The 111,834-nt window shown below is 72.7% G+C and carries 109 protein-coding genes and 1 tRNA gene (2 of these 110 running past the window's edge); 74 read left to right on the top strand and 36 right to left on the bottom strand.

The window, feature by feature from the left end; translation table 11 throughout:
* Together serB and glgC are read right to left on the bottom strand one after the other, a co-directional pair.
* Positions 1 to 538, bottom strand: partial view of a phosphoserine phosphatase SerB gene (serB, locus tag MWU57_RS02555; protein ID WP_281495148.1) — the 5' portion only. It extends 176 nt beyond the left edge of the window; only the first 538 of its 714 coding nucleotides appear in the window; the start codon lies at positions 536 to 538; the stop codon falls past the left edge of the window.
* Complete coding sequence (gene glgC, locus MWU57_RS02550) at positions 531 to 1,775, bottom strand: glucose-1-phosphate adenylyltransferase (protein ID WP_106269792.1); 1,245 nt, start codon at positions 1,773 to 1,775, stop codon at positions 531 to 533. Before glgC ends, serB begins: the two co-directional genes overlap by 8 nt.
* A gap of 80 nt (positions 1,776 to 1,855) precedes the next feature.
* On the opposite strand from glgC, the gene glgA reads away from it, so the two are divergent.
* Entirely contained in the window at positions 1,856 to 3,091 is a 1,236-nt protein-coding gene (gene glgA / locus MWU57_RS02545) for a glycogen synthase (protein WP_246907131.1), read from the top strand.
* A 26-nt stretch (positions 3,092 to 3,117) separates the two neighbouring features.
* Here glgA and MWU57_RS02540 read toward each other — a convergent pair whose 3' ends face one another.
* The gene (locus tag MWU57_RS02540) at positions 3,118 to 3,885 is read right to left on the bottom strand and encodes a hypothetical protein (RefSeq protein ID WP_246907093.1); all 768 of its coding nucleotides are present in this window, start codon (positions 3,883 to 3,885) and stop codon (positions 3,118 to 3,120) included.
* 119 nt (positions 3,886 to 4,004) lie between these two features.
* Here MWU57_RS02540 and MWU57_RS02535 point away from each other — a divergent pair, with 119 nt between their 5' ends.
* The 6 genes from MWU57_RS02535 (at position 4,005) to MWU57_RS02510 (ending at position 11,102) form a co-directional block, all read left to right on the top strand.
* On the top strand, positions 4,005 to 4,802 hold the full coding sequence (locus MWU57_RS02535; protein WP_246907092.1) for an ABC transporter ATP-binding protein: 798 nt from the start codon (positions 4,005 to 4,007) through the stop codon (positions 4,800 to 4,802).
* A gap of 68 nt (positions 4,803 to 4,870) precedes the next feature.
* Complete coding sequence (locus tag MWU57_RS02530; protein WP_106269693.1) at positions 4,871 to 5,350, top strand: NfeD family protein; 480 nt, start codon at positions 4,871 to 4,873, stop codon at positions 5,348 to 5,350.
* Between the two features lie 29 nt (positions 5,351 to 5,379).
* Positions 5,380 to 6,576: an SPFH domain-containing protein gene (locus tag MWU57_RS02525; protein WP_246907090.1), complete on the top strand. Its 1,197-nt coding sequence runs from the start codon at positions 5,380 to 5,382 to the stop codon at positions 6,574 to 6,576.
* 136 nt (positions 6,577 to 6,712) lie between these two features.
* Positions 6,713 to 7,378, top strand: a complete 666-nt coding sequence (locus MWU57_RS02520) for a TetR/AcrR family transcriptional regulator (protein WP_243401156.1) — start codon at positions 6,713 to 6,715, stop codon at positions 7,376 to 7,378.
* The gene (locus MWU57_RS02515; protein WP_246907088.1) at positions 7,378 to 9,129 is read left to right on the top strand and encodes an ABC transporter ATP-binding protein; all 1,752 of its coding nucleotides are present in this window, start codon (positions 7,378 to 7,380) and stop codon (positions 9,127 to 9,129) included. Before MWU57_RS02520 ends, MWU57_RS02515 begins: the two co-directional genes overlap by 1 nt.
* Complete coding sequence (locus tag MWU57_RS02510) at positions 9,126 to 11,102, top strand: ABC transporter ATP-binding protein (RefSeq protein ID WP_246907086.1); 1,977 nt, start codon at positions 9,126 to 9,128, stop codon at positions 11,100 to 11,102. The genes MWU57_RS02515 and MWU57_RS02510 overlap by 4 nt, the downstream gene beginning before the upstream one ends.
* Here the strand turns inward: MWU57_RS02510 and MWU57_RS02505 are convergent.
* Positions 11,083 to 11,604 carry a GNAT family N-acetyltransferase gene (locus tag MWU57_RS02505; protein ID WP_246907085.1) on the bottom strand — a complete coding sequence of 174 codons (522 nt, stop codon included), beginning with the start codon at positions 11,602 to 11,604 and terminating at the stop codon, positions 11,083 to 11,085. The two genes, MWU57_RS02510 and MWU57_RS02505, sit on opposite strands and share 20 nt — an antisense overlap.
* A gap of 65 nt (positions 11,605 to 11,669) precedes the next feature.
* Here MWU57_RS02505 and MWU57_RS18300 point away from each other — a divergent pair, with 65 nt between their 5' ends.
* From MWU57_RS18300 to MWU57_RS02485, 4 genes are all read left to right on the top strand, one after another.
* Positions 11,670 to 12,905: an alpha/beta hydrolase gene (locus tag MWU57_RS18300; RefSeq protein ID WP_246907084.1), complete on the top strand. Its 1,236-nt coding sequence runs from the start codon at positions 11,670 to 11,672 to the stop codon at positions 12,903 to 12,905.
* Positions 12,906 to 12,992: 87 nt separating this feature from the next.
* Positions 12,993 to 14,201, top strand: a complete 1,209-nt coding sequence (locus MWU57_RS02495; RefSeq protein WP_246907130.1) for an endo-1,4-beta-xylanase — start codon at positions 12,993 to 12,995, stop codon at positions 14,199 to 14,201.
* 12 nt (positions 14,202 to 14,213) lie between these two features.
* The gene (locus MWU57_RS02490) at positions 14,214 to 15,056 is read left to right on the top strand and encodes an RNA methyltransferase (RefSeq protein WP_246907083.1); all 843 of its coding nucleotides are present in this window, start codon (positions 14,214 to 14,216) and stop codon (positions 15,054 to 15,056) included.
* 82 nt (positions 15,057 to 15,138) lie between these two features.
* Positions 15,139 to 16,485: a DUF2254 domain-containing protein gene (locus MWU57_RS02485; protein WP_246907082.1), complete on the top strand. Its 1,347-nt coding sequence runs from the start codon at positions 15,139 to 15,141 to the stop codon at positions 16,483 to 16,485.
* A gap of 6 nt (positions 16,486 to 16,491) precedes the next feature.
* Here MWU57_RS02485 and MWU57_RS02480 read toward each other — a convergent pair whose 3' ends face one another.
* Positions 16,492 to 16,977, bottom strand: coding sequence for a DUF4188 domain-containing protein (locus tag MWU57_RS02480; RefSeq protein ID WP_246907081.1), 486 nt, complete (start codon positions 16,975 to 16,977; stop codon positions 16,492 to 16,494).
* A 76-nt stretch (positions 16,978 to 17,053) separates the two neighbouring features.
* Between MWU57_RS02480 and MWU57_RS02475 the strand changes: the two genes are divergently transcribed.
* Positions 17,054 to 17,671 (top strand): MerR family transcriptional regulator, encoded by a 618-nt coding sequence (locus MWU57_RS02475; protein ID WP_246907080.1) that lies wholly within the window; start codon positions 17,054 to 17,056, stop codon positions 17,669 to 17,671.
* A 119-nt stretch (positions 17,672 to 17,790) separates the two neighbouring features.
* The gene (locus tag MWU57_RS02470; protein WP_246907129.1) at positions 17,791 to 18,720 is read left to right on the top strand and encodes a siderophore-interacting protein; all 930 of its coding nucleotides are present in this window, start codon (positions 17,791 to 17,793) and stop codon (positions 18,718 to 18,720) included.
* A 9-nt stretch (positions 18,721 to 18,729) separates the two neighbouring features.
* Here MWU57_RS02470 and MWU57_RS02465 read toward each other — a convergent pair whose 3' ends face one another.
* From MWU57_RS02465 to MWU57_RS02450, 4 genes are all read right to left on the bottom strand, one after another.
* Complete coding sequence (locus tag MWU57_RS02465; protein ID WP_246907078.1) at positions 18,730 to 19,911, bottom strand: epoxide hydrolase family protein; 1,182 nt, start codon at positions 19,909 to 19,911, stop codon at positions 18,730 to 18,732.
* Positions 19,912 to 19,948: 37 nt separating this feature from the next.
* The gene (locus MWU57_RS02460; protein WP_246907076.1) at positions 19,949 to 20,542 is read right to left on the bottom strand and encodes a YbaK/EbsC family protein; all 594 of its coding nucleotides are present in this window, start codon (positions 20,540 to 20,542) and stop codon (positions 19,949 to 19,951) included.
* The gene (locus tag MWU57_RS02455; protein WP_246907074.1) at positions 20,539 to 21,069 is read right to left on the bottom strand and encodes a YbhB/YbcL family Raf kinase inhibitor-like protein; all 531 of its coding nucleotides are present in this window, start codon (positions 21,067 to 21,069) and stop codon (positions 20,539 to 20,541) included. Before MWU57_RS02455 ends, MWU57_RS02460 begins: the two co-directional genes overlap by 4 nt.
* 246 nt (positions 21,070 to 21,315) lie before the next feature.
* On the bottom strand, positions 21,316 to 21,594 hold the full coding sequence (locus MWU57_RS02450) for a hypothetical protein (RefSeq protein ID WP_246907072.1): 279 nt from the start codon (positions 21,592 to 21,594) through the stop codon (positions 21,316 to 21,318).
* Positions 21,595 to 21,944: 350 nt separating this feature from the next.
* Between MWU57_RS02450 and MWU57_RS02445 the strand changes: the two genes are divergently transcribed.
* From MWU57_RS02445 to MWU57_RS02405, 9 genes are all read left to right on the top strand, one after another.
* A complete protein-coding gene (locus tag MWU57_RS02445; RefSeq protein ID WP_246907070.1) occupies positions 21,945 to 22,685 on the top strand; it encodes an SDR family oxidoreductase in 741 nt (246 codons plus the stop codon).
* An 11-nt stretch (positions 22,686 to 22,696) separates the two neighbouring features.
* On the top strand, positions 22,697 to 23,281 hold the full coding sequence (locus MWU57_RS02440) for a TetR/AcrR family transcriptional regulator (protein WP_106269703.1): 585 nt from the start codon (positions 22,697 to 22,699) through the stop codon (positions 23,279 to 23,281).
* Positions 23,278 to 24,276, top strand: coding sequence for an NADPH:quinone oxidoreductase family protein (locus MWU57_RS02435; protein WP_246907069.1), 999 nt, complete (start codon positions 23,278 to 23,280; stop codon positions 24,274 to 24,276). The genes MWU57_RS02440 and MWU57_RS02435 overlap by 4 nt, the downstream gene beginning before the upstream one ends.
* Positions 24,277 to 24,326: 50 nt before the next feature.
* Positions 24,327 to 25,064, top strand: coding sequence for a glucose 1-dehydrogenase (locus tag MWU57_RS02430; RefSeq protein ID WP_246907068.1), 738 nt, complete (start codon positions 24,327 to 24,329; stop codon positions 25,062 to 25,064).
* A 144-nt stretch (positions 25,065 to 25,208) separates the two neighbouring features.
* Complete coding sequence (locus MWU57_RS02425; protein WP_106269705.1) at positions 25,209 to 25,937, top strand: ABC transporter ATP-binding protein; 729 nt, start codon at positions 25,209 to 25,211, stop codon at positions 25,935 to 25,937.
* Complete coding sequence (locus tag MWU57_RS02420; RefSeq protein ID WP_246907067.1) at positions 25,934 to 26,689, top strand: ABC transporter ATP-binding protein; 756 nt, start codon at positions 25,934 to 25,936, stop codon at positions 26,687 to 26,689. Before MWU57_RS02425 ends, MWU57_RS02420 begins: the two co-directional genes overlap by 4 nt.
* A complete protein-coding gene (locus MWU57_RS02415) occupies positions 26,689 to 27,567 on the top strand; it encodes a branched-chain amino acid ABC transporter permease (RefSeq protein ID WP_106269706.1) in 879 nt (292 codons plus the stop codon). The genes MWU57_RS02420 and MWU57_RS02415 overlap by 1 nt, the downstream gene beginning before the upstream one ends.
* Positions 27,564 to 28,643: a branched-chain amino acid ABC transporter permease gene (locus MWU57_RS02410; RefSeq protein ID WP_246907066.1), complete on the top strand. Its 1,080-nt coding sequence runs from the start codon at positions 27,564 to 27,566 to the stop codon at positions 28,641 to 28,643. Before MWU57_RS02415 ends, MWU57_RS02410 begins: the two co-directional genes overlap by 4 nt.
* 5 nt (positions 28,644 to 28,648) lie before the next feature.
* A complete protein-coding gene (locus MWU57_RS02405) occupies positions 28,649 to 29,929 on the top strand; it encodes an ABC transporter substrate-binding protein (RefSeq protein ID WP_246907065.1) in 1,281 nt (426 codons plus the stop codon).
* 86 nt (positions 29,930 to 30,015) lie between these two features.
* Here the strand turns inward: MWU57_RS02405 and MWU57_RS02400 are convergent, their stop codons facing one another.
* Together MWU57_RS02400 and MWU57_RS02395 are read right to left on the bottom strand one after the other, a co-directional pair.
* A complete protein-coding gene (locus MWU57_RS02400) occupies positions 30,016 to 31,218 on the bottom strand; it encodes an acyl-CoA dehydrogenase family protein (RefSeq protein ID WP_246907063.1) in 1,203 nt (400 codons plus the stop codon).
* A 1-nt stretch (position 31,219) separates the two neighbouring features.
* Positions 31,220 to 32,281: a phosphotransferase family protein gene (locus tag MWU57_RS02395; RefSeq protein ID WP_106269710.1), complete on the bottom strand. Its 1,062-nt coding sequence runs from the start codon at positions 32,279 to 32,281 to the stop codon at positions 31,220 to 31,222.
* A 185-nt stretch (positions 32,282 to 32,466) separates the two neighbouring features.
* On the opposite strand from MWU57_RS02395, the gene MWU57_RS02390 reads away from it, so the two are divergent.
* Complete coding sequence (locus MWU57_RS02390) at positions 32,467 to 33,366, top strand: alpha/beta fold hydrolase (protein WP_246907060.1); 900 nt, start codon at positions 32,467 to 32,469, stop codon at positions 33,364 to 33,366.
* Between the two features lie 20 nt (positions 33,367 to 33,386).
* Positions 33,387 to 34,358 carry a squalene cyclase gene (locus MWU57_RS02385; RefSeq protein ID WP_246907058.1) on the top strand — a complete coding sequence of 324 codons (972 nt, stop codon included), beginning with the start codon at positions 33,387 to 33,389 and terminating at the stop codon, positions 34,356 to 34,358.
* A gap of 3 nt (positions 34,359 to 34,361) precedes the next feature.
* On the opposite strand, the gene MWU57_RS02380 is transcribed toward MWU57_RS02385, so the two are convergent.
* Both MWU57_RS02380 and MWU57_RS02375 read right to left on the bottom strand, forming a co-directional pair.
* Complete coding sequence (locus MWU57_RS02380; RefSeq protein WP_246907056.1) at positions 34,362 to 34,778, bottom strand: thioesterase family protein; 417 nt, start codon at positions 34,776 to 34,778, stop codon at positions 34,362 to 34,364.
* Positions 34,779 to 34,811: 33 nt separating this feature from the next.
* The gene (locus MWU57_RS02375; RefSeq protein ID WP_246907054.1) at positions 34,812 to 35,465 is read right to left on the bottom strand and encodes a QsdR family transcriptional regulator; all 654 of its coding nucleotides are present in this window, start codon (positions 35,463 to 35,465) and stop codon (positions 34,812 to 34,814) included.
* Positions 35,466 to 35,557: 92 nt separating this feature from the next.
* On the opposite strand from MWU57_RS02375, the gene MWU57_RS02370 reads away from it, so the two are divergent.
* Together MWU57_RS02370 and MWU57_RS02365 are read left to right on the top strand one after the other, a co-directional pair.
* Positions 35,558 to 36,790, top strand: a complete 1,233-nt coding sequence (locus MWU57_RS02370) for an acyl-CoA dehydrogenase family protein (RefSeq protein WP_106269714.1) — start codon at positions 35,558 to 35,560, stop codon at positions 36,788 to 36,790.
* Between the two features lie 47 nt (positions 36,791 to 36,837).
* Positions 36,838 to 38,061: an acetyl-CoA C-acetyltransferase gene (locus MWU57_RS02365; protein WP_106269715.1), complete on the top strand. Its 1,224-nt coding sequence runs from the start codon at positions 36,838 to 36,840 to the stop codon at positions 38,059 to 38,061.
* An 89-nt stretch (positions 38,062 to 38,150) separates the two neighbouring features.
* On the opposite strand, the gene MWU57_RS02360 is transcribed toward MWU57_RS02365, so the two are convergent.
* The 4 genes from MWU57_RS02360 to MWU57_RS02345 are packed head-to-tail and all read right to left on the bottom strand — an operon-like array spanning position 38,151 to position 41,044.
* Positions 38,151 to 38,639: a pyridoxamine 5'-phosphate oxidase family protein gene (locus MWU57_RS02360; protein ID WP_246907053.1), complete on the bottom strand. Its 489-nt coding sequence runs from the start codon at positions 38,637 to 38,639 to the stop codon at positions 38,151 to 38,153.
* Between the two features lie 46 nt (positions 38,640 to 38,685).
* Positions 38,686 to 39,165: a MaoC family dehydratase gene (locus tag MWU57_RS02355; protein WP_246907052.1), complete on the bottom strand. Its 480-nt coding sequence runs from the start codon at positions 39,163 to 39,165 to the stop codon at positions 38,686 to 38,688.
* Complete coding sequence (gene fabG / locus MWU57_RS02350) at positions 39,162 to 39,923, bottom strand: 3-oxoacyl-ACP reductase FabG (RefSeq protein WP_246907050.1); 762 nt, start codon at positions 39,921 to 39,923, stop codon at positions 39,162 to 39,164. The genes MWU57_RS02355 and fabG overlap by 4 nt, the downstream gene beginning before the upstream one ends.
* Positions 39,920 to 41,044 (bottom strand): alcohol dehydrogenase catalytic domain-containing protein, encoded by a 1,125-nt coding sequence (locus MWU57_RS02345; protein ID WP_246907048.1) that lies wholly within the window; start codon positions 41,042 to 41,044, stop codon positions 39,920 to 39,922. The genes fabG and MWU57_RS02345 overlap by 4 nt, the downstream gene beginning before the upstream one ends.
* Positions 41,045 to 41,270: 226 nt before the next feature.
* Between MWU57_RS02345 and MWU57_RS02340 the strand changes: the two genes are divergently transcribed.
* The 5 genes from MWU57_RS02340 (at position 41,271) to thpD (ending at position 48,912) form a co-directional block, all read left to right on the top strand.
* Positions 41,271 to 42,065: a hypothetical protein gene (locus MWU57_RS02340; RefSeq protein ID WP_246907046.1), complete on the top strand. Its 795-nt coding sequence runs from the start codon at positions 41,271 to 41,273 to the stop codon at positions 42,063 to 42,065.
* Complete coding sequence (locus tag MWU57_RS02335) at positions 42,062 to 43,678, top strand: DNA polymerase Y family protein (protein WP_246907044.1); 1,617 nt, start codon at positions 42,062 to 42,064, stop codon at positions 43,676 to 43,678. Before MWU57_RS02340 ends, MWU57_RS02335 begins: the two co-directional genes overlap by 4 nt.
* Positions 43,671 to 47,141: an error-prone DNA polymerase gene (locus tag MWU57_RS02330; protein ID WP_246907043.1), complete on the top strand. Its 3,471-nt coding sequence runs from the start codon at positions 43,671 to 43,673 to the stop codon at positions 47,139 to 47,141. Before MWU57_RS02335 ends, MWU57_RS02330 begins: the two co-directional genes overlap by 8 nt.
* A gap of 32 nt (positions 47,142 to 47,173) precedes the next feature.
* Positions 47,174 to 47,860, top strand: coding sequence for a hypothetical protein (locus MWU57_RS02325; protein WP_246907042.1), 687 nt, complete (start codon positions 47,174 to 47,176; stop codon positions 47,858 to 47,860).
* Positions 47,861 to 48,012: 152 nt separating this feature from the next.
* Entirely contained in the window at positions 48,013 to 48,912 is a 900-nt protein-coding gene (gene thpD, locus MWU57_RS02320) for an ectoine hydroxylase (RefSeq protein WP_246907041.1), read from the top strand.
* 69 nt (positions 48,913 to 48,981) lie between these two features.
* Here thpD and MWU57_RS02315 read toward each other — a convergent pair whose 3' ends face one another.
* Positions 48,982 to 49,836, bottom strand: a complete 855-nt coding sequence (locus MWU57_RS02315) for a serine protein kinase RIO (RefSeq protein WP_246907040.1) — start codon at positions 49,834 to 49,836, stop codon at positions 48,982 to 48,984.
* A gap of 214 nt (positions 49,837 to 50,050) precedes the next feature.
* On the opposite strand from MWU57_RS02315, the gene MWU57_RS02310 reads away from it, so the two are divergent.
* Together MWU57_RS02310 and MWU57_RS02305 are read left to right on the top strand one after the other, a co-directional pair.
* The gene (locus MWU57_RS02310; protein ID WP_246907039.1) at positions 50,051 to 50,359 is read left to right on the top strand and encodes a hypothetical protein; all 309 of its coding nucleotides are present in this window, start codon (positions 50,051 to 50,053) and stop codon (positions 50,357 to 50,359) included.
* Positions 50,278 to 50,781, top strand: coding sequence for an MBL fold metallo-hydrolase (locus tag MWU57_RS02305; protein ID WP_246907038.1), 504 nt, complete (start codon positions 50,278 to 50,280; stop codon positions 50,779 to 50,781). Before MWU57_RS02310 ends, MWU57_RS02305 begins: the two co-directional genes overlap by 82 nt.
* Positions 50,782 to 50,817: 36 nt before the next feature.
* Here the strand turns inward: MWU57_RS02305 and MWU57_RS02300 are convergent, their stop codons facing one another.
* Positions 50,818 to 51,657, bottom strand: a complete 840-nt coding sequence (locus tag MWU57_RS02300) for a metal-dependent hydrolase (RefSeq protein WP_246907036.1) — start codon at positions 51,655 to 51,657, stop codon at positions 50,818 to 50,820.
* Between the two features lie 256 nt (positions 51,658 to 51,913).
* On the opposite strand from MWU57_RS02300, the gene MWU57_RS02295 reads away from it, so the two are divergent.
* Positions 51,914 to 51,998, top strand: a tRNA-Leu gene (locus tag MWU57_RS02295).
* A gap of 531 nt (positions 51,999 to 52,529) precedes the next feature.
* Here the strand turns inward: MWU57_RS02295 and MWU57_RS02290 are convergent.
* The 5 genes from MWU57_RS02290 to MWU57_RS02270 all read right to left on the bottom strand — a co-directional run bounded on the left by MWU57_RS02290 (position 52,530) and on the right by MWU57_RS02270 (position 57,532).
* Entirely contained in the window at positions 52,530 to 53,510 is a 981-nt protein-coding gene (locus tag MWU57_RS02290) for an aldo/keto reductase (protein ID WP_246907034.1), read from the bottom strand.
* Positions 53,511 to 53,559: 49 nt separating this feature from the next.
* A complete protein-coding gene (locus tag MWU57_RS02285; protein ID WP_246907032.1) occupies positions 53,560 to 53,925 on the bottom strand; it encodes a DUF2255 family protein in 366 nt (121 codons plus the stop codon).
* A gap of 128 nt (positions 53,926 to 54,053) precedes the next feature.
* On the bottom strand, positions 54,054 to 55,091 hold the full coding sequence (locus tag MWU57_RS02280; RefSeq protein WP_246907031.1) for a zinc-binding dehydrogenase: 1,038 nt from the start codon (positions 55,089 to 55,091) through the stop codon (positions 54,054 to 54,056).
* A 61-nt stretch (positions 55,092 to 55,152) separates the two neighbouring features.
* Positions 55,153 to 56,046, bottom strand: a complete 894-nt coding sequence (locus MWU57_RS02275) for an aldo/keto reductase (protein ID WP_374108513.1) — start codon at positions 56,044 to 56,046, stop codon at positions 55,153 to 55,155.
* Between the two features lie 85 nt (positions 56,047 to 56,131).
* Positions 56,132 to 57,532 carry an MFS transporter gene (locus MWU57_RS02270; protein ID WP_246907029.1) on the bottom strand — a complete coding sequence of 467 codons (1,401 nt, stop codon included), beginning with the start codon at positions 57,530 to 57,532 and terminating at the stop codon, positions 56,132 to 56,134.
* Between the two features lie 102 nt (positions 57,533 to 57,634).
* Here MWU57_RS02270 and MWU57_RS02265 point away from each other — a divergent pair, with 102 nt between their 5' ends.
* The 7 genes from MWU57_RS02265 (at position 57,635) to MWU57_RS02235 (ending at position 61,959) form a co-directional block, all read left to right on the top strand.
* The gene (locus tag MWU57_RS02265; RefSeq protein WP_246907027.1) at positions 57,635 to 58,555 is read left to right on the top strand and encodes a helix-turn-helix transcriptional regulator; all 921 of its coding nucleotides are present in this window, start codon (positions 57,635 to 57,637) and stop codon (positions 58,553 to 58,555) included.
* Entirely contained in the window at positions 58,555 to 58,956 is a 402-nt protein-coding gene (locus tag MWU57_RS02260; RefSeq protein WP_246907024.1) for a cupin domain-containing protein, read from the top strand. Before MWU57_RS02265 ends, MWU57_RS02260 begins: the two co-directional genes overlap by 1 nt.
* A 71-nt stretch (positions 58,957 to 59,027) precedes the next feature.
* Entirely contained in the window at positions 59,028 to 59,717 is a 690-nt protein-coding gene (locus tag MWU57_RS02255) for a flavodoxin (protein WP_246907022.1), read from the top strand.
* A gap of 76 nt (positions 59,718 to 59,793) precedes the next feature.
* Positions 59,794 to 60,090, top strand: a complete 297-nt coding sequence (locus MWU57_RS02250) for a type II toxin-antitoxin system Phd/YefM family antitoxin (RefSeq protein WP_246907020.1) — start codon at positions 59,794 to 59,796, stop codon at positions 60,088 to 60,090.
* The gene (locus MWU57_RS02245; RefSeq protein WP_106269728.1) at positions 60,087 to 60,347 is read left to right on the top strand and encodes a type II toxin-antitoxin system RelE/ParE family toxin; all 261 of its coding nucleotides are present in this window, start codon (positions 60,087 to 60,089) and stop codon (positions 60,345 to 60,347) included. The genes MWU57_RS02250 and MWU57_RS02245 overlap by 4 nt, the downstream gene beginning before the upstream one ends.
* Positions 60,348 to 60,576: 229 nt before the next feature.
* A complete protein-coding gene (locus MWU57_RS02240) occupies positions 60,577 to 60,918 on the top strand; it encodes a transposase (protein ID WP_246907017.1) in 342 nt (113 codons plus the stop codon).
* 543 nt (positions 60,919 to 61,461) lie between these two features.
* A complete protein-coding gene (locus MWU57_RS02235; protein ID WP_246907015.1) occupies positions 61,462 to 61,959 on the top strand; it encodes a hypothetical protein in 498 nt (165 codons plus the stop codon).
* Positions 61,960 to 62,169: 210 nt separating this feature from the next.
* On the opposite strand, the gene MWU57_RS18535 is transcribed toward MWU57_RS02235, so the two are convergent.
* From MWU57_RS18535 to MWU57_RS02220, 4 genes are all read right to left on the bottom strand, one after another.
* Positions 62,170 to 62,304, bottom strand: a complete 135-nt coding sequence (locus tag MWU57_RS18535; protein WP_374108515.1) for a toxin-antitoxin system HicB family antitoxin — start codon at positions 62,302 to 62,304, stop codon at positions 62,170 to 62,172.
* A gap of 61 nt (positions 62,305 to 62,365) precedes the next feature.
* Complete coding sequence (locus MWU57_RS02230; RefSeq protein WP_246907014.1) at positions 62,366 to 63,079, bottom strand: MerR family transcriptional regulator; 714 nt, start codon at positions 63,077 to 63,079, stop codon at positions 62,366 to 62,368.
* Positions 63,080 to 63,368: 289 nt separating this feature from the next.
* Positions 63,369 to 64,127: an SDR family NAD(P)-dependent oxidoreductase gene (locus tag MWU57_RS02225; protein ID WP_246907013.1), complete on the bottom strand. Its 759-nt coding sequence runs from the start codon at positions 64,125 to 64,127 to the stop codon at positions 63,369 to 63,371.
* 212 nt (positions 64,128 to 64,339) lie between these two features.
* Positions 64,340 to 64,816, bottom strand: a complete 477-nt coding sequence (locus MWU57_RS02220) for a MarR family winged helix-turn-helix transcriptional regulator (RefSeq protein ID WP_246907012.1) — start codon at positions 64,814 to 64,816, stop codon at positions 64,340 to 64,342.
* A gap of 143 nt (positions 64,817 to 64,959) precedes the next feature.
* Between MWU57_RS02220 and MWU57_RS02215 the strand changes: the two genes are divergently transcribed.
* The 6 genes from MWU57_RS02215 to MWU57_RS02190 all read left to right on the top strand — a co-directional run bounded on the left by MWU57_RS02215 (position 64,960) and on the right by MWU57_RS02190 (position 72,621).
* Positions 64,960 to 65,457, top strand: coding sequence for a DUF4260 domain-containing protein (locus MWU57_RS02215; RefSeq protein WP_246907011.1), 498 nt, complete (start codon positions 64,960 to 64,962; stop codon positions 65,455 to 65,457).
* A 333-nt stretch (positions 65,458 to 65,790) separates the two neighbouring features.
* Complete coding sequence (locus MWU57_RS02210; protein ID WP_246907010.1) at positions 65,791 to 68,559, top strand: AAA family ATPase; 2,769 nt, start codon at positions 65,791 to 65,793, stop codon at positions 68,557 to 68,559.
* An 84-nt stretch (positions 68,560 to 68,643) separates the two neighbouring features.
* Positions 68,644 to 69,579: an ABC transporter ATP-binding protein gene (locus MWU57_RS02205; RefSeq protein ID WP_246907008.1), complete on the top strand. Its 936-nt coding sequence runs from the start codon at positions 68,644 to 68,646 to the stop codon at positions 69,577 to 69,579.
* Entirely contained in the window at positions 69,576 to 70,397 is an 822-nt protein-coding gene (locus MWU57_RS02200) for an ABC transporter permease (protein WP_106269438.1), read from the top strand. Before MWU57_RS02205 ends, MWU57_RS02200 begins: the two co-directional genes overlap by 4 nt.
* Positions 70,398 to 70,459: 62 nt before the next feature.
* Positions 70,460 to 71,575, top strand: coding sequence for a PHB depolymerase family esterase (locus MWU57_RS02195; protein WP_246907007.1), 1,116 nt, complete (start codon positions 70,460 to 70,462; stop codon positions 71,573 to 71,575).
* Between the two features lie 308 nt (positions 71,576 to 71,883).
* Positions 71,884 to 72,621: a flavodoxin family protein gene (locus tag MWU57_RS02190; protein ID WP_374108512.1), complete on the top strand. Its 738-nt coding sequence runs from the start codon at positions 71,884 to 71,886 to the stop codon at positions 72,619 to 72,621.
* 54 nt (positions 72,622 to 72,675) lie between these two features.
* On the opposite strand, the gene MWU57_RS02185 is transcribed toward MWU57_RS02190, so the two are convergent.
* The gene (locus MWU57_RS02185; protein WP_246907005.1) at positions 72,676 to 73,305 is read right to left on the bottom strand and encodes a hypothetical protein; all 630 of its coding nucleotides are present in this window, start codon (positions 73,303 to 73,305) and stop codon (positions 72,676 to 72,678) included.
* 276 nt (positions 73,306 to 73,581) lie between these two features.
* Here MWU57_RS02185 and MWU57_RS02180 point away from each other — a divergent pair, with 276 nt between their 5' ends.
* The 7 genes from MWU57_RS02180 (at position 73,582) to MWU57_RS02150 (ending at position 82,495) form a co-directional block, all read left to right on the top strand.
* Positions 73,582 to 76,344, top strand: coding sequence for an AAA family ATPase (locus MWU57_RS02180; protein ID WP_246907003.1), 2,763 nt, complete (start codon positions 73,582 to 73,584; stop codon positions 76,342 to 76,344).
* 164 nt (positions 76,345 to 76,508) lie between these two features.
* The gene (locus tag MWU57_RS02175; protein ID WP_246907002.1) at positions 76,509 to 77,294 is read left to right on the top strand and encodes an SDR family NAD(P)-dependent oxidoreductase; all 786 of its coding nucleotides are present in this window, start codon (positions 76,509 to 76,511) and stop codon (positions 77,292 to 77,294) included.
* 51 nt (positions 77,295 to 77,345) lie between these two features.
* Entirely contained in the window at positions 77,346 to 78,536 is a 1,191-nt protein-coding gene (locus tag MWU57_RS02170) for an AI-2E family transporter (protein WP_246907000.1), read from the top strand.
* Positions 78,537 to 78,578: 42 nt separating this feature from the next.
* The gene (locus MWU57_RS02165; RefSeq protein WP_246906998.1) at positions 78,579 to 79,181 is read left to right on the top strand and encodes a GNAT family N-acetyltransferase; all 603 of its coding nucleotides are present in this window, start codon (positions 78,579 to 78,581) and stop codon (positions 79,179 to 79,181) included.
* 97 nt (positions 79,182 to 79,278) lie between these two features.
* A complete protein-coding gene (locus tag MWU57_RS02160) occupies positions 79,279 to 80,646 on the top strand; it encodes an NAD(P)/FAD-dependent oxidoreductase (protein ID WP_246906996.1) in 1,368 nt (455 codons plus the stop codon).
* Positions 80,643 to 81,557: a bile acid:sodium symporter family protein gene (locus tag MWU57_RS02155; protein ID WP_106269445.1), complete on the top strand. Its 915-nt coding sequence runs from the start codon at positions 80,643 to 80,645 to the stop codon at positions 81,555 to 81,557. Before MWU57_RS02160 ends, MWU57_RS02155 begins: the two co-directional genes overlap by 4 nt.
* Complete coding sequence (locus tag MWU57_RS02150; RefSeq protein WP_246906994.1) at positions 81,554 to 82,495, top strand: NAD-dependent epimerase/dehydratase family protein; 942 nt, start codon at positions 81,554 to 81,556, stop codon at positions 82,493 to 82,495. The genes MWU57_RS02155 and MWU57_RS02150 overlap by 4 nt, the downstream gene beginning before the upstream one ends.
* Positions 82,496 to 82,566: 71 nt before the next feature.
* Here MWU57_RS02150 and MWU57_RS02145 read toward each other — a convergent pair whose 3' ends face one another.
* Entirely contained in the window at positions 82,567 to 83,877 is a 1,311-nt protein-coding gene (locus tag MWU57_RS02145) for a lytic polysaccharide monooxygenase (protein ID WP_246906991.1), read from the bottom strand.
* Positions 83,878 to 84,014: 137 nt separating this feature from the next.
* Between MWU57_RS02145 and MWU57_RS02140 the strand changes: the two genes are divergently transcribed.
* The gene (locus tag MWU57_RS02140) at positions 84,015 to 86,114 is read left to right on the top strand and encodes a M3 family metallopeptidase (RefSeq protein WP_246906989.1); all 2,100 of its coding nucleotides are present in this window, start codon (positions 84,015 to 84,017) and stop codon (positions 86,112 to 86,114) included.
* Positions 86,111 to 87,454, top strand: a complete 1,344-nt coding sequence (locus MWU57_RS02135; RefSeq protein ID WP_165800049.1) for a M20/M25/M40 family metallo-hydrolase — start codon at positions 86,111 to 86,113, stop codon at positions 87,452 to 87,454. Before MWU57_RS02140 ends, MWU57_RS02135 begins: the two co-directional genes overlap by 4 nt.
* A gap of 4 nt (positions 87,455 to 87,458) precedes the next feature.
* On the opposite strand, the gene MWU57_RS02130 is transcribed toward MWU57_RS02135, so the two are convergent.
* On the bottom strand, positions 87,459 to 88,241 hold the full coding sequence (locus tag MWU57_RS02130; protein ID WP_246906987.1) for a fructosamine kinase family protein: 783 nt from the start codon (positions 88,239 to 88,241) through the stop codon (positions 87,459 to 87,461).
* A 1-nt stretch (position 88,242) separates the two neighbouring features.
* Entirely contained in the window at positions 88,243 to 88,449 is a 207-nt protein-coding gene (locus tag MWU57_RS02125; protein WP_106269450.1) for a DUF5703 family protein, read from the bottom strand.
* A gap of 71 nt (positions 88,450 to 88,520) precedes the next feature.
* Between MWU57_RS02125 and MWU57_RS02120 the strand changes: the two genes are divergently transcribed.
* Positions 88,521 to 88,850 carry a primosomal protein gene (locus MWU57_RS02120; RefSeq protein WP_246906985.1) on the top strand — a complete coding sequence of 110 codons (330 nt, stop codon included), beginning with the start codon at positions 88,521 to 88,523 and terminating at the stop codon, positions 88,848 to 88,850.
* 9 nt (positions 88,851 to 88,859) lie between these two features.
* Here MWU57_RS02120 and MWU57_RS02115 read toward each other — a convergent pair whose 3' ends face one another.
* Positions 88,860 to 89,831, bottom strand: a complete 972-nt coding sequence (locus tag MWU57_RS02115) for an aldo/keto reductase (protein ID WP_246906983.1) — start codon at positions 89,829 to 89,831, stop codon at positions 88,860 to 88,862.
* Between the two features lie 81 nt (positions 89,832 to 89,912).
* On the opposite strand from MWU57_RS02115, the gene uppP reads away from it, so the two are divergent.
* Together uppP and mshC are read left to right on the top strand one after the other, a co-directional pair.
* The gene (gene uppP / locus MWU57_RS02110) at positions 89,913 to 90,791 is read left to right on the top strand and encodes an undecaprenyl-diphosphatase UppP (RefSeq protein ID WP_246906981.1); all 879 of its coding nucleotides are present in this window, start codon (positions 89,913 to 89,915) and stop codon (positions 90,789 to 90,791) included.
* An 18-nt stretch (positions 90,792 to 90,809) separates the two neighbouring features.
* A complete protein-coding gene (mshC, locus tag MWU57_RS02105) occupies positions 90,810 to 92,099 on the top strand; it encodes a cysteine--1-D-myo-inosityl 2-amino-2-deoxy-alpha-D-glucopyranoside ligase (RefSeq protein WP_246906979.1) in 1,290 nt (429 codons plus the stop codon).
* 59 nt (positions 92,100 to 92,158) lie between these two features.
* Here the strand turns inward: mshC and MWU57_RS02100 are convergent, their stop codons facing one another.
* Positions 92,159 to 93,046, bottom strand: coding sequence for a PAC2 family protein (locus MWU57_RS02100; protein WP_106269455.1), 888 nt, complete (start codon positions 93,044 to 93,046; stop codon positions 92,159 to 92,161).
* 77 nt (positions 93,047 to 93,123) lie between these two features.
* Here MWU57_RS02100 and MWU57_RS02095 point away from each other — a divergent pair, with 77 nt between their 5' ends.
* Positions 93,124 to 93,810, top strand: a complete 687-nt coding sequence (locus MWU57_RS02095; protein ID WP_308221128.1) for an HAD family phosphatase — start codon at positions 93,124 to 93,126, stop codon at positions 93,808 to 93,810.
* 10 nt (positions 93,811 to 93,820) lie between these two features.
* Here the strand turns inward: MWU57_RS02095 and MWU57_RS02090 are convergent, their stop codons facing one another.
* The gene (locus MWU57_RS02090; RefSeq protein ID WP_106269456.1) at positions 93,821 to 94,735 is read right to left on the bottom strand and encodes a PD-(D/E)XK nuclease family protein; all 915 of its coding nucleotides are present in this window, start codon (positions 94,733 to 94,735) and stop codon (positions 93,821 to 93,823) included.
* A 72-nt stretch (positions 94,736 to 94,807) separates the two neighbouring features.
* Here MWU57_RS02090 and MWU57_RS18295 point away from each other — a divergent pair, with 72 nt between their 5' ends.
* The 3 genes from MWU57_RS18295 (at position 94,808) to arc (ending at position 98,784) form a co-directional block, all read left to right on the top strand.
* Positions 94,808 to 95,938 (top strand): site-2 protease family protein, encoded by a 1,131-nt coding sequence (locus MWU57_RS18295; protein ID WP_246906978.1) that lies wholly within the window; start codon positions 94,808 to 94,810, stop codon positions 95,936 to 95,938.
* 11 nt (positions 95,939 to 95,949) lie between these two features.
* Positions 95,950 to 96,933, top strand: a complete 984-nt coding sequence (locus MWU57_RS02080; RefSeq protein ID WP_106269458.1) for a tRNA (adenine-N1)-methyltransferase — start codon at positions 95,950 to 95,952, stop codon at positions 96,931 to 96,933.
* A 198-nt stretch (positions 96,934 to 97,131) separates the two neighbouring features.
* On the top strand, positions 97,132 to 98,784 hold the full coding sequence (arc, locus tag MWU57_RS02075; protein WP_246906977.1) for a proteasome ATPase: 1,653 nt from the start codon (positions 97,132 to 97,134) through the stop codon (positions 98,782 to 98,784).
* 7 nt (positions 98,785 to 98,791) lie between these two features.
* Here arc and MWU57_RS02070 read toward each other — a convergent pair whose 3' ends face one another.
* Positions 98,792 to 100,381 (bottom strand): SpoIIE family protein phosphatase, encoded by a 1,590-nt coding sequence (locus MWU57_RS02070; RefSeq protein WP_246906976.1) that lies wholly within the window; start codon positions 100,379 to 100,381, stop codon positions 98,792 to 98,794.
* Between the two features lie 132 nt (positions 100,382 to 100,513).
* Between MWU57_RS02070 and dop the strand changes: the two genes are divergently transcribed.
* From dop to MWU57_RS02015, 11 genes are all read left to right on the top strand, one after another.
* On the top strand, positions 100,514 to 102,118 hold the full coding sequence (dop, locus tag MWU57_RS02065; protein ID WP_106269461.1) for a depupylase/deamidase Dop: 1,605 nt from the start codon (positions 100,514 to 100,516) through the stop codon (positions 102,116 to 102,118).
* Between the two features lie 76 nt (positions 102,119 to 102,194).
* Positions 102,195 to 102,392 (top strand): ubiquitin-like protein Pup, encoded by a 198-nt coding sequence (locus tag MWU57_RS02060; protein ID WP_106269462.1) that lies wholly within the window; start codon positions 102,195 to 102,197, stop codon positions 102,390 to 102,392.
* Positions 102,393 to 103,247, top strand: coding sequence for a proteasome subunit beta (gene prcB / locus MWU57_RS02055; RefSeq protein WP_246906975.1), 855 nt, complete (start codon positions 102,393 to 102,395; stop codon positions 103,245 to 103,247).
* Entirely contained in the window at positions 103,244 to 103,966 is a 723-nt protein-coding gene (prcA, locus tag MWU57_RS02050) for a proteasome subunit alpha (protein ID WP_246906974.1), read from the top strand. Before prcB ends, prcA begins: the two co-directional genes overlap by 4 nt.
* A gap of 12 nt (positions 103,967 to 103,978) precedes the next feature.
* Complete coding sequence (pafA, locus tag MWU57_RS02045; RefSeq protein WP_106269465.1) at positions 103,979 to 105,340, top strand: Pup--protein ligase; 1,362 nt, start codon at positions 103,979 to 103,981, stop codon at positions 105,338 to 105,340.
* A gap of 74 nt (positions 105,341 to 105,414) precedes the next feature.
* Positions 105,415 to 106,416 carry an FKBP-type peptidyl-prolyl cis-trans isomerase gene (locus tag MWU57_RS02040; protein WP_246906972.1) on the top strand — a complete coding sequence of 334 codons (1,002 nt, stop codon included), beginning with the start codon at positions 105,415 to 105,417 and terminating at the stop codon, positions 106,414 to 106,416.
* A 7-nt stretch (positions 106,417 to 106,423) separates the two neighbouring features.
* Positions 106,424 to 107,194, top strand: a complete 771-nt coding sequence (gene hisF / locus MWU57_RS02035) for an imidazole glycerol phosphate synthase subunit HisF (protein ID WP_246906971.1) — start codon at positions 106,424 to 106,426, stop codon at positions 107,192 to 107,194.
* A gap of 141 nt (positions 107,195 to 107,335) precedes the next feature.
* Positions 107,336 to 109,162, top strand: a complete 1,827-nt coding sequence (locus MWU57_RS02030; RefSeq protein WP_246907124.1) for an ABC transporter ATP-binding protein — start codon at positions 107,336 to 107,338, stop codon at positions 109,160 to 109,162.
* Positions 109,159 to 110,973 carry an ABC transporter ATP-binding protein gene (locus tag MWU57_RS02025; RefSeq protein ID WP_106269467.1) on the top strand — a complete coding sequence of 605 codons (1,815 nt, stop codon included), beginning with the start codon at positions 109,159 to 109,161 and terminating at the stop codon, positions 110,971 to 110,973. Before MWU57_RS02030 ends, MWU57_RS02025 begins: the two co-directional genes overlap by 4 nt.
* Before the next feature lie 42 nt (positions 110,974 to 111,015).
* Positions 111,016 to 111,435, top strand: a complete 420-nt coding sequence (hisI, locus tag MWU57_RS02020) for a phosphoribosyl-AMP cyclohydrolase (RefSeq protein ID WP_106269468.1) — start codon at positions 111,016 to 111,018, stop codon at positions 111,433 to 111,435.
* Positions 111,432 to 111,834, top strand: partial view of an anthranilate synthase component I gene (locus MWU57_RS02015; protein WP_246906970.1) — the beginning only. It continues 1,199 nt past the right edge of the window; the window shows 403 of its 1,602 coding nt (coding positions 1–403); its start codon is at positions 111,432 to 111,434; its stop codon lies beyond the right edge, outside the window. Before hisI ends, MWU57_RS02015 begins: the two co-directional genes overlap by 4 nt.

Genomic DNA, 111,834 nt, shown 5'->3' with positions numbered 1-111,834 from the left:
CCGCGACGGTGTCGACCATGTCCAGGTCCAGCTCGGCCGCCCACTCGCGCAGGGTGGCCTCCTTGTCGGCACGGTCCACGACCGGGCCCACGGTCCGGCCGGTGAGGACGCCGTCGGCCACCTCCAGGCGGTTCGCCCGCCAGCGGGTGATCCCGAGCGATGCCGCGAGCGGGGCGAGGATCTCGGCGAACCCGCCCGAGACGAGGCCGATCTCCCACCCGCGGCGCTGGACCTCGGCCGTGAGCTCGGCGGCGCCGGGCATCAGGACCACCGCCTCGCGCACCGCGTCGAGCGCGGACACCGGCACACCGGCGAAGGTGGCGACGCGCTCGCGCAGCGAGGCGGCGAAGTCGAGCTCGCCCCGCATGGCGCGCTCGGTCACGGCGGCCACCTCGTGCCGGGTGCCGGCGTGCTCGGCGATGAGCTCGATGACCTCCTGCGTGACGAAGGTCGAGTCGACGTCGGTCACGACGAGTCGGCGACGACGCGGCGGGCCGGACGGGCGGGGACGGGGCGCGGCGGGGGCGCTCTCAGGCAACGTGGGAACCCTTCGGGACGACGGTGATCCCCGAGTCGGTGACGGTGAAGCCCCGGGCCCGGTCCTCCTCGTGGTCGACGCCGATCCGGGCCCGTTCGTCCACCACCACGAACTTGTCGAGGATGGCGCGGTGCACCTGGGCGTGCCGGTGCACCTGGACGCCGTCCATCACCACGGAGTCGGTGACCGTCGCCCAGGAGTGCAGGTGCACGCCCGGGGACAGGATGGACCCTGCGACGGTCGCGCCGGAGACGAGGACACCTGGTGAGACGATCGAGTCTGCCGCGTGCCCGAGACGCCCCGGGCCGGCGTGGACGAACTTCGCCGGCGGCAGGCCGGTGTAGCCGGTGTACAGCGGCCAGTCCTCGTTGTACAGGTTGAAGACCGGCTGTACCGCGATCAGGTCCTTGTTGGCGTCGAAGTACGCGTCGATCGTCCCGACGTCACGCCAGTACGCCCGGTCCCGGTCGGTGGAACCGGGGACCTCGTTGCGGATGAAGTCGTACACGCCGGCGGTGCCCTCCTCGACGAAGGCCGGGACGATGTCGCCGCCCATGTCGTGCCGGGAGTCGGGATCGGCGGCGTCCTTCGTGACCGCCTCGACGAGGGCGTCGGCGTCGAAGACGTAGTTGCCCATGGAGGCCAGCACCTCCTGCGGGGAGTCGGGCAGCCCGACGGGTGCCACCGGCTTCTCGAGGAAGTCGCGGATGCGCGTCGGGTCCTCCGGCTCGACGTCGATGACGCCGAACTGGTCCGCCAGCGCGATCGGCTGGCGGATCGCGGCGACGGTGGCGCGGGCGCCCGACTCGACGTGCGCGTCGACCATCTGCGAGAAGTCCATCCGGTAGACGTGGTCGGCACCGACCACGACGACGATGTCGGGCCGCTCGTCGTCGATGATGTTCAGGCACTGGTAGATCGCGTCCGCCGAGCCGAGGTACCAGTGCTTGCCGACGCGCTGCTGCGCCGGCACGGACGAGACGTAGTTGCCCAGCAGCGGGGACATGCGCCACGTCTTGGAGATGTGCCGGTCCAGCGAGTGCGACTTGTACTGCGTCAGCACGATGACCTGCAGGTAGCGCGAGTTGATGATGTTCGACAGGGCGAAGTCGACCAGTCGGTAGATGCCGCCGAACGGGACGGCGGGTTTGGCGCGCTGGGCAGTGAGCGGCATGAGTCGCTTGCCCTCTCCGCCGGCGAGGACGATGGCCAGGACCCGGGGATGTGACGACGCCATGCCCCGACCCTAGGACCTCGGGGCGGCGCATGCCGCACGACGCGGCCGGGAGCGCTACGTTGAGGTGCGTGAGCACCCCGCTGAGGATCGACCTGCTGACCCGTGAGTTCCCGCCGCACGTCTACGGCGGCGCCGGCGTGCACGTCGCCGAGCTCTCCGCCGTCCTGCGTCCCCACGCGGACGTCCGCGTGCGCTGCTTCGACGGCCCCCGCGCCGACGCCGAGCACGTGACCGGCTACGACGAGCCCGCCACCCTGGCGGGGGCGAACGCGACGCTCCGCACGCTCGGCGTGGACCTGGCGATGGCCGACGACGTCGCCGGCGCCGACGTGGTGCACTCGCACACCTGGTACGCGAACATGGCCGGGCACCTCGGCAGCCTGCTGCACGGGGTCCCGCACGTGGTCACGGCGCACTCGCTCGAGCCGTTGCGTCCCTGGAAGGCCGAGCAGCTCGGCGGCGGCTACGCCGTGTCGAGCTGGGCCGAGCGCACGGCCTACCTCGGGGCGGCCGGGATCGTCGCGGTCTCCGCCGGCATGCGCGACGACATCCTGCGCTGCTACCCCGAGCTCGACCCGGACCGGGTGCACGTCGTCCACAACGGCATCGACCTGGACGGCTGGGTGCGGCCGTCCGACGACGTCGTGGCGCGCGTCGCGGGGCAGCACGGCATCGACGTGGGGCGCCCGGCCGTGGTGTTCGTCGGGCGCATCACCCGGCAGAAGGGGCTGCCGGACTTCCTGCGCGCCGCGGCCCGGCTCCCGCGCGAGGTCCAGGTGGTCCTCTGCGCCGGCGCCCCGGACACGCCGGAGATCATGGCGGAGGTCCGGGCGCTGGTGGACGACCTGCGCGCCGCGCGCGGCGGGGGAGCGGGGGCCGGCGTGGTGTGGATCGAGGAGATGCTGCCGCGCCAGGACCTGTGCGCCGTCCTCGCCGCCTCGACCGTCTTCGCGTGCCCCTCGGTCTACGAGCCGCTCGGCATCGTCAACCTCGAGGCCATGGCCGTGGGCCTGCCCGTGGTGGCCACCGCGACGGGCGGCATCCCCGAGGTGGTCGACGACGGCGTCACCGGCGTGCTCGTGCCGATCGAGCAGGCGGACGACGGCACCGGGACGCCGCTGGACCCCGAGCGCTGGGTGAGCGAGCTGGCCGCGGCCCTGACCGCCGTCGTCGGCGACCCGGCCCGCGCCGCCGCGATGGGTGCCGCGGGCCGCCGCCGCGCCGAGGAACACTTCGCGTGGACGTCGATCGCCGAACGCACGATGGACGTGTACCGGTCGGTGCTGGAGGTCGAGACGGTGGCGCGGGGCCGCTGACCCCCGTGCTGCGGTGCCCTGAACCGTCAGGGCACCGCTGCGTAGGTGGCGGCGCTCAGCGCTCGCCGCGCCGTGCGCTCGACCTCGCGCAGGGCGGTCGAGCGCTGGTCGGCCTGCCAGACGTTGACCGCCGCGCCGTCGTCGTCGGTCGCCAGGTCCACGATGGCCAGCAGGCGCGTGGCGAGCTGCATGACCCGTGCCCGGCGCCCGTCGAGGTCGGGCACGGGCCAGCTCGCGGTGCTCGAGCTCCGGACCCGCTCGATCGCGTCCGCGGCGTCGTCGCGCCACCGGGCGACGTCGAGCGAGTCGAGCGCCTCGGTCGCGACGACGAGGCTGCTGCGCAGCTCGCGTTCGGCGTCGGCGAGCGACCCGAGCGTCCCCGCCAGGAGCGTGGACCACGGCGGGACCTCCACGACCTCCCACGTCACCAGGTGACCCGGCTCGAGCGCCGAGCCGAACGGGGTGACCCGGGGCACCGCCGCCCACGAACCGGCGGAAGTCGTCACGAGCAGGCACTCGCCGGACTCGGTGGCGGCGGCCGTGGCCGCCGCCGGGACCCCTGACGGGTCCCCCGGCGCGGGCAGGACGGCGCAGACCTCCCGCGGTCCGTCGGAGAAGGTGGCGACGAGCTCCTTCAGGGTCACCTGCTCGGCCTCGGCGCCGGGCAGGCCGAGGACGACGTGCGGCTCGTCGTCCTCGGTCACCGACCGCACCGCCAGTCCGTGCGACGCGCCGAGCGCCTGGAGCCACAGCGCCAGCACGACGCTGCGGGGCAGGGTGGTGGTCTCGCTCACGCCTCGCACGATAGACGCCTGACGTGCCCCGGCGCCCGTCGCGACGCTTCGTGGACCGTCCCGGCGGCCCCGCCGTGGGTGGGCCGGGAGCGTTCCTCGCTCCGGTAGGGTCGGGCCTCATGAGCGCGGTACTCGACCTGCAGGGCGTCACCGTCCGACGCGGCACCTCCACGATCGTCGACTCCGTCGACTGGACCGTCTCCGAGGGGGAGCGCTGGATCGTCCTCGGCCCCAACGGGGCCGGCAAGACGACGCTGCTGCAGATCCTCGCGGCGCGTTCGCACCCGACGGCGGGCACCGTCGACCTGCTGGGTGAGCGGCTGGGACGCGTCGACGTCTTCGAGCTCCGCCCCCGGATCGGGTTCTCCTCCGCGGCGCTCGCCGACAAGATCCCGCACCACGAATCGGTGCGTGACGTCGTGGTGACCGCCGCGTACGGCGTGACCGGACGCTGGCGTGAGGAGTACGAGGAGCTGGACACCGAGCAGGCGCTGGCGCTGCTCGGCGCGTTCGACGTCGCGGACCTCGCGGACCGGCGCTACGGCACGCTCAGCGAGGGCGAGCGCAAGCGTGTGCAGATCGCCCGCGCGCTCATGACCGACCCGGAGGTGCTGCTCCTCGACGAGCCGGCCGCCGGTCTCGACGTCGCGGGACGCGAGGAGCTCGTCGGTGCGCTGGCCGAGCTCGCGGGCGACGAGGCCTCGCCGGTGCTGGTCGTGGTCACCCACCACGTCGAGGAGATCCCGCCCGGCTTCACGCACCTGCTGCTCCTGGGCGACGGCAAGGTCGAGGCGGCCGGGCCGCTGGAGGAGGTCCTGACGTCGGAGAACCTCTCACGCGCCTTCGGGATGGACCTGCTGGTCGCCCACGGGGGCGGTCGTTGGCTGGCCCGGGCGGCGCGACCCGCCGGACGCTGAAGCGCTGCACATCCCGGCGATAATTTGGTAAATTCAGAGCAAAGCAGACGCTGCGGTCGGAGGTAGCCATGGACGGCTGGGTGTGGTGGATCGGCGGGGCCCTCGTCCTCGCCGTCGTGGAGATGCTCTCGCTCGACCTCGTCTTCATCATGCTCGCCGGTGGTGCGGTCGCCGGCGGGATCACCGCCGCGGCGGGCGGCCCCTTCTGGCTCCAGGTCATCGTCGCCTGCGTCGTGGCGGTCCTGCTGATCGTCACCCTGCGCCCGTGGCTGCTGCAGAACCTGCGCCGCCGGACGGTCCTGGTCGAGACGAACGCCGCCGCCCAGGTGGGCCGGACGGCCGTGGTCATCTCCGAGGTCACCGAGCTCGGCGGTCGCGTCAAGCTCTCCGGCGAGGTGTGGTCGGCTCGGCTGGTCGACGACGGTCTGCCGAACAGCACCGGTCGTGTCCCGGAGGGCGTCGAGGTCCGGGTCGTGAAGATCGACGGCGCGACGGCGGTGGTCGCACCGGCCGGGGCGACGAGCCAGAACGCCGACGGAACCGTCTGACGACGGCGTCCCCAACGGAAAGAGAACTCGTGGAACCAGGAACAATCGTCCTCACCATCTTGCTGGTCATCGTCGTCATCTTCGTGGTGGTGGCGCTGTTCAAGATGGTGCAGATCGTCCCGCAGGCGACGGCGCTGATCATCGAGCGCCTGGGCCGGTACGAGAAGACCTTCGAGCCGGGCCTGCACTGGCTGATCCCCTTCATCGACAAGGTGCGTGCCGGCGTCGACCTGCGCGAGCAGGTCGTGTCGTTCCCGCCCCAGCCGGTGATCACCTCGGACAACCTCGTGGTCAGCATCGACACGGTCATCTACTTCCAGGTGACCGAGCCCAAGTCCGCGGTCTACGAGATCGCCAACTACATCAGCGGTATCGAGCAGCTCACGGTGACCACGCTGCGTAACGTCGTCGGCTCCATGGACCTCGAGCAGACGCTGACCAGCCGTGACCAGATCAACGGTCAGCTCCGCGGCGTGCTGGACGAGGCGACCGGCCGGTGGGGCGTGCGCGTCAACCGCGTCGAGCTGAAGTCCATCGACCCGCCGGCCTCCGTCCAGGGTGCGATGGAGCAGCAGATGCGTGCCGAGCGTGACCGTCGTGCCACCATCCTCACCGCCGAGGGTGTCAAGCAGTCGGCGATCCTCACGGCCGAGGGTGAGAAGCAGTCGCAGATCCTCAAGGCCGAGGGTGACGCCCAGGCGGCGATCCTCACGGCCGAGGGTGAGGCGCGGGCCATCCTGCAGGTGTTCGGTGCCATCCACGAGGGCAACCCGGACCCCAAGCTGCTCGCCTACCAGTACCTGCAGATGCTGCCGGAGATCGCCAACGGCTCGTCCTCCAAGCTGTGGGTCGTCCCGACGGAGTTCACGGCGGCGCTCGGCTCGATCGCCAAGGGCTTCGGCGGCACGCCCGGCACGCCCGGCATCCCCGCGGAGCCGTCGGACGACGACGACAGCGGCAGCGGCGTGAGCGCCGCCGTGCGCGCTGCGCTGGGTCGGTCCGGGCTGCAGGACCCGGGCGAGGCGCTCGCCGAGGCCCGCCGCCAGGCCCAGGCCGCCACCGCCGACGCCACGAGCTCGGGCACTCGTTCCGGTGCGCCGTTCGAGCGTGGTGTCGAGCGCGGCCAGCGCCCGGCAGGGGAGCAGCCGCCGGCTCCGCCCGCCCCGACGCAGCCGCGCACGCTCGGCACGGACGACGAGGGCAAGCCGCCTCCGCCGCAGCAGTGACCTGAGTCGTCGTCCGGCACCGCCGGAGACGTCGGCCGTCGCAGCCCCGTCGCCCTCGCGGGCGGCGGGGCTGCGTCGTGCTGCACGCTGCCGGGACCACTTGCGGAGTGAGTGCTCACTCATTTATGCTCCGGTGGTGACACAGGACGCCCCGGCCGGCCGCGCCGCCCGGATGGACCCCGCCGATCGCCGTGCGGCGATCATCGACGCCGTGCTCCCGATCGTCGCCGAGCGCGGCGTCGACGTCACCTCGCGCGAGCTGGCCACGGCCGCGTGCGTCGCCGAGGGGACGATCTTCCGCGCGTTCGGGGACAAGTCCTCGCTGCTCGGCGCCGTGGCGGTGGAGGGGCTGCACCGTGCCTCAGGGCCCGAGGAGACCCGCGCCGAGCTCGCCGGCATCGACCCGGACCGTCCGCTCGCGTCGCGGCTGGCCGAGGTCATCGAGCTCGGCCGGCGGCGGATGGGCGAGGTCGTGCGCTGGATGGGGGTGCTGCGGGTGCTGCACCACCGCGCAGGGTCCCGGGACGTCGTCGCCGACGAGCGCGTCCGGGACTTCCGCGCGCAGCTCGCCGAGCAGCGCGCCGAGCAACGTGCCGCCACCCTCGAAGGACTCACCGCGGTCCTGGCGCCCGACGCCCACTGCCTGCGCGTCCCGGTCGAGGTGGCGGTCGCGCTCGTCGAGGCGAGCATCGCCGGGACGCACGCCCGGGTCGACCACCTGATGCCCGCACCGTCGGCCGAGGTCATCGCCGACGCGCTCGTCCACGGCATCGTCACCTCGCCCGAGAGCTCGGAGGCCTGATGCTCGTCACGCTCGTGCGCCGCTACCTCCGCCCGTACCGGGCCGCCGTGGCGCTGCTGCTCCTGCTCCAGCTCGTCGCGACGCTGGGCTCGCTGTACCTGCCCGCCCTCAACGCCGACATCGTCGACCAGGGCGTGACCTTGGGCGACACCGGCTACATCATGCGGGTCGGTGGCTGGATGCTCGCCGTCAGCCTCGCCCAGGTGGTCTGCGCGATCGGAGCCGTCTACCTGGGTGCCCGGGCCGCCACCGCGTTCGGCCGGGACCTGCGTCGGGACCTCTTCGACTCCGTCCAGGACTTCTCCGCGCGGGAGCTGGGCGAGTTCGGTGCGCCGTCGCTCATCACCCGCACCACCAACGACGTCCAGCAGGTCATGATGGTCGTGCTCATGACCTTCACGGTCATGGTGATGGCGCCGATCATGATGGTGGGCGGCGTCGTGATGGCTCTGCGGGAGGACCCGACGCTCTCGCGGCTGCTGCTCGTGGTCGTCCCGCTCCTCGGCGTCGTCGTCGGCCTGATCATGTGGCGGATGGTCCCGTACTTCCGGGGGATGCAGGCGCGGATCGACGTCATCAACGCGGTGCTGCGCGAGCAGATCACCGGGATGCGGGTGGTCCGGGCGTTCGTCCGCGAGGAGCGCGAGACGCAGCGCTTCGGTGCGGCGAACGCCCGCCTCTACGACGTCTCCCTCGGCGCCGGCAAGCTGATGGCCCTCGCCTTCCCGACGGTCATGCTCATCATGAGCCTCTCGCAGGTGGCCGTGCTCTGGTTCGGAGCGGGCGAGGTCTCGGCGGGCGAGCTGCAGGTGGGCTCGCTGATGGCCTTCCTGTCCTACATCATGTTCATCCTCATGGCCGTGATGATGTCCACGATGATGGTCATGATGATCCCGCGGGCCGCGGTCGCCGCGGGACGTATCGGCGACGTGCTCGGCACCCGGACGTCCGTGGCCGAGCCCGCCCGGCCGGTCGCGTTGACCTCGCTCGCCGACGGCGAAGGCCCGCGGGGACGGGTGGACTTCGAGGCGGTGGAGTACGGCTATCCCGGTGCTGACGAGCCGGTGCTCCGCGACCTTACGTTCACCGCGGCCCCGGGTCGGACGACGGCGATCATCGGCTCGACCGGAGCGGGCAAGACGACGCTCCTCCATCTCGTGCCACGGCTCTTCGACGTGACCGGCGGTCGGGTGAGCATCGACGGCACGGACGTCCGGGACCTGTCGCTGCGCGATCTCGGGTCGTTGATGGGGCTGGTGCCGCAGAAGGCGTTCCTGTTCTCCGGCACGGTGGCGGACAACCTGCGCTACGGCAAGGCCGACGCCACCGAGGCCGAGATGTGGGAGGCGCTCGAGGTCGCGCAGGCGCGGGACTTCGTCGAGGCGCTGCCCGAGGGCCTCCACGCGCCGGTCTCCCAGGGCGGGACGACGTTCTCGGGGGGTCAGCGCCAGCGCCTCGCCATCGCCCGGGCCGTGATCCGCCGTCCGCGGATCTACCTCTTCGACGACTCGTTCTCCGCGCTGGACTACGCGACCGACGCGCGTCTGCGGGCGGCGTTGCGGCCGCAGACCGCCGACGCCGCGGTGATCGTCGTGGCGCAACGGGTCGCGACGATCCGCGAGGCCGATCAGATCCTCGTCCTGGACCACGGGCGGATCGTCGGGCGCGGCACCCACGCCGAGCTGCTCGAGTCCAACGAGACGTACGCCGAGATCGTCACGTCGCAGATGTCCCTGGAGGAGGCCGCATGAGCGGCCCGCACGGGCCCCGCGTCGGTGTGCCGACGGCCAAGCCCCTGGACTTCAGAGGATCGCTGGGACGGTTCGCGGGCACGATGCGTCCGGAGCGGGCCCGGGTCGTCCTGCTGACGCTGTGCGGCGTGGTCTCCGTCGCGCTGACCGTGACCGGTCCGAAGATCCTGGGCGACGCGACGGACGTCATCTTCGAAGGGTTCGTCGGTCAGCTCCTCGGGCGCACGATGCCGGCGGGCACCACGGCCGAGGAGGCGGTCGCCCGGCTGCGCGCCGCGGGCGACGACGCGCAGGCCGACATGGTCGCCTCGATGGGCGACGTCGTCCCCGGCCAGGGCGTCGATGTCGACCGGCTCGCGCAGATCCTCGCCGTCGTCGTGCTGATCTACCTGGGCGCGTTCGTGTTCGGCTGGCTGCAGGCCCGGCTGATGACCGTCGCGGTGCAGAACACGGTGCGGCGGCTGCGCGACGACGTCGAGGCCAAGCTGCACCGCATCCCGCTCAGCCACGTCGACAAGCAGGCTCGGGGCGACATCCTGTCTCGTGTCACGAACGACATCGACAACGTGGCGCAGACGACCACGCAGACCCTCGCCCAGCTCGTCACCTCCGTCCTGACCGTCGTCGGCGTCCTGGCGATGATGTTCTGGATCTCGTGGGTGCTGGCTCTGGTGGCGCTGGTGACCGTGCCGCTGTCCGTGGTGCTGACCATGGCGATCGCCAAGCGGTCCCAGCCGCAGTTCGTCGAGCAGTGGGCGGCCACCGGTCGGCTCAACGCCCACGTCGAGGAGATGTTCACCGGCCACGCCCTGGTCAAGGTGTACGGCCGGCAGGAGGAGGCCGCGCAGACGTTCGCCCGCGAGAACGAGGCGGTCTACGACGCGACCCGTCGTGCACAGTTCATCTCGGGCACCATCCAGCCGTCGATGGGATTCCTGGCCAACCTCAACTACGTGCTCGTCGCCGTCATCGGCGGGCTGCGCGTGGCGTCCGGGCAGCTGTCCATCGGTGACGTGCAGGCCTTCATCCAGTACTCGCGGCAGTTCACCCAGCCGCTGACGCAGGTCGCCTCGATGATGAACCTGCTGCAGTCCGGCGTCGCCTCCGCCGAGCGGGTCTACACGCTGCTCGACGCACCGGAGCAGGACCCGGACCCCGTGCCGGCCCGAGACCTCGAGCACGTGCGGGGCCGGGTCGAGTTCTCGGGGGTCTCGTTCTCCTACGACCCCGACGAGCCGCTCATCGAGGACCTGGACCTCGTCACCGAGCCGGGGCAGACGGTCGCGATCGTGGGCCCGACCGGGGCGGGCAAGACCACGCTGGTGAACCTGCTCATGCGGTTCTACGAGATCGACGCCGGTCGCATCACGCTCGACGGCGTCGACATCCGGGAGCTGACCCGCCACGGCCTGCGCTCGCGGATCGGCATGGTGCTGCAGGACACGTGGCTGTTCCGGGGCACGATCGAGGAGAACCTGCGCTACGGCGTCCCGGACGACGCCGACGTCTCGGCGGAGGCCTTCCTCGAGGCGACCCGGGCCACCTCGGTGGACCCGTTCGTGCGGACGCTGCCGGACGGGTACGACACGGTGCTGGACGACGAGGGCACCGCGCTGTCGGCGGGGGAGAAGCAGCTGTTGACCATCGCCCGGGCGTTCCTCGCCGACCCGGAGATCCTCGTGCTCGACGAGGCGACGAGCTCGGTCGACACGCGGACCGAGGTGCTCGTGCAGCAGGCGATGAACGCGCTGCGGTCCGGGCGCACCGCCTTCGTGATCGCCCATCGGTTGTCGACCATCCGCGACGCCGATGTCATCGTGGTCATGGAGCACGGCCGGATCGTCGAGCAGGGTGGCCACGACGAGCTCCTCGCGGCCGGTGGCGCCTATGCCCGGCTCTATGCGAGCCAGTTCGCGGCGCCGGCCGTCGAGGAGTCCGAGGTGGTCGAGGACGTCACGACGGCAGCACCATGAGCCGGGCGGGGGGAGATCCCTCCCGCTGCCAGTCGAACCGGGCCTCGCCGACGATCCGCCACCCCTTGCGCAGGTAGACGGCGTGAGCCACGCCGTCGCGGTCGTCGACGTCGAGCACCGGGGTGCGGCCGGTGTCACGGATCCACGCGGCGGCGGTGTCGAGGAGGAGTCCGCCGACGCCACGGCCCTGGGCGTGCGGGTGCACGAAGAGCACGGAGACGCAGGACAGCTCGGCCACGGGCCGGCCTGCACCCGCCGACCACAGGGCACCGTGCTCGTCGTCGCCCACCGTCGTGGCGCTGACGTGCCCGACGGCCCGGCCGCCGTCGTCGGCGACCCAGGCACGCTCCTCGCCCGGTCGCACGATGAACTCCTCGGCGGGGAACGGCAGCGGCCACCGGTGCGGATACCCCGAGAGGGGCTGCTGCGCACCGAGAGCGTCGACGAGCCGGGGAAGGTCGGCGGCCGTCCGGTCGCGGGTCGTGACGTCGTGTCGCAGCACGTCGAAGATCCTAGGCCCGCTCGCCATAGGTGCGCCGGGCAACGTCGGCGTGCCAGGGTGGACCCGTGACCGCCCACCGCCCCCACCACGCCCCGGGACCGTCCACCGGTGGACGCGGCAGCCCGGGGAGGGACGAGCGCCGCCGCCGACCGAGCGTCGTGGTGGGGATCCTGGTCGTCGTCGCGGTCACGCTGGCGGTCGTCGCGGCGGGAGCGCTCCTGCCGGGGGTGCCGTGGGTCGGGCACGTCGGCGGGTACGCCGCCGCGTGGGCTCCGTGGATCGTCGTGGCGGGGCTGGTGGTGACCCTGGGCGCGGCGGCAACGCTCCTGCGGCACGGCACGGTCGCCCGCGTCGTGGCCGTGGCCGGCGGGCTCGTCGCGGCCGCCGCGGCGCTGGTGGTGGTGACCCAACAGCTGCGGGTGGCGCAGGAGCACGCGGTCGGCGTGCAGATCGCCGAGCTCTTCCGGCTCACGCCGGGTGACGTGGGGGCGGACCTCGACGCCCGGTACGGCGAGGTGGACGGCGAGCCGCAGGACCTGTCGTTGTGGCTGCCCGAGGGGGGTGCGGCCGAGGCGGCGCCCGTCGTGGTCCTCGTCCACGGCGGTGGCTGGGTCTCCGGCGACCGGCTGCAGCGGACCACGGCGTCGCACGCGGCATGGTTCGCCGCGCAGGGTTACCTGGCCGTCAGCATCGACTACCCGCTCTCGAGCGACGACCGCCACCGGTGGGACACGGTGGAGCCGCAGGTGGCCTGCGCCCTGGCCTGGGTGGGCGAGCACGCTGCGGAGCACGGTGGGGACGCGACCGAGCTCTTCCTGGCCGGCGACTCCGCGGGTGGCAACCTCGCCCTGGAGGTCGCCTACCGGACCGCCGCCGGGGACCTGGAGCCCGCGTGCGACGGGCACCTGCCGCCCGTCGCCGCCGTGAGCACGCTGTACCCCGTGGCGTCGCCGGTGGGCGTCCACGACAACCCCGATCCCGTCATGGGCCCGCGGGGACGCGAGCTGACCGAGCGGTACACCGGCGGGACGCCGTCGCAGCACGCGGAGCGGTACGCCGCGATCACGCCGGCCGAGCACGTGACGCCCGGCGCCCCGCCGACGCTGATCGTCACCGGCGAGGCCGACCACCTGGTCCCGCCGGACGGGTCGCAGGAGCTCGCCGCGGTGCTCGCCGGTCAGGGGGCCCGGCAGGAGCTGGTGCTGCTGCCCGCGGCGGACCACGTGTTCGACACGGCGCCCGGCGGGGTGGGCACGCAGGTGTGGCGTGATCTCACGCTGCGGCTCTTCGCGCGGTCCTGAGCCGGGGTGCGGCACCATGGTCGTGTGACGCTCTTCACCGCACCCACGGACCACGCGCCCGACCCGTCCCTGGCGCACCGGCGCGCCATGGCCGAGGTGACCGTCGCCGGGCCGGACGGCACACCGCTGGCGGGCACCGACGTCGTCGTGGCCCAGACGCGGCACGCCGTCGGCTTCGGCTGCATCGGCTTCGAGCTGATGGACCACGCGAACGGCCGGTCGTCCGACCCTCCCTACGACAACGATTTCGCCGACCGCTGGCTCGACCTGTTCAACGTCGCCACGCTGCCGTTCTACTGGGGCACGTTCGAACCCACCCAGGGCGCGCCCCGCACGGCCGAGACCCTGGCCGCGGCCCGCTGGTTCGCCGACCGGGGCGTCACCGTCAAGGGGCACCCGCTCGTGTGGCACACCGTGCAGCCGCGCTGGCTCCTCGACCGTCCGCTGGACGAGGTCGAGCGGCTGCAGCGCGAACGCATCCGGCGCGACGTCGGCGACTTCGCCGGGGTCATCGACACGTGGGACGCGATCAACGAGGCCGTGATCATGCCCGTCTTCACCGCCGAGGAGAACGCGATCACGCCGCTCGCCCGGCTCAAGGGCCGCGTGGAGACGATCCGGATGGCGTTCGACGAGGCACGGGCCACCAACCCGGGCGCCACCTTGCTGCTCAACGACTTCGACATGTCGACGGCGTACGAGTGCCTGATCGAGGCGGTGCTCGAGGCGGGCATCCGCATCGACCGGCTGGGACTGCAGTCGCACATGCACCAGGGGTACTGGGGCGAGGAGAAGACGCTGCGCATCCTGGAGCGGTTCGCGCGGTACAACATCCCGATCCACTTCACGGAGAGCACGCTGCTGTCCGGAGAGCTGATGCCCGACCACGTCGTCGACCTCAACGACTGGCAGGTGGAGTCCTGGCCGTCGACCCCGGAGGGGGAGGAGCGTCAGGCCGACGAGGTGGAGCGGCACTACCGCACGCTGCTCAGCCACCCGGCCGTCGAGGTGATCAACTACTGGGGCCTCGGCGACCGCGGGATGTGGCTGGGCGCGCCGGGCGGGCTGCTGCGCGGGGACGGCTCGCCCAAGCCCGCCTACGAGCGGTTGCGCTCGCTGGTCAAGGGCGAGTGGTGGCACGCGCCGACGACGCTGCGCACCGACGACGCCGGGCGCGTCCGCGTCGACGGGTTCCTCGGCGACTACCAGGTGTCGCTGCCCGACGGCGGCCCTGCGGCCGCGCTGCGGCTCGACCGGGCGGGGGAGCAGACGGCACAGGTGCGGCTCGCGGGCTGAGAGAATCCCCGGGTGACCTCGCCCGCCGACCCCCGCCCCGCCGTCGTCCGCGTCACCGATCCCGCCGACCCGAGGCTGCGCGACTACACCGACCTCACCGACGTCAAGCTCCGTACCGTGCGAGAGCCCGCCGAGGGGCTGTTCATGGCCGAGTCCTCGAACGTCATCCGGCGGGCGCTCGCCGCGGGGCACCGGCCGCGCTCGTTCCTCATGGCCGACAAGTGGCTGGACTCGATGGCCGACGTGCTCGACGCCCATCCCGGCGCGCCGGTCTACGTCGCCGACGAGCAGGTGCTGCGGGAGATCACCGGCTTCCACCTGCACCGCGGCGCGCTCGCCGCGATGCACCGTCCCGAGCTGCCGGCCGTGCACGAGCTGGTCGCCGGCGCCCGCGGGGGAGCCGGGGCGCGGCGGGTCGCGGTGCTGGAGGACATCGTCGACCACACCAACGTCGGGGCGATCTTCCGGGCCGCCGCGGGCCTCGGCGTCGACGCCGTCCTCGTCTCGCCGCGGTGCGCCGACCCGCTGTACCGCCGGTCGGTGCGGGTGTCGATGGGCACGGTGTTCCAGGTGCCGTGGACGCGGCTCGACACCTGGCCCGGCGGCCTGCACGACCTCCAGGACGACGGGTTCACGGTCGCGGCGCTGGCGCTCGCCGACGACGCCGTCTCGCTGGACGACCTGGCGGCCAGCCCGCCGGAGCGGCTCGCGCTCGTCCTGGGTGCGGAGGGCGATGGGCTGTCCCGGGGCGCCGTCGAGGCCGCTGACCAGGTGGTGACGATCCCGATGGCCGGCGCCGTCGACTCGCTCAACGTGGCATCGGCGTCGGCCGTGGCGTTCTGGGCGACCCGCTGACCGGTGCGGCGACCGCGCCCCTGCCGGCAGCGGCCGTGCCGGTAGATTTCGTGCTACGTGGACGACCGACGAGGGGGTTGGTGTGGGCGACGTCGTAGACCTGGTCCGGGATCGACTCCGAAGCAGCTACTGGTTCCTTCCTGCCGTCATGCTGGTCGTCGCGGCCGGGCTGGCCTGGTCGACCATCACGCTCGACCAGGTGACGGACCCCGAGGACCTGCCCGTCGTCGGTCCCTTCCTCTACGCCGGGAGCACCGAGGGTGCCCGGGAGATCCTGGGCACCATCGCCGCGTCCATGATCACCGTCGCCGGTGTGGTGTTCTCGATCACGATCGTCACCCTCCAGCTCGCCTCGGCGCAGTTCGGCCCGCGGGTCCTGTCGACCTTCATGCGGGACCGGGGTCAGCAGGCGACCCTGGGCACGTTCGTGTCCGCGTTCCTCTACTCGTTGCTCATCCTCCGGGTGCTGCGCAGCGACGACTCGTCGGTGCCGCACCTGTCGGTGACCGTGGCGGTGATGATCGCCGTGGCGGGACTCCTGGTCCTGATCTACTTCGTCCATCACGTGGCCATGGTGATCCAGGCGCCGAACCTCGTGGCGGCGATCGCCGACGAGCTCCGCCGGGCCACCGACTCGCTGTTCCCGGACCCGGAGCCGATCGAGGGTGTGCAGCGGGCACCGACGCAGCGAGTGCTGCCGGCCGACTTCGAGGAGCGCGCGCGCCGGGTCGAGTCCGGGCAGGTCGGGTACGTGCAGACCGTCGATCTCCAGCGACTCCTGCGCATCTGCCGAGAGCACGACCTCGTGATCCGTCTCGACACCCGGCCCGGGCGCTTCGTCGGGCGCCGCTCGACCGTCGCCGTGGCCTCCCCGGACGCGCGTGTCGTGGACGGCGTGGCCGCTGAGATCGCGGCGGCCCTGCTGGTCGGTGCCCGGCGCAGCCACCAGCAGGACGTCGAGTTCCCGATCCAGCAGCTGACAGAGGTCGCGATTCGTGCCCTCTCGCCGTCGATCAACGACCCGTTCACGGCCAGTACCTGCGTCGAACAGGCAGGAGCGGCGCTGTGCGAGCTGGCGACGCGGCGGATGCCGTCGCCGCACCTCGTCGACGAGTCGGGCGCGCTGCGGATCGTGGTGCGCGACCCGGTCACGTGGGACAAGCTCGTCGGTGAGGCTTTCGACCAGGTGCGTCAGTGCGCGGGGTCCCACGTCCCCGTCCTGATCCACCTGCTCGAGTCGCTCGCCCGCGTGGCCTCGTGCGTCGAGCAGGTGGAACGGCTGCAGCCCTTGGAGCGGGAGGCGCGCCTCGTCCTCGAGGCGGCCGAGGAGAACGTGCCTGCGGCGGCGGATCGGCAGAGCGTCCGCCGGCGGTACGACGCGTTCCACGCCGTCGCGGAGCGTCAGCGTGGCGGAGGGAAGGTCGGCTGACGAGGTTCAGCCGCTGCGCTCGGACCGGTGGCGAAGGCGCTCGCGGGCCGTGCGCCCGCGGCTGCTCGCGGGAACGACGCCGGTCGCCGCGGCCAGGCCCATCGCCCCGGGGACACCGACGTAGAGCGTCTCGTGGCCGCCGGCGGGGACCGAGAACGTCTCGTGCCAGACGCCGACGGCTCCGGGGACCCTCTTGGCGCGGCGGTAGAACTCGACCCAGGCGGGCCGGTGCTTGCGCTCGTCCGCGTTGGCATAGCGGTAGACGTCCTCGACGCTGCGCCAGTACTGCACCACCGTCGGGCCGCGCGCGCCGACCAGCGTGGTGGCGCCGAGGAATCCTGAGCCGGGGTCCTGGTAGAGCTCGCGCAGCATCGGTCCCATGGCGGCCAGTGCCGGCCACCAGCCGTCGGGTCGCCAGAGCTTGTTGATCCGCGCGCCGATGAGGAAGACGGCGAGGTCGCCGTCGTGGTCGTGGGTCGTGAGGTGCACCATGACGTCTCCTTGGATAGTTAGACTCTCCATTATTGGGGAGTGCTACTCTCCAATGTCAAGAGGTGAAAGGAGCGGGATGCGCATCTCAGGGCTCGCGGCAGCGACCGGAGTGCCGGTGGCCACGCTGAAGTACTACCTGCGCGAAGGTCTGGTGCCGCCGGGGGCGGCGACGTCGCGCACGCAGGCCGACTACGACGACACGCACGTGGGCCGCGTGCGGCTGGTGCGGGCGCTCACCGAGTCGGCCGGGCTGAGCCTGGCCGCCGTCCGCGACGTCCTCGCGGCGCTGGACGACCCGCCGACGTCGCGCCACGACCTCCTGGGGGCCGCGCACCACGCGCTGGTGGCGGCCGAAGGTGACCGTGCTGCCGGCGCCGGGACGGACCTGTCGCGACGGCGTGCCCGCTACCTCGTGGCCGAGCGCGGCTGGTGCGACGACCCGCTGCTCGTCGACCGCCTGGCCGCGCAGCTCGACGCCGCCGACGCCGCGGGCGTGGACGTGTCGGACGACTACCTGCGGGAGCTCGCCGCGGCGGCCGACCAGATCGGTACCGCCGACCTGGGGACCGTGCGGCCCGATCCGGTGTCCGCCCTGCGACAGGTCGTGCTCGGCACCCTGCTCACGGACCCCGTGCTCCTGACCCTGCGGCGCATGGCCCAGGTGCGGGCCAGCAGGGAGACCGCCGGGGTGTGACGCCGCTCACGGGGGTTGTCTCGGGCCGGGCAGGTGAGGTTAGGCTGTCCTGCGTGACCTCCTCCGTGACCGCGACCCAGTCCGAGCCCCTCCGCGAGGTGGCGCCGCAGCCGTGGCGCATGTTCGACGTCGAGGTCAAGCGGGTCACCCGGCTGTGCCCCTCGTTCGTCCGCATCACGTTCACCGGCGACGACCTCGACCTGTTCGCGGACAACGGCGCCGACCAGCGGATCAAGTTCCTGCTGCCCGCGCCCTGCGGGGGCTGGGAGTACCTCGACCGGCAGAGCCCCGACTGGTTCACGTCGTGGCGTGCGCTGCCCGAGGAGCGCCGCAACCCGCTGCGCACCTACACCGTGCGTGCGGTGCGGCCCGACCTGCGCGAGGTGGACGTCGACATCGTGCTGCACGGGGACACCGGTCCGGCCTCGCGCTGGGCGAACGGCGCCCGGCCCGGCACGCCGCTGGTCATCCTCGGGCCCAACGCCGCGCACCCCGGCGGCCATGGCGGCCGCGAGTTCGCCCCGCCGGCCACGAGCCACGCGCTCCTGCTCGCCGGCGACGAGACGGCGGTCCCGGCCATCGCGTCGATCTGCGAGGCGCTGCCCGACGACGCCGTCGGTGAGGTGTTCCTCGAGGTCCCGCACCGCGAGGACCGCTGGACGTTCGCCGCGCCCGCCGGCGTGCGGATCACCTGGCTGGCCCGCGAGGAGGCCGAGCACGGCGACCACCTGGTGCCCGCCGTCCAGGAGGCCGCCGACCGCATGCTCGCGATGGGCGTGCGGGCGACGGCCGACGAGCCGGTCGCAGGTCCCGGGTCCGGCTCGGTGCGCGACCTGGACGACGTCGACATCGACAACGGGATCCTCTGGGAGGTGCCCGTGGACGCCTCCGGCAGGCCGCTGGCCCAGGACACCGTGCTGTACGCCTGGCTGGCGGGCGAGGCGGGCGTCATCAAGACGCTGCGGCGCTACCTGGTCGGGACCAAGGGCGTGGACCGCAGGTCCGTGGCCTTCATGGGCTACTGGCGCCGCGGCCGCGCCGAGTGCTGAGCCGCAGCATCACCCACGACCGTCGGCGGCCAGCACCGCGGCGAGGCCTTCCTGCAGGTCCCTGACGAAGTAGTCAGGAACCTCCAGCGACGGGAAGTGTCCCCCTGCCTCGGGTGACGTCCATCGGACGATCTGCCGGTACCGCTCCTGCGCCCAGCGGCGCGGGATCTTCTCGACGTCGCGGGGGTACATCGTGATGGCCGAGGGAACGTCGACCCGGAGCTCGGGGTCCATCGAGCCGTGGCTCTCGTGGTAGATCCTGGCCGCTGACGCGCCGGTACGCGTCAGCCAGTACAGGGTGATGTCGTCCAGGACGCGGTCCCGGGAGATCGTCTCGAACGGGCTGTCCTCGGTGTCCGACCACTCCGCGAACTTGTCGAGGATCCAGGCGAGGAGCCCGACCGGTGAGTCGACGAGCGCGTAGCCGATCGTCTGCGGTCGGGTCGCCTGCTGCTTCGCGTACGCCCCGCGTGGTCCCGCATAGAAGGCGCGGGTCTCCGCGGCCCACCTGCGCTCGTCCGTCGTCAGCCCGTCCGTCGTCAGCCCGGGCAGGGCGTCGGCGAAGGTGGTGTGGATGCCGAGGACGTGCTCCGGGAACCGTCCACCCAGCACGGTGGTGATGTTGCCGCCCCAGTCGCCGCCGTGGGCGAGGAACCTGGTGTAGCCGAGCCTGCCCATCAGCTCGACCCACGCGACCGCGATCTTCTCGGTCCCCCATCCGGTGGCGGACGGCCTGTCGCTGTAGCCGAAGCCTGGCAACGACGGTGCCACGACATGGAAGGCCGGCGTGCGGGAGTCCTCCGGGTCGGCCAGCTCGTCGATCACGTCGATGAACTCGGCGATGCTGCCGGGCCAGCCGTGCGTCAGAACCAGAGGCGTGGCGTCCGCACGGGCAGATCGGCGGTGCAGGAAGTGGATCCCCAGGCCGTCGATGGTGGTGCGGAACTGGCCGATCTGGTCGAGGCGGGCCTCGAATGCCCGCCAGTCGTACCCGTGGAGCCAGTAGTCCACGAGGTCCACGAGGTCGGTGAGCGGGACGCCCTGCCCCCACCGTCGGGCACCCGGCCCGGAACGACGGATCGTCTCGGCTTCCGGCAGCCGTGCGGCGGCCAGCCGCGTGCGCAGGTCGTCGAGCTCGGTCTCGGGCGCGTGCGCCTCGAACTCTTGCACGTCGCCAGCCCTGTGGTTCACCACGATTTGCTCCCTCCGGGTGTGCGGATGTGCCCGGTCAGCTGACGGCCGGCACGACCCCGAGGTCGGCGACGACCTCGGCGCGCGGCGCGGTGCAGAGCAGGTCGCCGGGCAGCAGCAGCTTCGAGCGCCGCAGCCCGGAACCCATGAGGGCGAGCGGCCCCGGGGCGGCGAACCGCTCGTCCACCAGCACTCGCCAGGGTTCCGGGAGACCGAGCGGCGTGATGCCGCCGTACTCCATGCCGGACTCTGCGGTGGCCCGGTCCGCCGACAGGAACGACGCCTTGCGCGCGTCGAGGAGCCTGCGGACCCGGGTGTTGACGTCGGCGCGTGTCGTGGCGGGGACGACGCAGGCCGCGACACGCTCGACGTCGCCACGGCGACCGGCGACCACGACGCAGTTGGCCGAGATCTCCGGCGGCAGCCCGTGCACCGTGTTCAGCGTCGCGGTGTCGGCGTGGTCGGGGTCGATCGCGGCCACCGCGACCTCGGTGCGCACCCGAGGCTCCGTCGCGGACCAGGTGCGCAGGGCGGCGCGGACGGAGGGTGCGAGCAGGTCGGTGTGGTCGAGGGCCCGCACCCAGTCGAGGTCGCCGACGGCGGGCAGGTGCTGTGCCGTCGCGTCGTTCACCGCTGGTACGTGCCGGTGAGGGTCGCGCGCGCGAGCGTGTGGAAGTAGACGTTGAACGCGGCGTGGACGTTCGTGTTCTCGGGCGTCAGCCCCAGGGATTCCACGTCGAGGGCGTGAACGGCGAAGACGTAGCGGTGCGCGTGGTCCCCGGGCGGCGGACCGGCGCCCTCGAATCCCTGCGCGCCGCCGTCGGACGTGAGCTGGAACGCGCCGTCGGGCAGGCCCGAGCCGTCGGCCGCGCCCGCTCCGCGAGGCAAGGAGGTCACCGAGGCGGCCAGGTCGAGCACGTGCCAGTGCCAGTAGCCCGACGGTGTCGGCGCGTCCGGGTCGAAGCAGCTCACCACGAACGACCGCGTGGCCGCGGGGAAGCCTGACCAGGACAGCTCGGGCGAGGTGTTGCCGCCGTCGACCGCGTGGTCGGCCGACATCGGTTCGCCGGGCGCGACGTCGGGGCTCGTCAGGTCGAACGTGGCCGGGACGGGCAGCAGCGAGTACGGGTCCGGGGGTACGGGGCGGGTGAAGTCCATGCCACCACTGTGGTGCGGACCGCGGCTGACGGCAACGTCGCCGCCTGAGATGACGTCCCGGGTGTGGCAGCGTGTCGACGTGCAGCGCAGATCGCGCGGACATGCGTGCCTGCTTTGCGCGATCTCGGGCACGTCGCGTTTGAGAGCGCAAAGTAGGCGCACCCGCTGCACAGGGGGTGAGAACTCCAGACCGAGGGCTACTGGAGGGCGGTGGCTGCTCGTGACCGGGTAGCCGTAGCCGGCTTGCTACGGCTGGCGGGTCGCGCGTAGGTGCTCGTCATACTTGAGGGCTGCGATCGTGTCGAGGGCCCGCACGGCATAGAAGACCCCGTGCAGAGTGACGATGAAACCTACGAGAGCGGCAACTCCGCCCAACCAGGCGAAGACGTTCCAGTCCCCCAACGCCATGGCGACGGTCCCTACGGCAACCATTGAGGGACCGGTGACCAGGTAGCCCGCCGCAGCTGTCGGGCGACGTAGTTCGATCGGACCCGACGTGGTGTGTAGTTGCGGCGTCGACTCCATGCCGGAACTCTAGCGCGCTGAATCCCGGGGCCCGCGGTCCAGTCGGAACAGCGGCCGATCGAGCACGCCACGTGACCATCGACGATGCCTCGTGGCCCATCGCCGCTTGGGCCCCGTGCGTCAGCACGGTCAAGGTGTTGCCCGGATCCAGCCAGTGATCGTCCACTTGACGGAGGCGGAGGATCGATCAATCCAGTTTGCACGTCGACACGGCGGTAGCCGCCGTGGGTGCCCGGCGGCCGTGGTGCGTGGTAGCGTCAGCCGCACAAACCGACCGGCCGGTACGGCCGGCGCGTACCGCTCGCGACGTGGCGAGGCGGCGTGGACGACGACGTTCGAGAGGTGGCGCAGTGCGCAGGTTCGCAGGAAGGGTCACGCTCGTCACGGGCGCGAGCCGCGGCATCGGGCTGGCGGTGGCGCACCGGCTCGTCGCCGAGGGCGGTCACGTCGTGCTCACCGGCCGCAAGCCGGAGGCGCTCGACGAGGCCGTGGCCGCGCTCGGCCCCGACAACGCGTCCGCCGTCGCCGGCAAGGTCGACGACGACGCCCACCGGGAGGAGGTCTTCGCCCACGTGGCCGAGCGGTACGGGCGCCTCGACCACCTGGTCAACAACGCGGGGATCAACCCCGCCTGGGGACCGGTGCTCGAGGTCGAGCCGTCGGTGGTCCGCAAGATCATCGACGTCAACGTGGTGGCCGCCCTGGAGTGGACGCGTGACGCCGTCGCCGCGGGCCTGCGGTCGTCGATCGTCAACACCGCCTCGATCTCCGGCACGTCCACGAGCCCGAACATCGCCTTCTACGGGGTGTCGAAGGCCGCGCTGATCAACCTCACCGGGCAGCTCGCCCAGGAGCTCGCGCCCCGGCTCCGCGTGAACGCCGTCGCCCCCGCCGTGGTCAAGACGCACCTGTCCCGTGCCCTCTACGAGGGCAAGGAGGACGCCGTCGCGGCCGGCTACCCGCTGGGACGGCTGGGTGTGCCCGACGACGTCGCCGGCCCGATCGCGTTCCTGCTGTCCGACGACGCCGGCTGGATCACCGGCCAGACACTCCGGATCGACGGTGGCGCGTCCATCGTGCCCGTCGGGTGAAGGATGGACCCATGAAGACCACCCACGTCGCCGACTCGGTCCTGCAGGCAGCCCTCGACCTCTTCGCCACCCAGGGCTACGCGACCACGAGCGTCCAGCAGATCGTCGAGGCCGCCGGCGTCACCAAGGGCGCCATGTACCACTACTTCCAGTCCAAGGACGACCTGCTCTTCGCGATCTACGACCGCATGCTGTCGCTGCAGAAGCGCCGGCTCGAGGAGATCGTCGCGGCAGGGGGCACCACGACGGACGTCCTGCGCGCGGTGTGCGTCGACGTCGTCGAGACGTCCATCGACCTGCTGCCCGAGGGCACGGTGTTCTTCCGGAGCATGCACATGCTCACGGAGCCCCGGCGCAAGGAGGTCACCCAGCGGCGGCGGGAGTACCACGACGAGTTCGCCGCGCTCGTCGCCCAGGGGCAGGCCGAGGGAGCCCTGCGGACGGACGTGCCGCGCACGGTGCTCATCGCCCACTTCTTCTCCGACGTGCACTACCTGTCGTACTGGTACTCGCCGTCGGGGCCCGAGACCAAGACAGAGGTCGCGAACCAGCTGACCGACCTCTTCCTGCGCAGCATCACCGTGGAGGACGGATGACCGAGACCATGCGCGCCTGGCGCGTCACCCGCAACGGCGAGCCGACCGAGGTCATGAGCCTCGACGAGGTCGACCGCCCCGAGCCCGGGCCGGGGGAGGTGCTCGTGCGCACCTGTGCCGTGGCGGTGAACTTCCCGGACGTCCTGCTCGCGCGCGGCACCTACCAGGTGCGGCCGGAGCTGCCGTTCGTGCCCGGCATCGAGCTGTGCGGCGACGTCGTCGCGCTCGGCGAGGGAGTCGACGGTCTCGGGCGCGTCGCCGTCGGCCAGCGCGTGGTGGGTTCGGCGATCGGCGTGCTCTCCGAGTACGCCGTGCTGCCGGCCGCGTCGTGCCACCCGGCGCCGGGCTCGCTCGACGACGCCCAGGCCGCGGCGCTGACCATCGCCTACCAGACGGCCTGGTTCGGGCTGCACCGCCGTGCCGCGCTCGCCGCGGGCGAGACGCTGCTCGTCCACGCCGCCGCCGGCGGGGTCGGCACCGCCGCCTGCCAGCTCGGCGCGGCGGCAGGTGCCACGGTGATCGGGGTCGTGGGCAGCGAGGCCAAGGCCGACGTCGCCCGGGCGGCCGGCGCCAAGCACGTGCTGATCCGCTCGGACGACCTCGCCGCCCAGGTCAAGGAGCTGACCGGCGGTGCCGGGGCCGACGTGGTGTTCGACCCCGTGGGCGGGGCCTCGTTCGAGGCGTCGACCCGGTGCATCGCGTTCGAGGGCCGGATCGTCGTCGTCGGTTTCGCCAGCGGTGAGGTCGCACCGGTCCGGGCCAACCATGCGCTGGTGAAGAACTACGGGGTGCTGGGGCTGCACTGGGCGCTCTACCAGCAGCGCGACCCCGCCCTCGTCGACGCGGCGCACGCCGAGCTGACGCAGCTCGCCGACGCGGGCGCGCTCGAGCCCGTCGTGGCCGACGTCGTCCCGTTCGACCAGGCCCCGGACGCGGTCCGACGGCTCGCCGAGGGGGCCACGACCGGGCGCCTGGTCGTGCGCGTCGCCGACTGACCCGCCCGACCCTGGCTGGACCGAGGATCCTCTCCGTGCGAAGGAGCACCGTGACCACTGACCTCACCGACCGCGTCGCGATCGTCACCGGGGGAGCCCGGGGGATCGGCGCCGCCTACGTCCGTGCCCTGCACGACGCCGGCGCGCGCGTGCTCGTCGCCGACCTGCTGGAGGCGGACGGGTCCGCGCTCGCCCACGAGTTGGGGGACCGCGCCCGGTTCGCCCACCTCGACGTCACCGACGAGGCGGGCTGGACCCGGGTCGTCGACGACACGGTCGCGGCATGGGGTGGTGTGGACGTGCTGGTGAACAACGCCGGGATCGCCAACGCCGGCCCGATCGAGCACTACCCGCGCACCAAGTGGGACGCCGTCATCGCGGTGAACCTGACCGGGACCTACCTCGGCTGCCGAGCGGTCGTTCCGGCGATGAAGGCGGCGGGCCGCGGCTCGATCATCAACGTCTCGTCTGTCGAGGGCATGCGCGGCAGCACCCACCTGCACGGTTACGTGGCCTCGAAGTTCGGGGTGCGCGGGCTGACGAAGTCGTTGGCCGTCGAGCTCGGCGCGGACGGCATCCGCGTCAACTCGGTGCACCCGGGATTCATCGACACGGAGATGACGGCGAAGATCGATCCGTCCGGCCTGCCGATCCCGCTGCGGCGCGGAGGCCGCCCCGAAGACCTGACCGGCACGGTCCTCTACCTGGCCGGCGAGGGGTCCGCCTACGTGACCGGTGCGGAGATCGTGGTCGACGGCGGCATGATCAACGGCGTGGGGCACCTCTGAGCCACTGACCGTCCGGCCTCGTGACCTGCGTCGAAGGCCTTCCTGAACCATCTGTGTCACAGCCGTGCAACAACCGTCAGAATGACATACCGGCCAGTCGGTTTATACGCTAGGGTGTGACGCATCCGACACGAAGAGGTGCCGATGTCCAGCAACACACCGCGACTCCAGGTCGACGGGCTCACTGTCACGTTCGGTGGTCTCACCGCGCTCGACGACGTCAGCTTCACCGTGGGCGACGCCGAGACGGTGGCGCTCATCGGTCCCAACGGGGCCGGCAAGACGACGGTGTTCAACGCCGTCTGCTCCTTGGTCCGGCCCCGTGCCGGCACCGTCCGCATCGACGGCCGCCCCGCACCCACAGCGCCGACCGGGCTGCCGGCCCGCGGGGTCTCGCGGACGCTGCAGGGGCTCGGCCTGTTCGCCGGGATGACGGTCCTGGAGAACGTGCTCGTCCCGCTGGTGGGTCCGGCGATTTCGACCGCCGTACCGGACGCGGCGCCGGCCGTGCTCGAACGCCTCGGCCTGTCCGCCGAGGCGGGGACCCCGGTCGACGCCCTGCCGTACCCGGAGCGCAAGCGGGTCGCGCTCGCGAGGGCCCTCGTCACCGGGCCGCGGCTGCTGCTCCTGGACGAGCCGGCCGGCGGACTGGGCGCGGAGGACATCGCCGACCTCGCCGGGATCGTCCGCGGCCTCTCCGCGGACGGCTGCTCGGTGCTGCTCGTGGAGCATCACGTGGACTTCGTCATGGACGTCGCCGACCGGGTCGTCGTGCTCGACTTCGGCCGCGTCGTCGCCTGCGGGACGCCGGACGAGGTCCGTGCCGACCCGGCCGTCGAGGCGGCCTACCTCGGACTGGAGGCTGCGGCGTGACCACCCCGACCGAGACTCCCGCGACCACGACGACCCGGACGATGCTCGCGATCGAGGGCCTCACCGTCGGCTACGCCGGCGCCCCTGTCATCGACGGCATGCGCCTCGACGTGCCCCACGGCGCCGTGGTGGCGCTCCTGGGCGCCAACGGAGCCGGCAAGACGACGCTGCTGCGCACGGTCTCCGGCCTGGTGCGGCCTCGCTCCGGGCGGATCAGCCTGGACGGGCAGGACCTGTCGGGGCTCAGCGTCGAGGACCGGGTCCGGCGAGGCCTGGCCCAGGTCCCCGAGGGGCGCAGCGTCGTGTCCGAGCTCACGGTCGAGGAGAACCTGCACCTCGGTGCGCTCTGGAAGATCCCGGGCCGGTCCGCGCGCCGCGCCGCCGTGGCCGAGGTGTACGAGACCTTCGAGCCGCTCGCGCGCCGATGGCGCAGCATGGGTCACCAGCTCTCCGGTGGTGAGCGTCAGATGCTCGCCCTGGCACGGGCGCTCGTCGCCCGTCCACGGGTGCTGCTCCTCGACGAACCGTCGCTCGGCCTCGCGCCACGCGTCGTCGCCCAGCTGTTCGCGATCCTGCGGGACACCGCGGAGCGCACCGGGCTGACGGTGCTGCTCGCCGAGCAGAACGTCACCAGCGCACTCTCGATCGCCGACCGCGGCGTCGTGCTCGGCCTGGGGGAGATCGTCGCCGACGCCCCGGCCGCCGAGATCGCCGCCGACCCTGCCCTCCGGCACGCCTACCTGGGGTTCTGATGGATCGTCTCGCCTTCCTCCTCGCCACGGGCCTCGCCCGCGGCCTGGTCATCGCTCTCTTCGCCCTGTCGCTGGTGATCATCTGGCGCGCCGCCCGCATCGTGAACTTCGCCCAGGCGGCCATGGCGATCGTCGCGGTCTACGTGGCGTTCGCCGTGACGCAGGCCACCGGCTCGTTCTGGCTCGGGCTCGCTGCCGCCCTGGTCACCGGAGCCGCCGTCGGGGCCGCCGTCGAACGCTGGCTGATCCGGCTCGTGCCCAGCACCACGCCGCTACCCGGCATGATCGTGGCGATCGGCCTGGTGATGGTCCTGCAGTCGGCCATCAGCATCGCCTTCGGGCCGAAGCACCGCCCGATGGCCGCGCCCTTCAGCGAGCAGCCGTTCTCCGTCGGCGGGGTGGCCGTGCTCTCGCCCTACGACCTGTTCATCCTGCTCGTGGCCCTCGGCGTGGTGGCCGTCCTGGCCGTGCTGTTCAACGGGACCACGCTCGGGCTGCAGATGCGGGCGTCCGCGATGGCCCCCGAGGTGTCCCGGCTGCTGGGCGTCCGGGTGCCGCGGATGATCACCCTCGGCTGGATGCTGTCGTCCGCCGTCGCGGCGCTCGCGGTGCTGCTGCTCGTACCCACCGAGCTCGGCCTGAACGCGCACAGCGCGGACATCCTGTTCGTCCACGCCTTCACGGTGGCGGTGCTCGGCGGGCTGGACTCGCCCAGCGGTGCGCTCGTCGGCGGAGTGGTCGTCGGCATCCTCATCAGCCTGGTCACCGGGTTCCTCGGCGCAGGTCTCGCGCCGATCGCGGTGCTCGTCCTGCTCACCGTCGTCCTGCTCGTGCGGCCGGGCGGCATCTTCGCAGCCAAGGAGGCGCGGACCGCATGACCGCCACCATCAGCTCTCGGACCCGCGGGATCGTGCTGCGGGCGCTCGCGCTGACCGTGCTCGCGCTCGCCGCGACGTTCCTGCTCGACTCCTACCGGAACTACCAGCTCGCCGTCGTCGCCGCGGTGTTCTGCGCGACGGCCGGGCTCACCCTGCTGGTCGGGCTCACCGGGCAGCTCTCCCTCGGGCACGCCGTGCTGATGGCGTGCGGCGGCTACGGCTATGCGCTGGCCGCAGGGTTCGCCGTCGAGGCAGACCTCAGCGGGGTGCTGCGCTTCGCGGTCGGGATCGTCGGAGCTGTCGTCGTCGCCGGAGCAGTCGGCGGTCTCCTCGGGCTCGCCGGAGCCCGGCTGCGGGGGCCCTACCTGGCGGGACTCACCCTGGCACTCGTCATCGCGTTGCCCGCGTTCACCTCGCAGGTCCCGGGTCTGGGTGGTGACCAGGGCCGGAACGTCCCCTTCGAGCCGGTCCCGGACTGGCTCGCCCCCGTGCTGTTCAGCACCGAGCAGTGGCACGCGTGGATCGCGATCCTCGTCGCCGCCGTCGCGGTCACTCCGCTGGCCGTCCTGCGCTCGGGGAGGGCGGGCCTGCGCATGCGGGCCGTCCACGGTGACGAGGTCGCCGCGCGCCTGGCCGGCATCTCGCCCGGCCGGGTCAAGTCTCACGCCTTCGTCGCCGGTGCGCTCTCGGCCGGGCTCGGGGGCGCGGTGCTCGCGATCGTCACCCAGAACGTCAGCCCCGGCGGCTACGACCTGGCCTTCTCGCTCCTGCTGCTCGTGGCCGTGGTCGTCGGCGGGCTGGGCAGCATCGGGGGAGCCGCCGTGGGTTCGGTCCTGGTGGTCCTGCTGCCGTGGCTCATCGACACCCTCACGACGTCGGTGGGCCTGCCCGCCGACGTCGAGCAACGGCTCTCGGGGAACCTCGTGGTCCTCGTCTTCGGAGCGCTCCTCATCCTCGTCACCGTCGTCTGGCCCGGCGGGTTGTCGCACGCCTTCGCCGGGCGCCTCGGTTCCCTGTCCGCCCGGCTCCGCCGGCGGTCCGACCAGCACGTCCCGCAATCGCTCACAGAGAGGTGACTCCCATGCGGACCACTCACAGCACACCACGCACCCTCGTGCGTACCGTCGTCGCCGCCACCGGCGCCGTCGCCGTCGGTCTCGGTCTGTCCGCCTGCGGCGGCGCCGACGAGGCGACGCCCGGCGTCTCCGAGGACACCGTCACCGTCGGTACCCATCAGCCGTTGACCGGACCGGCAGCCGCCGGGTACTCCTCGATCTCCGCCGCCACCAGCGCATACTTCGACTACGTCAACGCCAACGGTGGTGTCCACGGCCGCACCATCGAGTACCTCGTCAAGGACGACGGCTACAACCCGGCGAACACCCAGACGGTGGTGCGCGAGCTCGTCCAGCAGGACGACGTCTTCGCCGTGCTCAACGGGTTGGGCACCCCGACGCACTCGTCGGTGCTGGACTTCCTCAACCAGAACGAGGTGCCGGACCTGTTCGTCTCCTCCGGATCGACCGCGTGGAACGACCCGGAGAGCTACCCGTACACCTTCGGCTTCAACGCCGACTACCTCGTCGAGGGGTCGGCGCTCGCCCAGTACGCGAGCGACGAGCACCCGGGCGAGAAGGTCTGCATGCTGGGTCAGGACGACGACTACGGCGAGACGCTGCGCGCCGGTGCGGAGATCGTCCTCGGCGCCGACGGCCTGGGCGCCTACGAGACGTACGAGACCTCCAACCAGGACGTCACCGCCCAGATCGGCGCGCTCCAGGCGGCCGAGTGCGAGGTGGTCATGCTGGCCACGGTGAACGGTTTCTCCGCGCTGGCCGTCGGGACCGCCGCGCAGATGGGATTCATGCCCACCTGGATGGCGTCCTCGGCCGGTGGCGACTACCCGACCCTCGTCGGGTTCCTCGGCGAGGACGTCGCCCCGCAGCTCCTCCAGGGCTTCGTGTCGGTGAACTACCTGCCGTTCAGCCCGGACAGCGAGTGGGTCGAGCTCTTCCGGCAGATCAACGAGGAGTACAACGACGGCGCGTCGTTCGACGGCAACACCGTGTTCGGCATGGGCGTCGGGTACGCCTTCACCGAGGCGCTGGCCAAGGCCGGCGAGGACCCGACCCGGGAGGCCCTGGTCGAGGTGCTCGAGTCCGGCGAGCTCGTCGGCAACGGGATCGTCCCGCTCGCGTACTCCGCCGAGAACCACGCGGGCTACGACGCCGCCGGCATCACCCTGGTCGACGGCGGCGTGCAGGACTTCGTCGGGTCGACCTACCGTCTCGAGGGCGAGACCGTGACGGCGGTCGAGCCGGAGCAGGTGGCGCTCGAGGGCGACGGCATCCCGGTGGAGTGACCTGACCGGCCTGCCCGACCCCGCCCGAGCACGACAGCGGCCCGCCTCCCTCGAGGGAGGCGGGCCGCCGTCGTGGGGCAGGGGACTCAGGCGCGCAGCTGTGCCCTGCCCAGCGACGCCAGGTGGACCTCGTCGGGGCCGTCGGCGATGCGCAGCGCGCGGGCACCGGCGAACATCTCCGCCAACGGCTGGTCCGCGGAGAGGCCTGCCGCACCGAAGATCTGGATGGCGCGGTCCAGGATCTGCTGGACCGCCCGCGGCACCGCGATCTTGATCGACTGGATCTCCGTCATCGCCTCCCGGTTCCCGACGGTGTCCATCAGCCACGCGGTCTTGAGCACCAGCAGGCGCAGCGCCTCGAGCTCGACGCGGGCCTCCGCGACCCACTGTCGCACCACGCCCTGCTCGGACAGCGGGACACCGAACGTGGACCGGGTCCGTGCGCGCTCCGCGGCGAGTGCCACCGCTCGCTCGGCCGTGCCGAGAGCCCGCATGCAGTGATGGATGCGTCCCGGACCGAGGCGCGCCTGGGCCATCGCGAATCCGCCGCCCTCAGGACCGAGCAGGTTCTCCGCGGGCACGCGGACGTCGTCGAACACGATCTCGGCGTGCCCGCCGTGGTCGCGGTCGTCGTAGCCGAAGACCGTGAGCGGCCGCACGATCCGCACCCCGGCTGTGTCGCGCGGGACCAGGATCATGGACTGCTGCCGGTGGCGCGAGGCCTCCGGGTCGGTCTTGCCCATCACGATGAGCAGCCGGCAGTCGGGGCTCATGGCGCCCGTGGACCACCACTTGCGGCCGCTGATCACGTACTCGTCACCCTCGCGACGGATCCGGGTGCCGATCTGCGAGGCGTCCGAGGACGCGACGTCGGGCTCGGTCATGCAGAACGCGGAGCGGATGTCGGCCTCGAGCAGCGGGGTGAGCCAGCGCTCCTGCTGCGCCGGCGTGCCGAACTCCGTCAGCAGCTCCATGTTGCCGGTGTCCGGCGCGGCGCAGTTGAACGCCACCGGTGCGAGCCGGGTGCTCCAGCCGGTGAGCTCGGCGAGCGGCGCGTACTGGAGGTTGCTGAGCCCGGCGCCGCGTTCGGAGGGCAGGAACAGGTTCCACAGCCCCTCGGCGCGGGCCGTGGCACGCAGCTCGTCGACGACGGGCCGGAACGTCCACTCGTCGGGGCTCGCCGCCAGCTGGGCGTCCAGGACCGGCTCCGCCGGCAGGACGTGGTCGTGCACGAACGTCCTCACCTGCTCGGTCAGCGCTGCGGTGCGAGGATCGGGAGAGAAGTCCATCTCAGGTGCTCCTGGGTCGGGCCGCCGCACGGGCCAGGCCGTCGGCGGCGAGCGGGGCGACGAGGTCGCCGATGGTGTCGAACCCTTCGCCGACGGTCTCGCCGGCGCGGTAGCGGTAGTGGATCCCCTCGAGGATCACCGCGAGCTTGTAGGCGGCGAACGCCCGGTACCACCACAGGTCGGGTGGCGTGGTCCCGGTGCGGGCCGCGTAGGCGTCCACGAGCTCGTCGAAGGTCGGGTAGCCGACGTCGGGGACGACGGCGCTCGCGGCCACGGCTCCGGCGGAGAGCGAGCGGATGTCCCAGTAGAGGCCGAGCAGCCCCAGGTCGACGAGCGGGTCGCCGAGGGTGGCCATCTCCCAGTCGAGCACCGCGGCGATCGTCGGGCGGTCCGGTGTGCCGCCGACGAGGGCGTTGTCCAGGCGGTAGTCGCCGTGCACGATCCCGGTCCGCCCCGAGTCGGGGACGCGGGTCGTGAGCCGTTCCTGCAGCTCGTCCAGGGCGGGGAGATCGCGCGACCGCGACGCGTCGTACTGGCGCCGCCAGGTGGTGAGCTGGCGGTGGAGGTATCCGTCGGGCCGGCCGAAGTCGGCCAGCCCGACCTCGGCGGGTTCCACACGGTGCAGGTCCGCGAGCGTCCGGGCGAGGGTGAGGCCGAGGCGGTGCAGACCCGCTGCGGTGAAGCCGGCGTTCTGCTCGGGCCGGGACAGCACCGCGCCCTCGACACGTTCCATGACGAAGAAGGTCGTCCCCGTGACCTCGCCGCGGGCGGTGTCGTCCACGACGTCGACGGTCGCCGGGACGGGGACGTCGCTGGCTCCCAGGGCGGAGATCACGCGGTGCTCGCGGCGCATGTCGTGCGCGCTCGACAGCACGTGACCCAACGGGGGGCGGCGCAGCACGAGCGGCAGGGACGCGCCGTCGACGCGATACGTCAGGTTGCTGCGGCCTCCGGCGATGACCTCGACGGTCAGGGAGGAGTCCGGCTGGGGAGCCAGCTCCGGGTGCTCGCGCGTCAACCAGGCTGACAGGCCCGCTCGGTCCAGGCCGGGCACGTCGGTCATCGATGACCCCATCTCTCGATCGGACCCGGCGTCGGCGCCGGGCGTGATCGCAGCATACCGCGTGGTCGGTATGTCGCCGAACCGGCCGCCCGTGGACGGTGTCCCGCGGTCGCGTCGACGGCATCCGATGAGTCCGGGGCGCTGACGCGGTCCACACGACGTCCGTCCGAGGAGGGGAGAGGCGCATGACCACCGAGACCGATGACGGTCCGGGCGACACCCGCGCGGCCGACGGCGAGGCGCTCGGACCGGAGCTGTTCGCGGAGCGCGACGGCGTGCGCCTGTGCTACCAGGCGCTGGGTGACCCGGCGTGGCCGACGGTGCTGCTCGTCGGGGGGCTCGGGGCGTCGATGGACTGGTGGCCGGCGGACCTCTGCGTCGCGCTGTCCGAGGGCGGGCGGCGCGTCGTCCGGTACGACCACCGCGACACCGGACGATCGACGACGGGGGTGGCCGGCGAGCCCGCGTACACGGCGCGGGACCTTCTCGAGGACCCGCTCGTGATCCTGGACGACCTGGACGTCGACCGGGCCCATCTGGTCGGGCTCTCGATGGGCGGCGGCATCGCCCAGGAGCTGGCGGTCGAGCACCCCGACCGCGTCGCGTCGCTCACCTTGATGTCCACCTCGCCGGCGCTCGACCGTCGAGACGACACGGCGCTGCCGGGCCCCGCGCCTGAGCTGTCGGGCCTGTGGGACGGGTCGGCAACGGGCCCGGGGGAGGCCGCGGCGACCGAGGCGTCCGTCCGTGAGGACCGGCTGCTCACCGGCGGCGGCCACTTCGACGAGGCCCGGACGCGTGCGATCGCGCGCCGTGCCGTGCGCAGGAGCGCCGACCCCGCGGCGGCCGCGAACCATGCGGCGGTGGCGTCGGGGCTGCCGGTCCGGGGCGCCCTGAGCGAGATCCGGGTCCCGACGCTCGTGGTGCACGGCGACCGGGACCCGCTCTTCCCCGGGCACGGAGCGCGGCTGGCCGCCGAGATTCCCGGCGCCCGGTTGCTCGTGCTGCACCGGACCGGGCACCAGGTGCCGCCGCCGCAGACGTGGGACCGGCTGCTGCCCGCGCTGCTGGAGCACACGGCGTGACGGCGCCGTACGATCGGCGGGTGAGCGTGCCCACGCAGTGGCTGCTGGACTCGGACCCCGCATTGCGGTGGCAGGTGGAACGCGACCTGCTCGGGCTCCCCGCGGAGACGTGGCGAACGACGCGGGCGCGGGTCGCCACGGAGGGGTTCGGTGCGCGGCTGCTGGCCCACCAGGACGACGACGGCCGGTGGGCCGGTGGCGCCTTCTTCCCCGGCGGGCAGGCGTACTTCGAGGTGCAACGCGCCGAGGTCGACCCGCCCCAGCCGTGGACGGCCACGACCTGGTCCCTCAACTCGTTGCGCGAGTGGGGTCTCGACGCCGCCGTCCTGCAGGCCAACGGCACGCCGGGGCTGCTCGCGCGGCACTGTCGCTGGGAGTACGACGACCTGCCCTACTGGGACGGTGAGGTCGACTGCTGCATCAACGCCTTCACGCTCGCCAACGGCGCCTGGCTCGGGGTGGACGTGACCAGGATCCTCGGCCGTCTGGTCGACGGGCGGATGCGCGACGGTGGCTGGAACTGCGAGTGGGTCGAGGGTGCGACGGTCTCGTCGTTCGTCTCCACGCTGAACGTGCTCACGGGGCTGCTCGACTACGAGCAGATCGTGGGCGGTGACGCGGAGGCGCGTGAGGCGCGCCGGACCGGCGAGGAGTACCTGCTGGCGCGGAGGCTGCTCCGCCGGTGGTCGACCGGCGAACCGATCGGCCCGTGGACGCTCCGGTTCGAGTACCCGTTCCGCGCGCACTACAGCGCCCTGCGCGCCGCCGACTACTTCCGGCGTGCCGCGCTGCACGACGGCGTCGCGCCGGACGAGCGCCTCGCCGAGGCGGTCGAGGTGGTCCGGGCAGCGCGGCGCGACGACGGCCGGTGGGTCCGGGACCGGCGGCACGCCGGCGAGGTGTGGTTCGAGGTGGACGTCGCGGCGGGTCGCCCCTCGCGGTGGCTCACCCTGACCGGCGAGCTGCTGCTGCGGTGGTGGGACGGCTCCTGAGGGTCACGCTGCCGGGGTGAGCAGCTGCTGCTCGACGGCGGAACGGATCGACGCCGGGACCGGCACCGGCCGCTGCGTGGCGGCGTCGACGAACACGTGCGTGAACCGACCCTCGGCGACCGGCTTCTCGTCGCCGGAACGCAGGATGGGCAGGTCCCACGTGATGCTGGTGGTGCCGAGGCGTTCGACGCCGATGGCGACCTCGAGGTCGTCGTCCGGGTAGGAGACGGGGGCGCGGAACTTGCACGACGACGCCACGCAGTAGCCCCGCACGGCCCCGGCCGGGTCGAGCCCTGCCTCCCGGATCATCCACATGTTCACGGCGGTGTCCATGGCCTGGTAGTACACGGTGTTGTTGACGTGGCCGTACTGGTCGTTGTCGTTCCACCGCAGCGGGAACGGATGACGGGCGCGGGGCATGGCGGTCCTCTCGGTGCTCTCGAACGGGTGCGCTCAGGCGCGCAGCAGGTGGCGGAAGGCGGAGCGCGCGGCGTCGGTGCTGGGCGGCTCGCCGGCGATGAGGTCGGCGTAGGTGAAGGACTCCGAGACGCGGACCAGCAGGTAGGCGAGCGCGTGCCGGTCGATGGCACCGTCGAACGGTCGCTCGCCGAGGTGCTCGCGCACGAGCTGCTCGACGGTGGCGACGTAGCGCTGCTGGATGGGGCTCGCCGACGTCGTCAGGAGACGCAGCGCTCGGGCGGGCTCGCGGCTCAGGAACGTGCGGAAGTAGTCCGCCTCGATGAGGTCGGTGGCGAAATGGCTGAGCAGGGCGGCCAGGTACGCGCCGCCGGCCGGTGCGGTGCCGTCGGGCCCGGGCTCCGACGCCGCCCGCTCGGCCTGCACGAGCGTCGGCACGGCGAGCGACCAGAGGACCTCCGACAGCAGGGCGTCGCGGTTGCCGACCCAGCGGAAGACGGACGTGCGGTCCACCCCGAGCTCGGTCGCGAGGCCACCCATGTCGATGCGGTGACCTGAGACGAAGGTCTCACGTGCCTGCTCGAAGGCGCGCAGGGCGTCGGGGTGGACGCCGGGCACGAGCCGTGCGGACAGCCGGGTCGGCGCGGCCCGCAGGCCCACGGTGGCGATGTCGCTCGACGGGGAGAGCATGCGGAGCAGCCTAGCCGGATGTTGCGCGATGGGTGCAACATCTCGCAGAATGATGCACACTGACGCCACGGATCGACGACGATCGGAGCACCATGACTCTCACCACCCCGGCCACCACCCCGCAGACCCACGCCGCCGCTGCTCTTGCGGTACCCGAGGTGCTGGACGCCGACTTCTACGGTTTCCAGGACCTCCTGACCCCCGTGGAGCAGGAAGCCGTCGGCCGCGTCCGCGACTTCATGGAGCGCGAGGTGCGACCCCTCGCCGACGACTACTGGGACCGCGCCGAGTGCCCGGTCCACCTGTTCAAGCCCTTCGCCGAGCTCGGCTCGGTCGGTGCGGCCTGGTCCGAGACCAGGCAGTTCGAGAACTCCGCGGTGTTCCGCGGCTGGGTCGGCATGGAGCTCGCGCGGGTGGACTCCTCCTTCTGCACCTTCATCGGCGTCTCCAGCGGGCTGGCGATGAGCTCGATCGGTCTGGGCGGTTCGCCGGAGCAGCGGGCCGCGTGGCTCCCGCCCATGGCGCGCGGCGACCTCATCGGTGCCTTCGGTCTCACCGAGCCGCTGTCCGGGTCCGACACGGCCCGTGGCCTGCGCACCACCGCCACGCGGCACGGCGACACCTGGGTGCTCGACGGCGCCAAGCGCTGGATCGGCAACGCGACGTTCGCGGACGTCGTCGTCATCTGGGCCAAGGACACGGCCGACGACCAGGTCAAGGGCTTCATGGTCCGCAAGGGCACGCCCGGCTTCACCGCCACGAAGATCGAGCGCAAGCAGTCGCTGCGCATCGTGCAGAACGCAGACATCACGCTCGAGAACGTCGAGATCGCCGAGTCCGACCGGCTCCAGGGCATCAACAGCTTCAAGGACCTGGCCAACGTGCTGCGCGTGACCCGCGACGGCGTCTCGTGGCAGGCGCTCGGCACCATGATCGGCGCCTACGAGGCCGCCGTGACGTACACCAAGGAGCGCGAGCAGTTCGGGAACCCGATCGCGTCCTACCAGCTGGTCCAGGACAAGCTCGCCACCGGGCTCGGGAACATCACCGCCAGCATCGCGATGTGCGTCCGCCTCGCGCAGATGCAGGACGAGGGCACCCAGCGCGACCAGCACGCCGCGCTGGCCAAGGCGTTCGTCACCACCCGGATGCGCGAGACCGTCGCCCTGGCCCGCGAGGTCTGCGGTGGCAACGGCATCACCCTCGACACCGGGGTCGCGCGCTACTTCGCCGACGCCGAGGCCGTCTACACGTTCGAGGGCACCCGGGACATGAACCAGCTCATCGTCGGGCGTTCGATCACGGGCCACGCGGCCTTCGTGTGAACCGAAGACTCGCGCGACACGAACTCGTCTGAGAGAGGACCCAGATCATGACCGAGGCCTACATCGTGGCCACCGCGCGCTCTCCCATCGGGCGCGCGTACAAGGGGTCGCTGCGCGAGCTGCGCGCCGACGACCTCGCCGCCCAGATGGTGCGCGCCGCCCTGGACAAGGTGCCGGCGCTCGACCCCGCCCGCATCGACGACCTCATCCTCGGCTGCGGCCTGCCCGGCGGCGAGCAGGGGATGAACATGGGGCGGATCGTCGCCGTCCTCCTCGGGCTCGACTCCGTCCCCGGGACCACCGTGACCCGCTACTGCTCGTCCAGCGTGCAGTCGACCCGCATGGCCTTCCACGCCATCAAGGCCGGCGAGGGCGACGTCTTCGTCTCCGCGGGCGCCGAGTCCGTCAGCCGCATGGTCAAGGGCTCGTCGGACTACATCGAGGGTCAGGACCTGGAGAACCCGCGCTTCGCCGGCGCCACCGAGCGCACGGCCAAGCGCGCCGTCGGGGGAGCGCCCGTCTGGTCCGACCCGCGCGCCGACGGTGAGCTGCCCGACGCCTACATCGCCATGGGGCAGACGGCGGAGAACCTCGCCTCCGTGCACGGCATCAGCCGCGCCGAGCAGGACGAGTTCGCCGCCCGCTCCCAGCAGCGGGCCGAGCGGGCGATCGCGGACGGCTTCTGGTCGCGCGAGATCACGCCCGTGACGCTGCCGGACGGCACCGTCGTGTCGGCCGACGACGGCCCGCGGCCCGGGACCACCGTCGAGAAGCTCGCGGGGCTGGACCCGGTGTTCCGGCCCGACGGCACCGTGACGGCCGGCAACGCCTGCCCGCTCAACGACGGTGCCGCCGCGCTCGTCGTCGTCTCCGGCCGGGTGGTCGAGGAGCTGGGCCTGCAGCCGATCGCCCGGATCGTGTCCACCGGCGTCACCGGGCTGTCCCCGGAGATCATGGGGCTCGGGCCCGTCGAGGCGAGCCGGCAGGCCCTCGACCGAGCGGGCCTGACGATCGACGACATGGACCTGGTCGAGATCAACGAGGCGTTCGCCGCCCAGGTGATCCCGTCGGCCCGCGAGCTGGGCATCGACGAGGACAGGCTCAACGTGCACGGCGGGGCGATCGCCGTCGGGCACCCGTTCGGCATGACCGGGGCACGCATCACCACCACCCTGCTCAACGGCCTGGAGTCGACCGGCGGTCGCTACGGCCTGGAGACGATGTGCGTCGGTGGCGGCCAGGGGATGGCCATGGTGCTCGAGCGGCTCTGACCCTCTCCCGGGCAGCACGGCGCACGTCCCTTCGGCAGGAAGCAACCAGCTCGGCACGCATGCGTGCCGAGCTGGTTGCTTCCTGCCGATCAGAGTTCCGGCCCGGACTCGACCCACTCTCCGTCGCGCATGAGGTTCCGCCCGCGCATCTCGTCCACCTCGCGCCACGCCTGTATCCGCACAGGCCGCAGGACGAGGTAGACGTAGCCGTCCGGGTCGGTGCGCGGGTCCCAGTCCGCCTGAGCGGCGTACCTCTCGCCCAGGTCGGCCTGCGCGTCCGCCACCGGGACGGTCTGCTCGACGACAGCGTCGACCAGCACCACGTCGCGGGTGTGGCCGAGCGCGAGCCGTGTGCTGAGGGACGCGACGACGTTGCGTGCCGTGCGGGACGATGCCGGCAGCGCGAGCACCACCCGTTCGCGCCACCAGACCAGGGACAGCGGGACCAGGTACGGCTGCGCTGCGCCGTCGTCGTCCGACGACGCCGAGGCCACCCAGGCGTCGCAGGCCGGGCTCCGGAGCATGGCCAGGGTGTCGGCGATGCGCTGCTGACGGGTGCGCGGAGCGTCGGTGGTCATGACGCCATCCTGCCCGACCCGCTCCGGGCCGGGCAGGACGCGCTGCTCAGTGCTCGGGGACGTACAGCGCCAGGGACTCGGCCACCAGGGCCGGCTTGCCGGCACCCTCGATCTCGATCGTGACCGTCGCGGCGAGCCGGACGCCCTGGGCGGTGTGCTCCGCGCCCGTGATCTCAGTGGTCGCGCGGACCCGAGCGCCGGCCGGCACGGGGGTGAGGAACCGGACCTGGTCCAGCCCGTAGTTCACCGCCATCGCGACGTCGCCGACCTCGATCAGCTCGCCCGTGAGGCGGGGGAGCAGCGACAGCGTCAGGAAGCCGTGCGCGATCGTCGTGCCGAACGGCCCCGCGGCCGCCCGCTCGGCGTCCAGGTGGATCCACTGGTGGTCCTCGGTCGCGTCGGCGAACGCGGCGATCCGGTCCTGGTCGATGGTGAACCACTCGCCGGTGGCCTGCTGCCCGACGGCGTCGGCGAGCGCCGCGGGGTTCGCGACCTGGATGACGCCGTTCACGCTCTGCGCGGTCACGCCTTCGGCCCTCCCGCGACGTACAGCACCTGGCCGTTGGTGAAGCCGGCCTCCTCGGAGCAGAAGAACGACACGGCGGCCGCGATGTCCTCGGGCTGCCCGACGCGTCCGGCGGGCACCTCCTTGGCCATGTGCGCCAGGAAGTCCTCCAGCGGGACGCCGACGCGCGCGGCGGTCTCGGCGATCATGTCGGTGGCGATGACGCCGGGGGCCACCGCGTTGGCGGTGACGCCGAACTTGCCGAGCTCGATCGCGAGGGTCTTGGTGAAGCCCTGCATGCCCGCCTTGGCCGCGGCGTAGTTGGCCTGGCCCCGGTTGCCGAGCGCCGACGTGCTGGAGAGGTTGACGATGCGACCCCAGCCGGCGTCGATCATGTGCTTCTGCACGGCGCGGGCCACCAGGAAGGCGCCGCGCAGGTGGACGCCGAGCACGGCGTCCCAGTCGTCGGTGGACATCTTGAACAGCAGGTTGTCGCGCAGGATCCCGGCGTTGTTGACCAGGATGGTCGGGGCGCCGAGCTCGGCGACCACGCGTTCCACGGCGGCGGTGACGGCGTCCTCGTCCGCCACGTCGACGCCGACGCCGATCGCGCGGTGTCCGTCCGCGGTGAGCTTCGCGGCGGTCTCGGCGGCGACGTCCTCGAGCAGGTCGAGCACGGCGACGGCGTGGCCGTCGGCCGCGAGGCGGGCGGCGGTCGCGGCGCCGATGCCGCGGGCACCGCCGGTGACGACGGCGACGCGGGGGGTGGTGCTGGTCATGCGGGTGTCCTCTCGTCGAAGGTGATCAGCTGGCGCAGCTCCTCGCCGGCGGCGAGGCGGTCCAGCGCGCGGGGCAGCTCGTCCAGCCCGATGCGGGCGGAGACGAGTCGTTCCAGCGGCAGTCGTCCTGCTCGCCAGAGTTCCACGTAGCGGGGGATGTCGCGGCTCGGGACGGCCGAGCCGAGGTAGGAGCCGACGACGGTGCGGGCCTCGGCGGTCAGGCTCAGCGGGGAGATGCTCGCCCGGGCGTCCGGGCCGGGCAGGCCGACGGTGACGGTGGTGCCGCCGGGGGCGGTCAGGGCGTAGGCGGTCTCGAAGGCGCGGGCGTTCCCGGCGGCCTCGACGACGACGGGGGCCCTCGCCCCGGTGTCGAGCGCCTCGGCCGGCGTGAGGGCGCGGGCGCCCAGCTCGCGGGCGAGGTCGAGCTTGGTGGGGACCGTGTCGATGCCGATCACCTCGTGGCCGAGCGCCGCGGCCACCAGGAGCGCGGCCATGCCGACACCCCCGAGCCCGACGACGGCGACGGCCTCACCCGTGGCGGGCCGGCCCGCGTTGAGCACGGCGCCGCCACCGGTGAGCACCGCGCAGCCGAGCAGCGCCGCGACGTCCGCGGGGACGTCGTCGGGCACGGGGACCACGGACGTGGCCGACACGACGGCGTGGGTGGCGAAGGCGCTCACCCCCAGGTGGTGGTGCACGTCGGCGCCGTCGCGGTGCAGGCGGCGCACGCCGCCGACGAGCTCGCCGACGGCGTTGGCCGCGGACCCCACGGAGCAGGGCAGGCGGCCGTCGGTGGCGCACTCCGCGCACCGCCCGCAGCGCGGCAGGAAGGTCATGACGACGCGGGTGCCGACGGCGATGCCTGCGTCGGCCGGGACGCTGTCGCCCACGGCCTCGACGATCCCGGCGGCCTCGTGGCCGAGCAGCATCGGGGTGGGGCGCACGCGGTTGCCGTCGACGACGGAGAGGTCGGAGTGGCACAACCCGGCGGCCTCGATGCGGACCCTGAGCTCGCCGGGGCCCGGTGGGTCGAGCTCGAGCGGCCCCACGGTGAGCGGGCGAGAGTCGGCCCAGGGGGCGGGTGCTCCGCAGCGTTCCAGCACGGCACCGGTGATCTGCACGGTACGACCTCCTCGTCGTGTGTCCTCAGGGTAGAGACTCGTGCGGACAGCATACCGACCGCGCGGTATGGGCCGGTACCGGACGCCGTCGCAACCTCGCCGGGGCGCTGAGCAGCGCGGTTGACACCCGCCGTGCGGGAGCGTGTACTGAAGCCAGGTTCGAACAAGCGTTCGATCCTCTGCCGGACGTCCAGACCGACAGCTCGACCGCCGGGAGGGGGGCCGCATGAGCGTCGTCCCCGAGGTCCGTCCCGTGCCGAGCCCGAGCCGCACGGGCCACGCGACCCCTCACGGCGACCGTCGCTCGCGAGCGCTGGCCGCGCTGCGAGCCGCGGAGCAGGGGAGCGTCCGTCCCGCGCAGCACGAGAGCCGGCCGTCGGTGCCGGTACCGGCCCCGGACGGCCGGGCCACCCCGGCCCGCCCGGTGCACCCCGCCCTCGCCCCGCTGCTGCCCGGCGGGCTGCCGAGCGGCGGGGTCCTCACCGTGCAGGGCTCCACCAGCCTGCTGCTCGCCCTGCTCGCCACCGCCTCCCGCGACGGCGCCTGGGTGGCCTTCGTCGGCGCACCCGCCGTCGGGATGCTCGCCGCCGCCGACGTCGGGATCTCGCTCGAGCGCACGGCCGTCGTCCCCGACCCCGGCCCGGACGCCCCCGCCGTGCTCGCCGCGCTGCTCGACGGCATGGACGTGCTCGTCGTCGGACCGCGGACCGCGCTCGCCGACGCCGACCGCCGGCGCCTCGCCGCCCGCACCCGCCAGCGCGACGCCGTCCTGGTCACCACCGAGCGGTGGCCCGGGGCGCACGTCGTGCTCGACGCCCGCGGCGGGGCCTGGTCGGGCGCCGACGCCGGCGCCGGGTGGCTGCGTCGGCGCACCCTGTCGGTGCTGCGCACCGGACGGGGCGCCGCGGCCCGGCCCGTGGAGATCGACGTGGAGGTACCCGTCGGCGGCGACGTCCCGTCGGCGTTCGCCGCTCCGGCCGGTCGGCGCGGTGCCCCTGGTCGAGATCTGAGGGTCGCATGAGCACCCGCACCGCGGTGCTCTGGGTACCGGACTGGCCGGTCGTGGCGGCGCTGGCTGCTGCCGGGCTGGACGCGCACGTGCCGGCCGCCGTCCTCGGAGCGCCGTCGCGGGGCGGGACGACGGCGGGGCGCAGCGTCGTGGCGACCTCCGCCGTCGCGCGCAGCGCCGGGGTGCGTCGCGGCATGCGCCGCCGCCAGGCGCAGGAGGCCTGCCCCGACCTGGTGCTGCTGGAGGCCGACGACGAACGCGACGCCCGGACCTTCGAGCCCGTGGCGGTCGCTGCCGAGACCGTCGTGGCAGGCCTCGAGGTCGCCCGCCCCGGCCTGCTGCTCCTGCCGGCCGGGGGCGCGGCGCGCTACCACGGCACCGAGCGGGCGCTGGCCGAACGGCTCGTCGCCGCGGCGGCCGAGGCGGGCCACGAGTGCCAGGTCGGGGTGGCCGACGGCCTGCTCGCCGCGGTGCTCGCGGCCCGGGACGACGCCGTCGTGCCGCCCGGTGGCTCGCCGGCGGCCCTCGCCGGGCGCCCGGTGGGCGAGCTCGTGCACGCCGTGTGCGACCCGGGCGTGGTCGCCGCCGTGCGGGACGCCGTCGGGCTGTGGTGGCGGCTCGGGCTGCACACGCTCGGGGACCTGGCGGCCCTGCCCGCGGCGAGCGTGACCGCCCGGTTCGGCGATCTCGGTGCCTGGGCGCACCGGTTGGCCCGCGGCGAGGACGAGCGCCCGCCTGCCCGACGTCGCCCCGAGGCCGACCTGGCCGTCGCCACCGAGCTCGACCCGCCCGCCGACCGGGTGGACGTCGCCGCGTTCGCCGCCCGCCGGCTCGCCGAGGAGCTGCACGCGCTGCTCGTCGCCCACGGGGTGGCCTGCGGTCGCCTGCGCATCACCGCGCGCACGACCGAGGGTGAGCTGGAGCGGCTCTGGCGCACCGACACCGCAGCCGGGGGACTGCCCGCCGCGCGGATCACCGACCGGGTGCGCTGGCAGCTCGAGGGCTGGCTGACCGACGGCGCGCGCCGACGTACCGGGGTCGAGGGATCGCCCGAGGTCGCGCCGCTGGTCCACCTCGCGCTCGCCGCGGAGGACGTCGCCCCCGCCGGCACGCACCAGCCCAGCCTGTGGGGCGCGGACGCCGGGCAGGACGCCCGCGCCCGCCAGGCCCTGGACCGTGTGCAGGGGCTGCTCGGCGGCGACGCCGTGCTCACCGTCCGGCGTGCCGGCGGGCGTGACCCGCGCACCCGCGTCCGGCTCGTGCCCTACGGCGAGGACACCGCCGTCGACCGGCCAGCGGACCGGCCGTGGCCGGGTGCGCTGCCCAGCCCGGCCCCCGCCACCCTGCTGCCCGAACCCGCGGCCGCCCGCCTGCTCGACGCCGCCGGCAGTGACGTCGTCGTCGACGCCCGCCTCGCCCGTGACGGCGACCCCGCCCGGGTGCGCTGGGACGACGGCGAGCACGACGTCGTCGGCTGGGCCGGCCCGTGGCCGCTCGCCGAACGCTGGTGGGCGCCGGACGGCGGCACCCGGCGGGTGCACCTGCAGGTGCTGCTCGACGACGGGCGGGGGCTGCTGCTGGCCCAGGTCGGTGGGGCGTGGCAGGTGGAGGCGCTCTATGACTGAGACGGAGCGGTACGCCGAGCTGCACGCCCATTCCGCCTTCAGCTTCCTCGACGGTGCCAGCCACCCGGCCGAGCTCGTCGCCGAGGCGGACCGGCTCGGGCTGGAGGCCCTCGCCCTGACCGACCACGACGGGTTGTACGGCGTCGTGCGCTTCGCCGAGGCGGCCCGGGCCGTCGGGCTGCCCACGGTGTTCGGCGCCGAGCTGCACCTGCCCGCTCCCGTTCCCGGCGGGGCGCCGGTGCTCGACGACCCCACCGGTGTGCCGGACCCGCGCGCCACCCACCTGCTGGTGCTGGCGCGTGGTGCGGACGGTTACCGCAACCTCTCCCGGGCGATCGCCACCGCCCACCTCGAGGCGGGCGTCAAGGGCAGGGCCCGCTACGACCTCGACCGGCTCGGTGCGCAGGCCGACGGGCAGTGGCTGGTGCTCACCGGCTGCCGCAAGGGTGCCGTACGGCGTGCTCTGGACGGGGTTGTCGACGCCGGCGCCGTGACGGGATCCGACCCGCTGCGCGCCGCGCGCCGCGAGCTCGACCGGCTCACCGCCGTCTTCGGCCACGACAACGTCGCCGTGGAGATCACCGCCACCGGCGACCCGCGCGACGCCGACCGGCACGACGCGCTGGCCGCGCTCGCCGCAGACGCCGGGCTGCCGCTGGTCGCCACCACCGCGGCCCACTACGCCCGCCCGCGTGACGCCGACCTGGCGGGGGCGCTCGCAGCCGTGCGGGCCCGCTCCTCCCTCGACGACCAGGACGGCTGGCTGCCCGGCGCCCCGACGGCGCACCTGCGCTCGGGCGCCGAGATGGCGCGGCTGCACCACCGGCACGCCCGCGCCGTCCCGACGGCGGCCGCGCTGGCCGCCGAGTGCGCGTTCGACCTGCACCTGGTGGCGCCGAACCTGCCGCCGTACCCGGTGCCGGCCGGCCACGACGAGGCCAGCTGGCTGCGCGAGCTGGTGCACCGCGGGGCCACGGAGAGGTACGGCCCGCGGCCCGGGCCGGGCAGCACCGGACGGGAACCGAAGGCGTGGGCGCAGATCGACCACGAGATGCGGGTCATCACCGACCTGGGCTTCCCCGGGTACTTCCTCGTCGTCTACGACCTGGTGGAGTTCTGCCGGCGCGAGGGCATCCTGTGCCAGGGGCGGGGGAGCGCCGCCAACTCCGCGGTCTGCTACGCCCTGGGGATCACCGCCGTCGACGCCGTGCACCACGGTCTGCTGTTCGAGCGGTTCCTCGCCCCCGAGCGCGACGGGCCGCCGGACATCGACATCGACATCGAGTCGGGGCGTCGCGAGGAGGTCATCCAGCACGTCTACGCCCGGTTCGGGCGCACGCACGCCGCCCAGGTCGCCAACGTCATCTCCTACCGGCCGCGCTCGGCGGTGCGCGACGCCGCCCGGGCGCTCGGGTACGACGTCGGGCAGCAGGACGCCTGGTCCAAGTCCATCGAACGCTGGGGGTCGCTGCGCGGCCCCGACCCGACCAGCCCGGCGGCGGACGCGAAGGCCCGCGACGCCCGGGCGGCGACCGGTGCGCCGGTCACCCGGCGGGACGAGGAGAAGGCCCGGGTGGCAGCCCAGTGGGGAGGTGCGGGCGCCGCCCGGTTCGTGGACACCCTGGCAGAGGACGTGAGGCGGGCCGACGACGCGCACGACGTCGTACCGGCGTACGCTCCGCCGTCGGCCGAGCAGGAGGGGCACATCCCCGAGCCGGTGCTGGACCTGGCCGACCGGTTCCTGCGTCTTCCCCGGCACCTGGGCATCCACTCCGGGGGCATGGTGATGTGCGACCGGCCCGTCATCGAGGTGTGCCCGGTCGAGTGGGCGCGGATGGAGGGCCGCACGGTCCTGCAGTGGGACAAGGAGGACTGCGCGGACGCGGGCCTGGTGAAGTTCGACCTGCTGGGCCTCGGCATGCTCACGGCGATCCGGTACGCCTTCGAGACGGTCGAGCGGCACACGGGCCGGCGCCTGGAGCTGCACACCCTGCCGGAGGACGACCCGAGGGTCTACGACCTGCTCTGCGCGGCCGACACCGTCGGGGTGTTCCAGGTCGAGTCCCGCGCCCAGATGGCCACCCTGCCGCGGCTGCAGCCCCGGGAGTTCTACGACATCGTCGTCGAGGTCGCCCTCATCCGGCCCGGCCCCATCCAGGGCAACTCCGTGCACCCGTACATCGAACGGTCCCGGGGCCGCCAGGAGGTGACCTACCTGCACCCGCTGCTGGAGCCCTCCCTCCAGCGGACCCTGGGGGTGCCGCTGTTCCAGGAGCAGCTCATGCAGATGGCGATCGACGTCGCGGGGTTCTCCCCGGCCGAGTCCGACCAGCTGCGGCGGGCGATGGGTTCCAAGCGGTCGGTGGAGCGCATGGAGGCGCTGCGCGGCCGGCTGTTCGCCGGGATGGCCGAGCGCGGTGTGCCGCTCGAGGTGCGCGAGGAGATCTACGACAAGCTCAAGGCGTTCGCCGACTTCGGCTTCCCCGAGTCGCACGCCTACTCGTTCGCGTTCCTGGTCTACGCCAGCTCCTGGCTCAAGGTGCACCACCCCGAGGCGTTCTTCGCGGGGCTGCTCGCCGCGCAGCCGATGGGGTTCTACTCACCGGCCTCCCTGGTGGCCGACGCCCGCCGCCACGGGGTGCAGGTGCTGCGCCCGGACGTCAACGCCTCGATGGCGCTCGCGGGCGTCGAGAGCGTCGAGGCGGGTGGGGAGCGCAGCGCCGACGGTTCGGGTGTGCCGCTCGACGTCGACGCGACGCTCGCCGTCCGGCTCGGGCTGGCGGCCGTGCGCGGGCTGGGCACCGACGTCGCCGAGCGGATGGTCGCCGAGCGGGACGCCCGTGGGCCGTTCGGCGACCTGCGCGACCTGGTCCGGCGTGTCGAGCTGTCCACCGCGCGCCTGGAGGCGCTGGCCACGGCCGGAGCCCTGGCCTCGCTCGGGGTGACCCGACGCGAGGGGCTGTGGGCCGCGGGCGCCCTCGGCCAGGAGGGGCCCGCCACGCTCGAGGGCGTCAGCGTCGGGGTGGCGGCCCCGGCGCTGCCGGGCATGGATCGTCTCGAGATCGACGTCGCCGACACCTGGGCGACCGGCATCACGCCGGACACCACGTCGCCGCTGGAGCACGTGCGTGCCGGGTTGGATCGTCAGGGCGTGCTCACGGTGGCCGCGGCGATGGCGACCGAGCCGGGGCGACGCGTCGCCGTCGGCGGAGTGGTCACGCACCGGCAGCGGCCCGGCACCGCGGGCGGCGTGACGTTCCTGTCCCTGGAGGACGAGACCGGGCTGCTCAACGTCATCTGCACCCCGGGGCTGTGGCGGCGGTTCCGGACCGTGGCGCGCGGGGCGCCGGCCATGGTGGTGCGCGGGCAGGTGGAGCGGTCCGACGGCGCGGTCAACCTGCTCGCCGAGCACCTCGCCCCGCTGCGCCTGCCGGTGACGACACGGTCACGCGACTTCCGCTGACCCGCCCGGGTCGACCTGGCACGATGCGCACCATGAGACAGATGGTGCGATGGGGCGCGGTGCTGGGGGCGGTCGCCCTGACGGCGGGCTGTGCCGAGATGCTCGGGAACGCCGACGCTGACACGGACGGACCCGCCGACCCTGCCACGCTGGCCGAGCGTGCCGAGTACTACGGGGTGCCGCCGGGGCTCGTGCTCATGGTGGACGGATTCGTGCCGGCACCCGGGGGAGGTGGAGCGTACGGCGCCGACGGCTACGCCGCGGTGCTCGTCGAGGACGCGGAGGAGTCCACCGACGTCGTGATGCTCTCCGCCGTGCCGGGAACGATCGACGCCGCGACGTGCCCCGAGCTGCCCGTCCTGACGACCACGGGCACGACGGCGCAGGGCCCGGTCGAGTGCTCCGCCGACGGCGCGACGTTCTCCCGCACGGCCGGGACCTGGCACGACTACGCCGTCGAGCGCGACGGAGCCGTGGTGCGGATCTCGAGCGACGGCGTCGAACCCGACGTGCTGCGTGCGGCCCTGGAGTCGGTGCGCGTGCCCACCGTGGGCGAGCTCGACACGATCCTGCCGCCGATGACCCCGCCCTCGCCCTCGGGGGAAGCTGGGTCGCCTTCGAGGCCACCGACGACGTCGCCGTCGCCGAGCCCGGTCGAGCGAGGTGACCTGCCGCCCGGGGACGGCGCGCCGGACAACAGCGTCGGTCTGGGCGGATGACCGGGACGGGGCGCGTCGAACTTTGACATCACCGGCCCGTTCACGTACTGACTGGAGGGTGCGCGTGCTCGGGTCCTCGCGACCGACGAGCCCGAGCGCACGCGAGCATGAGACGCCGCGATCCCGGGACGATCCGGGAGAAGGGATGACCCATGACCGCCATGATCGACACCACGACGGACCTCTACCCGAGCAGGCTCGCCGAGCCGGGCGAGGTCATCGAGCGTCAGCACCCCACCGTGTGGGGGACGGCCGACGACGGCCCGTTCGACGCCGCCGCGCTGGAGGCGCACTCCGAGCGCGGGTTCTCCATCCTGCAGGACTTCATCACCCCCGGTGAGGTCACGCAGTACAGCGCCGAGCTCGAGCGCCTCGCCGCTGACACGTCCCTGCAGGGCGACCACCGGGTCGTCCGCGAGAAGTCGTCGGGGGAGGTGCGCTCGATCTTCGAGGTGACGCAGCTCAGCGAGCAGATCGACGCGCTGAGCCGCGACCCCCGCCTGCTGGACCGTGCACGCCAGCTGCTGGGCTCGGACGTGTACCTGCACCAGACCCGGGTCAACTACATGCCGGGCTACAAGGGCACCGGGTTCTACTGGCACTCGGACTTCGAGACGTGGCACGCCGAGGACGGGATGCCCGCCCCGCGGGCGGTGAGCTGCTCGATCGCGCTCACCCCGAACTACCCCTACAACGGCGGCCTGATGGTGATGCCGGGCTCGCACCGCAGCTACGTGCCGTGCGTCGGCGAGACCCCGGAGAACTACCACGAGGACTCGCTCAAGGAGCAGAAGATCGGCGTGCCCCGCGAGGAGGCCATCACCGAGCTGGCGTGGAAGCACGGGGTGGACCAGTTCACCGGTCCGGCCGGCTCGGCGCTGTGGTTCGACTGCAACATCATGCACGGGTCCGGCAACAACATCACGCCGTTCCCGCGCTCGAACATCTTCCTGGTGTTCAACAGCGTCGAGAACGCGCTGACCGAGCCGTACGCCGCGCCGGCACCGCGCCCGACGCACATCGGCAACCGCGACTTCACGCCGCTGCGGTAGTCCGGGAGCCGGGCTGGCCCGGGCACCCGGTGCCCGGGCCAGGTCGGCCGCCGGTCTCGCGGTGTCGCCTCACCACGCCTGGGCGAGCACGTCGGCGAACAGCTCGTCGGTGTCCACCGGCAGCCCACGGGCGGCGAACCAGTCGCAGACGTTGCGGCAGTCACGGTGCAGCAGATCGGCGCCGAACGGGTTCGCGACCACGTCCACGACCTGGGGCAGGTCGATGATCACCAGCCGCCCGCCGTCCGACGGGTCGACGAGGATGTTGTACGGCGACAGGTCCCCGTGCGCCCAGCCGAGCCGGGCGAGCACCCCCATGGCTCGGCGCAGCTGGTCGAACCAGTCGGCGAGGGCCGCCGGGCCCGGGCGCTCGCGGGCGAGGCGGGGTGCCGCCTCGTAGCTGCCGTCGTCCGCGCGTCCGCCCACGAACTCCATGAGCAGCTCGGTGCCGTCGACCTGCACGGGGTAGGGCACCGGGGCGCCGGCGTCCCAGAGCTGGCAGAGCGCCGAGAACTCGGCGTCGGCCCACTGCGTGGCCGCGACCGTCCGGCCCCACGCCGACCGACGGTTCTCCACCGCCCGCTGGTCGCGGGTGCGCCGCGACCGCCGGCCTTCGGTGTAGGCGGCGTCCCGGTGGAACTGCCGGTTCTCACGCCGGCGGTACCGCTTGGCGGCGAGCAGGGCGGACTGCTCCGGGTCTCCCGGCACGGCGCGCTCGACGAGGTGGACGTCGGCCTCCTTGCCCGTCTTGAGGACGCCGAGCTCGGTGTCGAGCGCGGCGTCGGCCACGACGACCCAGTCGGGCCGGGGCTCCGGCCCGCGCTGGCCCTTGGTGACGGAGGTCCAGGTGGACCACCGTTGGTCCGGGCCCGGTTCGACCACGGAGTACGGGGTCGGGAAAGTCTCAGGGGTGTGCTGGTGCACGAAAGGCTCCTCGGGGAGGGAGGAGCGCCGACGGCGGCTCCTCAGCAGGGGGTGGTGAGCGCCCGGGCCGAGTCCTGCGGCAGGGCGTGCGTGACGACGACGTCCATGGCCTCTGCCCTCCGTCCGTCCGGGCGCACCCGCTGCGCCGTTCAACGGGAGGTTGCCAGCCCCTTGTGCCGCCCGTCCAGCGAATATCCGCCGCTACGGTGAGCGGATGGGATTCGTGCCGGTCGCCGAGGACGTCCTGGTGCGCACCAGCCGGCGCCTGGCCACCACCTCGACGCTGGTCCTCGGGCGCCGGTCGGTCGAGGGCCGGGCCGCGCTCCTGGTCGACCCGGCCTGGGAACCGGACGAGCTGGCCGCCATCGCCGCAGAGGTCTCGGCCCTCGGGGCGCGGGTCGTGGCGGGCTTCGCGACGCACGCCCACCACGACCACCTGCTGTGGCCCCGGGCCTCGACGGGGCGCGAAGGTGGGCGACACCGACGACGGCGCGCACGGCGCTGGGAGAGCGTGAGCGGCTGATCGCCGAGGCCCACCAGGACGCGCGGCGCTACGGCGGACGGGCGCACCCGCCCGAGGTGCTCGACCTGCTGGGGCGGGTCGAGGCGTTCGGCGGCCGGACGACGACGCTGCCGGACCTCGGTGGTCGGCTGCCGGTGGTGCGGGTCGTCGAGCACGACGGGCACGCCCCGGGGCACGCGGCGCTGTGGCTGCCGGACACCGGCGTGCTGCTCGCCGGCGACATGCTGAGCGACGTCGAACCGCCGCTGCCGTTCGACGAGATCACCGGCCGGGCGGACGTCGCGAGCTACCGTGCCGCGCTCGACCGCCTCGCACCGTACGTGGCCCGGGCGGCGGTGCTGGTGCCCGGCCACGGCACCGTCACGACCGAGCCGCTGCGCCGGCTGGAGAAGGACCTCCGGCTCCTCGCCGCCATGGCCTGACGGCGTGAGGTGAGCCGGCTCACGAGGTGCGCCGGCTCAGGAGGGCAGCAGCGACTCCCCGGCCGACGCCACGAGCTCGGTCGCCGAGCTCCAGGCCGACGCCGTGTCGAACCCCATCTGGTCCAGCATCGCCCAGGCGACGCCGAGCACCGCGTAGGCGCTGACGGGTGTCATGAGCGCCCACTCGCGCCAGGAGCCTGCGTCGCCGAGCAGCGGGACCGAGATGTTGCCCCGAGGGCTCCACATGTCGTCGAACGGCAGCCACCGGTGCCGCCGGACCCAGCGTGGTGACTTGATCCGTACGGGCCAGAGCAGCGGGACGCCGCGCGTCGTGAGCAGGTCGCCGAGGATGTGCACCGCGCAGCCGAGCCCGACGCAGAACGGCATCCAGTACCACTCCTCGGGGGCGAAGACGGCCACGAACGCCGCCAGGGAGACGGACAGGCTCCAGGTCCACCAGCGGCGCTGACCGGTGAGCTTGAGCGCTCGCACGGCGAAGGCGATGAGCAGCACGGCCATGATCCCCGGCCCGACGAGCACTTCGCCGAACTGCTCGGTCCGCACGGTGACCTGGCCCATCGCCCAGGCGATCGCCGTGAAGACGGCGACGCCGACGATCGAGTGCGTCGCGTTGCGGTGCCCGCCCGCAACGGTGGACACCAGCTGGGTGACGCCCTCCGAGACCGGCGGCAGCGAGTGCGAGATGGTGCCGTTGTGGTGGTCGGCGTCCGGCAGCAGAGCAGCGCCCGCGCACACGAGCGCGCCGGTCATGACCCCGACGTCCGAGACCGGGTACCAGCCGAACGCGATCGGCGTCGACGCGGTGACGGCCACCCAGGCGGCCGCGCCCGAGGCGGCGTGGTGCCCACCCATCATGGTGTGCGTGCTCCTTCGTCCGGTCTGCTCCCCATGACCGTTTGGTCCGGGTCCGGAGGAACGCTACACGGACCCGCCGACGCTGCTCGACCGCTGCGGCGCCGGGACGTCGGCGACGCCCGGAGGCCGTCGTCGACCGGGGCGCAGGCTGCCACGTGACCTGCGCCACGGCGGCCCGGTTTGCAGGTCGGGGCACCTGCCGTGCTATGTTTTTCACCGCACCGAAACGGGCCGTGCAGCCCGCAGAGGTCCACCTGTCCGGGTGGCGGAATGGCAGACGCGCTAGCTTGAGGTGCTAGTGCCCTTTATCGGGCGTGGGGGTTCAAGTCCCCCTCCGGACACTCGTTGAGACAGCGACGACGAAGGCCTCCCGGGTCCACAACCGGGAGGCCTTCTGTCGTTCCCGGGGATGGGGGTCGTGGCCCGGTGGGGCAGTGCTCGGTTCAGTTGTTGGCGCGGGCCTCCGGTCGTTCGGTGCTGGCACCCGGTGGTGCCGCTGAACGAGCTGCCTGCCGTCCTGAGAATGTGCTCCGCGGGGGTGCGGAGTGACGCCGGGTCCTGCGGTGGCGCCGGCGTCGGGCGAACTGGTGCCGGCAACCTTCGTCTTGCACCCTGCTCGTCGCCCAGACCTCGACAACTCGACGACCGATATTGGTGCTGGCGAGCTCACACGGGCGCCGTGCCGAGGCAACATCGGAGCGTTGGAGCGCCGCGACGGTCGGCGAGGCTTGGGGCGTGTCCGTCTTTGCGGCTGGTCGAGCGTGCCTCACCGTCGAGGTCATCCGTCCTGAGACCGTCGGGGACGGCTTTGGCTCAATCGAGATCCGCAACTCGTATGAGCGCGGCAGAGATCCTCGGACGCTTCAGACGGCTCAGCGCCCGACCATGCGCATGCCCGCGTCGTTGTAGCGGCTGCCGTGCACGCCGATGCGGGCGGTCAGGGTGTCGAGGTCGGCGAGCTCGTCGGCGGACAGCGAGACTGCGGTCGCGGCGGCGTTCTCCTCGACCCGCTCGATGCGGCGCGTGCCGGGGATGGGCACGATCCACGGATGCTGTGCGAGCAACCACGCGAGCGCGACCTGGCCGGGAGTGACGCGCTTGGCGTCGGCGAGGACTCGGACGTGGTCGATGATCGACTGGTTCGCGGCCCGGTTGTCCTCGGTGAACCGGGGGATGGTGGTCCGGATGTCGCTCTCGGCGAAGGCCGTCGTCGTGTCGACGGTTCCGGTGAGGAAGCCCTTGCCGAGCGGGCTGAAGGGCACGAATCCGATGCCGAGCTCGGCGAGAGTAGGTAGCACATCGGGCTCGGGGTCGCGGGTCCACAGGGAGTACTCGCTCTGCACGGCGGTCACGGGGTGGACGGCGTGCGCGCGCCGGATCGTGGCGGCCGACGGTTCCGACAGGCCGAGGTGGCCGACCTTCCCCTCGGAGACCAGCTCGCCGACCGTGCCGGCGACGTCCTCGATCGGCACGTCCGGGTCGACGCGGTGCTGGTAGAAGAGGTCGATCCGTTCGGTGCGCAGCCGCCTCAGCGACGCATCGGCGACACGCCGGATCTGTGCAGGTCGGCTGTCGAGGCCACCTCCGGCTTCGATGTCGAAGCCGAACTTGGTGGCGATCACGACTTGGTCGCGCACCGATGCGAGGGCCTCGCCGACGAGCTCCTCGTTGACGTAGGGGCCGTAGACCTCGGCGGTGTCGATGAACGTCACGCCGCGTTCGACGGCGCCGCGCAGGACGGCGATCATGTCGTCGCGGCTGCCGGGGTTGGGGCCGTAGCTCTGAGACATGCCCATGGCGCCGAGGCCGATGGCCGAGACCTCGAGCCCGGAACCGAGAGTGCGCTGGTGCATGGTGAACTCCTGGGATGAATGTCGGTGGAAGAGGTCGGGCCGCCCGTCCTCAGCGCTTTTCGACGCGCAGGGAGGTCGCCCGGGCCGCCGGAGCGGTGATGCGCCGCACGGCCTCTCCGGCCCCGTACTTGTCGCGATAGGCGCGGTCGATCGCGTCGTCGCGGCTGTCGTCGTGGACGAAGATCACCTCGCAGCGGATGCTGCCGGAGTCGATCTCGCCGGTTCCGGTGCGCTGCACGCCGCGGTACCAGGCACCGTCGGTGCCGCGCACGGACCGGATGTACAGCCGGCCGTCGACGACGACGTGCCACACGATGCGCGGGTCGCGCAGCGTGCCGTCGGTGCGGTGGGCGGCGACGCGCAGCTCTCCGTCGGCGTCGATCGTGGCGAGGTCGTCCGGGTTCCAGTCGCTCATGATGCTGTTCCCTGTCGTCGGGTGGGTCGCGGCCGGGCTTCCCGGCGCTCCTCGGTGCTGGGCGGCGGGCTGCCGGGTGGTCCGGGAGGGTTGGGACGTCCGCCGGCTCCCACCCTCCCCTGGCGCGGTTACGGACGCACGAGGACCTTGAGCTTTTCCCGGGAGTCCATGAGGCGGTAGCCCTCGGCGACGTCGTCGAGGGAGACCTCGGCGTCGAACACCGCGCCCGGGTCGAGCTCACCGCTCAGCACCTGGGCGATCGCGTCTTCGATGTAGGCGCGCACCGGGGCGGGGCCGCCGTTCAGCGTGGCGTTCTTGCCGAACAGGGAGCCGAACCCGACGGGTGCCTCCTCGTACTGCGGGACGCCCACGCGGGAGATGACGCCGCCGGGGCGCACGATCCGGTAGGCCTGCTCGTAGGCGGGCATGTGGCCCACGGCCTCGAGGACGGCGTGCGAGCCCTCGCCGCCGGTGAGCTCCATGACCTTGGCGATGCCTTCTTCACCGCGCTCGGCGACGACGTCGGTGGCACCCCACTTCTTGCCCAGGTCGGTGCGGGAGGTGTGGCGGCCCATGAGGACGATCGTCGTGGCGCCCATCTGCTTGGCGGCGAGGACGGCGGACAGGCCGACGGCGCCGTCGCCGACCACGGTGACGGTCTGGCCAGGCTTGACCTTGGCCATGAAGGCGGCGTGGTAGCCGGTGAGGTAGACGTCGGCCAGGGTGAGCAGCGAGGGGAGGAGCTTGGCGTCGACGTCGGCGGGCAGCGTCACGAGCGTGCCGCTGGCTTGCGGGACGCGGATCTTCTCCGCCTGCGCGCCGCCGATGCCGCCGGCGCCGTACCAGCCGCCGTGCTGGCAGGCGGTGTGGAAGCCCTCGCGGCAGAACGGGCAGGTGTTGTCGGACACGGCGAAGGGCGAGACGACCAGGTCGCCGGGGGCGAGGTCGGTGACGGCGTCGCCGACCTGCTCGACGACGCCGAGGAACTCGTGTCCCATCGGCGCACCGTCCTCGGAGGCGGGCATGGACCGGTAGGGGTGCAGATCGGACCCGCAGACGCAGGCCAGGGTGACACGGACGATCGCGTCGGTCGGCTCGACGATCGTGGGGTCGGGAACGTTCTCGACGCGGACGTCGCCGGCGCCGTACATAACAGTGGCTCGCACGGGTGGTGCCTTTCGGTGCTGCTGGACGGACTGGTAGGGAGATGCGGTAGCCCGCTCCGGCTCAGGCCTCGGGGATGTCGCTGCCGAAGGCCTCGAGGGTGATGGCGTCCGGCTCGGGGCCGCCGCGCACGCCGGTGTCGAGGGCGTCGATCGCGGCGAGCTCGTCGCCGCTGAGCTCGAAGTCGAGGACGTCGAAGTTCTCGGCGATGCGGGCCGGGGTGACGGACTTGGGTATGGCGGAACGGCCCTGCTGCAGGTGCCAGCGCAGCATGACCTGCGCGGCACTCTTGCCGTGGGTCTCGGCGATGGCGCCGATCGTGGGGTCCTGCAGGGTGCTGGTGTGCTCGCCGTCGCGGTAGAACGTGATGCCGCCGATGGGCGACCACGCCTGGGTGAGGATGCCGTGGGCGGCGTCGGCCGCGAGGACGTCGGGCTGGCGGAAGTAGGGGTGGACCTCGATCTGGTTGACGGCCGGCACCACAGACGTTTCGGCCAGGAGCCGCTCGAGGTGGTCGGGCATGAAGTTGGACACGCCGATGGCGCGGACCTTGCCGTCGGCGAGCAGCGTCTCGAGGGCCTTGTAGGCCTCGATGGTGAGGTCGAAGCGGGAGGGCAGGGCCTGGTGGAGGATCAGCAGGTCGATCTGCTCGACGCCGAGCTTGCCGGCGCTCTTGTCGAAGGCGTGCAGGGTGGCGTCGTAGCCGTAGTCGCTGATCCAGATCTTCGTCTCGAGGAAGACGTCGTCCCGGTCGATGCCGGAGCGGCGGATCGCCTCGCCGACGCCCGCCTCGTTGCCGTAGGCGGCGGCGGTGTCGATGTGCCGGTAGCCGGTGGCGAGCGCGGCCTCGACCGCGGCCACGGTCTCCTCGGGCGGGGTCTGGAAGACGCCGTACCCGAGGGTGGGCAGCTCGACGCCGTTGTTCAGGGTCAGGGTGGGCACGGGGTTCATGGGCATGCCTTTCACGGTAGGAACGATGTGGTGGTTGTGGGAGGTCCTGCTGGTACCCCGCTGTCGGGGCCCTGTGTCGTGATCGTCGTCGTCATCGCCGTGTCCCGCCTGCCGAGGGGAGGACCAGCAGGACGGCGGCGACGAGCGCGCCGAGCAGGAGGACGGCACCGGCCAGCATCGCGGTGGCGTAGGTGCTGGTGAGGGCGAGCACGAGGCTCAGGCCGAGGGCGCCGCCGAGCTGGTGCACGGAGTTGACGACTCCGGAGGCGGCGCCGGCCTGGGAGGTGCCGACGCGCACGATGCCGGATGCCGTCAGCGGCCCGAAGGCGAGGCCTTGGCCGGCGCCGATGAGGGTCATCGGCGCCGCGATACCGATGAGGTAGGAGGTGTCTGTCTCGATGGTCCCCAGCCAGGACATTCCCGCGACGGCGAGCACGAGCCCGGTCACGAGCAGGACGGCACCGCTGGTGCGGCGCTGCAGCCGTGGCACGGCGAGCGCGACGGCGAAGTTGACCGCGGTCATGGGGAAGTAGGCGAAGCCGGCGGCCAGGGCGGTGAAGCCTCGCTCGTCCTGCAGGTACTGGCTGGTGAAGAGGAAGAAGCTCATCATCGCGCCGATGAACAGCAGGCGGGCCAGGTAGGCGCCCACCCGCTCGCGGTCCGCGAAAAGCCTCAGTGGCATCACCGGCTGCGCGGCGCGGCGTTCGACGACGATGAGAGCGACCAGCAACCCCACTCCGATGCCGATCGCGGCGAGCGCGGCGGCGTCGGTCCATCCGGCCTCGCCTGCGCGGACGAAGCCGTAGACCAGCGCTGTCGGGCCGAGCGTCGCCAGCAGCGCGCCCGCGACGTCGAACCGGCCGGGCGTACGCACCGTCTCGGGCAGCATCTTGAGTCCGCCGACCAGCATGACGACCCCGATGGGCAGATTGACGAGGAAGCCGACGCGCCAGGAGGCCAGGTCGGCGAGCAGTCCGCCCACGACGAGTCCCACGCTCCCCCCGATCCCCGCCACCGCGCCGTACGCCGCCGTGGCACGGGTGCGCTCCGGGCCCTCCGGGAAACTGGCCGTCAGCAGCGCCAACGTCGACGGCGCCAGCACCGCGGCGCCGACGCCCTGCACCGCCCGGGCCGCCACCAGCCACGTGCCGGTCGGGGCGAGGCCGACCGCGACGGACGCCAACGTGAACAGCGCGAGCCCGACGACGAACATCCGCCGCCGTCCGAGATTGTCGCCGGCCCGGGCACCGAGCAGCAGCAGCCCGCCGAACGTCAGCAGGTAGGCGTCCTGCACCCAGGCCAGCGCCGTCGCGGACATCTCGAGCTCGTCCTGGATGTGGGGCAGCCCGGTGATCACGATCGAGTTGTCGAGGATCACCATGAAGTAGCCGACGAGGATGATCGCCAGGATCGCGGTCGTGCCACGGCGGGCGGGTGGCGCGGTGGATCCCTGGGGAGACGCCGTGGCGGGGGTCGCAGGTGCGCTGGTCATGGCTTCCATAACACTCCGCACCGCGCAGGTGAGGGAGTCCCGGACGTCCCGGGTACCGCCAGTACCTCCCACTGGGCAGGCACCGGACGTACCGTCGAAGGCATGGACCTGAAAGCTGAGACGCGTGAGTTCCTGGCCACCCGCCGGGCGCGGATCACCCCCGACAAGGCCGGCCTGCCCGCCTACGGCGGCAACCGGCGGGTGCCCGGGCTGCGCCGCGAGGAGGTCGCGATGCTCGCGGGCGTGAGCGTCGACTACTACACGCGCCTCGAACGCGGGAACCTCTCCGGCGTGTCCGAGGAGGTGCTGGAAGCCCTCGCGCAGGCCCTCCAGCTCGACGAGGCCGAGCGCACCCACCTGTTCCACCTCGCGCGGGCCGCCAACGCCTCCGGCGCCGCCCGATCCCGTGCCCGCAGCACCCAGGCACCCTCGCTGCGCCCGGTGGTGCAGCGCATCCTGGACTCGATGCAGGGCGCGCCCGCGTTCGTGCGCAACGGGCGCCTCGACGTGCTCGGCGCGAACCTCATGGGCCGTGCCCTGTACGCGCCGCTGTACGACTCGCCCGAACGGATCGCCACGAAGCCCGTCAACTCTGCACGGTTCCAGTTCCTCGACCCGGAGCCTGCCCGGGCGTTCTGGGGCGATGCCTACGAGCGGATCGCGCACGATGCCGTCGCCATTCTGCGCGCCGAAGCCGGACGCAACCCGTACGACAAGCACCTCACAGCACTCGTCGGCGAGCTGTCGACCCGCAGCGAGGACTTCCGGCGGCTGTGGGCCTCGCACGACGTGCGCCTGCACCGCACCGGCACCAAGGTGTTCTTCCACCCGGGCGTGGGGCGGCTAGAGCTCCAGTACGAAGGACTGACCCTCGAGGCCGACGCCGGACTCCGGCTGAACGTCTACACCGCGCAGCCCGGTTCACCGTCCGACGACGGACTCAAGCTGCTCGCGTCGTGGGCGGCGACGACGCTGCCCGACCATTCCGAGACCGCAACCGCCCACGAGAGGACCAACGACTGATGCGCAAGCTGCCGCAGCCCGCCACCACCAAGAACCCTCCCGAGATGTTCACCGGCGACGTGTGGCTCGACCCCGTCGCGTCGCCGCAGGACGGCGACCAGCGCATGACCGTGGCCCTGGTGCGCTTCGCACCCGGTGCCCGCACCGCGTGGCACTCGCACGCCCGCGGGCAGACGCTGCACGTGACGTCCGGCGTCGCCCTGTTCGGCAGCCGAGACGGGAGCGTCATCGAGGCACGCGCGGGGGAGACTGTGTACTGCTCGCCGGGCGAGGAACACTGGCACGGCGCCGCCCCGGACGCTTTCATGGAGCACCTCGCGATGCTCGAGAGCGCCGACGACCCCGCCGGCACCACGACCTGGCTGGAGCACCTCACCGACGCCGAGTACGGCGCCCGCTGACTGGGAGGCCCTGCCGGTACCCGGCACGGCCGCCACTCCCACATCGCGCCAGGTAGCACGAGCCTGAAGGCATGACGACGACGCGTGAACCGACCCGCAGGGCCCTGCTGAGAGCCGGCCTGGCCGGTGCCGCAGCCCTGGCCGCGGCGTGCACCGCGGCCCCCGACCCGGCGCCGAGCACGACCGGCCCCGACACCCGATCGCCCACCGCAGCGAACCCCGAGACGTCCCAGGTCCCCACGAACGTGCTGCTGGTGTACTTCTCCCGCGGCGGCGAGAACTACTACTACGGGGGACGCAGAGACCTCGAGGTCGGGAACACCGCAGTCCTCGCCGGCATGATCGCCGACCGGATCGAGTGCGACGCCTATGAGATCCGAGAGGATGACCCGTACCCGCACGCCTACGACCCCACGGTCGAGCGCAACCAGCAGGAGCAGCTCGACGACGCGCGACCCGCGATCGCGGGCACGCTCCCGGACGCCGCAGGATACGACGTGGTACTGCTCGGCAGCCCGGTGTGGAACGTGCGTGCACCGATGATCATGTCCACCTTCGTCGAGGGCGTCGACCTGCGGCAGAAGGTGGTGCTGCCGTTCGTCACCTACGCCGTCTCCGGCATGTCCGGCATCGACGCGGACTACCGCGACGCCCTGCCCGACTCGCCCGTCGGCACAGGCCTCGCAGTCCGCGGCGAAACCGTCGCTGACGCCGGCGCGCAACTCGACGACTGGCTCACTGCGGCCGGCCTCATGGAATAGGTGTTGCCGCTCGCGGGGCCAAACACAGTACGCGGTGTACACAAAAGTCATCATGTCTAAGTGGTACATTATGTGCATGGACACGATGGAACGCCCGGCGGAGTGGGCCCCCGAGTCGGCCACGGCAAGCGTCTCGACCCGAGAGTTGCGCGAAGGTCTGGCGGAGCTGCTGGCTCGCGCGCGGTATGCGCATGAGCGCATCGTCGTGACGAAGAACGGGAAGCCGGCCGGTGCCATTATCGGGATGGAGGATCTTGAGCTGCTCGAACGCCTGGAGGATCTGAACGACCGCTTGCAGTACGACGAGGCCAAGGCCGAGGACGACAGCGAGAACGTGCCGTGGGAGCAGGCGAAGGCCGAGCTCGGCCTGTGACCGGCGCGTACCGCCTCGAGATCCAGCGGCGTGCTCTGAAGGAGCTCGGCAAGCTTGACGCGCAGGTCCGCCGACGCATCTCAGCCGCCATCGACCAGCTTGCCGGCGATCCGCGTCCGAGCGGATGCAAGAAGCTCGTCGGCCGAGACGCGTGGCGCATCCGGGTGGGCGACCATCGCGTCATCTACGAGATCGAGGACGACGTCGTGTTGGTCCGCGTCGTGCGAGTCGCCCACAGACGCGAGGTGTACGAGTAGTACCCACCCGGGCTCGCGTGCGCACGGCCCGAGCCCTAGTCGGCCAGCCTGTGCATGGCCTCGGACGAGCGGGTTCGGCCCCGCGAAGCCACCGAGCCGTGCGAGGTCCTCTGCGCCTCGGTCCGCTGTTCCCGTCGGGAACACTCCCTGACCAGTGGGAGCTTGCCGAGAGCCTCTGTCTCGTGACGGGTCGGTTGGAGGCTTTCATTCCCCGGGAAGGATGAGAGTCATGGCAGCACCGAGAAAGTACCCGGACGAGCTTCGGGAGTGGGCGATCCGGATGGCGGTCGATCCGCGGGGTGACCCGGCGACCCGCAAGGGCGCGTTGGCGCGGGTCGGTGAGCAGCTCGGGTTCAATTCCGAGACGCTGCGCGGCTGGGTCCAGCAGGCCGAGATCGATGTCGGCGACCAATGCGCCAAGGCGAGTCCGTGCGTCGAGACGGTCCGTGAGGAACGGACGGGCAAGACGGTCAAGGTCCGGCACAACTACACCGACCGAGCGGTCTGGTTCTTCTCGAATCCGAAGAATACTTGCGCCGACGTCAATGTCGACCGGACATACAAGGGCTGAGGCGAGCGTGCCGCAGCCAAAGCGCGAGGCGACGAGAAGCGACGCGGGCGACAGCAAGCTGAAGAAGATGCCAACGCGGGATGGTTGACGTGGGATAGGATCGAGAGCTATGCAGGTTTTGCTGCTACCGGGTTGGCGCTACTCACACCGATCTGTCTAGATCTGCGGGATCTCGGGAGCAGGGATATCCCTTAGTCTTGCCGCGGTCGAGTACTATCAGGGCGATAGTGGGGGTGCTGCATTGAACCTGGTTTCCGCCGCGACTTTCGGAGCAGGAGGACTGTTGACGCGCGGATCGAGATTGACGATGTCGGCGGGTAAGCCCGTATGGGCGACTCGGAAAGCAGCGCAGGCTGCGGGCCGGCCACACTTGGGGGTGCGTGATGCGACAGCTTCCTCTGGACGTTGCGAGCGCGCTTCGGTTTCTCTGAGGCGAGCATGGCGGTATGTGGACCAGGTAGCCTTCCATCCGCACGGGGCGTTTGCGGCCGCGCACATGACGGCTACCCAAACGGTATCCTCCTCGGCATTGAGGGAGTAATGGTGCGGTTCATCAACGTATTTCGAATGGAAGTGCTCATCAGTCTATGGACGCTCAGATTGATCGCTAAACGTCTTGTCCCATCTTGGCGCCACGCCCATGCAGATGGCGAGACGCCCTTCGCTTGGTCCTCGGTAGCGCGCGATCCCGAACAGGCATATCGAACAATGCTTGATCTTGCCGCCTTTGGGATGGTGATGATTGGGGCGTCGGGGCTGCTAGTAGTCGGTTTCGCGGTTCGAGTTCTCGACTTCCCTTGGTATCTAGAGCCGCTGCAGTATTGGGTGGTGCTTGCCCCAGTGGTTGTCGCACTCACCTCTTCAGCGGTAATTTACTATCGGTTGAGGAAGCTTCATGCGGCAAGCGGATCTCCGACTAGATCCGTTGATCTCGAAGGCGATCCTAATTTTATGATCGGGTCCTCAATTGCCGGCCTTGTGCTGGCGGGCATCATCTCGGTCGCGCTTTCTGTTGCGCTGCCGAATCCGTCGACTTGGTAGCCGGTGCCGCGGATCGCGCGGTCGTCGTTGCTTGGATAGGCGTGCAGAACTTACGGGGCTGGAGGCGATCGGGGCGCGCTACTACGACCCGAGCTTGGGCAGGTTCGTCTCGGCGGTGATGCTCGGTCCAGGTCGTATGGCACCGACGCGGGTGAGAACCGGCCCCATCGAACCCGGGACGCGCCGCTGGAGAAGAGGGCTTCGTCGTGATCAGGCTGAGGCGAGACGGTCGAAGTCCTGACGGTTGAGCGAGATGCGATCGTCGGCCGCCAGCTCGACCAGCCGGCGGTGGGTCCGCGGCGGGATCCGCACGCGGAACTCGCCGGAGCAGGTGCGCTCGGACAGCGGCTGGGGGACCGGCTCGGCCGCAAGGTCGTGCTCTCGACGCGCATGCGAGAGGCGTACCTCAGCTCGCTCTTTGGTGATCTGCCACGTCCGGCTGCTCGTGGGCGGCGGCCGCGGCGCGGCGAAGCACGTCGTGCTGCGCCGGGTTGTACAACTCCGCCAGCGCTTGGACCAGGGTCTGCTTGGCAGCCGCGTGCAGCCAGGGCCAGGTGGTGGAGCGCCAGTTGGCGCCGACGCGTGCGACCTCCCCAGCCAGGCGTTCTCGGATCGCGTCGCTCGCATCGGGGGGCAGTGCGGCCAACTTGGCGCTGACGGCGGGAGGCTCCGCCATGACCATCCTGCGCAGGTGCGCCACCGCATCGGGGTCGTAGAGCTGCGTGCAGACGTGGATCAGAGCACGGTCGGTCTCGGACAGCCGCGCTGCCACGGACTCGAACCCGTGGGGGGTGTCCACCGGAGCATCGGCGTGCAGGATGGCCGCGATGTCGGCTCGCGCTCGCTGGGACCGCTCGATCGCGTCGTGCAGCGCGGCGTCGAGACTCCGCAGCGCGTCCTTCAGGCCGCTCCCGTCCTGGGCGCCGATCTGCGCGAGGGGAACTCCGAGCTCGGCGAGACGCCGGAGCTGTAGCAGACGGACCAGGTGGGGGACGCGATACTGCTTGTACCCGTTGTACCTGCGTGAGGGCTCGTCGAGAAGTCCGAGCGCGTGATAGTGCCGAACGGTGTTGACTGTCGTGCCGGCGAGGTCTGCGAGCTCACGTGTGCTCCACGTCATGTCGTCAGGCTCGCCGCGCCGGACCGCGCTTCGCATCGGTGGAACTCACTGGTTCCACCCCGGCCACAGCGGGTGACGCGTACCTCAGGTACCCTGCGTCTCGGTAGAATCTGCCCGATCCGGTACGTATACCGGTGCACGCACGGCACGTGGTGAAACGTGGACGGGTACCCGCCGCTGACAGGCTTCGATACCTCCCGACCCTCTGGACGGAGGGTTCGCGGATCTCGTCCGATCGCTCGGACGGCCTCGGTGGGTGATCTCTTCCGGTCGAGGTGCGGCGCGAGGCTCAGAGCCCGCGCTCCTCACTGATCGAGTTGGCCCCGTCGACGGTGATGAGCTGGCCGCTGATGTATGACGCGCCTTCCGCGGCGAGGAATGCGATCACGTGCGCGACCTCCTCGGAGCTACCTGAGCGTCCGACGGGAGTCGCCGCGCCCATGGCGCGCTCGTGGTCGGACGCCGACGCGGTGTCGATCCAACCCGGCGCGACGGCGTTGACCACGACACCGCTCGAAGCGGTCTCGATCGCGACCGCTCGAGTAAGCCCGACGATTCCTGCTTTCGCCGCGTGGTAGGCGACATCTCCTGGATAGGCGGCAACCGGTCCCGACACCGACGAGACGTTGACGATCCGGCCATAGCCCGCGGACTGCATCCCTCCGACCACCGCGCGGATCATCAAGAACGTCGTGGTCAGGTTGCGCTCCAGCGACGCGTGCCAACGAGCGACTGCGGCACCGGGGTCCCGATCGGATATCGAGGTCATGCCGGCATTGTTGACGAGCACGTCGACGCTGCCGTAGGCGGTCTGCGCACGAGCGACCACGGCGTCGACGCCGCTCTGCTCCCTGAGGTCAGCGACGACTCCCTCCGCCTCGCCGCCCGAGGCTCGCAGCTCGTCGACGCGATCGAAGATGCGCTCGGTCGTCGAGGTGACGACCACACGCATTCCGGCGGCGCTGAGAAGACGGGCCGCAGCGAAGCCGATGCCGTGCTCGCTCCCGGCGCCGGTGACGATGGCAACACGCTGACGGGGCAGTGCCATGGTGGGACCTCACTCTTCTCGGACAGGGGACGCGCGACTCCGACCGGTCGACAGGAGGAGCTGTGCTCCCTGCCGACGATCAGCCGATCCCCGATGTGGTCGGTGATCCGTCAAGCACAGACCCTGTGGTGGGGACCATGTCAAGGGCCGCGAGCACACTGACTCTCCCCGTGAGGCGCCCGCCCATCACACGGTCTGAGCGGCTTGGCTGCTCATGACCGCTCGTCGAGATGCAGGTGGCGGCGCATCGCTGCCGCGGCGTCGCGCAGGTGCGCGAGCTGCTCGGGGGTGAGTGCGTCGACGAACACGTCCTTGATCGCGCGAAGGTGCGGCAGGGTGCTGGCGTGAAAGGCGCGCGCACCTTCCTCGGTGAGCACGACGCGCGAGCCCCGAGCGTCCTCCGCGCAGGGTTCACGACGCACCAGGCCACGCCGCTCCATGCGGCCGAGGTGTCCGGACAGACGGCTGCGTTCCCACTCGATGTGCGCGGCGAGCTCGGAGGACCGCATCGCCCGGCCGTCCGCCTCGCTGAGCGCGAGGAGCACCCGATAGTCCCCGCCCGAGAGCCCCGAGTCGTCGTGCAGCCGGGCCTCGATGCGCGCGCGGACGATCTCGAAGGTCTCGATGTGCAACCGCCAGGCCGCCAGCTCGTCATGCGTGGGAACCTGCCGGCGCCGGGGATGATCCATGGCTCCTCCTCAGTCGTTGACACGTGAATCGTACGGGCGTCGGCGTGGCGCCGGCCCTCGGAGTACGCCGGTGAAAACCGCTCTTCGCATCGGATCCCGCCAGCTCGACGAGTCGCCAGGTCGCTCGCAGGCTCGTCGTGTACGTGAAGATCACCGACGCGGAGGCGCGAATGGTCGACGACGATGGCCCCATGAGTGACACCGACCTGAGCACCACGACAGACGGTGCGGCGCGTGGCGGTCTGCGGCCGGCGACGATCGAGCGGATCGAGAACGGGCTGGTGGTCGTGCTGGCGGTGGCCGGGACGCTCGCGATCGAGCCGGGGTTGTGGTGGTTCCCCTTGGCTGTCTTCCTGGCGTTCGACCTGTCGATGGTCGGTTATCTGCGGTCGCCGGCCGCCGGCGCTGCCACCTATAACGCCGTCCACACCTACGTCTGGCCGCTGACCCTGGCCGTCGCGGGGCTCGTCGCCGGTACCGGTGCTCCGACGCTGTCCCGGTGGCTGGGCCTGGTCGCGCTCGCCTGGGCATTCCACGTGGGCCTCGACCGGGCGCTCGGGTACGGCCTGAAGCTGGCTGACGCGTTCACGCACACCCACCTGGGCTGGATCGGCAAGGACGCCGGGACGAACGCCCGGTGACGCGATGCCGCGACGCGGCACCCATGGCGCGAACCGCACGCACGACCGGGGACACCGGCCGTCCACCGCGACGGCAGGCACCTCTCAGGAGCAGGGGGGGCGGGGGCCCGGCGCGGCCGACATCGGTGCGCCCTCGCGCGCGATCACCACGCGGACCTCGGGCGGCTCGGCGGCGAACTCTGGTGCGGTCGGGCCGCCACGTCCTGGCCGCTGCACCCGGCGGGTGAACCCTCTGGTCGCCGCATCTGGCATCGGCGAGAATGACCTTGTGGGGGGACCTTGCCGAACCCGGTCTGCGACGACGGCGGACCGGGCGGACGAAGGGCGGAGCTGGTGAGGATCCTGGGACGGCGCGCCGAGGCGGCGGCGGTCGATCGGTTGCTCTCGGACGCGCGGGCGGGCCGCAGCGCGGCCTTGGTGGTGCGTGGCGAGGCCGGCATCGGGAAGACGGCGCTGCTGGAGCACGCTGGTGACGTGGCCGCTGGTTGGGGATTCAGGGTGGACCGGGCGACCGCCGCCGAGTCGGAGATGCAGTTCGCGTTCGCTGGCCTGCACCAGCTGTGCGCGACGGCGCTGGAACGTGCGGGCGCCCTGCCCGAGCCCCAGCGCATGGCACTGGGGGTGGCGTTCGGCCAAGCGGCCGGCCCGGCGCCGGACCGGTTCCTGGTGGGGCTGGCCGTGCTCAACCTGCTGGCAGAGGTCGCCGAGGAGCAGCCCTTGCTGTGCCTGATGGACGACGTGCAGTGGCTGGACGAGGCGTCCGCGCACGTGCTCGGGTTCGTCGCCCGCCGGGTGGGCGCCGAACACCTCGCACTGGTGTTCGCGATCCGTGACGACGACGGCCGTGACATACCGAGCCCGCTGATCGGGCTGCCGGAGCTGCGGCTGGACGGGCTGGCGGAACCCGAGGCCCGCACGCTGCTGGCCTCGGGTGTCCCGGCGCCGCTCGACGAGAATGTGCGCGAGCGGATCGTCGCCGAGGCCCGCGGGAACCCCCTGGCCCTGCTGGAGCCACCCGGCAACGGGCACTCGGCGTGGTTCGCCGGCGGGTTCGAGCGACCCGACGCCCTCGACGTCCCGCGCCGGATCGAGGAGAGCTTCCGACGGCGTGCGCACGGCCTGCCGGCGCACACCCAGCTCCTGCTCCTGGTCGCCGCAGCGGAGCCGACCGGGCAGGCGACGGTCTTGTGGCACGCCGCCTCACGGCTCGGGATCGCTCGCGAGGCAGTGACCCCCGCGCAGGACGCCGGGCTCGTGGAGATCGACACCCAGGTGCGCTTCCGCCACCCGTTGGTGCGCTCGGCGGTCTACCAGGCGGCCAGGGGCGACGACCGCCGTCGGGCACATCAGGCCCTGGCCGAGGCGACCGACCCGGATGTCGACCCCGACCGCCGCGCCTGGCACCGGGCCCAGGCGGTGCTGGGCACCGACGAGGACGTCGCGGCAGAGCTGGTGCGATCCGCGAGCCGCGCGCACGCCCGGGGCGGGGTGGCCGCTGCCGCGGCCCTGCTGGAGCAGGCGGCCGCGCTGACGCCCGAGCCGGCCGTCCGCGCCGCCCGGGCGTTGGACGCGGCGCAGGCCAAGCACGAGGCGGGTGCGTCCCAGGCCGCCACCGGGCTCCTCGCCGTCGCCGCGGCGGGCCCGCTCGACGTTCTCGGACGGGGGCGCCTCAAGCTGCTCCGCGCCCAGGTCGAGTTCCACACCACGCGCGGCAGCGAGGGTGCGGGGATGCTGCTGGACGCTGCCAGGACGCTTGCCCCGCTGGACCCGGAGCTCGCACGCGACACCTACCTGCAGGCGCTCGAGGCGTCGTTCCACGCCGGGCGCCTCGGAGGTGACTGGACGATGGCTGCGGTCGCGGGCGCCGCCCGGGCGGCGCCCGTGGCATCGTCGCCCACCCGGCCGGTCGACCTCCTGCTCGACGGTCTGACCACCATGTTCACCCACGGGTACGAGGCGAGCGTGCCCACGCTACGCCGTGCTCTCGACACGTTGCGCGGTGGCGTCAGCGTCGAAGGGCCGGGCGAGGGCGTCGGTCTGGACGAGGGCAGCCGCCGCCGGCTGTGGTTGGCGTGCCAGGTCGCGGCCACGCTGTGGGACGACGACGCCGTGTACGTGCTCGCCGACCTCGACGCGCGCCTCGCCCGCGAGGCCGGGGCGCTGTCGCGGCTCCCGGCGGCCCTCAACGCTCTTTCCTCGGTACTGGTGCTCACCGGCGACCTGGGCCGTGCGGCCGAGCTCGTGGCCGAGGAGAGCGCGATCCGGAGCGCGACCGGCGCCCCACCGCTGCCCAATGCCCGGCTCATCCTCTCCGCCTGGCAGGGACGCCAGGCGGAGACGACCGCGCTGCACGCAACCATGGTGGCCGAGGCGACGGGGAGGGGAGAAGGCGCGACGCTCGGGCTGGCCGACGTCGCCATGGCCGCGCTGCACAACGGGTTGGGTAACTATGGTGAGGCTCTCGCCGCGGCGAGCGCGCCGGTGGAGCGCGGGGAGCTGACCTTCGCCAGCATCGCGCTGCCCGAGCTCGTGGAGGCGGGCGTCCACGCCGGCGAGCCGGGACGGGCCGACGCGGCGCTGGAACAGCTCAGGGCGCGGGCCCAGGCCAGCAGCACCGCGTGGGGGCTGGGGCTGTACGCGCGGTCGCGAGCGCTGCTGAGCACCGGGCCGGACGCCGAGGAGCACTACCGGGAGGCGATCGACCAGCTCGGACGCAGCCGGATGGCCACTCACGTGGCCCGCGCCCACCTGGTCTACGGCGAATGGCTGCGCCGCGAGGGGCGCCGGCAGGACGCGCGCGAACAGCTGCGCACCGCGCACGAGATGCTGACAGGGATGGGAGTGGACGCTTTCGCGGCCCGCGCTGCCCGCGAGCTGGGCGCCACCGGCGAGCATCCGCGCAGACGCACGGAGAAGCCCACCGACGACCTCACCGCCCAGGAGCTGCACGTGGCACGGCTGGTGGCCACCGGCGCTACCTCGCGCGAGGTGGCCGCGCAGCTCTTCCTGAGCCCACGGACCGTCGAGGCCCACCTGCGGGCCATCTTCCGCAAGCTCGCCATCACCTCCCGCCGCGAGCTGCGCGGCCTGCCCCTGACGTGACCGTCGTGCCGCCGGGGCGCCTTGACCCTGTGGCGGCAACACGGTGTCCCGTGGTGCCATGCAGACCAGACAGTGGGACCGCCCGTGATCGTGGCGCAGTCCCTGACCAAGCGCTACGGCGCCACGACGGCGGTCGACGGCGTCGACTTCACCGTCCGTCCCGGCGTCGTCACCGGGTTCCTCGGCCCGAACGGCGCCGGCAAGTCGACGACGATGCGGATGATCGTCGGGCTCGACCACCCCTCGGGCGGCCGCGTGACCGTGGACGGCACGCCGTACGCGCGCCTCCGTGCCCCGCTGCACCGCGTCGGCGCGTTGCTGGACGCCTCGGCGGTGCACCCGCGCCGCAGCGCCCGCAACCACTTGCTCGCTGTCGCCGCCACGCACCGGATCGGCGCGCGGCGGGTCGACGAGGTGATCGCGACCGTGGGGCTCGATGCGGTGGCGCGCAAGCACGTGGACGGGTACTCGCTGGGTATGCGTCAGCGGCTGGGACTCGCTGGAGCGCTGCTCGGCGACCCGGACACCCTGATCCTCGACGAGCCGGTCAACGGGCTCGACCCCGACGGTGTGGTGTGGATGCGCGGGCTGCTGCGCGACCTTGCAGCCCAGGGGCGCACCGTGCTCCTCTCCTCGCACCTGATGACGGAGATGGCTCTGACCGCCGACCACGTGATCATCCTCGGGCGGGGTCGAGTGGTCGCCGACGCGCCGATGAGCGACCTGGTCGCCGGTGCCGATGCGGACACCGTCCAGGTGCGCACCCCGCAGGTCGCCACCCTCACCCCCCTGCTGTGGGCGGAGGGGGCGACCGTCACCCGCACCCCACCCGACCTGCTGTCGGTGGCCGGGCTCGGCGCGCCACGCATCGCGCAGGTCGCCGCCGGCGCCGGGATCGTGGTCAACGAGCTCACCCCGGTGACCCGTTCCCTCGAGGACGCCTATCTGGAGCTCACCCGCGACGACGTCGAGTACCGCTCCACCGGCACCCGTCGCATCGCGAGGGAGATGCCCCGATGAGCGCCGTCGTCGTCTCCGAGTGGGTCAAGCTGCGCAGCTTGCGCTCCACGTGGTGGGCGCTGGGTGCTCTGGCGGCGGTCACCATCGGTGTCGCAGCGCAGGTCTCCTCGTCGGTGAGCTTCTACGGCGTACCGGGCGTCGTCTCCCAGGACGCGATGCAGGACCTCGGCGTGTACGTGGTGACGGTGAGCACCGACTTCGGTGCCCTGGTGGTCGCGGTGCTCGGAGTGCTGATGATCGCCGGGGAGTATGGCACCGGCACCATCCGCAACAGCCTGACGGCTGTGCCGACCCGGCTGCCGGTGCTGGGCGCCAAGGCGCTGGTGCTGGCCTGTGCCACGTTCGCGGTGGCCACCGCCGCGTTCGCCGTCGCCGTGCCGGTCTCGACCGGGCTGCTGGCGGGCAACGACGTCGACGTCCACCTCGACGACCCGCACTACTGGTTCGCCGTGCTCGGCGGTGTCACCTACCTGGTGCTCGTGGCCCTGATCGCGTTCGGGATCGGTGCACTGGTGCGCAGCACCACCGGCGGCATCGCGATCTCGCTCGGCCTCCTGCTCGCCGCACCGGTCGCGCTGAGCCTGCTGCTCGGCGTCGACCCCCCGGCCTGGGCGGAGAACCTCGCAGTCCTGCTGCCCACGGTCGCGGGCAAGCTGCTCTTCACCTACCCGGCGGCTCAGCGCTGGGTGGACCTGTCCGCACCGTCGGTCGACGGCGCCTGGGTCGGCGAGCCCTGGCACGGCGCTCTCGTCCTGGTCGGCTGGGTGGCGGCGCTGCTCGCCGTCGCCGGTCTGCTGCTGCGCCGTCGGGACGCATGAGCCCCCGGGGGCCACGGGCTCGACTCCGGTCCGACGGATCGCACCATCGAAGGGAGAACCCCATGACTGCGCCCTCACCCGAGGCGGATCCCGAGCCCGCGCACGAGACGGCGGGCGGATCTGCGCCGGTGGGCGGGCCTGAGCAGCCTGCCCTCCGCCGGCGCCGGCGCCGGCGGGTGTGGGTGGTCGGCGGCGTCGTCGGGCTCCTGGCGGCGACGGTGACGGTGCTCACCCTGGTGTTCCAGTTCGGCCTGCCGTGGTGGAGCGGCCCAGGCGACCACGACCACGTGCACGTCGCGGCCGACGGCACCCGCCAGCGCTACCAGGTGCACCTGCCGCCGCAGCACGACGGCGGCACGGCACTGCCCGTGATGATGGCGATCCACGGGTGCGGGATGACCGGGTACGGGTGGAACTCGATGAAGGGATCCACGCAGTTCGACGCGCTCGCCGACCGTGCGGGGTTCATCGTCGTCTACCCGACCCAGCGCATGTTCGCCGACCGCATCAACTGCTGGAACTCCGACGACCCGCGCAACCAGGTCCGCGGCAGCGGGGAGGCGGCGCTGCTGGCCGGGGTGGCCCGCGACGTCGTCGAACGCTACGGCGCCGACCCCGAGCGCGTCCACGTCTCCGGCGCCTCGTCCGGCGCGGGCACCGCCGTGATCCTCGGTGCGACTTACCCGGACGTGTTCGCCACCGTCACCTCGGTGGCCGGCGGCGAGTACGGACTGAACCAGGTCGACCCGGACGACCCGGACGCCACTCCGCCGTCGGTCACCGGACGGCAGGCCTGGGCGCAGATGGGCGAGCAGGCCCGCGCCGTGCCGCTGCTGATCGTGCAGGGCGGCAGCGACGACGTCGTGCCGACCGTCGTCGGTCAGCGGCTGGTGGAGCACTGGCGCACGGTCGTCGACCTGGTCGTCGACGACGCGCTCGACGGCAGCCCGGAGCTCGTCCCCGACACGATCGTCCACCCGGCCACGGGGGACCGCTACGAGTACGCGCAGACCACCTACCGCGACCCCGACGGGCAGGTCCTGATCGAGTACGTGTATGCCGACGACCTCGCCCACGCCTGGTCCACGCCCGGCGCCGCCGGCATCTTCACCGACACCGCCGGCCCCGACGCCACCGAGATCGCCTGGCAGTTCGCCCAGCTCCACGACGATCGCTGACCGGGCAGCCACCTGATCGTGGGCCCCGACTCCAGCAGCTCGACGGGAGCCGGGCACACCAGCGTTCGGAGCGCCTCCTTCATCGGGCGTTGTCGGTGATCTTCACCGATGCGAAGGCCTCACGCGGAACAGCACGCTGGGAACGAGGCCCGGGCTTCCGGCACCGAGTCCGCCCGACCTGCTGAACCGCGCGAGAAGGGGCTCACACCCATGTGTACCGAGGTCACCGCGACCGACACCGGCAGGCAGCACGACGGGGTCGCGGCGGAGATGTCGCACCTCGCCGGGCTCGTCGACGATCGGGAGCCGTGATCAGGGTGCGATCGGACGCCACCGCTGGACCGCCACGGTTCGACGGTCTGAGTGCCGTGGTCATCAACGCCACCCTGAAGCGCTCGCCGGAGCCCAGCAACACCGACGGGTTGCTGGGTGTCAGCACGCGGATCATGGCGGAGCACGGGGTCGAGGTCGAGGTCGTCCGGGCAGTCGACCACGACATCGCGATCGGGTTGTGGCCGGACATGACCGAGCACGGTGAGAACTCCGACGGCTGGCCGGAGATCTTCGACAAGGTGTTGGCCGCGGACATCCTCGTCCTCGCGGGGCCGATCTGGCTGGGAGACAACAGCTCGGTGATGAAGCGCGTGATCGAGCGGCTCTACGGCTGCTCCGGTGCGCTGAACGAGGCCGGGCAGTACGTCTACTACGGACGCGTCGGCGGCTGTGTCATCACCGGCAACGAGGACGGCATCAAGCACTGCGCCATGAACGTGCTCTACAGCCTGCAGCACCTCGGCTTCACCATCCCCCCGCAGGCCGACGCGGGCTGGATCGGGCCGGTCGGGCCCGGGCCTTCCTATCTCGACCCCGGGTCGGGTGGCCCCGAGAACGACTTCACCAACCGCAACACCACCTTCATGACCTACAACCTGATGCACGTCGCGGCCCTGCTGCGCGCCGCGGGTGGCATCCCGGCGTACGGCAACCGACGCAGCGAGTGGGACGCGGGCTGTGCACCGGACCAGGACAACCCCGAGCACCGGTAGGCGAGGACCGGTATCGGTGCGGTGGCCGGTGCCCCCCCAGCAACGATGGTGCCCTCATGGCCGGCGCCGCGGACGGGACGCCGAGCCCCGCAACGGCGCCGCGGGCTCCGGAGCGGGCGCCGACACCTTCGCTGCGTCGAAGACCGACATGATGACCATCGCGGTGCTGGTGAAGCCGATGGCGAGGGCGAGAAGCAGCGAGGGGACGAAGTCGCTCGGCGACGGGCTCCAACCGCCGAGGACCCACGGCAGGACAGCCAGAGCCACCACCGCGAGCGAGGTGGCGACCTCGTTCGCGGCCAGAGCAGGGGACTTTCTCGTCGCGCCCTTCTTCAGGATGCGACGGGTCGTGTCGACGGTGGCGACCACGAGTGCCGCCGCGAACAACGAGAACGTAACGGCCCCCCAGACGGGCGCCGCACCGGCCAGGGCGAGAGCGACGAAGAGGGGCAGGCTGTAGGCGATGAGCACCCACCGGGCGCCGGCCCGCATGTACTGGTCCGGCGTGCTGCCCGCGGCGCCGCGCGATCGGTGCAACGCTGAGTCGAGGTAGAAGAACACGGCCACGATGAAGGTGCCGACGAGGGTCGCGGCGATTCCCGCGAGGCCGAGCAGGAACTCGTCGGTCACCTCACCGTAGGCGATGGTGAGACGTTCGGCGTCGAGGACCGAAGGAGTGGGCATCGGGTCGTCTCCTTTCGTGTCCACAGGCGTCGGCGGCCCCGCGGTGCGGCCGACCCCCGGCCCGAGGAGCCCGTTCGACGGGCCGAAAACCTCCGGCAGCCTGGTCGGCTGCCGTGTCAGCAGGCTCGCCCGGGTCGCGGTGTTCTCGCGTCGGTGAAAGCCCCGGCTTTCTCGCCCCTCGCGCCCACCCCGCGCCTGCCGAGTACCTGGCGGCCGCGGTTCGCATCGGTGATAATCACCTGGTCCGGCGCGTATCCCGGAAAGATGGTGGACCTGGTGGACCTCTTGGGCCGACGCGCCGAGCGCGAGGCCGTCGAACGTGTGCTGGCCGAGGTACGTGCCGGGCGCAGCGGGGCGCTGGTGGTGCGCGGTGAGGCGGGCATCGGGAAGACCGCGGTGCTGGAACACCTTCGGCACACCGCGGCCTCCGCAGGTCTCCAGGTCGAGTCCCTGGTCGGTGCGGAGTCCGAGACACAGTTCGCGTTCGCCGGCCTGCACCAGCTGTGTGCACCGCTGTTGGACCGTGCGCTGGCACTGCCCGAACCGCAGCAGGTCGCCCTGGGCGTAGCGTTCGGGCTGCACGGGGGTGCGACTCCGGACAAGTTCTTGGTCGGGCTGGCGACCCTCAACCTGTTGGCCGAGGCCGCCGAGGACAGGCCGCTGGTGACTCTTGTCGACGATGCGCAGTGGCTGGACCAGGCGTCCGCGCAGGTCCTGGCGTTCGTGGCTCGACGCCTGGCGGCCGAACGCGTCGCGCTGGTCTTCGCGATGCGAGACCACGCCAGGAGTGAGACCCACCCGCTCGCCGGGCTGCCCGAGCTCCGCCTCGAGGGGCTCGGTGAGGCCGACGCGCAAGACCTGCTGGCCGCATCGGTCCGCACTCCGCTCGACGACGGGGTTCGCGATCGGATCGTCGCGGAGGCGCGCGGCAACCCGTTGGCACTGCTGGAGCTGCCGCGGAGCGTGCCGCTGGCGCAGCTGGCCGGTGGTTTCGGCCTGCCGGACGCCATGAGCGTTCCCCGCCGCGTCGAGGAGGGCTTCCGCCAACGCTCGCGGGACCTACCAGCCGAGACGCAGCTGCTGCTGCTGGTCGCTGCGGCCGAACCGACCGGCAACGCAGCGACGTTGTGGCGCGCGGCCGACGAGCTGGGGATCCCCCCTGAGGCAGCCGGCCCCGCGGAGGAGGTCGGCCTGCTGGAGGTCGGTACCCGGGTGCGGTTCCGGCACCCGCTGGTGCGCTCGGCGGTCTACCGAACGGCCACACCGCCGGACCGTCGCCGCGCACACGCCGCGCTTGCCGCCGCCACCGACCCGCGGTCCGACCCGGACCGGTGCGCATGGCACCGCGCGCAGGCGGCGATGGGCACCGACGAGGAGGTCGCCGCCGAGCTGGAGCGCACCGCTGATCGGGCCCGTGCCCGCGGGGGTATGGCGGCCGCGGCGTCGTTCTTGCAGCACGCCTTCGAGCTGACCCCCTCGTCAGAGAGCCGGACGGCACGCGCGCTGAAGGCCGCCGACACCCTGCACGAGGCGGGAGCCTCCAAGGAGGCTCGCGAGCTGCTGGCGAGGGTCGACGTCGGACCGCTCGACGCCGTGCAGCGCGCCCACCTCGCCTTGCTGCGCGCGCGGATCGAGTTCTACCTGACACGGCTCGGCGACGCGGCCCGGATGCTGCTGGACGCGGCACGGATGCTGACGCCGCATGATGTCGCGCTGGCCCGAGAGACCTATCTGCACGCTCTCGACGCCGCGATCATCACGGGCGGGGGACCTGGCCATGGCGTGCGTGAGATTGCCGACGCTGCCCGCGCTGCACCGCCCGCGCCCGAGCCGCCGGGGCCGTCCGACCTGTTGCTCGACGGGCTGGTGGCGACGTTCACCCAGGGCTACGCGGCGGCCGTGCCCGCGTTGCGCCGCGCACTGGAAGCGTTCCGTGCTGACGAGTTCGACGCAGGGGGAGCGCGCGGTGACGACGACCGACGCTGGTTGTCGCACGCCAGCCGCACCGCGAGCGTGCTCTTCGACGACGAGAGCCTGCACGCGTTGGCCACGCGCCACGTACGGCTCGCTCGCGATGCCGGTGCGCTCGTCACCCTGCCCGCCGCGCTCCTGTTCCAGTCCGTCGCGATGACGCTCAGCGGTGAGCTCGAGCGGGCCGGTGAGCTGGCTGCCGAGCAGACAGCGATCGCCGCCGCGACCGGGGCCGTCCCCCTGCCCCACGCGCAGCTCGTCCTGGCTGCCTGGCGCGGTCGTCCGGACGAGGTCGTGGGGATCTCCACGACCGTCGCCCGGGACGCCGCCGACCGTGTGCGCGGCACCGAGGTATCCCTCGCGCAGTACGCGTTGGCGGTGCTGCACAACGGTCTGGGCGACTACACCGCCGCGCAGGATGCTGCGGCGCGGGCGTGCGAGTCCGACGCGCTGAACCCCACCAACCTGGCGCTGCCCGAGCTCATCGAGGCGGCGTGCCGTGCCGGCCGGCCGGAACATGCCCTGGTGGCACTGGAAGAGCTCGACGCGAGAGCCCGAGCAAGTGGCACCCCGTGGGCGCTGGGGCTCGCCGCCCGTTCACGAGGTCTGGTGACCTCGGGTCGCGCCGCCGAGGTGCACTATCTCGAGGGCATCGGACAGCTCAGCGGCAGCACGATGGTCGGGTATCTCGCCCGCACACACCTCGTCTACGGCGAGTGGCTGCGCCGCGAGGGCCGCCGCCGGGACGCGCGCGAACAGCTCCGCACGGCCCACGAGGTGCTGTCGGAGATGGGCGCGGAGGCGTTCGCGGAGCGCGCCGCCCGCGAGCTGCGCGCCACCGGCGAACATGCACGCGAACGCAGCCCTCGGCCCACCGACGCCCTCACGGCGCAAGAGCTGCACGTCGCGCGACTGGTGGCCACGGGCGCCACCTCCCGAGAAGCCGGCGCCCAGCTGTTCCTCAGCCCTCGCACGATCGAAGCCCACCTGCGGAACATCTTCCGCAAGCTCGGCATCACCTCTCGCCGACAGCTCAAGGACGGACGACTGGGTCTGCTGCGCGAATAGCGGACGTCGGCGCGGAGAGGGCTGCTGCACGGTGGCTGATATCTCCCTCCTCCTCAGAGTTCATGTCCTCGAGCACGGCGATCGCCGCGCGGGCTCGTCGGACCTGGCACGCCGCGGCCTGGCCCAGCACGACGCGAGGATCGTGCGCCCGGTAGCCTCCTGGCGTGAACCGCGCGATCCAGGACTATCTCTGCCAGCTCTTCTCCCTGGACGGGCGCACCGCCGTCGTGACCGGCGGCAGCTCAGGCATCGGCCGGGCGATCGCGACGTCGCTGGCCCGAGCGGGCGCCGCTGTCGTCGTCGTGGCCCGGGGGCGTGCCGCGCTGGACGACACCGTCGCCGAGCTCACGACGGCCGGGTGCCGCGCCGCCGCCGTGCAGGGCGACCTCTCCACCCGGAGCGGAGTCCGAGCGGTCGCGGACGCCGTCGTCGAACCCTTCGGCGAGCCCGACGTCGTGGTGTCCAGCGCCGGGATCAACCTGCGTCCGCCGATGGCGGAGATCGACGAGACCGTCTGGGACACCACGATGGCGGTGAACCTCGAGGCGCCCTTCTGGCTCGGCCAACGGTTCGCGCCCGGCATGGCCGAGCGCGGCTACGGCCGACTGATCCACGTCAGCTCGCAGCAGGCGCACCGGGCCTTCGTGACCAGCGGGGTCTACGGCGTCTCCAAGGGTGGTCTCGAGTCGCTGGCCCGTTCCCAGGCGGAGGCGTGGTCGGTCCGGGGCGTCACCGCGAACACCCTCGTGCCCGGGTTCGTGCTCACCCCGCTCAACCAGCGTCTGCAGGGCGACCCGCAGCGCGTCGCGGCGCTCGCGGAGCGGACCTTCGTGGGCCGCAACGGCGTGCCCGACGACTTCGCCGGGGCGGCGGTCTTCCTCGCGAGCGCCGCGTCGTCCTACGTCACCGGGCAGTCGATCCACGTCGACGGCGGGTTCTCCGTGCACTGAGGCCCCCCGGGCAGCACACTGGGCACCACCCCGACCCCGGAGGGAGCGGCCGTGAGCGAGTCCGTCGAGAACGTCCCGCAGTGGTTGCGCACGACGGGCGGCTGGTCCTGGCGCCTCGTCGCGGTCGTGGCCGCGGTCGCGCTCGTGGTGTACGCGACCACGCAGGTGCAGGTCGTCTTCGTCGCGGTCTTCCTCGCGCTGGTGCTGACGTCGGTGTTCCGCCCGTTGGCGGACTTCTACGCCCGCGCCCTGCCCCGGGTGCTGGCGACGCTGTTCGCGTTGCTCAGCGGTGTGGTCGTCTTCGGCGGGCTGATGGCCTACGTCGTCGCTTCCGTGGCGGGGCAGTGGTCGCGGCTGGCGGGTGAGTTCGACTCCGGTGTGGAGCAGATCCTCGACTCGCTGCAGAACCTGCCGTTCGGCCTGTCGGTCACGGGCGAACAGCTCAACGAGTGGATCGACGCGGGACAGCAGTGGCTGGCGGACAACGCGGAGGACCTGGCCGGGCAGGCGGCCGAACGCGCCGGCTCGGTGGTCGAGGGACTGATGGTCTTCGCCCTGGCGATCTTCTGCACCGTGTTCTTCGTGCACTCGGGCGACCGCATGTGGCGCTGGTTCCTGCGGCAGGTGCCTGCTCGACAGCGCCGGAGGTGGCACGACGCGGCGGGAGCCGGCTGGTACTCCTTCTCGGGGTTCGCCCGCGGCACGGTCATCATCGCGTTCATCGACGGCGTCCTCGCCTTCGTCCTCCTGCAGATCCTGGGCGTCCCGCTCGCGGCCCCGCTGGCCGTCCTGGTGCTCATCGGCGCATTCATCCCGATCATCGGTGCCCCGCTCGCGATGGTCATCGCCGCCGTGGTGGCCCTGGCCGCGCAGGGCTTCGTCACGGCGCTCATCGTGACCCTCGGCATCGCGGCCATCGGTCAGCTCGAGGGGCACGTCCTGCAGCCGCTCATCATGGGCAAGCAGGTGTCGCTGCACCCGGTGGTCGTCGCGGTCGCGGTGCTCTCGGGCACGGTGCTCGCCGGGATCCTGGGGGCCGTCGTCGCCGTGCCGCTCGTCGCGGTCGTGTGGACGGTCTTCTCCACGCTCCGCGGGGACCCGCCGGTCCCGCTGCCCGCCGACGCCGACGAGGGCAGTCCCGACCCGCCGGAACCGGGCGGTCGGGCGGAGGTGGCCGACCCGGGGGAGGACGGCGTCACGGCGGATCCGGTCGGGCCTCGGCAACCGCCCCCGCAGGCCTGAGGGCTGTTCGTCGCGGGCCGTGCGGGCTGGCAGGATGCGCGCATGGAACCGTTCGTCCTGCGCGACGCGCACGTCACGCTGTCCGTCCCGACCGCCGCGGACGTCGACCGGGTCGCCGAGGTGTGCGCGGACCCGGAGATCGCCGCGTGGACCGTCGTGCCGTCCCCGTACGTGCGCGCCGACGCCGAGGGCTTCCTCACGCGGATGGTCCCCGCCGGCTGGGCCGAGGAGACCATGTTCACCTGGGCCGTGCGGGCGCCGGGCAGCGTGGACGGCCCGGTCCTGGCCATGATGGGCATCACCCGGACGGCGGGTGCGCCGGGACAGGAGCAGGCTGGGGAGATCGGCTACTGGACCGCACCGGACGCCCGTGGCCGCGGTCTCACCACGGCGGCCGCGCGACTCGCGGCCGACTGGGCGCTGGACCCGGAGGGGCTGGGCCTGACCCGTCTGCAGTGGCAGGCGTACGTCGGCAACTGGCCCTCGCGACGTGTCGCCTGGAAGCTGGGGTTCCGGTTCGAGGGCACGCTGCGCCGCTACGGCCCCCAGCGCGGCGTCCTGCGCGACTCGTGGATGGCGTCGCTGCTGCCGCGCGACCCGCGCGAGCCGGCGGAGCCGTGGCCCGCCGAGGCCCCGCGGTCCTGATCCGGGGAGTCGGTCGGGCACTCGCACCTCGCCGGACCTCGTAGACTCCGTGCCGCGCCCGGACGGCCGGGCGCACCGGACGGCAGGGAGTGGAGCGATGGCGCTGCAACGCAGGGTCGCGGTGATCGGTGCGGGCCCCTCGGGCCTGGCGGCCGCCCGTGCACTGGATCGGGCCGGGCTCGACCTGGTCGGCTACGAGGCGCACGACGACGTCGGCGGTCTGTGGGACATCGACAACCCGCGGTCCACGGTGTACGATTCGGCGCACCTCATCTCGTCCCGCACCACGACGCAGTTCGACGAGCTGCCGATGGACTCGAGCGCGGACTACCCGGGCCACCGTGAGCTGCTGCGCTACTTCCGTACCTACGCCGACGTCTTCGACCTGCGACGACACTACCGCTTCGGCACCCGGGTGGTCGCGGTCGAACCGGCCGACGACGACGCCAGCGGTGCCTCGGGCTGGCACGTGCACAGCACCGGGCCCGACGGCGCGACGACGGTCGAGCACGTCGGCCACGTGGTCATCGCCAACGGCACGCTCGCCGAGCCCAACGTGCCGACGTTCGACGGCGACCTCACCGCCGAGCTGCTGCACTCGAGCGAGTACCGCAGCGCCGACGTCTTCGCCGGCAAACGGGTCCTCGTGGTCGGCGGCGGCAACTCCGGGTGCGACATCGCCGTGGACGCCGTCCACCGGGCCGCCTCGGTGGACCTGTCGGTGCGGCGCGGCTACTGGTTCGTGCCGCGCTACCTGCTCGGGCGGCCCACGGACACCCTCAACCAGGGGCGCCCCCTGCCGGCGAAGATCAAGCAGGCCGTCGACTCCCGCGTCCTGATGCTCCTCAACGGTGACCCGCAAAGGTTCGGCTTCCCCGCGCCGGACCACAAGATCTACGAGTCCCACCCCGTGGTCAACTCGCTCGTGCTGCAGCACGCCGGTCAGGGTGACCTGAAGGTGCGCCAGGACATCCGCCGGTTCGACGGCGACACCGTGCACTTCGTGGACGGCACCACCGGCACCTACGACCTCGTGCTGCTCGCGACCGGCTACCGGCTCGACTACCCGTTCGTCGACCCGAAGCACCTCGCCTGGGACGGTCCGGGCTCCGGGGGAGCACCCGAGCTGTTCTGCAACATCGTGCCGCCGTCCTTCAACGGGTTGTTCGTCGTCGGGATGCTCGAGGCCTCCGGCATCGGGTGGCAGGGCCGGGCCGAGCAGGCCGAGCTGGTCGCGCGACTCCTCGCCGCGCAGGCCGCGGCGGACGACGGCGACGTCGCGGCCCGCGAGCGTGTCGAGGCGTTCCGCCGCCGGGTCGCCGGACGCTGGCCCGACCTCACCGGCGGCTACCGCTATCTCGGGCTGGAACGCATGAGCTACTACGTCAACAAGGACGCCTACCGCCGCACCGTGCGCGGCTACGTCCGGGACCTGACGGCTCCTAAGAGCGGAGACCGGCGATGAACATCGACGACGTCGTCGTGAACTTCTCGCCGGGCTCGCTGGTGGCGCTCAACATCGTGCTCGCCCTCATCATGCTCGGCATCGCCCTGGACACCTCACCGGCCGACTTCCGGGTGCTGCGCCAGGCACCGCGCGCCGCCGTGCTCGCCCTGCTCGCCCAGGTGGTCCTGCTGCCCGCCGTCACGTTCGGCCTGACGCTCGCCCTCGGCGTGCAGGCCTCCATCGCGCTCGGCATGATCCTCGTCGCGTGCTGCCCACCCGGCAACGTCTCGCAGATCCTCACCTACCGCTCCGGCGGCAACGTGGCGCTCTCCGTGTCCCTGACGGCGGTCGGCAACGCCCTCTACCTCGTGGCGATGCCGCTCAACATCGCCCTGTGGGGCAGCCTGCACCCCACCGGCCGCGACATCCTGGCCGAGGTCAGCCTCGACCCGGTCGAGATGATGCTCGACATCGTGCTGATCATCGGCGTGCCCTTCGCCGCCGGACTGCTCGTGCGCACCCGCTGGCCCGCGGTCGCCGCGGCCGTGCACAAGCCCGTGCACGTCGTCAGCATCCTCGCCCTGATCGGCTTCGTGGTGGCCGCGCTGGCCGGCAACTTCTCCGTCTTCGTCGGCTGGGTCGGGGTCGTCCTCGTCGCCGTCTTCCTCCACGACGCCGTCGCGCTCGGCCTCGGTTACCTCGCCGGCCGGGCCGGGAGGCTCGAGACCCGCGAGGTCAAGGCCGTGACCTTCGAGGTCGGCATCCGCAACGCGGCCCTCGGCCTGGGTCTCGTCATGACGTTCTTCGGTGGCATCGGCGGCATGGCCGTCGTCGCCGGCTGGTGGGGCGTGTGGGACATCATCGCCGGGCTCGCGCTCGCCACGGTGTGGGCACGACGCACCCGGGCCCGCGCGGAGGTGGCGGCATGAAGCGTGTCCTCGTCACGGGCGGCTCCGGCTTCCTGGGCTCGCACGCGGTCGCCGCGCTCGCGGCGCACGACGGCGTCGCCACGGTCGTCTCGGCCGACCTGCGTCCGCCGTCCCGGGCGCCCGACGGCGTCACGTCGGTCACGCTCGACGTCACCGACGCCTCGGCGGTGCAGCAGGCCGTCGCCGACCACCGGATCGACACGGTGGTGCACCTCGCGGCGATCGTGAACCCGGGCACCCTGGACGAGGCGGCCGAGCGGCGCGTGGACGTCGACGGCACCCGGCACGTGCTGGAGGCGTGCGTGGCCGGCGGCGTGCGGCGGGTGGTCGTCTCGTCGTCGGGCGCCGCCTACGGCTACCACGCCGACAACCGGGTGCCGCTGAGCGAGGACGACGCGCTGCGCGGCAACGACGAGTTCACCTACTCCCGGCACAAGCGGCTCGTCGAGGAGCTGCTCGCGACGTTCCGAGCGGAGCACCCGGAGCTCGGGCAGGTGGTCCTGCGGATCGGCACGATCCTGGGACCGGGGGTCGCCAACCAGATCACCGCGTTGTGGGACGCGCCGCGGCTGCTGCGCGTGCGAGGCAGCGAGGGGCCGTTCGTGTTCGCCTGGGTGGACGACGTCACCGGGGCGATCGTCGCCGGCGCCACCGGCGGGGCCACGGGGGCGTTCAACGTGTGCGGCGACGGTGTGATGACCGTCGCGGACATCGCCGCCCGGCTCGGCAAGAGGACCATCGACGTCCCCGCACCGGTGCTCGCCGGTGCCCTGCGGGTGGGCCGCGTGCTGGGTCTGACCGTCCACGGACCGGAGCGCGTCGGGTTCCTGCGGTACCGGCCGGTGCTGGACAACACGCGGTTGAAGGACGTTCTCGGCTACGCCCCGCGCCTGTCGAGCCGAGAGGCTTTCGACGCGTGGATCGCCCTGCGTGCGTGAAGCGCCGCGACGCCGGTCTCCTGCCCCCGTGCGGGCAGGAGACCGGCGCCGGGCGGGTGGCCCGACCCTGCTCAGGCCGCTGAGCAGACCGCGCTGAGCGCGTCCGGGTCGCCGCTGCCGATGAAGCCGGCGGACGTGGAGGCTCCGGCTGCGAGGCTGCCGTTCCAGCTCACGTTGGTGAAGACGTTGCCGGTGACCTGGGCGCTCCACGCCTGGTCGACGGTCGCGCCGTCGACCGTCACCTCCCAGCCGGTGAGCGGGTCGGCACCTGCGGTCACGACCAGGTCGGCCTGGTAGCCGCCGCTCCAGGCGTTGACCACGCTGACCTCGGCGGTGCAGTCGCCGGCGGGCGGTGGGTCGTCGTCCTCGGCGGCGGTGGTGAAGGAGACGGCGTCTGTCGTCGCCGAGACCTCGCCCGTGTTGTCGTTGCGCGCCTGCACCGCGACGGAGTAAGTGGTCTCGGGCTCCAGACCGGTCAGGTCCACCATCGGCGAGCCGTCGGTGGAGGCCAGCACCTCGCCCGAGGCGGGGTCGACGACGTCGTAGCCGGTGATGCAGCCGTCCTGCGCCACCCCCCACATGAGGTGCGCGCTGGTGGCGTGCACGTCGGACGCCATGACGTCCCCCGGGACGCCGGGCGACTCGTCGGGGCAGACCGGGTCGCCGCCGTCGTCCGGGAGGTCCCCGTCGATCCCGGTGACCTCGCCGTCGCCGCCGTCGAACGCGACGTCGGAACAGCTGTAGAAGTTCTCGTTGCTGTCCGAGCGCACCCAGTGGGTGAAGACGATGTGGTCGCCGCTGCGGTCGGCCGGCAGCGTCACGTCCCAGTAGTAGTAGTTGTCCCCGCCGGGGCCGCCCGTGTCGGGCGGGTTGGTCGCGGAGTCGATCAGCTCGAGGTCGCTCCACGCCAGCGGGCTGCCCGGGTCCCAGCCCTGCTCGGTGACGTAGACGTCGAACCGTCCGGGGTGCTCTGCCCAGTTGTTGTGCTGGAACTCGTACGTCGCACCGGCCGTGAGGTGCGTCGTCGGCCAGTCGTCGCGCACGGCGTTGAAGCTGGAGAAGTCGTACGGGCCGTTGCCGCCGCCGTCGCAGATCTGACCGTCGGGGATGTACCCCTCGGTGCGGCCGGCGCCGTTCGAGTCCAGGTTGCCGAACCAGTTGTAGAACGCCGCCGTGCCGTCCGCGGCGTAGGCGTCGGCGCACGCCGGGTTCTGGGGGTCCACGCTGCCGGACGCGGTGAGCCCGTCCAGGTAGCAGAGGTACTGACGGCTGCCGGGGAACACCTCGGCGCCGTGGGCCTCCGCGGGGGCCGGTGCGGTGGCCACCACCAGTCCGGTGGCACCCACCAGGGCCGCGACGGCCAGGGCTGCGAGTCTTCGCATGTCGAGCTCCTTCACTCGGTGCGGGCAAGATCACCTCGACGGTGCCGGACGGCCGTCGCGACCGACAGCCACCAAAACGTTTCGGCGCACCGCGAGGTGGCGGCAGGGCGCCCGTGCCGATGCGGTTGGATGGGCAGATGGCCCTTGCCCCGGACAACCCGTTCGCCCACGTGTCGACGCTGCCCTACGAGCTGCCCGACTTCGCCGCGATCCGCCCCGACCACTACGAGCCGGCGATCCGTGCCGGCATGGCCGAGCACCGTGCCGAGGTCGAGACGATCGCCGGCGACCCCGAGCCGCCGACGGTCGCGAACACGCTCGTCGCCCTGGAACGCTCCGGCCAGCTGCTGCAGCGCGCGCTGCTGGCGTTCCACAACCAGCTCTCCGCGGACGCGACGCCGGTGCTGGAGGCCGTCCAGGAGCGGGTGGCGCCGCTGCACGCGGCGCACCGCGACGCCATCCTGCTGGACCGCCGGCTGTGGGAGCGCCTCCGGGCGCTGCAGCACGCCGCCGACCGGGGCGAGGTGGTGCTCGAGCCCGACGCCGCGTGGCTGCTGCACACGCGGCTGACGGATCACCGCCGGGCCGGCGTCGAGCTGAGCGACGACCAGCAGGCGACGCTGCGCGGCCTGAACGTGCGACTCACCGAGCTGGAGGCGGAGTTCGGGCGGAAGCTGCTCGCGGGGGAGAAGGCCGCCGGGGTCCTCGTGACGGACCCGGCCGAGCTCGCCGGCCTCCCGGCGGACTCCGTGTCCGCCGCGGCCGCGGCCGCCACGGAGGCCGGCCACGACGGCGCCTGGCTGCTCACGCTCCAGCTGCCCACGAGCCAGCGTGTCCTCGCGGCGCTCCAGCGCGCGGACGTGCGCGAACGGGTGCAGCGAGCCAGCGAGTCGCGCGGCACCCACGGCGACGAGCACGACACCCGTGCCACGCTGCTCGAGACAGCGCGCCTGCGCGCGGTCCGGGCCCAGCTCCTCGGCTACCCGCACCACGCCGCCTACGTCGCCGAGGACAGCACGGCCCGGACCGCCGACGCGGTGCAGGCGATGCTGTCCCGGCTCGCGCCGGCCGCCGTCGCCAACGCCCGCACCGAGGCCGCCGAGCTCGCGGCGCTGCTGCCGGCCCGGGCCGGGTCCGGACCTCGGGACCTGCGGTCCGCGGACTGGAGGTACCTCTCCGAGGTGCTGCGGGCGGAGCGCTACGCGCTGGACGAGGCGGCGCTGCGGCCCTACCTCGAGCTGGAGAAGGTCGTGCGCGACGGTGTCCTCGAGGCTGCCCGGCGTCTGTACGGGCTGTCGTTCGTCGAACGCCACGACCTCGTCGGCTACCACGACGACGTGCGGGTGTTCGAGGTGTTCGACGCCGACGAGCCCGGCGAGCCCGGCAGCGGGCTCGGGCTCTTCCTCGCGGACTGGTACACCCGACCGTCCAAGCGCGGCGGCGCCTGGATGAACAACCTCGTCGACCAGAGCGGCCTGCTGGGGCGGCGCGCGGTCGTGGTCAACAACCTCAACATCACCCGGCCCGCCACCGGAGCGCCCACGCTGCTCTCGTGGGACGAGGTCATCACGCTCTTCCACGAGTTCGGCCACGCGCTGCACGGTCTGCTCTCGGACGTGCGGTACCCGTCGCAGTCGGGGACCGAGGTCCCGCGGGACTTCGTCGAGTTTCCCTCGCAGGTCAACGAGATGTGGGCCTGGGACCCGGAGATCCTGCGGTCGTACGCCGTCCACCACGCCACGGGCGAACCCCTGCCGCAGGACCGGGTCGACGCCCTGCTGGCCGCGCGGCGGTGGGGAGAGGGCTTCTCGATGACGGAGTACCTGGCGGCGTCGCTGCTCGACCAGGCGTGGCACCGCCTCACGCCGGACGAGGTGCCCACCTCGGCCGACGACGTCGCCGGCTTCGAGCAGGCGGCCCTGGCGGCTGCCGGGGTGGACCTGCCCGCCGTCCCTCCGCGCTACCGGAGCACCTACTTCAACCACGTGTTCGGCGGTGGCTACGCGGCGGGCTACTACTCCTACGTGTGGTCCCAGGTCCTGGACGCGGACACGGTGGAGTGGTTCACCGAGAACGGCGGGCTGACGCGGGCGAACGGCGAGACGTTCCGCCGTCGTCTCCTCGCCCGGGGCGGGTCGCAGGACCCGCTGGCCTCCTTCCGCGACCTGCGGGGGCGCGACGCCCGCATCGAGCCGCTGCTGGTCCGCCGGGGCCTGGGTACTACGGTGACACGGTGACTGCGACGCGCTCCGTGGAGAACCAGCCCACCGCCGAGGACGAGGTCGTCGGCATCTGCCAGGACCTGCTGCGGATCGACACCTCCAACTACGGCGAGAACCGGGGCCCGGGGGAGCGCAAGGCGGCCGAGCTCGTGGCCGGGCTGCTCGCCGACGTCGGTCTGGAGCCCGCGCTGTACGAGTCCGCCCCGGGCCGGACCTCCGTCGTGGCGCGCTTCGCCGGCGAGGACCCGTCGCGGCCCGCGCTCGTGCTGCACGGGCACACCGACGTGGTGCCCGCCGCCGCGGCGGACTGGTCGGTCGACCCGTTCGCCGGCGAGGAGATCGACGGGCTGCTCTGGGGACGCGGCGCCGTCGACATGAAGGACATGGACGCCATGATCCTCGCCGTCGTGCGGCAGATGGCACGGGAGGGTCGCCGTCCGGCGCGCGACGTGGTGATCGGGATGTTTGCCGACGAGGAGGCGGGCGGCGTCCTCGGCGCCCGCTGGCTGGTCGACCACCACCCCGAGGTCTTCGAGGGGGCCACCGAGGCGATCAGCGAGGTCGGCGGCTTCTCCGTGGACGTCGGGGGCCGCCGGGCCTACCTGGTCCAGACGGCGGAGAAGGGGCTCGCCTGGCTGCGGCTCGTGGCCGACGGCCGGGCCGGGCACGGATCGCAGGTCAACCACGAGAACGCCGTCACCGAGCTCGCCGCCGCGGTGGCGCGGATCGGCAAGCACGCCTGGCCGTACACGCTCACGCCCACGGTGGAGCGGCTGCTGCAGGGAGTGGCGGACCTGACCGGCCTGCCCTTCGACCGGGAGGGGGGAGCGGACCCGGACCAGGTCGACGCCCTCGTCGCGGCGCTCGGCCCGGCCGCGAAGTTCGTCGGCGCCACGGTGCGGCACACCACCAACCCGACACAGCTCGACGCCGGCTACAAGGCCAACGTGATCCCGGGCACGGCGTCGGCGACCCTGGACATGCGCACGGTGCCCGGCCACGACGCCGAGGCCATGGGGGTCCTGCGCGAGCTCGCCGGACCGCACGTGCGGATCGAGCCGATCCACACCGACCGTTCGTTGGAGGTGCCCTTCACCGGCGGGCTGGTCGACGCGATGGTCGACTCGCTGCACGCCGAGGACCCCGGCGCCGCCGTGCTGCCGTACACCCTCTCGGGCGGCACGGACAACAAGTCCTTGGCGCGGCTGGGCATCACCGGCTACGGGTTCGCGCCGCTGCGGCTGCCGGGGGACCTGGACTTCGCGGGGATGTTCCACGGCGTCGACGAGCGGGTACCCACCGACGCGCTGCGGTTCGGCACCCGGGTGCTCGACCGGCTGCTGGCGACCTGCTGAGCCGTCAGGCGGCCAGGTCGGCAAGCTCGGTCAACGACCGCCGGGTCGCGTCGACGTAGCCGCCACCGAACAGCACGGCGTGGACGGCCAACGGGTAGAGCTGGTGGAGCGGTACGCGTTCCTGCGCCCCTGGGCCCAGCGGGTGGACCTCGGTGTACCCGGCGAGGATCGCGTCCAGGTGCGGTGCGCCGAACAGGGCGAGCATCGCCAGGTCCGCCTCGCGGTGCCCGCCGTGCGCCGCCGGGTCGATGAGCACGGCCTCGGGCACGCCCGCGGACTCCGACCAGAGCACGTTGCCCGACCACAGGTCCCCGTGCACGCGCGCGGGCGGCTCGGCCGGTCCGGCGAGGTCCGGCAGCCGCTCGCACACGCGCTCGAACGCGGCCTCGTCGTCGGGCCCGAAGATCCCGCGGCGCCGGCCCTGGGCCAGGACGGGCCGCAGGCGCGCGTCGGCGTAGAACGTCGGCCAGTCGGTCCACGACCCGGAGACCATCTCCAGCGGGTCGTCGAGCGGCCCGAACCACCCCGCGTCGGCGCCCGGAGGGAGCGCGCCGAACGCCGGTGCCCCTGCCTCGTGCAGCACCGCCAGCCGCCGGCCGAGGTCCCGCGCCGCGTGGGCGTCGGCGGCACCCGGTGCGACCCTCTCGAGGTCGAGGTGCCCGGGTCCGACGTCGAGCACGCTCGCCACCCGGGGACCGCCGTCGACGACGAGCCAGCGCAACCCGGCCGCCTCGGTGGCGAAGAACCCCTGGGGCGCGCTGTCGCGCGACTTGCGGAACGCGTCCACCTCAGAGCGTCGAGGTCGCGCGGATGACCTTGCGCCGCAACCACACCCGTCGCTCGCCGCCGAGGTACAGGCGGGTGCGGGCCAGCTCCCAGCGGCCGTACTCGGCCTCGTCGGTGAGCATCCTGCGTGCGTCCGGCACGGACGTGCCCCGGTCGATCGTGACCACGCGGTACTCGTACTGCCCGTGCTTGCGCCAGCTCGATGCCATTCGTCGCCTCCCAGTGACCGTCCGGCGATTTCGTGTGCCCATTGTGCCCCGCATGGCGCTACCGTCAGAGCATGACCGCTGATCCGCGTGCCGCGTTGGACCGCTTCGTCGCCGCTCTCGAGGGGCACTACCACGCCGTGTCCTCCCGCCGGAGCGAGGAGGACCCGGCCGTCGACGACGCCTACGAGGTGCTCGCCGACGCCTTCGAGGTGTACGAGGACGCCCTGGCCCAGGTGTACACCGAGGTGACGCCCTTCTACCTCGACGACGACGATGACGACGGCGAGGACGAGGACGACGACCGCGACGACGACCGCGACGGCGATGACGACGGAGATGACGACGACAGTGACGAGGACGACGGCGACGAGCTCGACGTCGAGGTGACCCGCAGGCGCTGAGCCCGCCGGCTACCAGCGCTCCGGGTAGCCCGGGACGGCGGCGGAGACGTCGTCGAGCGCCGCGTGGACCTCGCTCGGCAGGACCAGGTCGACGGCGTCGAGCGTGCCCTTGAGCTGCTCCGGCGTCCGGGCACCGACGACGGCCGACGCCACGGTGGGGCGAGCCAGCAGCCACGCGAGGGCCACCTCCAGCGGTGCCCGGCCGAGGCCGTCGGCGGCCGTGACGACCGCCTCGGCGACCGCTGCTGCGTCGCGGTCCTCGAGGTACTGCCCGACGAACCCGGCGAGATGGTCCGACGTGGCCCGGGAGCCCACGGGGACCGAGCGGCGGTACTTCCCGGTGAGCATGCCGCGACCGAGCGGCGACCAGGCGAGCAGCCCGAGCCCCAGAGCCTCTGCCGCCGGGACCACCTCCCGCTCGACGCCGCGCTGCAGGAGCGAGTACTCGGTCTCGAGGGCGGCCAGGCCGATGCCGTCGCCGGCCTCCAGCAGGGTGGCGGCCCGTGCCGACGCCCAGGCGGGGAAGTTCGACAGACCTACGTACCGCGCGCGGCCGGAGGTGACCGCGAGGCGGAGCGCCGAGACCGTCTCCTCCAGCGGCGTCGTGGTGTCCGGGCACGCCACGAGGAAGAGATCGACGTGGTCGACGCCCAGGCGGACCAGCGAGGCGTCGAGGTCCGCGAGGAGCGACCCGCGGGACGCGTCGCGGCGAGGGCCCGCCGGACCGTGTCGTACGCCTCCCTTGGTGCACAGCACGAGCTCCTCGCGGGGGACCGTCCCGGCGAGCTGCTCGCCGAGGACGCGCTCGGCGTCGCCGTCGCCGTACGAGGCGGCGGTGTCGACCAGGGTGCCACCGGCCTCGACGAACGACCGCAGGATCGCCGCCGCGTCCACGGCGTCCGTGTCCCGCCCCCAGGTCATCGTGCCGAGCCCGAGCGCGGAGACGCGCAACCCCGAGGCGCCCACCTGCCGTCGTTCCATGCGCGGAACACTACCGGCGACCGGTGCGGCGGGCCGGGTCCCGCGCCGCGCGGGTCCGCGTCACCGGTAGGGTTGCCGCTCGTGAGTTCCCTGGAAGCGATCCTCCTCGGCCTGGTGCAGGGCCTCACCGAGTTCCTGCCCATCTCCTCCAGCGCGCACCTGCGCATCGTCGGGGAGCTGATCGGCGGGGTGGACCCGGGAGCCCTCTTCACGGCGGTGTCGCAGATCGGCACCGAGACGGCAGTGCTGCTCTACTACCGGCGCACGATCCGCGCCGTCTGCGTGGGGTGGTGGACGTCGTTGCGCGGCGACCACGGCACCGACTGGCGCTCCCGCCTGGGCGCCCACGACTCGGACGCGCGGATGGCCTGGTACATCGCGCTCGGTTCCGTGCCGATCGTGGTGCTGGGCCTGCTGTTCCAGGACGCCATCGAGACGTCCTTGCGCAACCTCTGGATCACCGTCGTCATGCTGGTCGTGTTCGCGCTGCTGCTCGACGTCGCCGACAGGTACGGCAACCGGGTGCGGCCCATCGAGGACCTCACCCCGCAGCGGGCCGTCGGGTTCGGACTGGCACAGTCGCTCGCGCTCGTGCCCGGGGTGTCCCGCTCCGGCGGGACGATCACCGCCGGCCTCGCGATGGGCTTCACGCGCAAGGCCGCGGCCGACTACTCCTTCCTGCTCGCCGTCCCGGCGGTGCTCGGCTCGGGCTTCTACCAGATCGCCAAGGCGGCCGCAGGCGACGCGGCGCCGGGCTCCGCGGACGCCCTCGACATCGTCCTGGCGACGCTGGTCGCGTTCGTCGTCGGCTACGTCGTGCTCATCGGGTTCCTGAAGATCGTCTCCACCTACTCGTACCGGCCGTTCGTCTACTACCGCTACGCGCTCGCAGCGCTGGTCGTCGTGCTCCTGCTCACAGGTGTGCTCGAAGCCGACTCGGGTGCCGTCGAGACGGTCTGACGCCGGTAACCTGGCCCCGTGCTCTCCTGGCCCTTCCCTCAGATCCCCGAGCTGCCCGCGCCCACCGACGGGGAGCGGCCCACCGTGCGCGTGCACGACTCCACCACCGGGATGCTGGTCGACCCGGCCCCCGGCTCCGTCGCCCGGTCGTTCGTCTGCGGGGTCACCCCGTACGACGCGACCCACCTGGGCCATGCCGCCACCTACGTCGCGTTCGACCTGCTGCACCGCGCCTGGACCGACGCCGGCAAGCAGGTGACGTACTGCTCGAACGTCACCGACGTCGACGACCCGCTGCTCGAACGGGCCGACGCGACGGGGGTCGACTGGCGTGACCTGGCCCGGGACCAGACCGCGCTCTTCGGCGAGGACATGACCGCGCTCGGCGTGGTCCCGCCCGCACCGTGGACCGGCGTCGTGGAGTACGTCGAGCCGATCGCGCGCGCCGTGGCGCAGATGCTCGCCGACGGGACGGCGTACCGCGTCCCGGTGGAGCCCGGGGCCGGCGGTGCGACGCCGGAGCTCGGCGACGTCTACGCCGACCTGACCGCGGACCCCGCGTTCGGCACGGTGTCGGGACTCGACGAGGCGACGATGGCGGAGCTCTTCGCCGAGCGCGGCGGCGACCCGGGCCGGGAGGGCAAGAAGAGCCCGCTCGACCCGCTGCTGTGGCGTCGGGAGCGCGCGGGCGAGCCGGCGTGGGACGGCGGTGTGCTCGGGACCGGCCGACCCGGCTGGCACGTCGAGTGCTCGGTCATCGCCCGCGACGGCCTCGGGCTGCCGTTCGACGTGCAGGGCGGGGGAGCGGACCTGCTGTTCCCGCACCACGAGATGTCGGTCTCCCACGCTCGCATGCTGGCCGGGCCGGACGCCGCACCGACGGCTCATGTCCATGCCGGGCTGGTCGCCTACGAGGGCCACAAGATGAGCAAGTCGCGGGGCAACCTCGTGCTGGTCTCGGTGCTGCGGCGCGAGGGTGTCGACCCGATGGCCGTCCGGCTCGGCATCCTGGCCCACCACTACCGCGCGGAGTGGGAGTGGACCGACGCGACCCTGAAGACGGGTGAGGCGCGGCTGGACCGCTGGCGCGCCGCGGTCTCCGGCAACGGCGGGCCCGCGGCGGACGGGCTGCTCGCCGAGCTCCGTGCCGCGCTCGCGGACGACCTCGACGCGCCTCGTGCGCTGGCGGCCGTCGACGCGTGGGCCGAGCGGTCGCTGGCACCGGGCCGGGACACGTCGGAGGACGAGGAGGGCGCACCCGGGGTGGTCGCCCGAGCGGTGAACGCGCTCCTGGGCGTGCGGCTGTGAACCAGCCGGACTGATCCCGCCGAGGCGGGGCCCGCGGCGGCCGAGGGCGGTCGGAGGCGTCAGCCCTTGTCCGGGCTCCCCTGGCCCGGGCCGCCCCGCCCCGGACCGTGGTCCCGACGCCGCAGATAGCGCTCGAACTCGCGCGCGATCGCGTCGCCCGAGGCCTCCGGGAGCTCGGCCGTGTCCTTGGCCTCCTCGAGCTGCTGGACGTACTCCGAGATCTCGGCGTCCTCGCTGGCGAGCTCGTCGACGCCGTGCTGCCACGCCTCGGCGTCCTCGGGCAGCTCGCCGAGCGGGACCGGGGCGGCCAGCAGCTCCTCGACCCGTGCCAGGATCGCCAGGGTCGCCTTCGGTGACGGCGGGTTGGCGACGTAGTGCGGCACCGCCGCCCAGAGCGACACGGACTGGAACCCGCGCGCCGCCGACTCGTGCTGCAGCACCCCGACGATGCCGGTCGGGCCCTCGTACGTGCTCGGTTCGACGTCGAGCACCGCCTGCAGACCCGGGCTCTCGGTGGTCGCCGTCAGCGGGATGGGGCGCGTGTGCGGCACGTCCGCGAGGAGCGCGCCCAGGGTGACGACCGTCTGGACGTCGAGCTCCTCGGCGATGTCGAGCAGCTCGCGGCAGTACGACCTCCAGCGGAACGAGGGTTCGATGCCGTGCACCAGCACGACCTGCCGGTCCGGCAGGTCGGCGACGGCGACCGTCGTCGTCGGCCACGTGACCTCACGGGTGCCGTCCGGCCCCGTCGTCACCATCGGGCGGTTCACCTGGAAGTCGTGGTACTCCTCCGGGTCCAGCTCTCGCAGCGGTGACGATCCCCACACCTCGGCGAGATGCTCCAGCGCGCCGGTCGCGGCGCTGCCGGCGTCGTTCCAGCCCTCGAAGGCAGCGATCATCACGGTCTGACGTGCGGCGTGGCGGCCGACCGGCTGCTCGGTGCTCATCTGGCAAGCCTATACAGGCATGCGGCTGTGCCGGGGGCGGTATCCCCGGTCCCGTCGACCGTCCGTACGATGGTGCGGTGCCGCATCCTGCCCCGCCCGCCACGCTGCCCGCCGCCGTCCTGTGGGACATGGACGGCACCCTCGTCGACACCGAGCCCTACTGGATCGCCGCCGAGCACGAGCTCGTCGCCGAGCACGGCGGGACGTGGACCGACGCCCAGGCCCTGCAGCTCGTCGGCAACCCGCTCGAGGTGTCGGCCGCCGTCCTGCGCGACGCGGGCGTCGACCTGCCCGTCGCGCAGATCGTCGAACGGCTGCTCACCCGGGTGACGGCGCAGGTGCGCGACGACGTGCCGTGGCGCCCCGGAGCGCGCGCGCTGCTCGACGCGCTCGCCGCGGCCGACGTCCCGTGCGCCCTGGTCACGATGAGCTACACGGTGCTCGCGGAGGCGGTCACGGCGCACGTGCCGGGCGCCTTCGCGACGCTCGTCACCGGCGACCAGGTCGCGCGCGGCAAGCCGGACCCGGAGCCCTACCTCGTGGCGGCCCGCCGGCTGGGCGTGCGACCGTCCGAGTGCGTGGCGATCGAGGACTCCCCGACGGGCCTCACCTCCGCGCTGGCCGCAGGGGCGCGCACCCTGGGGGTGGAGGCGGTGCTGCCGATCGAGGCCAGGCAGGGTCTCAGCCGGGCGGCGTCGCTGGCGGACGTCGACCTCGCGTTCCTGCGGCGGATGGCGGCCGGCGAGGTGCTCGACCTCGTCTGACCGGTGGACCTCAGAGGTCCAGGCCGAGCCGCTGACGCAGCGCACCCTCGGGGATCGGCGGCGGTGTGCCCCCGAACTCCGGGCACAGGTCCTGGTGGGCGCACCAGCCGCACAGCTTGCTGGGTCGTGGCACGAACTCGCCGCGCCGGGCCGCCGTCGTGATCGCGTCCCACACGCCGCGGATCTTGGTCTCGGTCACCTCGAGCTCACGCTCCTGCGGTTCCGCGCGGAGCACCTGCCCGTCACCCAGGTAGACGAGCTGCAGCATCTTCGGCAGCACGCCGCGCTCGCGCCAGACCACCAGTCCGTAGAAGCGCATCTGGAAGAGGGCCTTGTTCTCGAACCCGGGCCGTGGCGACCGACCCGACTTGTAGTCGACCACCCGGATCGCACCGTTCGGCGCCACGTCGAGCCGGTCGACGATCCCGCGCAGCAGGGGACCGTCCTCCAGCTGGCTCTCGACGTACAGCTCGCGGGACTCGGGCTCCAGCCGGTTCGGGTCCTCGAGGGTGAAGTAGGTGCCGAGCAGCCGCCCCGCGCCGTCCAGCCAGGTCTCCAACGGCTGGTCGGCCGCGTCGCCGTCCGGCTGGAACAGACGGGCGTAGCGTGGCTCCGCCTCGACGAGCCGGTCCCACTCGCCCGGCAGCAGGTCCAGGGCCGCCTCGCGCGTGCGCTCACCGAGGGGGGCGTCGTACAGGCGCTCGAGCACGGAGTGCACCAGCGTGCCCCGGGCGGCCGCGGACGAGGGGGGCTCCGGCAGCCGGTCGACGGCACGGAACCGGAACAGCAGCGGGCACTGCATGAAGTCGCTCGCCCGCGAGGGGGAGAGGGCGGGCGGACGGCTCCCGCGGGCTTCCGCCGGCTCGGCGGGGGAGGCCACGGCATCCGGGGTGAGGTCCGGGGTGAGGTCCGCCGTCGTCGTCATGGCAGCCACCTTACGACCGGCCCCCGACACCGGTGCCGCGCCGTCCACAGGCCGCACCGATAGCCTGAGCCGGTGCCTCCCCGTACCTCCGGCTGGCGGATCGGCCGCGTCGCCGGCGCACCCGTGCTCGTGACACCGTCGTGGTTCCTCGCCGCCGTCGTCCTGACCGTCCTCTTCGCTCCGACCGTGCGCTTCTGGGCGCCGGCCATGGGCACGCCCGGCGTGCTCGTCGTGTCGTTCGCGTTCGTGCTGCTGCTCTTCGCCTCGGTGTTCTGCCACGAGGTCGCGCACGCCGTCGTGGCACGCTCGCGCGGACACCGGGTGGATGAGCTCGCCCTGACGCTCTGGGGTGGTCACACCGCCTACTCCGGCGGCGGATCCCGGCCGGTGGACTCCGCACTGGTGGCCGTGGTCGGACCGCTGACGAACCTCGCCCTCGCGGCCGCCTTCTGGGTGGGGTTCCAGGCGCAGGCCGTCGACTCGATCCCCGGGCTGCTGATGTACGCCGGGGCCTTCTCCAACGCGTTCGTCGGGGCGTTCAACCTCCTCCCCGGGCTCCCGCTCGACGGCGGGCAGATCCTCGAGTCCGCCGTCTGGGCGGCGACCGGCTCGCGGACCCGCGGCACCGTCGTCGCCGGCTGGGTGGGCCGCGCGGTCGGCGTGGGCGTGGTCGTCTGGGCACTCCTGTGGCCCCTGACGTCCGGGATGCGGCCCGACTGGATCATGGTCATGTGGGCGGCGCTCATCGGTGCGTTCCTCTGGTCCGGTGCCACTGACGCCATGCGCGTCGGGCGGCGGCGCGAGGCGCTCGCGGGCCTCACCGTGCGGTCCTTGGCCATGCCCGCCGTCGTCGTGGCGCAGGGTTCGGGCGCGGCGGACGTCGGCCGTGCGGCCGCGGGCCGGCCCGACGTCGTCGTCGTGGTGGTCGACGGCGCGCAGGCACCGGTCGGCTGGGTGGACCCTCGCGCGGTGGCCGCGATCCCGGCCGAGCAGCTCGCGGTCACGAGCGTGGACGCGACCGTCGTGCCGTTCCCGCCGGGCTCCGCCGTCGAGGCGGGCGCTGCCGGCCCCGAGCTGCTCCAGCACCTCGCCGGCACCTCCGGCGGGGCGAGGCTGGTCCCCGTGGTCGACGGCGGCCGGGTCACCGGTGTGCTGGACGTCGCCCGGGTGGCCGCGGCGGTACGTCCTGGCGGTCGTCAGTAGACTCGACCCTCGTGACTTCTTCTGCCGCCACCGGTGCCGACGAGCGGCGTGGACCGCTGCACGTCGGCGACAAGGTCCAGCTCACCGACCCCAAGGGCCGGATGCACACGATCACGCTCGCCGAGGGAGCGACGTTCCACACCCACAAGGGCTACTTCCGCCACGAGGACCTCATCGGCCGGCCGGAGGGCTGGGTGGTGACCAACACCGCCGGGATCGAGTACCTCGCGCTGCGCCCGCTGCTCAGCGACTACGTGCTCTCGATGCCTCGCGGCGCCGCCGTGGTCTACCCCAAGGACGCGGGCCAGATCGTCCAGATGGCGGACATCTTCCCCGGCGCGCGCGTCGTCGAGGCCGGTGTCGGCTCGGGCGCGCTGACGCTGTCGCTGCTGCGGGCCGTCGGGGACGCGGGCGAGCTGCACTCGATCGAGCGGCGGGAGGACTTCGCCGCGATCGCCCGCGGCAACGTCGAGACCTTCTTCGGCGGCGAGCACCCTGCCTGGCAGCTGCACGTGGGCGACCTCGCCGACCGGGTCGCCGACGTCGTCGAGCCCGGCACCGTCGACCGCGTGGTGCTCGACATGCTCGCCCCCTGGGAGAACGTCGACCCGGTGGCGCGAGCCCTCGCGCCGGGTGGCGTCCTGGTCTGCTACGTCGCCACGGCCACGCAGCTGTCCCGGACCGCGGAGGACCTGCGGGCGGACGGCCGGTTCGCCGAACCGACGGCGTGGGAGTCGATGGTGCGCGGATGGCACCTCGAAGGGCTCGCCGTGCGGCCGCAGCACCGCATGATCGGTCACACGGGGTTCCTCCTCACCGCCCGGCGCCTGGCCGACGGGGTCGAGCCGCCCGAGCGCAAGCGTCGGCCTGCCAAGGGGTCCTACCCGGGCACCACCGACGCCGAGTGGACCGAGTCCGACCTCGGCGAGCGGCCCGTCTCCGACAAGAAGGCGCGGCGTGTCCGGCGCGAGGTCGGGCAGGCGCCCGAGGAGTGACCCGCCGTCCTGCACGGACGGCCCGTCGTGTCACGGTGCGGTCACAGCCGGGTCACAAGAGGTCAGGATCGTGTGAACACGGCGACCGGTCCGTGAAATGACCGGCGAGATCGGGGTGTTGACCCTTAGTGTGCTGTGTCTCGGGGGTTCCTCCTCGCCGGTGGAGGCCACCGCCCGGGGCGCACGAGAGGGGATGCGATGACCGACCACCCTGTCCGCCCGGAGTCCGACCGGCCCGCGCCGTCGGGCCGAGACGCGCAGCTGGCCCTGCTCGCGGCCAAGAACGAGCGGCTCGCCGAAGCCCTGCGCGCGGCGCGCGAGCAGATCGTCGAGCTGAAGAAGCAGATCGACGACCTGGCGAAGCCGCCCGGCACGTACGCCACCTTCCTCGGGGGGCACGACGACGGATCGGTCGACGTGATCTCCTCCGGGCGCAAGATGCACCTGCAGACCAGTCCCGGCCTCGATCTCGGCGACCTGGCCCCGGGCCAGGAGGTCAAGCTCAACGAGGCCATGACGGTCGTCGCGGCCGGCGGGTACGAACGCATCGGGGAGCTGGTGACCGTCAAGGAGGTCCTGGACGACGAGCGGGTCCTGGTCGTGGGCCGCGCCGACGAGGAACGGGTCGTCCGCCTCGCCGGGTCGGTCCTCGGTAAGCCCCTGCGGGTGGGCGACGCCCTGACCGTCGACATGCGCAGCGGCTTCGTGTTCGAGGTCGTGCCCAGGTCGGAGGTCGAGGAGCTGGTCCTCGAGGAGGTCCCGGACATCGCCTACGAGGACATCGGGGGCCTCGGTCCGCAGATCGAGCAGATCCGCGACGCGGTCGAGCTGCCGTTCTCCCACCCTGACCTGTTCCGTGAGCACGGCCTGCGGCCCCCGAAGGGTGTGCTGCTCTACGGCCCGCCCGGCTGCGGCAAGACCCTCATCGCCAAGGCGGTCGCCTCGTCCCTCGCGAAGATGGTCGCGGAGAAGCGTGGCGGGGACCCGTCCGCGAAGAGCTTCTTCCTCAACGTCAAGGGACCGGAGCTGCTCAACAAGTACGTCGGGGAGACGGAGCGGCACATCCGCCTGATCTTCGCCCGGGCCCGGGAGAAGGCCACGCAGGGCATGCCGGTCGTCGTGTTCTTCGACGAGATGGAGTCGCTGTTCCGCACGCGCGGCACCGGGCTGTCGTCCGACGTCGAGACCACGATCGTGCCGCAGCTCCTGGCGGAGATCGACGGGGTCGAGCGGCTGGACAACGTCATCGTGATCGGCGCGTCCAACCGGGAGGACATGATCGACCCGGCGATCCTGCGGCCCGGTCGCCTGGACGTGAAGATCAAGATCGAGCGGCCCGACGCCGAGGGGGCCACCGAGATCTTCGGCAAGTACCTCACGGCGGACCTGCCGATCAACGACGACGACGTCGCCGAGCACGGTGGCGACCGTCGTCTGGCGGTCGAGGCTATGATCCGCTCCGTCGTCGAGCGGATGTACTCCGAGGACGAGGAGAACCAGTTCCTCGAGGTCACCTACGCCAGCGGCGACAAGGAGGTCCTCTACTTCAAGGACTTCAACTCCGGGGCGATGATCGAGAACGTCGTCGACCGGGCGAAGAAGTCCGCGATCAAGGACCTGCTCGCCACCGGCAAGCGCGGCATCCGGGTGGAGCACCTGCTGTCCGCGTGCGTGGACGAGTTCCACGAGAACGAGGACCTGCCCAACACCACCAACCCGGACGACTGGGCCCGCATCAGCGGCAAGAAGGGCGAGCGGATCGTGTTCATCCGCACGATCGTCACCAAGAAGGGCGAGAGCGCCGCATCGCGCACCATCGACACGGTGAGCTCGACGGGTCAGTACCTCTAGGAAGGGCTCAGGGCACCCGGTAGAGAACGATGGCGACGTCGTCCCGGGCCGCGCCGGGCAGGACGTCGCTCAGAAGCCGGTCCGGGACCTCGTCGAGCGTGGCGTTCGCACAGGCCGTGGCGGCCGCCCGGGCCAGTCGCTCGAGCCCGGCGGTGAGCACCTCGCCGCGCCGCTCGACGAGCCCGTCGGTGTACAGCAGGACGGTGTCCCCGGCGGCCAACGGCTCGGTGTGCTCGGGGCGGCGCTCGGTGGTCACTGCCAGGGGCGTGCCGCGTGCCCGGTCCAGCCACCGGGTGCCACCGTCCGCCCCGACGACGAGCGCGGGCGGGTGGCCCGCGCTGGAGTAGACGAGCGTGCGGGCCACGGGGTCGACGACGCCGCAGAACACCGTGGCCCACTCGGAGCCGGGCACCGTGCGGGCGAACACGTCGAGCATCTCCAGCGTCCGGGCGGGCCCCGCACCGTCGAGCATCACGGCCCGGCCCGCGCTGCTGAGCCGGCCCATGCGGGCCGCCGCCTCGACGCCGTGCCCGACGCAGTCGCCGACGACGAGCCCGGACGTCGCGTCCGGACCGGACACCACGTCGAACCAGTCACCCCCGACGGAGAGGGAGTCGTCGGCCGGACGGTAGCGCGTGCACCACAGCGGGGACCGCGGCGGGGCGGGCACCATGGCGGCCTGGAGGGCGTCGCTCACGGTGCGGGCCCGTGTGATCTCGTCGCGGTGCTCCTCGGCCTCGGCGAGCGCCGTGCCGGTCGTCCTGGCCAACAGCTCGAGGAAGGAACGCTGGACGTCGTCCAGGGGGCGCCGGCGGTTACCGCCGAGCACCAGCGCCCCGAGCGGGGAGCGCCCGCGCCGCGTCCCGAGCGGCACCACGAGCGTGCCGTCGCGCCAGGACACCGCACCACCGCGCCGCGCCGTGGCGACGTCGTCGGCGTGGGCAGCGTCGTCGCCACCGGTCGAGGCGACGCGGTCCGGGCCCAGGTAGAGGTGGGCGTACCCGACGTCCTCGCTCGCCGTCAGGACGTCCATCGCCGCCTCGGCGACCTCCCGGAGGTCGCCACGCCGACCGTGCAGCGCGGTGGACAGCAGACCGAGCGTCCCGAGCCGTCGCTGGTTGACGACCTGGTCGGTGGTCTCGGTAGCGATGTCCATGACGCCGCGCACCGTGCCGTCGTCGTCACGCAGCGGGCTGTAGGAGAAGGTGAAGCGCGTCTCCTCGAGGAAGCCCGACCTGTTCATCCAGAGCAGCATGTCCACGTTCCAGGTGGGCTCGCCGCTGGTGAGGACCTCGGTGAACAGGGGGCCGATGTCGTCCCAGATCTGGCCCCACAGCGTGGCCGCCGGTGACCCCATCGCCCGCGGATGGAGGTCGGACCCCAGCATGGCCCGGTAGCCGTCGTTGTAGATCATGGTGAGGTCCGGGCCCCAGGTGACCAGCACCGCGAAGCGGGTGCTGAAGCAGAGCTCCACGGCCGAGCGCAGACCGGCCGGCCATCCCGAGGGATCGCCGAGGGCCGTGCTCGCCCAGTCGGTGGCACGCGCGACGGCGCCGCAGCCGCTGTTCGGCACGGCCGCCTCGAACCAGTCGCTCACGGGCTCAGCCTAGATCCAACCTGTCCCGCGCCCTCGCGGCCGGTCCGGGTGGGCCCCGTCTCCCTGGGTGGCCTGCGGCGTGCCCGTCGCCGCCGGACGCATAGTGTGGGCGACGTGACAGTGCGACGCGTGATGGGCATCGAGACCGAGTACGGGGTGCTGGCCCCGGGACGCCCGATGGCGAACCCGATGCTGATGAGCTCCCAGGTGGTCACCACCTACCGGGCGTCGGTGCAGGACGGCCGGCCCGGTCACCCGCCGGCGCGCTGGGACTACGACGACGAGGACCCGCTCGCCGACGCGCGAGGCTTCCACCTCCAGCGGGCGTCGGCGCACCCGTCGCTCCTCACGGACGACCCCGAGGCACCTGCGCCGGCAGGGCCGTCGGCAGGTCCGGAGGACCTCGAGCGCCCGGAGACCGAGGAGTACGACGACCCGAGCGCCGCCAACTGCATCCTGACGAACGGTGCGCGCCTCTACGTCGACCACGCCCACCCCGAGTACTCGTCGCCGGAGGTGACCAACCCCCGCGACGGAGTCCTCTGGGACGTCGCGGGGGAGCGCGTGATGCTGGCGGCCACCCGCCGGCTGGCCCAGGTGCCGGGCTCCGAGGTGGTGCTGTACAAGAACAACGTGGACGGCAAGGGCGCCAGCTACGGCACGCACGAGAACTACCTGGTCGACCGACGTCTCGGGTTCGCCACGATCGTCGAGCTGCTCACGCCGTTCCTCGTGACCCGGCAGGTGTTCACCGGGTCGGGCCGCGTCGGGCTCGGTCAGTCGGGCGAGGACCCGGGCTTCCAGCTCTCGCAGCGGGCCGACTACATGGAGGCGGAGGTCGGCCTCGAGACGACCCTGCGGCGCCCGATCGTCAACACCCGTGACGAGCCCCACGCGGACCGGACCCGCTGGCGGCGGCTGCACCTCATCCTCGGGGACGCGAACCTCCTGGAGGTCGCCACGTACCTCAAGCTCGGCACGACGTCGCTCGTGCTGTGGGTGGTGGAGCACCTGGACGAGCTCGCGGAGTCGGGGGTCCAGGCCCGGGCGGAGCTGGCCGCGCTGCGGCTCGCCGACCCGGTCGGCGACGTCCGCCGCGTCTCGCGGGACCTCGACCTGACGGTGCGCCTGGAGCTCGCCGACGGGTCGACGGCGACCGCGCTCGAGGTCCAGGAGCGCTACGCCGACGTCGTGGCCCGGTCGCTCGCCGCACTGGGCTCCGACGCCGACTCCGACGACGTGGTCGCCCGCTGGCGCTCGGTCGTGGGACGTCTCGGCACGGACCCGGCCTCGTGCGCACGGGAGGTCGAGTGGGTCGCCAAGCTGCGGCTGCTGGACCGGCTGCGGACCCGTGACGGTCTGGCGTGGGACCACGCCCGGCTGCACGCGATGGACCTGCAGTGGTCCGACGTGCGGCCGGAGCGCGGCATCTACCACCGGCTGGTCGCGGCGGGCGCCGTCGAGCGCCTCGTGACCGACGAGGAGGTGGCGCGTGCCGTCCACCACCCGCCGACCGACACGCGGGCGTGGTTCCGCGGCGAGGTGATGGAGCGCTACCCGGACGAGGTCTCCGCGGCGAGCTGGGACTCGGTGATCTTCGACGTGCACGGCGCGGCGTCGTTGCAGCGGGTGCCGATGCTGGACCCGACGCGGGGGACGGCCGCGCACATCGGGGCGCTGCTGGACGCGAGCCCCGACGCCGCGACGCTGCTGGACGGACTGCGGGGCGACACGTGACCGGCGCGGAGCGCGCCGTCCCCGTCACGGCATAGGCTGACTACACCCTCGCAGGGAACCACGAAGGAGGCGGACCATGGCTGGTCAGGAACGCATCAACCCGCAGCGGGACGACAGGACGCCCGACGACGACGCGGACGCACCGGAGCCTGTCGCTCCGCAGGCCTCCGAGCGGGACGCGGAGGTGGACTCGCTGCTGGAGGAGATCGACGAGGTCCTCGAGTCGAACGCCGAGTCGTTCGTGCGTGGCTTCGTGCAGAAGGGCGGGCAGTGAGTGTCGACGACTGACGCCTCGGGCCGGCTCCCGGACGCGTTCCTGCGTCCGGGGTCGAGCTCGTTCGTGGAATTCCTGGGCGCGCACGCGCCCGAGCTGCTCCCCGGGACCCGCCTGGCGGCGGGCACCGCTGCCGTGCCGCCGACGGCGGACCTCGCCCCGCACGCGACGACGATCGTCGCACTGTCCTTCGGCACGCCGGAGGGCGGCCGCGGCGTGGTGCTCGCCGGTGACCGCCGGGCCACGATGGGCAACATGATCGCCAGCCGTGAGATCGAGAAGGTGTTCGCGGCCGACGAGTACTCGGCCGTGGGGATCGCCGGCTCGGCGGGGATCGCGGTCGAGATCGTGCGGCTGTTCCAGCTCGAGCTCGAGCACTACGAGAAGATCGAGGGCTCCCTGCTCTCGCTCGACGGCAAGGCCAACCGGTTGGCGACGATGATCCGCGGCAACCTGCCGATGGCCCTCCAGGGCCTGGCCGTGGTGCCGCTCTTCGGCGGCTACGACCGCGACCGGGGGACGGGACGCATCTTCAGCTTCGACGTGACCGGCGGGCGGTACGAGGAGCGGGACCACCACTCGGTGGGATCGGGCTCGGTCTTCGCACGCGGCGCGCTGAAGAAGCTGTGGCGTGCGGGCCTGGACGCCGACGGCGCGGTCTCCGTCGCCGTGGAGGCCCTCTACGACGCGGCGGACGACGACAGCGCCACCGGCGGACCGGACACGGTCCGCAGGATCTGGCCGGTCGTGGCCACCGTGACCGCCGACGGGTACCAGCGGGTGGACGACGAGACCCTGGCGGCCGTCGTCGGCCGGATCGTCGCCGAGCGCAGCGAAGGGAGCCGGCGCGCATGAGCATGCCGTTCTACGTCTCGCCCGAACAGCTGATGAAGGACCGCGCGGACTTCGCGCGCAAGGGCATCGGCCGGGGGCGGTCCGTCGTCGTGCTGGCCTACGCCGGCGGCATCGCGTTCGCGACGGAGAACCCCTCGCGGGCGCTGCACAAGATCTCGGAGATCTACGACCGCATCGCCTTCGCGGCCGTGGGCAAGTACAACGAGTTCGAGAACCTCCGCGTCGCGGGCGTGCGGTACGCCGACCTGCGCGGTTACTCCTACGACCGCTCGGACGTGACGGCACGGGGCCTGGCGAACGCCTATGCCCAGACCCTGGGCACCGTCTTCACGACCGAGTCGAAGCCGCTCGAGGTCGAGCTCGTCGTGGCAGAGGTCGGCGCCTCCCCGGCGGACGACCAGGTCTACCGGCTGTCGTACGACGGCTCGGTGGCGGACGAGCACGGGTTCGTCGTGATGGGCGGCCAGGCGGAGCAGCTCACCGCCCGGCTGCGCGGCTCGTGGCACGAGGGCATGGAGCTCGGGGCGGTGCTGCGGCTGGCGGTGGGCACGCTCGGCGCGGTGGCGGCGGACGGCTCCGTCGCGGCCGAGGGCTCCGAGCGGTCGATCCCGGCCTCGGGGCTCGAGGTCGCGGTGCTGGAGCGCAACCGTCCTCGGCGCGCCTTCCGGCGTCTGCACGGTGGTCCGCTGGCCGACCTGCTGGCCGACGGCGACGACTGAGAGGCGGACATCATGGACCGACGGATCTTCGGCCTGGAGACGGAGTACGGCGTGACGTGCGCCGCCGACGACGGGCGCGGGCTCAGTGCGGACGAGGTGGCGCGCTACCTCTTCCGCAAGGTGGTGGCGTGGGGCCGGTCGTCGAACGTGTTCCTGCGCAACGGGTCGCGGCTCTACCTCGACGTCGGTTCGCACCCCGAGTACGCGACGGCCGAGTGCGACGACGTCCGTCAGCTCGTCGCCTACGACCGGGGCGGGGAGCGCATCCTCGAGGGTCTCGTCGCCGACGCGCAGCAGCGCCTCGAGCACGAGGGGCTGCCCGGCAAGGTCCACCTGTTCAAGAACAACACCGACTCGGCAGGCAACTCCTACGGGTGCCACGAGAACTACCTGGTGCGTCGCCAGGGCGACTTCTCGCGACTGAGCGACGTGCTCGTGCCGTTCCTCATCACGCGCCAGGTGCTCACGGGTGCCGGGAAGGTGCTCACCACCCCGCGGGGCGCCACGTACTGCCTCTCCCAGCGCGCCGACCACATCTGGGAGGCGGTGTCGAGCGCCACGACGCGGTCACGCCCGATCATCAACACGCGCGACGAGCCGCACGCCGACGCCGAGCACTACCGTCGGTTGCACGTGATCGTCGGGGACTCGTCGATGTCCGAGGCCACGACGATGCTGAAGGTCGGGTCCACCGACCTGGTGCTGCGGCTGGTCGAGGCGGGCGTCCCGGTGCGCGACCTCACCCTCGAGAACCCCATCCGGGCGATCCGTGAGATCAGCCACGACTCGTCCGGGCTGCAGCCGGTCCAGCTCGCGAACGGCCGGTCGGCGACCGCCGTCGACCTCCAGTGGGAGTACTACCAGCGGGTCCGCGAGCACGTGGATTCCCATCTCGAGACCACGCCGCAGGTCAAGCAGGTGCTCGACCTGTGGGAGCGAGGCCTGCGGGCGGTGGAGTCGGGCGACCTGACGCTCGTGGAGCGCGAGCTCGACTGGGTCATCAAGAAGCGGCTCATCGAGCGGTACCAGGCCAAGCACGGGCTGACGCTCGACGATCCGCGGATCGCCCGCCTCGACCTGGCCTACCACGACATCTCCCGGACGGAAGGCCTGTACAACCTGCTCGCGGCCCGCGGCATGGTCGATCGTGTGGTGACCGACCTCGAGGTCTTCGAGTCCACCGCCGTGCCGCCGCAGACGACGCGGGCGAAGCTGCGCGGCGACTTCGTGCGCGCGGCGCAGGAGGCCCGCCGGGACTACACCGTCGACTGGGTCCACCTGAAGCTGAACGACCAGGCGCAGCGCACCGTGCTGTGCAAGGACCCGTTCCGCAACGTCGACGAACGGGTGGAACGGCTCATCGAGTCCATGTGAGGGCGCCGGCCGGGCCCCGGTGACCGGGGCCCGGGCCGCACGGGCGCCTCGCGGCGTCGTGGCAGACTGTCCCGGTGCTGTTCCGCCGTCCTCGTCCGCTCGCCACCCTGGTCGCGGCTGTCGTCGGCGTGGCCCTGGCCGTGACGGGCTGCTCGTCGCCGCTCGTCGACGAGCTGACGCCGTCGTCGGCACCGTCCCAGGTCCCCGTCGAGGTGTCGGGCCCGGAGGGCGAGCCGCCGGTCGTGGAGTACCCGAAGCCCTACCAGGTCGTCCGCTCCGGCTCCCGGACCCTGCGGCCGGGCGCGGGCGAGCAGCTCGAGGACGGCGGTCCCGCGCTCCTGCACATGTACGCCGAGGATGGCCGCGACGGCAGCGTCATCTCGTCGACCTACCTCGACGCCCCGGCCTGGTACACCTTCGACGCCGAGTCGCTGGGGCAGAACCTGTACGAGTCGTTGCGCGGCAAGCGCGTCGGGGCACGGGTCCTCGTGGTCGAGCAGGACGGCGACGTCCCGGTGGTGCTCGTCGTCGACGTGCTGCCCACCCGTGCATCCGGGACGCTCGTAGACACGCAGGAGGGGCAGCCGCAGGTGCTGCGCGACCCGGACGGCACCCCCTCCGTGCGCGTCCCCGACACGGAGCCACCCGGTGAGCTCGTCGTGCAGCCGCTGGTGCGCGGGTCCGGCCCGCAGGTCGACATCGGCCAGGTGGTGACCGTGCGCTACGTGGCCGTGCGGTGGAGCGACGGGTCGGTCGTGGACTCGAGCTGGGACCCGGGGGTCGCGCCCCAGTCCGCGACGATCGGGATCGGCCGGCTCGTCGAGGGCTGGGACCAGGGCCTGCTCGAGCAGTCGGTCGGCTCGCAGGTCATGCTCGTCGTGCCCCCGCAGCTCGGCTACGGTGGCACGGGCAGCGAGCTGGCCGACGAGACGCTCGTGTACGTCGTCGACATCCTCGACGCGAGATATCAGGTCACCGAGGAGGCTCCCGGGAAGGGGGCCGACGAAGGTGCGGACGAGCCGGCCGGGGACGGCGAGGACGCCGCGGCGACCGAGGACAGGACCACTGAAGGGTGACCAGGACATGACCGTGGCCGTACGGGTGATCCCGTGCCTGGACGTCGATGCCGGCCGGGTCGTCAAGGGCGTGAACTTCACGAACCTGCGCGACGCCGGCGACCCCGTCGAGCTCGCGGACCAGTACGACGCCGAGGGCGCCGACGAGGTGACCTTCCTGGACGTCTCGGCGTCCTCCGGCGGGCGCGAGACGATGGTGGAGGTGGTGCGACGCACCGCGGACCAGGTCTTCGTGCCGCTCACGGTGGGCGGCGGGGTGCGCACCACCGACGACGTGGACCGCCTGCTGCGGGCGGGGGCCGACAAGGTCGGCGTGAACACCGCCGCGATCGCCCGGCCCGAGCTGATCGCGGAGATCGCCGACCGGTTCGGCAACCAGGTGCTGACCCTCTCGGTGGACGCCCGCCGCGTCACCGGCGGCACCGTCACGGAGTCCGGCTACGAGGTCACGACCCACGGCGGTCGCCGCGGCACCGGCATCGACGCCGTGGAGTGGGCGGAGCGCGCCGCGGGCCTCGGCGCCGGCGAGATCCTGCTCAACTCCATGGACGCCGACGGCACGACCGCCGGGTTCGACCTCGAGATGCTCGCGGCGGTGCGCGAGCGGGTGTCCGTCCCGCTCATCGCCTCGGGTGGCGCCGGGACCCCGGAGCACTTCGTCGCCGCCGCGCTGGCCGGTGCCGACGCCGTGCTCGCGGCGAGCGTCTTCCACTTCGGCGCCCTGTCGATCGCCGAGGTGAAGTCCGCGATGCGCGACGCCGGCATCGAGGTGCGCTGAGCAGGGACGGACTGTCGCCGGCAGCCGTTAGGATCGATTCGATCCCCGACGACTGCGAGGTCTGCTGTGCCCGAACCTGCCCGCCAGGCGACCCTGACCGGGTCGCGGCTCCGCCGCGGCACCGTGCTGGTGTGGCGCGGGATGCGGACCGAACCGCGTCTGTACGTGCTGGCCGTGCTCGCCTCGGCCGTCTTCGGTGCCGCCACGGTGGCGGTGAGCCGTGCGGTGGGCTGGGCGACCGACGCCGTCGTGGTCCCGGCCATCTCCGGTGACCCCGCCGCGCAGGGCGACATCTGGCTCGCCGGCGGCGTGCTCGCGGCCGTCGCGCTCACCCTGGCGCTGTCGGTGGCCGGACGGCGCATCTGGGCCGGCTGGGGCGTGGCCGGGATCCAGGCCGACCACCGCCGGGGCGTCACCCGGCAGTACCTGCGCCTGCCGATGTCGTGGCACCGGTCGCACCCCACGGGTCAGCTGCTGAGCAACGCGAGCGCCGACGTCGAGGCCGCCACCGGCGTGTTCAACCCCATCCCGTTCGCGCTCGGTGTGGTGGTCATGATCGCCGTGGCGACGGTGATGCTCTTCGGCATCGACCCGTGGCTGGCGACCGCGGCGCTGGTGGTGATCCCCGCGGCCATCGCGGCGAACGTCGTCTTCCAGCGATACATGTCGCCCGCCGTCACGCGCGCCCAGCAGCTGCGCGCCGAGGTGGCCGACGTGGCGCACGAGTCCTTCGAGGCGGCTCTGCTCGTCAAGTCCATGGGGTCCGCGGACCGCGAGGAGCGTCGGTTCGCGGAGCGGACCGACGCGCTGCGGGCGGCGAACGTCCGCGCCGGCCAGATCCGCGCGGTCTTCGACCCGGTGATCGAGCTGCTGCCGAACCTCGGCACGCTGCTGGTGCTGGGCGTCGGGACGTGGCGTGCGGCGAGCGGTGCCGTCGACGTCGGCGACGTCGTGACGGCCGGGTACCTGCTGACGATGATGGCCGTCCCGGTGCGCGCCTTCGGCTGGGTGCTCGGCGAGATCCCCCGTGCGCTGGTGGGGTACGAACGCATCAGCCGCGTGCTGGACGCGCGCGGCACGATGACCGCCGGCAGCGGCCGGCTGCCCACCGGCGAGGCCGGGCTGGCCGTCCGCCTGGAGGAGGTCGGCGTCGACGTGCCCTCTGCCGGGCGCACCACGACCCTCCTGGACGCGGTGTCCCTCGACGTGGCGCCCGGCTCCACCGTCGCCGTCGTCGGCACCACCGGTGCCGGCAAGACGACGCTCGTCTCGTTGCTGAGCCGCCTCAGCGACCCGACCCGGGGCCGGGTCCTGCTGGACGGCACGGACCTGCGTGACCTCGCCGAGGGGGAGATCCCGGCCCAGGTCGCCTACGTGGCCCAGCAGACGTTCGTGTTCGAGGACACGGTGCGAGCCAACGTCACCCTCGCGGACGAGGTCTCCGAGGACGTCGACGAACGGGTCTGGGACGCGCTGCGCCTCGCGCGGCTCGACGACGTGGTCCGGGCACTGCCCGACGGGTTGGACGCGCCGCTCGGCGAGCGCGGTGCGAACCTCTCCGGCGGGCAGCGGCAACGCCTGGCCATCGCCCGCGCCCTGGTGCGGCGGCCGCGCCTGCTCGTGCTCGACGACGCCACGAGCGCGGTCGACCCCCGCGTCGAGCAGCAGATCCTCGCCGGCCTCACCACCGAGACCAGCAGCGGTGTCCGGCCGGTGACCGTCGTGATGGTGGCCTACCGGATGAGCTCGGTGACGATGTCCGACGTCGTCGTGCACGTCGACGGTGGTCGGGTCGTGGACGTCGGGAGCCACGGCGAGCTGATCGCCCGGGACGACGGGTACCGCGACCTCGCGACCGCGTACGAGCGCGAGAGCGCGCGGCGCGAGCGGGAGCTCGTGGACGAACGGGCCGCGGGCGTGGACGTCCACGAGCCGTGGGAGGACGACGACAGGGAGGGTGTGCGATGAGCGACTCGCGGATCGCGTCGAGCAGCGACCTGGGCGTGCTCGCCACCCTGCGCCGCGGGGTGCAGATCTCACCGCAGATCGTGCAGGGCCTGTGGCTCACCCTCGCGCTCGCCGTGCTGGCGGCCGCGGGCCGCGTCGTCGTCCCGCTGGCGGTGCAGCGGACGGTCGACGACGGCATCCTCGCCGACGGCGGCCCCGACGCGAGCCGGGTGCTGGTGATGTCCGTCCTCGCCGCGGGCGCCATCGTCCTGGCGGGGCTGTGCACCGCGGTGGTCAACATCCGCCTGTTCCGCGCCACCGAGTCCGGCCTCGCCACGCTGCGGGTGCGGGCCTTCCGGCACGTGCACGACCTGTCCACGCTCTCCCAGGGGTCCGAGCGCCGCGGCGCGCTGGTCTCCCGCGTGACCAACGACGTCGACACCATCTCGATGTTCGTGCAGTGGGGCGGGATCATGCTCATGGTCTCGACGCTCCAGCTGGCGGTGGCGACCGTGCTGATGGCCGTGTACTCGCCGGTCCTCACGGTGGTCGTGTGGGTCTGCTTCGTCCCGCTGTTCCTCGTCGTCCGCTTCGCGCAGAAGGCGGTGGGGCGGCGGTTCACCCTCGTCCGCGAGAAGGTCGGCGCGCTGCTGGGCGCCGTCTCCGAGGCCGTGGTCGGCGCCGAGACGGTGCGCGCCTACGGGGTCGCCGACCGTACCGGTCGGCGCATCGACGGCGCGGTGGAGGACGCCCGCCGGGCCCAGGGCCGTGCGATGACCCTCGTGGGGATGGTGTTCTCCTCCGGGACGCTCCTCGCGAACCTCGTCCTCTCGGTGGTCGTGGTGGTCGGCTCCTACCTCGGCATCGGCGGGGGCCTGACCGCGGGCGAGCTCATCGCCTTCCTCTTCCTGGTCCAGCTGTTCACGGGACCTGTGCAGATGGCCACCGAGATCCTCAACGAGCTGCAGAACGCGGTGGCCGGCTGGCGTCGCGTCCTGGCCGTCGTCGAGACGCCGCTGGACGTCACCGACGCCGCGGACGACGGCGCGGACGACGAGGTCAGCCCGCGCGGGGACGCGCGCGTCACGCTGCGCGGTGTCCGCTACCGCTACCCGGACGGGCCCGAGGTGCTGCACGGCGTGGACCTCGAGCTGCCCGCACGGACCAAGGTCGCCGTCGTGGGCCAGACCGGATCGGGCAAGACGACGATCGCCAAGCTCGTCGCCCGGCTCATGGACCCGACCGAGGGCGGCGTCGAGCTGGACGGCACGGACCTGCGCGCCATCCCGCTGGCCCGGCTGCGTGAGCGGGTCGTGCTGGTGCCGCAGGAGGGTTTCCTGTTCGACGGGACCGTCCTGACCAACGCGGCCTACGGGTTGCGCGAGCTGCCCGCCGGCCCGGAGGCGCCGGAAGTGCGTGAGCGGGTCGCGGCGGCGTTCGAGGCCCTGGGGCTGTCCGACTGGCTCGCCGACCTGCCCGACGGCATGGACACCGACGTGGGGCAGCGCGGCGAGGACCTCTCGGCCGGGGAGCGGCAGCTCGTCGCGGTCGCGCGGGCCTACCTCGCCGCGCCGGACCTGCTGGTCCTGGACGAGGCGACCTCCGCCGTCGACCCCGCCACCGAGGTGCGGATCGCCCGTGCGCTGGACGCGCTGACGTCCGGGCGCTCCACGATCACGATCGCGCACCGGTTGTCGACGGCGGAGGCGAGCGACCTGGTGGTCGTGGTCGACGACGGCCACGTCGTGGAGGTCGGTCCGCACGCCCGGCTCGCGGCGGCCGGCGGGGTCTACGCACAGATGCACGCGAGCTGGGTCGCCCAGACCCGCTGAGACGCACCCACGGGCACCCCGGGTGCGTGGAAGGATGGCACCGTGCCGAACCAGACCACCCTCGATCCCACCGTCGCCGACCGTCTCAAGCGGGACGACCACGGCCTGGTCGCCGCGATCGTCCAGCAGCACGACACCGGCGAGGTGCTGATGCTTGGCTGGATGGACGACGAGGCGCTGCGCCGCACGCTGTCGGAGGGGCGGGTGACCTTCTGGAGCCGCTCGCGGGCCGAGTACTGGCGCAAGGGCGACACCTCCGGCCATGTCCAGCACGTGCGGTCCGTCGCGATCGACTGCGACGGCGACGCGCTGCTGGTGCGCGTCCACCAGGTGGGCGCCGCGTGCCACACGGGCGCGCGCACCTGTTTCGAGGCGGGCGGCGAGCTGCCCGCCGTCGTCGGCTCCGTTCCCGACGCGCCCCGTCCTGACGACCGCACCGCCGACCACGAGGAGAACCGGTGACCACGCCCCCTGCCACCACCCCCGCTCCGGCCCGAGCCGCCGCCCCCACGGCCGACGAGCTCACCTGGGGCGCCACGTGGCCGGGTCTGGAGACGTTCCGCGAGCTCGCCCGCGACCGGCGCGTGATCCCGGTGGTGCGGCGCGTGCTGGCCGACGACGTCACACCGGTCGGCCTCTACCGCACGCTCGCGCAGGACCGCCCCGGCACGTTCGTGCTCGAGTCCGCCGAGGCCGGCGGGGCCTGGGCACGGTGGTCGTTCGTCGGTGTCGAGTCGCGCGCCACCCTGCTGTCCGACGGCGGCCGGGCGCTCTGGCGCGGCGACGTCCCGGCGGGCGTCCCGCGCGAGGGCGACGTCCTGGACGTCCTCGGTGCGGCGCTGGAAGCGCTGCGGACCGAGT

Origin of the sequence: Isoptericola sp. S6320L, assembly GCF_023015685.1 — a bacterium.
In the GTDB taxonomy this organism is placed as follows: domain Bacteria; phylum Actinomycetota; class Actinomycetes; order Actinomycetales; family Cellulomonadaceae; genus Isoptericola; species Isoptericola halotolerans_A.
This window is presented reverse-complemented; position numbering and strand designations above follow the sequence as displayed.

What these genes read in the sequence shown, in the direction of transcription:
- fabG (WP_246907050.1), bottom strand. Translation starts at nt 39,923, where the DNA reads ATGACCAGCACCACCCCCCGCGTCGCCGTCGTCACCGGCGGTGCCCGC.
- MWU57_RS02470 (WP_246907129.1), top strand. Translation starts at nt 17,791, where the DNA reads ATGTTCGACGTCGAGGTCAAGCGGGTCACCCGGCTGTGCCCCTCGTTC.
- MWU57_RS02370 (WP_106269714.1), top strand. Translation starts at nt 35,558, where the DNA reads ATGACTCTCACCACCCCGGCCACCACCCCGCAGACCCACGCCGCCGCT.
- MWU57_RS02120 (WP_246906985.1), top strand. Translation starts at nt 88,521, where the DNA reads ATGACCGCTGATCCGCGTGCCGCGTTGGACCGCTTCGTCGCCGCTCTC.
- MWU57_RS02310 (WP_246907039.1), top strand. Translation starts at nt 50,051, where the DNA reads ATGGGATTCGTGCCGGTCGCCGAGGACGTCCTGGTGCGCACCAGCCGG.
- MWU57_RS02415 (WP_106269706.1), top strand. Translation starts at nt 26,689, where the DNA reads ATGGATCGTCTCGCCTTCCTCCTCGCCACGGGCCTCGCCCGCGGCCTG.
- MWU57_RS02160 (WP_246906996.1), top strand. Translation starts at nt 79,279, where the DNA reads ATGGCGCTGCAACGCAGGGTCGCGGTGATCGGTGCGGGCCCCTCGGGC.
- hisF (WP_246906971.1), top strand. Translation starts at nt 106,424, where the DNA reads ATGACCGTGGCCGTACGGGTGATCCCGTGCCTGGACGTCGATGCCGGC.
- MWU57_RS02285 (WP_246907032.1), bottom strand. Translation starts at nt 53,925, where the DNA reads ATGAGCGACTGGAACCCGGACGACCTCGCCACGATCGACGCCGACGGA.
- MWU57_RS02260 (WP_246907024.1), top strand. Translation starts at nt 58,555, where the DNA reads ATGCGCAAGCTGCCGCAGCCCGCCACCACCAAGAACCCTCCCGAGATG.
- MWU57_RS02030 (WP_246907124.1), top strand. Translation starts at nt 107,336, where the DNA reads ATGCGGACCGAACCGCGTCTGTACGTGCTGGCCGTGCTCGCCTCGGCC.
- MWU57_RS02380 (WP_246907056.1), bottom strand. Translation starts at nt 34,778, where the DNA reads ATGCCCCGCGCCCGTCATCCGTTCCCGCTGCGGTGGAACGACAACGAC.
- MWU57_RS02515 (WP_246907088.1), top strand. Translation starts at nt 7,378, where the DNA reads ATGCTCGTCACGCTCGTGCGCCGCTACCTCCGCCCGTACCGGGCCGCC.
- prcA (WP_246906974.1), top strand. Translation starts at nt 103,244, where the DNA reads ATGAGCATGCCGTTCTACGTCTCGCCCGAACAGCTGATGAAGGACCGC.
- MWU57_RS02395 (WP_106269710.1), bottom strand. Translation starts at nt 32,281, where the DNA reads ATGACCGACGTGCCCGGCCTGGACCGAGCGGGCCTGTCAGCCTGGTTG.
- MWU57_RS02450 (WP_246907072.1), bottom strand. Translation starts at nt 21,594, where the DNA reads ATGGAGTCGACGCCGCAACTACACACCACGTCGGGTCCGATCGAACTA.
- MWU57_RS02455 (WP_246907074.1), bottom strand. Translation starts at nt 21,069, where the DNA reads ATGGACTTCACCCGCCCCGTACCCCCGGACCCGTACTCGCTGCTGCCC.
- MWU57_RS02140 (WP_246906989.1), top strand. Translation starts at nt 84,015, where the DNA reads ATGGCCCTTGCCCCGGACAACCCGTTCGCCCACGTGTCGACGCTGCCC.
- MWU57_RS02340 (WP_246907046.1), top strand. Translation starts at nt 41,271, where the DNA reads ATGAGCGTCGTCCCCGAGGTCCGTCCCGTGCCGAGCCCGAGCCGCACG.
- MWU57_RS02375 (WP_246907054.1), bottom strand. Translation starts at nt 35,465, where the DNA reads ATGCTCTCCCCGTCGAGCGACATCGCCACCGTGGGCCTGCGGGCCGCG.
- MWU57_RS02325 (WP_246907042.1), top strand. Translation starts at nt 47,174, where the DNA reads ATGAGACAGATGGTGCGATGGGGCGCGGTGCTGGGGGCGGTCGCCCTG.
- MWU57_RS02025 (WP_106269467.1), top strand. Translation starts at nt 109,159, where the DNA reads ATGAGCGACTCGCGGATCGCGTCGAGCAGCGACCTGGGCGTGCTCGCC.
- MWU57_RS02405 (WP_246907065.1), top strand. Translation starts at nt 28,649, where the DNA reads ATGCGGACCACTCACAGCACACCACGCACCCTCGTGCGTACCGTCGTC.
- MWU57_RS02510 (WP_246907086.1), top strand. Translation starts at nt 9,126, where the DNA reads ATGAGCGGCCCGCACGGGCCCCGCGTCGGTGTGCCGACGGCCAAGCCC.
- MWU57_RS02195 (WP_246907007.1), top strand. Translation starts at nt 70,460, where the DNA reads ATGACTGCGCCCTCACCCGAGGCGGATCCCGAGCCCGCGCACGAGACG.
- MWU57_RS02255 (WP_246907022.1), top strand. Translation starts at nt 59,028, where the DNA reads ATGACGACGACGCGTGAACCGACCCGCAGGGCCCTGCTGAGAGCCGGC.
- pafA (WP_106269465.1), top strand. Translation starts at nt 103,979, where the DNA reads ATGGACCGACGGATCTTCGGCCTGGAGACGGAGTACGGCGTGACGTGC.
- glgC (WP_106269792.1), bottom strand. Translation starts at nt 1,775, where the DNA reads ATGGCGTCGTCACATCCCCGGGTCCTGGCCATCGTCCTCGCCGGCGGA.
- MWU57_RS02145 (WP_246906991.1), bottom strand. Translation starts at nt 83,877, where the DNA reads ATGCGAAGACTCGCAGCCCTGGCCGTCGCGGCCCTGGTGGGTGCCACC.
- MWU57_RS02275 (WP_374108513.1), bottom strand. Translation starts at nt 56,046, where the DNA reads ATGCCCATGAACCCCGTGCCCACCCTGACCCTGAACAACGGCGTCGAG.
- MWU57_RS02530 (WP_106269693.1), top strand. Translation starts at nt 4,871, where the DNA reads ATGGACGGCTGGGTGTGGTGGATCGGCGGGGCCCTCGTCCTCGCCGTC.
- MWU57_RS02400 (WP_246907063.1), bottom strand. Translation starts at nt 31,218, where the DNA reads ATGGACTTCTCTCCCGATCCTCGCACCGCAGCGCTGACCGAGCAGGTG.
- MWU57_RS02240 (WP_246907017.1), top strand. Translation starts at nt 60,577, where the DNA reads ATGGCAGCACCGAGAAAGTACCCGGACGAGCTTCGGGAGTGGGCGATC.
- MWU57_RS02440 (WP_106269703.1), top strand. Translation starts at nt 22,697, where the DNA reads ATGAAGACCACCCACGTCGCCGACTCGGTCCTGCAGGCAGCCCTCGAC.
- MWU57_RS02150 (WP_246906994.1), top strand. Translation starts at nt 81,554, where the DNA reads ATGAAGCGTGTCCTCGTCACGGGCGGCTCCGGCTTCCTGGGCTCGCAC.
- MWU57_RS02225 (WP_246907013.1), bottom strand. Translation starts at nt 64,127, where the DNA reads ATGGCACTGCCCCGTCAGCGTGTTGCCATCGTCACCGGCGCCGGGAGC.
- MWU57_RS02265 (WP_246907027.1), top strand. Translation starts at nt 57,635, where the DNA reads ATGGACCTGAAAGCTGAGACGCGTGAGTTCCTGGCCACCCGCCGGGCG.
- MWU57_RS02185 (WP_246907005.1), bottom strand. Translation starts at nt 73,305, where the DNA reads ATGCCCACTCCTTCGGTCCTCGACGCCGAACGTCTCACCATCGCCTAC.
- MWU57_RS02220 (WP_246907012.1), bottom strand. Translation starts at nt 64,816, where the DNA reads ATGGATCATCCCCGGCGCCGGCAGGTTCCCACGCATGACGAGCTGGCG.
- MWU57_RS02125 (WP_106269450.1), bottom strand. Translation starts at nt 88,449, where the DNA reads ATGGCATCGAGCTGGCGCAAGCACGGGCAGTACGAGTACCGCGTGGTC.
- MWU57_RS02425 (WP_106269705.1), top strand. Translation starts at nt 25,209, where the DNA reads ATGTCCAGCAACACACCGCGACTCCAGGTCGACGGGCTCACTGTCACG.
- MWU57_RS02475 (WP_246907080.1), top strand. Translation starts at nt 17,054, where the DNA reads ATGCGCATCTCAGGGCTCGCGGCAGCGACCGGAGTGCCGGTGGCCACG.
- MWU57_RS02290 (WP_246907034.1), bottom strand. Translation starts at nt 53,510, where the DNA reads ATGCACCAGCGCACTCTCGGTTCCGGGCTCGAGGTCTCGGCCATCGGC.
- MWU57_RS02090 (WP_106269456.1), bottom strand. Translation starts at nt 94,735, where the DNA reads ATGACGACGACGGCGGACCTCACCCCGGACCTCACCCCGGATGCCGTG.
- thpD (WP_246907041.1), top strand. Translation starts at nt 48,013, where the DNA reads ATGACCGCCATGATCGACACCACGACGGACCTCTACCCGAGCAGGCTC.
- arc (WP_246906977.1), top strand. Translation starts at nt 97,132, where the DNA reads ATGACCGACCACCCTGTCCGCCCGGAGTCCGACCGGCCCGCGCCGTCG.
- MWU57_RS02230 (WP_246907014.1), bottom strand. Translation starts at nt 63,079, where the DNA reads ATGACGTGGAGCACACGTGAGCTCGCAGACCTCGCCGGCACGACAGTC.
- MWU57_RS02495 (WP_246907130.1), top strand. Translation starts at nt 12,993, where the DNA reads ATGGCCGAGGTGACCGTCGCCGGGCCGGACGGCACACCGCTGGCGGGC.
- MWU57_RS02165 (WP_246906998.1), top strand. Translation starts at nt 78,579, where the DNA reads ATGGAACCGTTCGTCCTGCGCGACGCGCACGTCACGCTGTCCGTCCCG.
- MWU57_RS02155 (WP_106269445.1), top strand. Translation starts at nt 80,643, where the DNA reads ATGAACATCGACGACGTCGTCGTGAACTTCTCGCCGGGCTCGCTGGTG.
- MWU57_RS02360 (WP_246907053.1), bottom strand. Translation starts at nt 38,639, where the DNA reads ATGACCACCGACGCTCCGCGCACCCGTCAGCAGCGCATCGCCGACACC.
- MWU57_RS02365 (WP_106269715.1), top strand. Translation starts at nt 36,838, where the DNA reads ATGACCGAGGCCTACATCGTGGCCACCGCGCGCTCTCCCATCGGGCGC.
- MWU57_RS02300 (WP_246907036.1), bottom strand. Translation starts at nt 51,657, where the DNA reads ATGATGGGTGGGCACCACGCCGCCTCGGGCGCGGCCGCCTGGGTGGCC.
- MWU57_RS02335 (WP_246907044.1), top strand. Translation starts at nt 42,062, where the DNA reads ATGAGCACCCGCACCGCGGTGCTCTGGGTACCGGACTGGCCGGTCGTG.
- dop (WP_106269461.1), top strand. Translation starts at nt 100,514, where the DNA reads ATGGGCATCGAGACCGAGTACGGGGTGCTGGCCCCGGGACGCCCGATG.
- MWU57_RS02390 (WP_246907060.1), top strand. Translation starts at nt 32,467, where the DNA reads ATGACCACCGAGACCGATGACGGTCCGGGCGACACCCGCGCGGCCGAC.
- MWU57_RS02250 (WP_246907020.1), top strand. Translation starts at nt 59,794, where the DNA reads ATGGACACGATGGAACGCCCGGCGGAGTGGGCCCCCGAGTCGGCCACG.
- MWU57_RS02410 (WP_246907066.1), top strand. Translation starts at nt 27,564, where the DNA reads ATGACCGCCACCATCAGCTCTCGGACCCGCGGGATCGTGCTGCGGGCG.
- MWU57_RS02270 (WP_246907029.1), bottom strand. Translation starts at nt 57,532, where the DNA reads ATGACCAGCGCACCTGCGACCCCCGCCACGGCGTCTCCCCAGGGATCC.
- MWU57_RS02535 (WP_246907092.1), top strand. Translation starts at nt 4,005, where the DNA reads ATGAGCGCGGTACTCGACCTGCAGGGCGTCACCGTCCGACGCGGCACC.
- MWU57_RS02060 (WP_106269462.1), top strand. Translation starts at nt 102,195, where the DNA reads ATGGCTGGTCAGGAACGCATCAACCCGCAGCGGGACGACAGGACGCCC.
- MWU57_RS02330 (WP_246907043.1), top strand. Translation starts at nt 43,671, where the DNA reads ATGACTGAGACGGAGCGGTACGCCGAGCTGCACGCCCATTCCGCCTTC.
- MWU57_RS02435 (WP_246907069.1), top strand. Translation starts at nt 23,278, where the DNA reads ATGACCGAGACCATGCGCGCCTGGCGCGTCACCCGCAACGGCGAGCCG.
- MWU57_RS02115 (WP_246906983.1), bottom strand. Translation starts at nt 89,831, where the DNA reads ATGGAACGACGGCAGGTGGGCGCCTCGGGGTTGCGCGTCTCCGCGCTC.
- MWU57_RS02100 (WP_106269455.1), bottom strand. Translation starts at nt 93,046, where the DNA reads ATGAGCACCGAGCAGCCGGTCGGCCGCCACGCCGCACGTCAGACCGTG.
- MWU57_RS02480 (WP_246907081.1), bottom strand. Translation starts at nt 16,977, where the DNA reads ATGGTGCACCTCACGACCCACGACCACGACGGCGACCTCGCCGTCTTC.
- MWU57_RS02200 (WP_106269438.1), top strand. Translation starts at nt 69,576, where the DNA reads ATGAGCGCCGTCGTCGTCTCCGAGTGGGTCAAGCTGCGCAGCTTGCGC.